We start from the raw sequence: 113751 nt of genomic DNA, 5'->3' as shown, positions 1-113751 counted from the left end.
AGGGACTGCACGCGGCCGCGGTGCGGCCGCCACGGCTCGAGGAACTCCTCGAGCTCCGCATCGTCGAACGGCGTCCCGGTCAGCGCCCAGCCGATGTCCTTGGCGACGTGGTAGTCGCCGAAGGAGACGGCGTCGGGGTCCCCGTGGGCCCGCTGGCGCACCTCCGCGCTGGTCCACACCCCGATGCCCGGCAGGCTGCGCAGCCGCCGGTCGGCCTCCTCGTGGGGCAGCGAGGCGGTCCGCTCCAGCGCGTCGGCGACCCGCATCGCGCCGACGAGGGTGCGTGACCGCGCCGGGTCCACGTGCATCTTCAGCCACTCCCAGGAGGGGATGGTCCGGATCCGCTCCGGGGCCGGCTGGACCCACAGGCGGCGCTGCCCGGCCGGGCCGGGCGCCCGCTCCCCGAAGCGGTGCACGAGCATCCGGAAGCCCGCGAACGCCTCCTGGCCGGTCACCTTCTGCTCCAGGATCGCCGGCACCAGGGACTCGACGACCAGGCCGCTGCGGCCGATCCGGACGTCACCGTGCCGCCGCCAGGCCTCGACCAGCACCGGGTGACGCGGCTCGAAGCCGCTCGGGTCGTCGGCCGCTCCCAGCAGGTCGGGCACCGACTCCAGCGCCCAAGCCGCGCCCGGACCCCAGGCCTGCGCCTCGACCTCGCCGGCGGCGGGCCGTGACCGGACCACCAGGGTCGCCGGCCCGTCGGGGGTGCGGATCCCGCGCCAGTGCCGCCCCGCGTCGTCGAGGTGGTACGTCGGGTCGCCGGCGCCGCGGCGCCGGTGCAGGAGCATCCGGCCCACCGGGCAGGGCCACCCCGGGCGCCACACCCGGGTCAGGCCTTCCTCCGACGTCACCCGAGCACGCTAGCCCACGCCCGGTGTCGGCGGCGCACGCCACAATGGCGCGGTGCTGCTCTCCGACCTCGTCGCCACCTCCGACGCCGTCGCGGCCACCCGGTCGCGCAAGGCCAAGGTCGCTGCGATCGCCACCCTGCTCGCGGCCGCCTCCCCTGAGGAGGTGGAGACCGTGACGGCCTACCTCGGCGGGACGCTGCGCCAGCGACGCACCGGCCTGGGCTGGCGGGGGGTCAGCGACCTGCCGGCGCCGGCCGACGTCCCGTCGCTCACCGTGCTCGAGGTCCACGAGGTGTTCGACGCCATCGCCGCGTTCTCCGGCGCCGGGTCCCAGTCGGGGCGGGCGGCCGCGGTGGCCGCGCTGTTCGGGCGGGCCACCGAGCGTGAGCAGGCCTGGCTGCGTGGTGTCGTCACCGGTGCCGTGCGGCAGGGCGCGCTCGACGCGCTGGTGCAGGAGGCGGTGGCTCAGGCCGCGGGCGTGCCGCTCGCCGCGGTGCGTCGCGCCGCGATGCTCGCCGGGTCGACGGTGTCGGTGACCGTGGCCGCGATGACCGGGGGCGAGGAGGCCCTGGCGGGTTTCGGGCTCGAGGTGGGCCGTCCGGTGCTGCCGATGCTGGCCTCCAGCGCCCCCGACGTCGAGGCCGCGCTGGTCAAGGCGGCGGGCGGCCCGGGTGCGGCCGTGTCGATCGACGTGAAGCTCGACGGGATCCGGATCCAGGTGCACCGCGACGGCGACGAGGTCCTCGTCGCGACCCGCACCCTGGAGGACATCACCGCCCGGCTGCCCGAGGTGGTCGCGGTCGCGCGCTCGCTGCCCGCCTCGCGCTTCGTGCTGGACGGCGAGGCCCTGGCGCTCGACGAGGACGGCCGGCCGCGCCCGTTCCAGGAGACGGCCTCGCGCACGGCCCAGCACGCCGGCGTGGCCGTCACGCCGTACTTCTTCGACGTCCTCCACCTCGACGGCGAGGACCTGCTCGACTCCCCCGGCGCCCACCGGCTGGCCGCCCTCGAGCGGCTGGTCCCGGCCGAGCACCGGGTCCCCCGGCTGGTCACCGCCGACGCCGCCGACGCGCACGCGTTCCTCGAGGGAGCCCTGGCCGACGGCCACGAGGGCGTCGTGGTCAAGAACCTCGACGCGGCGTACGACGCCGGCCGCCGCGGGTCCGGCTGGGTGAAGGTGAAGCCGGTCCACACGCTCGACCTGGTCGTCCTCGCCGTCGAGTGGGGCAGCGGCCGCCGCAAGGGCTGGCTCTCCAACATCCACCTGGGCGCGCGTGATCCAGCGACCGGCGGGTTCGTGATGCTCGGCAAGACCTTCAAGGGCATGACCGACGAGATGCTGGCCTGGCAGACCGAGCGGTTCCTCGGGCTCGAGACCTCCCGGTCGTCCTACGTCGTCCAGGTGCGGCCCGAGCAGGTCGTCGAGATCGCCTTCGACGGGGTCCAGCGGTCCAGCCGCTACCCCGGCGGGATGGCGCTGCGCTTCGCCCGCGTCGTCCGCTACCGCGACGACAAGTCCCCGGCCGAGGCCGACACGGTCGAGACGGTGAAAGCGTTCCTGTGAGCTGCCTCGTCTGCGGTTGATCCGATCCACCAGGTGCGTCGGATCGACCGCCGATCAGTCGAGAGGCTGCTCGGCATCGCGGGATTCCAATCGTCCGGCGATGTCCTGCATGGTGGTCGTGAAGGCAGCCTCGAGGTCCACGTCGTAGCAGTCCGCCAGGGTCAGGATCGACCAGAGGCAGTCAGCAAGCTCATGTGCCAGTGCCTCATCGAGGTCGTCGCGATGGCCGACGCCTGCTTTGCCTTGAACGAGCCTTGCCAGATCCCCGACGTCGCCCGAGAAGCCCAGCATGTACTCCTCGGACGTCCACGTTCGGCCATGGCGGCGGGCTGTCTCCCGGGCATAGGTCTCCCCGATCGTCCGTGCCAGCCCGTGTGGCTCCGCGATGCCCACCGGCCGATGATGGCGTACGTCAAGGCGGCGAGCACCCGGCCAGGGCTCGCCTGTCTCACCTGCCCGCCGTCGACTCGCTCGAGACGCTGCGGGTGCTCACGTGACCTGCCGCCTTCGCGGTTGATCCGACGCGCCAGATGGATCAGATCGACCGCGAAGCCGGGGCGGCGACCACCGCAGCCGCGTCACACCCGTGCCACACGCGTGCAACTCGGAGTTGCACAGCCCTACGATGTGCCCATGTCGACCCAGCAACCGCCGGCGGTGGACGGCCGGCGCTCCGCGGCGGCCGCCCGACGGCGCAAGCGCGAGAAGGAGATCCTCGCCGCGACCCGCGCCCTCTTCGACGAGCGTGGCGTCCGGGACGCCCAGATCGAGGACATCGCCCGGGCGGTGGGGATCAACCGGGCGATCGTCTACCGGCACTTCACCGGCAAGGAGGAGCTCTTCGCGCTCACGCTGGTGACCTACCTCGACGAGCTGCGCGACGCGCTCAGCGAGGCGGCGGACGCGCACGACGACCCGCGGGACCGCCTCGCGGCGATCGTGGGTGCGTTCGTCGACTACGGACTGGCCCACCCGGCGTTCGTCGACTGCGCCCAGGCCCTGATGCGGCGCAGCGGCCCGGAGCTGCTCGAGGAGATCTCGGAGAGTGCGCTGTTCCGCCTCGGCCGCGGCATCTCGTCGTGCCTGGCCACGCTCGGCAGTGCGCTGGAGTACGGCGTGGAGCGCGGCGCGTTCACCGTCGCCGACCCGACGCTGCTGGCCAACACGCTGTACGCCAGCGGGCTCGGCGCGCTGCAGCTCGCGCGGGTCGGGATCCTGGTCAAGGAGGCCGCCCCCGGGGTGCCCACCGTGGGCTCGATCTCACCCGACCAGGTCAAGGACTACCTCGTCGCCTCCGCGCTGGCGCTCGCCGCCCACCCGGACTGAGCCGCTAGCTCGGGGCCACCGCGACCACGAGCGTCACCTCGGTGCCGAGCGGCAGCCGACCGGTCGGCTGCACGCCCACCACGGCCCCGGCCCCCGACAGGCGGGTCCGCGTCACCTTGGCCGGCACCAGCCCGAGCCGCACGAGGGCGCGCGCGGCCTCGTCGTACGGCATGCCGACCACGTCCCGGGGGCTGAGGTCCGTCCGGCCGGACGCGACGGACAGCGTCACCACGGTGCCGTCCTCCGCCCGGGCGCCGGCGCGGGGCTCCTGGTCGAGGACGGTGCCACGCGGGGCGTCGGGGTCGTCGGCCATCCGTCGCCGCACGTCGAGCCCACGGTCATCGAGCAGCCGCTCGGCGGTGGCGACCCGGTCGCCGCGCAGGTCGGGCACGCGCACGGCCGCGTGCCGGACGGCCGGGTCCCGGGCGGCCACGAGGAAGGAGCCCGCCACGGTCGCGAGCAGCACCGCCGCGGCGACGTAGACACGCCGCGAACGCAGCACGCGGCCCCGGACGGGGCGCAGGCGCCCGCGCAGCCGCGGCCGCACGGCGGACGGCGGCTGGGCCTGGTCGCAGGACGCGAGCTCCGCGGCCTGGGCCGCCACGTCGGCCGCCCGCGCCGGGCGCGCCTCGGGGTCCTTCGCGATCAGCTCCTCGACCAGGGCCCGGACCCCGACAGGCACCTCCGGCCCGAGCGGCGGCGCCTCCTCGCGCAGGTGGGCCAGCGCGGTGGCCACGTCGGTCTCGCGACGGAAGGGCTTGTGCCCGGTCAGGCACTCGTAGGCGACCATCCCGAGCGAGTACAGGTCCGACCGGCCCGTGGCCGGCTCTCCCCGGGACTGCTCGGGGCTGATGTAGTCGGCGGTGCCGACGATCGTGCCGGTCATCGTCAGCGGCTCGGCATCGGCCGTGCGCGCGATGCCGAAGTCGACCAGGACGACGCGCCCCTCGGGCGTGACCAGGATGTTCGCCGGTTTGAGGTCGCGGTGCACGATCCCCGCCTCGTGCGCCGCCTGCAGCGCGCCGGCCACCTGTCCGACGACGTCCATCACCTCGGCCGGCGGCAGGGTCCGTCGCTCCCGCAGGAGCTGCCACAACGAGGTGCCCTCGACGAGCTGCATCACGATGTACGGCGCGGGGTCGCCCGCGGTGTCCTCCTCGCCGTAGTCGTAGACCTGGGCGATCCCCGCGTGGTGCAGCCCGCCGGCGAGCTGAGCCTCCGCCCGCATCCGGGCACGCACCGTCTCGTCGGCCGAGCCGCGCAGCATCTTCACCGCGACCTCGCGGTCCAGCAGGGTGTCGTGACCCCGCCGGACCGAGCCGGCACCGCCCGACCCCACGAGCTCGTGCAGCTCGTAGCGGCCGTTGCCCAGGGCACCCACGACGTCCTCCATGCCCCGGCCCGTACCCGACCGCCCGTGGACGATGCGGACGTCCTCGCGCGTGGCCGGCAGCCGACCGCGGGTTCAGCTCTCCAGGATCGCGACGACGCCCTGCCCGCCGGCGGCACAGATCGAGATCAGCCCGCGCCCTCCCGGGCCGTCGGACTGCGCCTTCTCCGCGAGCAGCTTGGCCAGCACGGTGACGATCCGGCCGCCGGTCGCCGCGAACGGGTGACCGGCCGCCAGCGACGAGCCCTTCACGTTCAGCCGCGACCGGTCGATCGAGCCCAGCGGGGCGTCGAGGCCGAGGCGCTCCTTGCAGAACACCGGGTCCTCCCACGCCTTGAGCGTGGAGAGCACCTGGGAGGCGAACGCCTCGTGGATCTCGTAGTAGTCGAAGTCCTGCAGCGAGAGCCCCTCGCGCTCCAGCATCCGCGCGACGGCGTACGCCGGGGCCATCAGCAGGCCCTCGCCGCCGTGCACGTAGTCGACCGCGGCGGTCTCGTAGGCCGTCAGGTAGGCCAGCACCGGCAGGCCGCGCTCCTGGGCCCACTCCTCGGAGGCGAGCAGCACGGTCGAGGCGCCGTCGGTGAGCGGGGTCGAGTTGCCGGCGGTCATGGTCGCCGCCTCGCCCTTGCCGAAGACCGGCTTGAGCCTGGCCAGCTTCTCCGCGCTGGAGTCGGGGCGCAGGTTGTTGTCGCGCTCCACGCCGCGGAACGGCGTGACCAGGTCGTCGAGGAAGCCGGCGTCGTACGCCGCGGCGAGGTGCTGGTGGGAAGCGGCCGCGAGCTCGTCCTGCTCCTCGCGACCGACCTGCCACTCCAGCGCGGTCAGCGCGGCGTGCTCCCCCATCGAGAGCCCGGTGCGGGGCTCTCCGTTCTGCGGGATCTCCAGGCCGATGTCGCCGGGGCGGATGGCGCCGAGGGCCGCGATCCGGCCCTTGGTGTCCTTCGCGGCGTTGACCTTCATCAGCTTCCTGCGCAGCTTGTCGCTGATCGCGACCGGCGCGTCGGAGGTGGTGTCGGTGCCACCGGCGATGCCGGCGTCGATCTGGCCGAGCGCGATCTTGTTCGCCACCGAGATGACGGCCTGCAGGCCGGTGCCGCAGGCCTGCTGGATGTCGGTCGCGGGCGTCTCCGGCGACAGCCTCGACCCGAGCACCGCCTCGCGGGTCAGGTTGAAGTCGCGGGAGTGCTTGAGCACCGCACCGGCCACGACCTCGCCGAGCCGCTCGCCCTCGAGCCCGAACCGGGCGACCAGGCCGTCGATGGCGGCGGTGAGCATCTCCTGGTTGGACGCGGACGAGTAGGCGGTGTTGGAGCGGGCGAACGGGATGCGGTTGCCGCCGAGGACGGCGACGCGGCGGGTCTCGGTCTTCATGGGCGACATCCTTGCGCCGGGCCGCGCGGGAGTGAAGGTTATGAGGGGCACGTCACGAAATGTGGACGCTGAGTTACACGTCGAGTTACATGATGGTCCCGACACGCCTGAGCGACGACGACACCGCGGAGGAACCCACCCCCATGAGCGACAAGTACCAGGGCTTCGTGCAGACGCCGATCGGCAAGCTGCTCGTGAAGAACCTCGGACTGCCCAACCCCACCCCGCTGGAGCGGTACGCCGAGGGCGCCCCCCTCGTCGACGGCACCGTGCTGGTCGGTGGTCGTGGCCGGCTCGCGGAGTCGCTCCCCGGGCTGCTCGACCTGCTCGGCATCGCCTCGACCGAGGCGGTCGAGGAGGGAGCACGGTTCAAGGGACTGGTCTTCGACGCCACCGACATCACCTCCTCGGCCGACCTGCACGCGCTGCGCGACTTCTTCACCCCCGTCCTGCGCAGCCTCGAGACCTGCCCGCGGGTGGTCGTGCTCGGCACGCCCCCGGAGGCCGTGACGGGCAGCGAGCGCGTGGCCCAGCGGGCGCTCGAGGGCTTCACCCGCAGCCTCGGCAAGGAGATCGGGCGGGGCGGCACCGTCCAGCTCGTGTACGTCGCCGAGGGCGCCGAGGCCGCCACCACCTCCACGCTCGCGTTCCTGCTCTCCCCCAGGTCGGCCTACGTGTCCGGACAGGTCGTCCGCATCGGCACGACCGGCACCACCGAGCCGGCCGAGGTCGCCGACCGGGAGCGGCCACTGGCCGGGAAGGTCGCGCTCGTGACCGGCGCCAGCCGCGGCATCGGCGAGCAGATCGCGCGAGTGCTCCATCGCGACGGCGCCACGGTGGTCGGCGTCGACGTGCCCCAGGCGGCCAGCGAGCTGCAGGTCGTCATGAAGGAGCTCGAGGGCGACTGGCTCACCCTCGACATCACCGCCAAGGACGCGCCGCAGCGGATCGCGCACCACCTGAAGGACAAGCACGGCGGCGTCGACGTGGTCGTGCACAACGCCGGCATCACCCGCGACAAGAAGCTCGCGAACATGGGCGAGGACCGGTGGGACTCGGTCATCGCCGTGAACCTCACCGCCCCGGAGCTGATCACCCGCGAGCTGCTCGACCAGGGCGTCGTGCGCGCGAACGGCCGGATCATCGGGGTCGCGTCCATCGCCGGCATCGCCGGCAACGTCGGCCAGACCAACTACGCCGCGTCCAAGGCCGGCGTGATCGGGCTGGTCGACTCGCTGGCCGACGAGCTGACCGACGGCATCACCATCAACGCGGTGGCGCCCGGCTTCATCGTCACCCAGATGACCGCGGCGGTGCCGTTCGCCACCCGAGAGGTCGGCCAGCGGCTCAACGCGATGTCCCAGGGCGGGCTCCCGGTCGACGTCGCCGAGACGATCGCGTGGTACGCCGACCCCGGCTCGACGGCCGTCAACGGCAACGTGGTCCGCGTCTGCGGCCAGATGATGCTGGGCGCCTGATGAGCCCCACCGGCCAAGCCCCGCGCGTCGTCGAGGGCTCGCCGCACGCGCTGCCGATGCTGCTGCGGGCCGCCATCCCCTCGATCCCGGTCGTGAACGTGCTGCCCGGGATCCGCAGGCACGGGGGCGAGCTGCCCGACCTCGCCCTGACCCGGCACGACGTCCCGATCGACGCCGACCACGTGGCGGCGTACGCCCGGGTGTGCGGCTTCCCTCGCAAGGACACCGTGCCGCTGACCTACCCGCACCTGCTGGCCTTCGGCCTGCACATGTCCATCATGAGCGACTCCTCGTTCCCGTTTCCCGCGATCGGGACGGTGCACCTGGAGAACGCCGTCACCCAGCACCGCCCGGTGGCGCTCACCGAGCGGCTGCAGGTGACGGCACGCGCGGAGAACCTCCGCGCCCATGCCAAGGGCCGGGTCTTCGACATGGTCACGACCGTGCACTCCGCCGGCGAGCTGGTGTGGGAGGAGACCTCGACGTTCCTGCGCCGGGGGGCCCCGACGGGCAGCGGGGACGACCCGGCCATCGGCGAGGCGGGCTCGTCGTTCCCCGAGGCCCCGCCGACCGGGATCGTGTGGAAGCTGCCCGCCGACCTCGGCCGCCGGTACGCCGCGGTCTCGGGTGACCACAACCCGATCCACCTCTACCCGCTGACCGCCAGGGCACTCGGCTTCCCCCGGCAGATCGCGCACGGCATGTGGAGCAAGGCGCGCTGCGTCGCCATGCTCGAGAACCGCCTGCCGGACGCCGTCCGCGTGCAGGTGGCGTTCAAGAAGCCGATCCTGCTGCCGGGCTCGGTGGCCTTCGGGTCGCGGGCCCTCGAACGCGAGGGGACGGCGCCCGGCTGGGCCTTCTCGCTGAGCAGCCCGCGGTCGGGCGCCCCGCACCTCGCCGGCCGGACCGAGGCCCCCTGACCGCCGGACCGAGGTCCCCGGCCTGCGGGGTCGAACGCCCCTGCTCCCGCTGACGATCCGGGCATGGAGTGGAGAGGACGGGTCACAGACCCGTTCTCACCCGTCCTTCGCAACAGGGAGAAGGCCATGGACATCAAGAAGCTCACCCACAGCCGCACGACCGCCGTCGTCGCCGGCGCATCGATCCTCGTCGCCCTCGGTGGCGTCGGTGGGGCGGTCGCTGCCAACACGGTCGGTTCGGCCGACATCCGCAACGGCGCCGTGCACACCGTCGACATCCACGACAACGCCGTCACGAACGCCAAGCTGGCGCCCGGCGTCCGCGGCATGTTCCGGCACCACCTGGAGGCGGACGGCCCCTACCCGGGGCAGACGCAGCTCCAGGACGGCGCCAACTCCACCAAGCTGTGGGCCGGTGACCAGGGCGCGACGCTGCAGCAGTCCTGGGTGCGGTGCGGCCGCGGCAAGAACGCGGTCGGTGGCGGCTTCGGCATGAACGACGGCGGGGCCGAGGCCAACAAGGGCCTGCAGATCGTGACGTCGGTCCCGGCGACCATCAAGGGCGGGAAGATCGTCGACACGGCCATCCCCGGTGACCCGGACGGCTCCATCCGCCCGAACGGATGGGTCGTCGAGGGCTTCAACAACGGCACCACCGAGGTCTCGGTGCGCCCGTGGGTCGTCTGCGCGGTCATGCGGTAGCCACACGCCGCCGGTCCCGACGCACCAGCGCCGGGACCGGTCACGCCCGGGGGGTCACCGGCCGGATCAGCCCCTCCTGCGCGACGGTCGCGACCAGCCGGCCGTCCTCGGTGAAGACGCGGCCGATGGCCAGTCCCCGGGCCCCCTGGGCCGAGGGCGAGACCTGGTCGTAGAGCCACCACTGGTCGGCCCGGAACGGCCGGTGGAACCAGATCGTGTGGTCCAACGAGGCCATCTGGATCTCGGGCGGCCCGGCCCGGTGGGGCACCAGCGTGGCGCCGAGCAGGCTCATGTCGCTGGCATAGGTGAACGCCGCCAGGTGGCGCACCGGGTCGTCGCCGAGGTCCTCGGTGACCCGGACCCACATCCGGGCCCGCGCCGGGTGGGCCGGATCCTCCTCCTCCAGCCCCTTCAGGGAGTTGCCCAGGTAGCGGGCGTCCAGGGCCGCGAACTCCTTGGCCAGCGACTCGGCCTCGCTCTCCTCGCTCCGCCTGGCCCACAGCTCCGTCAGGCTCAGGCCCGACTCGGGACCCGGCGCCTCCGGCATCACGTCCTGGTGCTCCAGCCCCTCCTCGGGGCGCTGGAAGCTGGCGGTCAGGTAGTAGATCGGCCGGCCGTGCTGGCGCGCCACCACGCGGCGGGTGGCGAAGGAGCGGCCGTCGCGGATGCCCTCGACGTCGTACACGATCGGCACCTGCGTGTCGCCGGGGCGCAGGAAGTACGAGTGCAGCGAGTGGATCCCGAACTCCGGGTCGACCGTCCGCACCCCGGCGATGAGCGCCTGCGCGGCCACCTGACCACCGAAGACCCGCTGCCGGTCGGTGTCGGACTGCCGCCCGCGGAACAGGTTGACGTCGATCTCCTCGAGGTCGAGCAGGTCGACGAGGGCGGTGGCGGGCACGGACACAGGGGTTCCTCGCTGTCGTGGTCGGCGGCGGGTGGTGGGGCTCAGGACTGGTCGGCGTCGGGGCCGTCGAGCCCGGCCAGGAACTGCTCGAACTGCTGCCCGATCTCCTCGCCGGTCGGCAGCGGCTGGTCCTCGGCGAGCAGGCTGCTGCCGCTCTCCTCGGCGCGCGCGAAGGCGTCGTACTGCTGCTCGAGGGCGAGGACGACCTCGTTGACCTCCTCGTTGGCCGCGAGGTAGCGGGCGATCTCGAGCTCACGCTCCTCGGCCTCGAGCCGCAGCGCGGAGAGGTCGACGGTCAGCCGGCCGGCCTTCTCGACGTGCTCCAGCAGCGCGGCGGAGGCCTTGGGGTAGTCCAGCTGGGCGAGGTAGTGCGGGATGTGGGCGACGAAGCCCATCGCGGCGTGGCCCCACTCCCCCAGCCGCACCTCGAGCAGCGCCTGGGCGCTGCTGGGGATGCGCAGCTCGCCGCGCCACGCGCTCTCCCCGATCAGCAGGTCGGGGTCGTTGGCGTGGTGGGTGATCGCGATCGGCCGGGTGTGCGGCACCGCCATCGGCACCGAGCCCATGCTCACGACCCGGGTGACGCCGAACCGCTCGACGACCTCGCGCACGGCACGCGCGAACGCCTCCCAGCGGTTGTCGGGCTCCGGCCCCTGGAGCAGGAGGTAGGGAGTGCCGCCGGTGTCGCGCAGCAGCCGGACGACCAGCCTGGGGGCGTCGTAGGCCTCGTAGTGGTCGCGCACGAAGGACATCGCGGGGCGGCGGGCGCGGTAGTCGTGGAACTGGTCGACGTCGAACGTCGCCACGACCGGGCCCTCCCCCACGTCGACCAGGTGCTGGGCGGCACGGGCCGCCGCGTTGCCGGCGTCGAGGAAGCCGTCGAGGACGAGCACCATCGTCAGGCTCCGCTCCTGACCTGGCGCGTCGGCGACGGCGTCGAGCTCGGGCACGTCGTCGACGATGTGCACGAGGCGGGGTTCCTGCGACACGGGGGCGTCCTTCCGGGGCGGTTGGTGGGCTGCGGCTGGGCAGCACCGGCCACGTCCACGATATTCCCACCGGGTCGCTGCGGACGGGAGGTGGACCCGGGTGACGACACCCACAGGGGGATCCCCCTGCGCATCGTTGTTACCGCAGGGTAACGTGAGGCTGCACCAACCCCATCCCCGTCCCTGAGAGGACCCGAGAGTGTCCCGACAGCTGCGAGAGGTCGTCTTCGTCGACGGCGTACGCACACCCTTCGGCGTCGGCAAGGCGAACGGCCAGTACGCCGAGACCCGCGCCGACGACCTCGTCATCAAGTGCATCCGCGAGCTCCTGCGCCGTAACCCCTCCCTCCCGCCCGAGCGCGTGGACGAGGTGGCCGTCGCCGCCACCACCCAGATCGGCGACCAGGGGCTCACCATCGGCCGCACCGCCGCGCTCCTCTCGGGCCTGCCCCAGAGCGTCCCCGGCTACGCGATCGACCGCATGTGCGCGGGCGCCATGACCGCGGTCACCACCACCGCCTCGGGCATCGCCTTCGGCGCCTACGACGTCGCCATCGCCGGTGGTGTCGAGCACATGGGGCGGCACCCGATGGGCGAGGGCGTCGACCCCAACCCGCGGATCCTGTCCGAGCGGATCGTCAACCCCGACGCGCTGGTCATGGGCAAGACCGCGGAGAACCTCCACGACCGCTACCCCACGATCACCAAGGAGCGCGTCGACGCCTACGCCGTGCGCTCCCAGGACAAGACCGCGGCGGCGTACGACGCCGGACTGATCCAGCCCGACCTGGTCCCGGTCGCGACCCGTTCCGCGGAGCAGGGCTGGGGCCTGGCGACGACCGACGAGCCGATGCGCCCCGGCACCTCGATGGAGTCGCTGGCGACGCTGAAGACGCCGTTCCGTGCGCACGGCAAGGTGACCGCCGGCAACGCGGCGGGCATCAACGACGGCGCCACCGCCGCGCTGCTGGCCGACGAGGAGACCGCCCGCGAGCTGGGCCTGCCGGTGAAGATGCGGCTGGTGTCCTACTCCTTCGTGGGCGTCGAGCCCGAGGTGATGGGTGCCGGCCCGATCCCGGCGACCGAGAAGGCCCTCAAGCAGGCCGGCCTGACCATCGACGACATCGAGGCCTTCGAGGTCAACGAGGCGTTCGCCGTGCAGGTGCTGGCCTTCCTCGAGCACTTCGGCATCGCCGACGACGACGCCCGCGTGAACCCGTACGGCGGCGCCATCGCCATGGGCCACCCGCTCGCGTCGTCGGGGGTGCGCCTGATGACCCAGCTGGCCCGCCAGTTCGAGGAGCGCCCTGAGGTCCGCTACGGACTAACCACGATGTGCATCGGCATCGGCATGGGCGGCACCGTCATCTGGGAGAACCCGAACTGGACCGGAGAGAAGGCCTGACATGAGCGACATCTCGAACCTCCTCGCCCGCGCCCAGGAGATCTCCTCCGACGCCGAGCGCGTGACCGAGGCCAAGCTCCGCAAGGTCGCCCTGCCCGGCGGCGCCGGCGTGATGGGCCTGATCACCCTCGACAACGGCGAGGACCACACCAAGCCGAACACCTTCGGGCCGCGCGGCCTGATCTCCCTGAACACCGCGCTCGACGCCGCCCTCCACGACGACGAGATCACGTCGCTCGGCGTGACCGGCAAGCCGTTCATCCTCGCGGCCGGCGCCGACCTCACCTCGGTCGCGGGCGGCGGCCCGGACGGTGTCCGGGTGATCGCCGAGCTCGGCCACGCGGTGATGCGCAAGCTCCAGGACGGCGGCAAGCCGTCGTTCGGCTTCATCAACGGCCTCGCCCTCGGCGGCGGCCTCGAGGTGGCCCTGCACTGCACCTACCGCACCGTCATGGACAGCGCCCCCGCGCTGGGCCTGCCCGAGGTCATGCTCGGCCTTGTCCCCGGCTGGGGCGGCGCCTTCCTGGTGCCGAACCTGGTGGGCCCGGACAAGGCCGTGCAGCTGATCGTCGAGAACCCGCTCAACAACGGCAGGACGGTCGGCGGCAAGGCGGCGTACGAGCTCGGCCTCGCCGACGCCTGCTTCTCCGGCGCCGACTACCTCGAGCAGTCGCTGCTCTGGGCCGCCGACGTGCTGGCCGGCAAGGTCTCCGTCGAGCGTCCCGGCCCTGGCACCTGGGACGGCGACCGGGGCGAGTCGTGGGACGCCGCCGTCGCCCGGGCTGCTCAGGTGGTCGAGTCGAGGACCGGTGGCGCCAGCCCGGCGGCGCGGAAGGCCGTCGAGCTGATCGACGCCGCCCGCGACGGCGACCGCGACGCGGGCTTCGCCCGCGAGGACGAGGCCCTCGAGGCGATGTCGCGCACGCCCGAGCTGATCGCGTCGCTCTACGCGTTCGACCTCGTGCAGAAGCGGGCCAAGCGCCCCGCCGGCGCGCCCGACAAGTCGCTGGCCCGGCCGGTGACCAAGGTCGGCATCGTGGGCGCCGGCCTGATGGCCAGCCAGCTCGCGCTGCTGTTCGTGCGTCGCCTCGAGGTGCCGGTCGTGCTGACCGACCTCGACCAGGAGCGCGTCGACAAGGGCGTGGGCTACGTGCACGCCGAGATCGACAAGCTGCTCGCGAAGGGCCGCATCAACGCCGACAAGGCCAACCGCCACAAGGCGCTGGTCTCGGGATCGGTCGAGAAGAGCGACGTCTTCGCCGACGCCGACTTCGTGATCGAGGCGGTCTTCGAGGAGATGTCGGTCAAGAAGTCGGTCTTCGCCGACGTCGAGAAGGTCGTCTCGCCGGAGTGCATCCTGGCGACCAACACCTCCTCGCTGTCGATCACCGAGATGGCGGCCGACCTCGAGCACCCCGAGCGGGTCGTGGGCTTCCACTTCTTCAACCCGGTGGCGGTGATGCCGCTGCTGGAGATCGTCAAGGGCGAGCTGACCGACGACACCACGCTGGCCACGGCGTTCGCCACCGGCAAGGCCCTGAAGAAGACCACGATCCTCGTCAAGGACAGCCCGTCGTTCATCGTCAACCGGCTGCTCGGCCGGTTCATGGGCGAGGTCGGCCGAATCGTCGACGAGGGCACCCCGGTGACGGTCGCGGACCGCGCCTTCGCGGGCGTCGCGCCGATGCCGCCGTTCATGCTGCTCTCGCTGGTCGGCCCGGCGATCGCGCTGCACAACAACGAGACGCTGCACCGGGCCTTCCCGGACCGGTTCTACGTCTCCCCCGCCCTCGAGCGCGTGGTGTCGGCGAGGAAGTCGTCGTACTACGGGCCCGACGGCGCGATCGACCCCGAGGTCGAGGCGCTGCAGGAGAAGCCGGAGAACCCGGTCGTGCTCGAGCCCGCCGAGGTGCGCACCCGCGTTCTGGAGGGGCTCGCCGAGGAGGCGCGGCTGATGCTCGACGAGGGCGTCGTCGCGGCCCCCGAGGACCTCGACCTGGCGATGATCACCGGCGCCGGCTTCTCGTTCTGGAACGGCGGCCTGACCATGCTGCTGGACCGCGAGGGCCTCGGCGAGAAGGTCAGCGGGAAGAAGTTCCACTGACCCCCACGCCACCCCGCTGACGACCGGCCGGCCCGTAGCATCGGGCCGGCCGGTCGTCTTCCCACCGGCCGACGTCGACCCGAGGAGGAGAGCCGATGATCTTCATCACCGCGAAGTTCCAGGTCAAGCCCGAGCACGCCGAGGACTGGCCCGAGATCAGCCGCGAGTTCACCGAGGCCTGCCGGGCCGAGGAGGGCTGCTTGTGGTTCGACTGGTCGCGCAGCCTCGACGACCCCCACGAGTACGTGCTCGTCGAGGCGTTCCGTGACGGCGACGCCGGAGCCGCACACGTCAACAGCGACCACTTCAAGGCGGCCCAGCAGAAGCTGCCGGGCTACCTCGTCGCGACGCCGAAGATCGTGAGCCAGAGCGTCGACCAGGACGACTGGAACGAGCTCGGCGAGATGCGGGTCGACTGACCCTCGTCCCGCCCGACCGACCTTCAGCGCGCGCCCTTCAGTGCCCCACGTGGTGGGGACGCCCGGCGCCCAGCATCAGTGCCCGCGCACAGACCGTGGCCCACAGCGCGACGACGCTGAGCGTCAGCAGTCCCACCCAGGCAGTGCTCGACATGGCGATGGCCACGACCGCGCTCACGATCGCGAGCGCGACGAGCAGCCCCATCCAGACGACGTAGGCCATCGGGCCACGGTCGTGTCCCTCGAGGCCGAGGTCGGCAACGAGCCGCTCGGCCCCCAGGGCGCCGCCGACCACGCCGAGGACCAGCACGCCGATCGCAACCGTGCGTGCCGACCACGAGGTGAGTGCGGTGTCGGTCACCCAGAGCAGGTACCCGACCGTGGCGACCGCGACCGCCAGGGTCGCGAGACCGTCCCTCCAGCTGATCCGCATGATGATGCACCTTCTCTCGCAGGCGCCCGGGATGTCTGGGCCAGCCACCTGCCGGGCTCCACACCTCCAGAGTCGACCCCGGGCGGTGGCGCGCGAAGGGAACAACGGCCTGCCACCGGGTGACCTTTTGCGCGACCGCAACCAAGCGGTTTGATGGTGCATCACAGGAGGGTCCGCACCCGCACCCCACCGTCCCCGGAGGACACCATGGATCGCCCGCTGCCCCGCTCGCTGACCGGCCTCACCGCGATCGTCACCGCACTCGCCACCGCGCTCGTGGTCGTCCTCGCCGTCGCACCCGCCGACGCGGCCGGCAGCGCCTGGGTGGAGAAGGCACAGCGTCGGCTCAACCACCTCGGCTGCTCCGCCGGACCCGCCGACGGCGACCTCGGGCCCTGGACCCGCTCGGCCGTGGTCCGCTTCCAGTCCCGCACCGGCAAGGCCCAGACCGGCCGGCTCGACCCGCCGACCCGCCGGCGGCTGTACGCCGACGCCGCACCGCGCTGCGACCGTCGGCCGGTGCCGGCACGGTCGGGCACGGGCCGGCGGATCGTGATCAGCCAGCAGCAGAACTGGGTGTGGCTGGTCGGCCCGAAGGGTGGCGTGCGCGCCCAGGGCGGCATCGTCGACAACCCCTCCGTGCTGCACCGGGGCAGCTACGGCACCGGGTCCTACTGCGGCCGCGCGGCGAGGATCAAGCGCAACTCGACCAGCAGCGGCGAGGTCTGGTTGTGGAACTTCGTGCGGTTCGCACCGTGCGGCATCGGCTTCCACCGGATCCCGACGTACCAGTCCAACGGCGCGCAGATGCACCCGAACTGGTACCTCGGCACCAACCGCGCCGAGTCGCACGGCTGCATCCGGCTGAGCCGGGCGATGTCGCTGGAGGTGTGGCGGTTCACCACCCGGCACACCCGGGTGCGGGTCGTCTGAGCCCCGCCGGGGCTACGGGGTGGCGACGCCCCACAGCGCGGCCACGTGCCGCGCGTCGGTGCCGCAGCAGCCGCCCAGGATCGCCAGGTTCGGCAGCCGGTCGCGGAGCCGGTGGGTCGCGGTGGCGAGCTGCTGCGGGTCGCCGTCGTCGAGCTCCTCGGCCGCGTCCAGCTCCGCGTGCGTCATCGTCGAGGCGTTCGGCAGGATGCCCAGCACCCGTTCGCGCCAGGCCCCCTCGTCGAGGCCGGGCTCGATGTGGCTCGGGTGCGCGCAGTTGAGCAGGTAGTAGTCCGGACCGCCCGCGTCCTCGTCGACCCGCGCCACCGCGTCGGGAAGCGAGGTGCCGTCGGGGAGCCGCCCGTCGGTCTCCACGGTGAACGAGATCGCGACGGGGATGCCCGCGGCGCGTGCCGCCCGCACGACGCCCATGGCCTCCTCGGGGCCGGTGAGCGTGTACGCCGAGACCAGGTCCGCGCCGTGCTCGGCGAAGCCGTCGACCTGGGGCCTGTGGTACGTCGCCGCCTCGGCGGGATCGACCCGCTCGCCGGGCACGTAGCCGTCACCGCGCGGCCCGATGACGCCACCGATCAGCACGTCCGGCAGGTCGTCGTACCGCTCACGCAGCTGCTTGAGCAGGGTGACGGCGTGCCGGTCGATGCGCCGCAGCCCGCGCGCCGAGTAGCCGACGCGCTCGCCCCAGTCCGGGTTGGCGCGCCAGGTGGGCGCCTCCAGCATCAGCCCGGTCCCGGCCCGCCGGGCGATCTCGGCGTACTCGTCGTAGTAGCGCCGCAGCAGCTCGCGCCCGAGGGCGTCGTCGAGCAGCGGGAAGGCCGCGAACTCCGGCAGCTCCGCGCCATGGTGGAAGATCAGGTCGGTCTCGAGCCCGCCGTCGGTGACGTAGGTGCGTCCGCCGGCCCGCGGGATCTCACTGATGGTCATGGACAACCTCCGTGCCATCAGGCTCGCACGCCCCGTGTGTCCCGTCGTCCCCCATCCGGGCCGTTCTCGGTCGCTCCCGTCAGGCGGTCGTCTTCTCCTCGGCGATGGCGCGACCCACCCGGCTGTGGCGGGCGCCGTACCCGAAGTAGACGACGAAGCCGATGAGCATCCAGATCAGGAACCGCACCCACGTCTCGCCGGTCAGGTTGAGCATCAGGTAGACGCACATCAGCACCGCGCAGCCGGCCACCAGCGTCACCGCGGGCGTCCGGAACGCGCGCGGCAGGTCCGGGCGGGTGCGACGCAGCACCACGACCCCGATGCTCACGAGCACGAACGCGAAGAGGGTGCCGATGCTGACCAGGTTGGCCAGCGTGGCCAGGTCCACCAGGCCGCCGATGACGGCGACCGTGATGCCCGTGATGATCGTGAAGATGTACGGCGTGCCGAAGCGCGGGTGCACCTTGGCCAGGCCGCGCGGCAGCAGGCCGTCGCGGGCCATCGCGAACCCGACCCGGGTCTGGCCGAGCACCAGGATCATCACCACGACGATCAGGCCCACGCAGGCGCCGATCGAGATCAGCCGGCCCATCCAGTCCAGGCCCACCGCGTCGAAGGCGGTGGCCAGCGGGGCCGCGTCGGCCGGGTCGATGTCGCTGTAGCTCTGCATGCCGGTGATGACCAGGCTGACCGCCATGTAGAGCACCGTGACGATGGCCAACGAGCCGAGGATGCCGCGGGGCACGTCGCGCTGCGGGTTGCGCGCCTCCTCGGCCGTGGTGGCGACGACGTCGAAGCCGATGAAGGCGAAGAAGACGATCGCGGCGCCGGAGAAGACCCCCGCCCAGCCGTAGACGGCGGGGTCGATGCCGAACAGCGAGCTGATCAGCGTCGCGTGCAGGAAGTCGCTCTCGCCCGCCGGCGACGGCTGGGACGGCGGGACGAACGGGGTGTAGTTGTCGCCGCTGATGTAGCCGATGCCGAAGATGATCACCGCGGCGATCACGAGCAGCTTGATGGCCACGATGACCTGGTTGAGGCGGCTCGAGAGCTTGATGCCCCCGACGAGCACCGCAGTGACCAGCAGCGCGATCACGATCGCCGGCAGGTCGACGGTGCCGTCTGCGGCCGACCCCAGGGAGGCCGGCACCTCGAACGGCGTGCCGTCGACGACCTTCTGGTAGTAGCCCGAGAAGCCGGTCGCCAGCGCGGAGGCACCGATCGTGAACTCCAGCACCAGGTCCCAGCCGATGATCCAGGCCACCAGCTCGCCGAAGGTGGCGTAGCTGAACGTGTAGGCGCTGCCGGCCACCGGCACGGTGGAGGCGAACTCGGCGTAGCAGAGCGCGGCGAACGCGCAGGCCAGCCCCGCGATCGCGAACGAGATCGCCACCGCCGGGCCGGCGTTGGACGCGGCCACGGTGCCGGTGAGCACGAAGATCCCGGCCCCGATGATGACGCCGACGCCGAAGACCGTGAGGTCCAGCGCGCCCAGGCTCTTCTTGAGGCGATGCTCCGGCTCGTCGGTCTCGGCGATGGAGCGCTCGACGTTCTTGGTGCGGAAGACGTCCATGGGAGGACGCTAGCGGCTCACGCGTGCTCCCGACGACCCCCGCGCCCGGGCGGACCGAAGGTCGCCTCGATCATCCGGCCCGCCTTCTCCGCCAGGTCCTGCGAGGTGAGCCCGAGCCGGAGCTGGAGCACCTCGTCGGGATCGGCACCGTCCTCGTCCATCGCGTCCACGAGGTCCCACAGGGCGGCCTCGCCGAACGCGTCGGCGACGTACTCGCAGGCCCACCAGGCCACCGCGTAGTGCTCGGCGGAGTGCTCGTCGTTGAAGGTCGCGTCGTCGGGCAGGTCCTCGACGGCGGAGGCCTGCTCGACGGCGGCGTCCGGCAGCAGCCGCTCCTGGGGAGCCATCGGGCGCACGGACACCAGCTCGGCGACCCCCTCGGCCAGCCACACCGGCACGCGGTCGTCGTGGGTGCCGACGGCCACGTGGGTGACCTCGTGGCGCAGCAACCGGTCGCGCTCGGCGTCGTCCTCGAACAGCAGCCGCGGGTTGAGCACGACCCGGGTGGCCACCACCCGGCCGCCGGGCCGCGAGGTGACCGGGAAGGCGATCGCACCCACCCTGGTGGGGTCGTCGCCGGGGAGGTCCGCGAGCGCGGTCAGGAAGGCCGGGTCGGAGAGGGCGTAGACCACGACCGACCGCGACCAGGTGTAGGGCACGTCCGCCGCGACCGATCCGACCGCCTCCTGCACCGACGTGAGCAGGGCGGCAGCGGACGCGACGCTCGCCGCGTCGAAGACGCCGAGCACGCCGCGGGCCGAGCGCACCTCGACGGGACCGGCGTCCCAGGGCGCGGGCCGGACGTCGTGGGCGCGCTCCCACTGCGCGTCGCTGGTCGACGCCAGCAGGTAGTGGCCGGGGCCTCGTCCCGGGGTGAACCGGAACCGGTCCGGCGTCATGACCGGCCGGGGGTCGTAGCCCTGCAGCTGCAGGTGCCGCTCGACCACGACCCAGTAGTCGTCGCCGTGCCGGACCAGGGTGCCCGGGTCGAGCGTGTAGCCGAACCGCCCCACCGGCAGCTGGGCGAGGTTGCCGAACCAGGTGCGCTGCTCGCGCACGAACGCCGGACGAGGTGCCAGGCCGGCGACGAAGGCGTCGACGTCACCCCGGCGCACCGCAGCGGCCCGACGCTCCAGCGAGCGCTCCAGGGCGCGTACGACATCCGGCGGGGCCGACGCCGCCCGGGTCGGGGCGGGCGCGCTGCCGGCGTCGGTGGTGCAGCCGGTGAGGGCGCCGGCGACCAGCACCAGCGCCAGCACGGGTGCCGGCAGCAGACGTCCGCACGGGGGTCGCGGACGTCGCATGGCGGGAGCCTAGAGCGGCTGGTCGGTGTCGACCAGCGACGTGCCCGACGCCAGCTCCGTGATGCCGTCCTTCGAGCCGGTCGAGACGTCCTCCACGATGGAGAGCGCCAGCGCCTGCGGCGTCAGCCCGATCCGCTCGAGGATGACGGCGCGCTTGGCGTGGTCGAGGAACTCCTGCGGGATGCCGTGGAGGCGGAAGGGCGTGGTGACCCCGGCCTCGTTGAGCGTCTGCAGCAGCACGGCCCCGACACCGCCGACCTTGCCGTTGTCCTCGATCGACACGACCAGCCGGTGCTCGCGGGCCAGCTCGACGACGGCCGGGTCGACCGGCATCACCCAGCGCGGGTCGACGACCGTGACGCCGATGCCCTGGGCGACCAGCCGCTCGCCGACGTCGACGGCCGTGGTGGCCATCGAGCCGACGCCGACGATCAGCACGTCCTTGGTGCCCTTGCGCAGCAGCACGTCCGCGCCGCCGGCCTTGCCGACCGCCGCGACGTCCTCGGGCGGCGGGCCCTTGGGGAAGCGGACCACGGTCGGGGCGTCGTCGACCTCGACGGCCTCGTTGAGCAGCTCGCGCAGCCGGGTGGCGTCACGGGGCGCCGCGAGCCGCAGCCCGGGCACCACCTGGAGGATCGACATGTCCCACATGCCGTTGTGGGAGGCGCCGTCGTCACCGGTCACGCCGGCCCGGTCCAGCACGAACGTGACGCCGCACCGGTGCAGGGCGACGTCCATGAGGACCTGGTCGAAGGCACGGTTCAGGAAGGTCGCGTAGACCGCGACCACCGGGTGCAGCCCGCCGAGGGCCAGCCCGGCGGCCGAGGTGGCGGCGTGCTGCTCGGCGATGCCGACGTCGAAGGTCCGCTCCGGGAACCGGGCCTGGAAGTGGTGCAGCCCGACCGGGTGCACCATCGCCGCGGTGATCGCGACGACGTCCTTGCGGCGCTGGCCGATGTGGACGATCTCGTCGGCGAACACGTCGGTCCAGATGCGGCCCTTCGGGACCTCCTCGCCGGAGTCGACGTCGAACGGACCGGGCGAGTGGAACTGATCGGCCTCGTGGCGCTCCGCGGCGTCGTACCCGAAGCCCTTGCGGGTCAGCGCGTGCACGATGACCGGACCCTGGAACCGCTTGGCCTGCGCGAGCGTGTGCTCCAGCGCGGCACGGTCGTGGCCGTCGACGGGGCCGACGTACTTCAGCCCGAGGTCCTCGAAGAGGCCCTGCGGGGCCAGCGCGTCCTTGAGCCCCTTCTTCATCGCGTGCAGGGCGTCGTACGCCGCGGGGCCGACGCCCTTGACCGCGTTGAGACGCTTCTTGACCATCTCGAGGATCTGCTCGTAGCGCGGGTTGGTGCGCAGCGCGGTGAGCGCGTTGGCGAGCCCGCCGATGGTCGGCGTGTAGGAGCGGCCGTTGTCGTTGACGACGATGACCAGCTTGCTGGAGTTGGCGATCGCGATGTTGTTGAGCGCCTCCCAGGCCATCCCGCCGGTGAGCGCGCCGTCGCCGATGACCGCGACCACGTGCCGGTCCTCGCCGCGGATGGCGTAGGCCTTGGCCAACCCGTCGGCGTAGCTCAGCGCGGTCGAGGCGTGGGAGTTCTCCACGATGTCGTGCGGCGACTCGGACTGGCTCGGGTAGCCGCTGACGCCGCCCTCCTGGCGCAGCTTCTCGAACCCGGCCATCCGGCCGGTCAGGAGCTTGTGCACATAGGCCTGGTGACCGGTGTCGAAGACCACGCGGTCCCGCGGGGAGTCGAAGACGCGGTGGATCGCCATCGTCAGCTCGACCACGCCGAGGTTGGGTCCGAGGTGACCGCCGGTGCGCGAGCAGGTCGCGACCAGGAAGTCCCGGATCTCCGTGGCGAGGGTGTCGAGCTGCTCCTCGGAGAGATCGTTCAGGTCCTCCGGGGTCGAGATCGACTCCAGCAAGCCCATGGGTCCTCCGGATCAGGTGTGTGGAAGGTGCCGACCGTTCACTGTATCCGGCACGCCTCAGAGATCGAGAACCGCGATGGCCGGCTCCTCGAGGCTGCCCAGCCACACCCGCCCCTCGTGCTCGCGCACGCCGGTGACCATGTGGTAGCCGTCGGCCGGTGCGTCGAGGTCGTGGACCAGCCGGCCCTCGTCGTCGTACGCCTGCACACGCACGGTGCGCTGCGGCTTCGGGTGCAGCCGCTCGGGAACCCGGGTGACCTGGCGGCGCAACCAGTGCGGGCCGCGCATCAGGCGCTCCACGAGCGGGTCCCGGGGTGAGGCGATCGTCACCCAGATCAGGCCGTCGCTGCCGCGCGCGATGTTGTCGGGGTAGCCGGGCAGGTCGGCGACGAGCAGGTCGCGCTGCCCGGCCCGCGGCCCCGTGGTCCAGTGGCGCACGACGGTGCGCGCAGCTGACTCGGCGACCGCCACGAACGCCTCGTCCCGGCTCAGCGCCACCCCGTTGGCGAAGGCCAGCCCGTCGAGCACCACCTCGACCTCGCCGTCGGGGCGCAGCCGCAGCAGTCGGCCGGTGCGGGTGTCCTGGACGAAGTCGTCCTTCCAGTGCTCGACGCCGAACCGGGTCGAGGAGTCGGAGAACCAGACGTCGCCGCTCGACGCGACCGCGGCGTTGTTGCAGAAGACCATCGGCCGCCCGTGCACCCGGTGCAGGACGGGCTCGACCAGCCCGGTCGCGGGGTCGACGCGGAGCACCCCGCGGTGCGCGTCGCAGACCAGCAGCCGCCCGTCGGGGTCGATCTCGATCCCGAGCGGCCGGCCCGCGGTGTGGGCGACGCGGTCGAGGCGTCGGCCGTCGTGGCCGACCCGCCAGATGCTGCCGTCCGCGGTGCCGGTGAAGACCGCGCCCTCGTCGCGGCCGCTGGTGGCGACGACGACGTCCTCCGCACCCGGGCCGGGGACGGGGATCACGGAGAGGGTGCGCTGCGTGGTCACCCGGACATCACACCAGCCGGCGGCGCCAGGTGGCGACCCCCTCGTCGAGGTGGAGCTCGCCGTCGGCCTGCTCGGCCGCCTCGGGGTCGTGGGTGGCCATCACGACGATCGCGCCCCGCTCCGCCTCGGCCCGCAGCGCGCTCATGGTCCGCTCCCGGTTGGCGGCGTCGAGGTCGCTGGTGGGCTCGTCGGCGAGCAGCACCTCGGCCCGCGCGGCGAAGGCCCGCGCCAGCGCGACCCGCTGCTGCTGGCCGCCCGAGAGCTCCTCGATCAGGTGCGTGCCGGACTCCTCGAGCCCGACCAGCGCGAGCGCGTCGGTGGTTCTACGGTGCGCCTCCGCGGCACGCACGCCCGTGGACAGCAGCGGCACCAGGACGTTCTCGGCCGCGGTGAGCGAGGACGCCAGCCCGTTGCCCTGCGGGACGATCGTCACGCCCAGCCCCGCGGCCTGCTCGCGGCTCGCCAGCTCGGTGCCGGCGTACCGCACCCGCCCCTGCGAGGGCACCAGCGCGCCGGCCAGCGCCCACAGCAGCGTGGACTTGCCCGCCCCCGAGGGACCGGTCACGGCGACCAGGGAGCCGGGGGCCAGGTCGAGGTCGAGGTCGCGCAGGGCGACCAGGTCGGCGTACCGGACGGTGACGCCCTCGGCAAGCAGCCCGCTCATGCGCCGGCCTCCTCGGTGGACTCGGGGATCAGGACGTAGCTGCCGTCGACGAGGTGGAAGCGCACCAGCGTGCCGGGCGCGAGGTCCTCCCGGACGTGCACCGGCAGCGGCAGGAACCCGTCGGGCGTCACCACGGCGTACTCCTCGCCCGAGCGGCCCTCACCACCGACCCGGCCGTCGCGGATCGTGATGGTGCGCGGCAGGAAGGCGGCGACGTCGGGGTCGTGGGTCACGATCACGACGGTCGTGCCGAGGTCCCGGTTGATGTCGGCCATGCAGCCGAGGACCTGGTCGCGCGCCGGGTGGTCGAGCTGGCTGGTCGGCTCGTCGGCGAGCAGCAGGCCAGGTCGGGGCGCGATCGCGACCGCCAGGGCCGCGAGCTGGAGATGGCCGGGGGTCAGCGACGCCAGCGGCCGCTGCGCCTCGGCGGCCAGCCCGACCCGGGCGAGCACGTCCTCGGGCTCGGGGAGGTCCTTGCCGGCCCGGCGGGCGGCGCCCTGGGCGAAGCGGACGTTGTCGAGGGGCGAGTAGTACGGCAGCAGGTTGCGGGCCGCCCCCTGGAGCATCAGCGCCACGTCGTTGGCGCGCATCTCGTCCAGCTCGCGCGGCGAGGCCGCCGAGAGCTCGAGCTCGCCGACGAACACCTTGCCTGCGCTGGCCCGGAAGACGCCCGCGAGCAGGCTCAGGAGGGTGGACTTGCCCGCGCCCGACGGGCCGAGCAGGCCCACCATCTCACCGGGCGCGACGTCGAGGTCGACGCCGGACAGCGCGGCCACCTCGTGGCCCTCGGAGCGGTAGATGTGCACCAGTCGGTGGGTGCTGACCCTGGTCCCGCTGCTCACACCGTCTCCCGGAGTCGTCGTACGTCGGAACGCCGGGCCAGGGCCCGGCCGATGAGGACCGCCCCGAGCCCGAGCACGACCAGCGCGCCGAGGGCGGCCGCCGCGACCACGCCCCAGGCGGTGGCGAGGTCGAGGGTGGACACCTCCGGCGCCGAGGCGAACAGCGGCACGATCGGCAACGCGAGATGGGCGCCGTACAGGCCGGAGACGGTCCCGGCGACGACCCCGAGGACGACCGCGGGCAGCTGCGCCGCGACCGCCATCGCCCCGATCGAGCCGCCGGGGATGCCGCTCATCCGCAGCGCCGCCAGGTCGCGGGCGCGGAACCGCCAGCTGCTGACGGCACTGACGACCAGCACCAGCAGCGCGATCAGGAGCGCCGCGAGACCGATGACCACCGCCAGCTGGAGGCTCCAGGCCGCCGTCGACTCGTCGTAGGTGCGCCGGGTCCCGGCCAGGGTGGAGGTCTCGGCCACCGCGACGCCGTGCTCGGCCAGGGCGTCCTTGACCCGCGCCAGCAGCGCCGGGTCGTCGTCGGCGAACCAGACCTGGAGCACGGCGGTCGCGGCGACCGCACGACCTCGCGAGACCGCGTCGAGGTTGACCACGGTGGTGCCCGGGCGCGACCCCGGCACCCGCGGCAGCTCCCCGACCTCGACCGCCGCCTGCTCCTCACCGTCCAGCCCGACGGTGGTGAACCGGTGGTCGTCGAGGCCGGCCGGCAGGGGGTGTGAGACCAGCGCCGGGGCCTCGGACTGCAGCCAGGCCTGGGCCATGGTGATCAGCGCCGGCCCCTCGCTGTGGACCGCGATGGTCAGCTTGTCGCTGCTCGTGGACCGCGGCTGGAAGGTGCCGGTGGCGGGGTCGTCGTACGGCGTCCAGCGGCCGGCGGGCCCGATGGCGGCCTCGTCGCCGCCCGGGGTGCCGACCAGGTGGCGCAGCGTCGCCCGGCCGTCGATCGTGGCGCCGGGCAGGGTGCTGGCCCACACCCCGGTGACGTAGCAGCCGTCGCGGCAGGAGACGTCCGTCGCCAGGCGGGCGTGGTCGGTCGGCCCGTCGACCTCGCCCAGGGCCGTGTGCAGGGTGGCCCCGCCCGCGTCGACGAGGTCGAGCCCGATGGTGACCGGGTTGGTCTTGCCGTCGACGCGCCGCGAGGAGAGCGTGGAGTCGTCGACGTCCAGGGAGAGGCGGGAGCCGGTCACCGGGATCGGCTTGGTGTCGGGCACGGCCAGCCGGTCCCAGACCGCGGCGGGTGTCGGAGCGCCTCCGGAGTGGAGGGCGATGCGACGGAACGCGTCCGGGACGACCGCGAGCGTGCTGGTGCCCCCGTCCCCCGGGGCCAGCACCCGGGCGACCGGCGTCACGCTCCGGCCGTCGGGGTCGACGTCGTCGAGCGCGGCCCGCACCGCCCGCAGGTCGTTGCCCCGGACCTCGAGGACCATCGGCGCACCGGCCTCCTGGGCGGCGGCGGAGGCCCGGTTGCGGTCCCCGACCGTGAGGGCGTCCGCGGCGAAGACCGCGAGCGCGGAGGCCAGGGTGACCATCGCGACGATCCGCCGGGTCGCCGGGCTGCGGGCCGCGTCGAGCACGCTGACACCGGCCCGCACCCGCCCGCGGGCGAGCAGCCGACGGCCGACGATCGCGGCCGACGGGGTCGTGAGGTGGGCCAGCAGGAGTCCGACCACGATCGCGAGCAGGCCGGGCGCGGCGAGCGCGACCGGGCCGTCGAGGCCACCGGTCGCGAACAGCACGACGACGGCCCCGGCCCCCGCGACGACGAGCGCGTCGCCGACGCCGAGGGCCCAGCCGGCACGCCGCGGCGGCACCCGTCGCAGCAGGGTCTCGACCGGCTCGCGGGCCACCCGGGAGACCGCGAGCACGGTGACCGCCGTGAGGACGAGGACCGCCAGGGCCAGCGCGGCCACGAACGGCAGGGCGAGCTCGAACGGCGCGTGGCCGGGGAGCACGAACGCACGCGCGGCCCAGGAGCCGAGCACGGCCAGCGCCGCGCCCGGCACCACGCCCACCAGCGCGACCGGAAGCAGCTCCCCGAGCAGCAGGCCGCGGGCACCGCGACGGCCACGCCCCCGCAGCCTGGCCAGCGCCACCTCGGGCCGGCGCTGCTCGGTCACCGCCAGCAGCACCAGCCACAGCACGACGACCGCGAGCAGGCCCAGCTGGGCCATCAGGAGCGGCACCGTGACGCGCGACTGCTCCGTCTGGTCGCGGATGTCCTTCGCCAGGCTGGGCAGGCCGGAGTGCACGTCGACGATGACGCCCGAGTCGTCGAGGCGGGACTCCTCGGCCATCCGGTCGACGGCGTCGGCCAGGGCCAGCACGTCGTCGACGCCCACGTGCTCGCTGTCCAGCGGCAGGTCGACGGTGGACGTCTGCCCGGTCAGCGGCGGGACCGAGGGGTCGGTGAACGTCGACCGGTCGGTGAGCCACACGTCGTGCTGCACGTGGCTCGGCGGGGTCGGGTCGACGAGACCGGAGCGACCCGTCAGCTGGAGGCCGAACCAGTAGTCGCCGGCCTGCTGGCGGTAGACGCCGGTGACCGACATCCTGATCGTGGGGACCTCGACGTGGTCCCCGTTGGACGGCAGTCCTGCCACCTTGAAGGCCGTGCCGACCCGGAGGTCGAAGATGCGCGCGTCCGCTTCGCTGATCGCGACCTCACCGGCCCCGTGCGGGCAGCTGCCCTCGACGAACCTCACGTGCTCGCAGGCACCGTCCCGCCAGACGACGAGGCCGCGGGGGTCGGTCCGGGCGCCCGGCTCGACCGTCGCCTCGCCCGAGTAGCCCAGGACCGGCGTCAGGAACGAGTGGCGGTACGCCGGGTCGACCTTGACGGCGACCTCCTCCGGCGAGGGAGGAGGATTCTGGTTGACCGTCCCGAAGGTCGGGCCGGGGTCCGACGTGATCGCGCTCAGCTGCAGGCCGGACACGGCCGGCTCCGCCCGCTCCACGGTGATGTCAGTGAGCGCCTGACGCATCGCCCGGTCGTAGAGCGGCGCGAACGCGGCGCAGGCCGTGACCAGCGCCGCCAGCGTCGCGATCGCGATGGCCTGGAACGGCCGGTACCTCAGTCTCATCTCCGCGCTCTCCCCCTCGGCAGCCGCGCAACTGTGTCACCCGCGCGGCCGACCTTCAACCGGAATCGCCGCGGTCAGGTGCGCATCCTGCGGTAGAGGTCGGAGTCGAGGAAGGCGGGCAGCACGCGGGCGGCCGATGCGCTCAGGTCGAGGGCACGCGCTGCTCCGGGCTCGACGAACACGATCTGGCGCCCCTCCCCCAGCACGACGTCGTCGTCGGTCAGCGCCGTGGCGCCCACGAACACCTGCATCGTGTCGATGCTGCCGTAGGCCTCGTGGGTCACCTCGAGCTCGGCGAACAGCTCGAGGTCGTCGGCCTCGACCCGGATGCCGGTCTCCTCCTCGAGCTCGCGGACCGCGCCGGCGTGGAACGCCTCGCCCGGCTCGAGGTGGCCGCCGCACAGGCTCCACTTCTCGGGGTCGATCACCGGGTGCTCGTCGCGCTCCTGCAGGAGCAGCCAGCCGCGGCGGTCGACGAGGATCACGGTGGCGAAGCGGTGCATGTCGCCAACGTAGCCGTCGTTCGCGGGCTGTTGCCGAACGCTCCGGCGCAGGCCCGATCCGCCCTATCCTTCACGCATGCGGATCAGCGTGCTCGGGAGCACCGCCGCATCCCGCGAGGGCACGGCGGTCGACCTGGGGACCCCCAAGCAGCGTGCGCTGCTCGCTGCCCTGGCCCTGCACCACCCGCGCGCGGTCACCGCGGACACGCTGGCCGACCTGGTCTGGTCCGGCCACCCGCCGCCGGGGGTGTCCACGTCGCTGCAGGCCTACGTCGCGGGGCTGCGCCGGGTCCTCGAGCCCGACCGCCCGCTGCGCAGCCCCGCGACCGTGCTCGTGACCGAGCCGCCCGGCTACGCGCTGCGGGTCGGCGCGGACCAGCTCGACGCCACCGCCTTCGAGTCCGCCGCGGCGACCGCGCACCGTCGGCTGGGGCCGCTGACCGAGGCGCTCTGCGCGGGACACGACCCCGAGCCTCCCGGCGACCTCGACCAGCTCCTCGCCGGGCTCCGCGACGCCCTCGCACTGTGGCGCGGCGTTGCGTACGCCGACCTCGGGGACGCGTCGGCGGCCGTCTCCGAACGGGCCCGCCTGGAGGACCTGCGCCTGCTCGCGCACGAAGGCTGCTGCGCCGCCGAGGTGATGCTCGGCCGGGAGGCCACCGCCACGGCCGAGCTCGAGTCGCTCACCCGGCAGCACCCGTTGCGCGAACGGCTCTGGTCGCTGCGGGCGATCGCGCTGGCGCGGTCCGGGCGCCAGGCCGACGCGCTCGCCGCGCTCCGCGAGGTGCGCGACCTGCTCGACGAGGAGCTCGGCCTCGAGCCCGGCCCCGAGCTGCGGGCCGTCCAGGCCGCCGTGCTCCGGCAGGAGGCGGTGCGCGCGCCGGCCGCACCCGGGTCCGTCCCCACCGCGCCGGTCGCCGCGCCGGCACCGGCCGTCGCGCTGCCCCGTCGTACGTCGCCGTGGCCGCTGGCCGGCCGCACCGCCGAGCTGGCCGCCCTGACCGGGCTGCTCGGCGACGTGGCCGACGGCCTGGCCCCGGACCTGCCGGCCTTCGCCGCCATCACCGGGGAGCCGGGGATCGGCAAGAGCCGGCTCGCCGCCGAGCTCGCCGACCACGCTGCGGCGCGCGGCGTGCAGGTGGTCGCCGGCCGCTGCTCGCAGGACGACGGCGCCCCCGCGCTGTGGCCGTGGGCGACGGTGCTCGGAGGCCTCGGGTCCCAGCTACCGGTGCTCGAGCCCGGGGCCGACGACTCGACGTCCGGCTTCCGGGCGTGGGACACGGTCGTGCGCACCGTCCTCGAGGCGGCCACCCGGCGCCCGCTGCTCCTGCTCCTCGACGACCTGCACTGGGCGGACACCTCGAGCCTGCGGGTGCTGCGGCTGCTCAGCGAGGCCAGTGCCGGCGGCGCGGGCGCGCCGCGGCTGATGGTGGTGACGACGTGGCGCGAGCACCCGGCACCGACCGGGACGCTGGCCGAGGTGGCCGAGGCGCTCGCGCGGCGGCACGCTCTGCGGCTCCAGCTGCGCGGGCTGACCAGCGAGGACGCCGGCCGCGTGGTGTCCGCGGTCGCGGGGGCCGACCCGAGCCGCGACGAGGCGGCCGCGCTGTGCCGGCGTACCGACGGCAACCCGTTCTTCCTGGTGGAGTACGCGCGACTCGCCGGGGACCGCGGCGACCTCGCGGGCCTGCTGGCCGAGGAGCAGCCGCCGGTCGCGGTGCAGGAGGTGCTCACCCGGCGGATGGAGCGGCTGGACGACAGCACCCGGGACCTGCTGCGCACGGCCAGCGTGCTGGGTCGCCGGTTCGGGGTCGGCGTGCTCGCCGCGACCGACGGCACCGACGAGGACGACGTGCTCGACGGGCTCGAGCCCGCGGTCGACGCGGGCCTGGTGGCAGAGGACGGCGTGGACCGCTTCCGCTTCACCCACGCGCTGGTGCGGGACGCCGCCCTCGCGACGCTGCCCCGCTCGCGACGCGCGCGGATCCACGTGCGGGCAGCGGAGGCGCTCACCGGCGGCGCAGGCCACGAGGCCGACGTGGCCCGGCACTGGCTGCAGGGGGGCCCGCGGTACGCCGACCGGGCCTGGCGCGCCTGCCTCGACGCCGCAGCGGCCGCGTCACGCGTGCACGCCCACGAGGAGGCGGTCGAGCTGCTCCGGCGCGCGGTGGAGGTCCAGGCCGAGGACCCCACGGCCGACGACCGGGACCGCTTCGACCTGCTGGTCGCGCTCGCCGACGCCGAGCGCCGCGTCGGCGACTGGGTGCGGGTGCGGCAGGTGGCCCACCGGGCCCTGCAGCACGCCCGCCGGCTCGACGACCCCGACCTGCTCGCACAGGCCGGGATCATCACCAGCACCGACGCGCTGTGGCAGTCGACGCAGCACGGCGAGGTCGACCCGGTCGTCACCGCGGCGCTGCGTGACGCCCTCGACCGGCTCCCCCACGGCGACGACCCGCGTCGCTGCCGGGTCATGCTGGCGCTGGCCAGCGAGATCTACTACGGCACCGGCCCGGCGGAGCGGGAGGCGCTGGCCACCGAGGCGGTCGCCATGGCGCGCCGCCTCGACGATCCCGGCCTCACGCTGTGGGCCTGCCTCGGCGCCGCCATCGCGGTCTGGCGGTCCGAGACCGCGGCGCTGCGTCGCGAGCTCACCAGCGAGGCCGTCGACCTCGCCCGGAGCCGGGGCGACGACCTCGCGCTCGCGACCGCGCTCACGCTGCGCACGGTCGCCGAGGGCGAGCTCGGGCTGGTCGAGGAGATGGAGCGCGGCATCGCGGAGACCCGGGTGCAGGCCCAGCGGGTCCGGCACCTGTACGCCGAGATGGTGCTCGACTCCCTGGAGGTGTCGTGGCTGGCGATGCGTGGCGAGCACGAGCGCGCCGACCTCGTCGTCCAGCACATGGTGGAGCTGGGGCGGACCACGGTGATCCCGCAGTTCGAGGAGGCCGTCTCCGGGGCGTTCCTCGCGCAGATGCTGTGGCAGGGGCGGCACGAGGAGATGGTGGAGGTGCTGCGGTCGCTGGAGGGCACGACCTTCCTGCCGATCGCGACCACGATCGTGGCCCTGCTCTGTCGCGCGGGCCGGGTCGAGGAGGCGCGGGAGCACCACCGGACCCACCGCGCGGAGGTCGCCCGCGCGCTGGAGAGCGACTTCTGGTTCTCGGCCCTGGCGTGGAGCATGGCGGCCGAGGGGGCACTGCGGCTCGGCGACCGCGAGCTGGGTGCGGCGGCGTACGAGCGGCTCGCGGGGCTGGCCGGTCGGCCCTGCTGCGCCGGCTCCGGCAGCACCCTCGGGCCGGTCGACATGTTCCTGGCGATGGCGGCGGCCGCCACCGGTGAGGCCGCGCTGGCCACCCGGCACGCCGACCGCGCCGAGGAGCTGTGCGAGACGTGGCGGATCCCGCTCGCCGCGCAGTGGCTGCGTGGCGAGCGGGACCGGTACTCCTTCTAGGCCGACGGACCCTCAGACGGGTTCGGGCGTCCGCGCGTCCTCGGACTCGTCCGTGTCCTGCGGTGCGGGCAGGGTGTCCTGCTCGTCCCAGAGATCCGCCGGGGCCTCGGCCTCGATGGTCGGCAGCAGCCGGTCCAGCCAGCCCGGCAGCCACCAGTTCCAGCGCCCGAGCATGGCCATCGTCGCCGGCACCAGCACCAGCCGGACCACGGTGGCGTCGAGGACGATCGCGACGGCCATGCCGAAGCCGAGCATCTTGACCACCACGTCGGCCTCGGTGGCGAAGCCCAGGAAGACCGCGACCATGATCGCCGCCGCGGACGAGATGACCCGTCCGGTGGAGGCCAGGCCGCGCTCGACGCTGCCCCGGGCGTCGCCGGTCGCCTCCCACTCCTCGCGGACCCGCGAGAGCAGGAAGACCTCGTAGTCCATCGAGAGGCCGAACAGGATGGCGAACATCAGGATGGGGATCCAGCTCGACACGGGGACGGCGTGGTCCATGCCGAGCAGGCCGCTGCCCCAGCCCCACTGGAACACGGCGGTGAGCACGCCGTACGCCGCGCTGATCGACAGCAGGTTCATCACCGCGGCCTTGAGCGGCACCACCACGGACCGGAACATCATGGTCAGCAGCAGGACCGACAGGCCGACCACGAACCCGACCACCAGCCAGATCCGCTCGGTCAGCATCACTGAGATGTCGGCGAACAGCGGCGTGGTGCCGGTGATCTCCGCCCCGTCGGGCAGCACGTCGTCGCGCAGCGTGCGGACCAGGTCGCTGGTGCGCTCGTCGCTGGGCCCGTAGGCCGGCTCGGCCTCGAACACGGTGAGCGCGCCGTCCGGGGTGGTCTGCGGCGGTGTCACCCCGACGATGCCGGGCTGGTCGGCGAGCCGCTGGGCAAGCGCCTTCGTCCCGGCCGCGCCGACCTCGGCGTTGTCGACCACCACCGTGAACGGGCCGTTGGCGCCGGCGCCGTACTCGTCGGAGATGAGGTCGTAGGCGCGCCGGATCGTGGTGTCGGTGCTGTTGCTGCCGCCGTCCTGCGGCCAGGTGCGCATCGCCAGGGTGGGCGCGGCCAGGGTGAGCAGCACGATCAGCGCGGCGAGCGCCGCGAGGAGCGGGCGTCGGGCGACACCGGCGGCCCAGCGGGCCGTGAGGGGCACCTTGCGGGTGTCGACCCGGCCGCGGCGGACATTGCGCGGGAGCAGGCGGTGGCCGGCGAGGCCGCAGAGCGCGGGCACCAGGGTGATCGCCGCGGCCATCACCGAGAGCACGGCGATCGCGGTGGCGAAGCCGAAGCTCGCGTAGACCGACAACCCGGCCAGGCGCAGGCCCATGAGGGACACCAGCACGGTGGCCGAGGCGAAGACGACCGAGCGTCCCGCCGTGGCCGCCGCGCGTCCGGCGGCCACCCGCTTGTCGTAGCCCTCGGCGAGGAACTCGACGTGCCGGGTGACCAGCAGCAGCGCGTAGTCGATGCCGACGCCGAGACCGACCATGGTGGCGACCATCGGTGCCGAGGTGCTCACGTCCATGGTGCTGGCGAGCAGGGTGACCCCCGCCGAGCCCACCGCGAGGCCGGTGAACGCGACCACGAGGGGCAGGCCGGCCGCGACGACGGAGCCGAAGGCGAGCACGAGCAGCACCAGCGCGACGACGACGCCGGCCATCTCGCCGGTGCCCTTCATCTCCGAGCCGCCGGTCGCCGGCAGCTCGCCCCCGAGCTCGGTCTGGAGGCCGCTGGCCTCCGTCGGGGCGAGCGCCTTCTCGAGCTCGTCGAAGCCGGCGTTGCCCATGATGTCGGGGTCGGTCGTGGGCACGTCGTAGGTCACGGTGAACAGCGCGGTGTCGCCGTCGGCGGACAGCCGCGGCTCGCTGACGTGCGCCGCGTGCGGCACGGCCTCGAGCTGCTGCACGACGCCGCGCAGGTCCGCCGTGGCGAGGCGGGCGCCGTCGCGGTCGTGGACGACGACCTGCGCCGACGACCCACCCTCTCCGGGGGCGTGGTCGCGGAGCTGGTCGATGCCCGTCTGGGCGCGGGCGCCCGGGACGTCCCAGTCGTCCTGGGGGGTGCCGCCGAAGGCGCCGGCGGCGACGAAGGCGGCGCCGACGAGCAGCAGCCAGGCGGTGATGGTCCGCCAGGGGTGGCCCGCGGCGCCGTTGCCGAGGCGGTAGAGCATGCGTGACACGGTTCTTCTCCCGTCAGAGGTGTGAGACCTGATGACGGAAGGCTCGCGGGAGGCGCTTGGAGGGCTCTTGGTGACGACTTGGAGCCCGTGGAGGCGGCGACGGCCCATACTCGGGCCATGAGCGATGTGCGGGAGTCCACCACGCACGGGGCACGCCTCCCCCGATCCTCGGCGAGGCGCCCGTGGTCGCGTATGGCCACCGCCCTGCTCGTGGGCCTGGTGCTCGTCGGGCTGGGCTACGCGCTGGGCATCCGCAGCCCGTGGACGGCCCACCACCCTCGCGTCGTGAGCGGCACCGCGCAGAGGGTTGCCGCGAACGTGCCGACCGGCTACTTCGACACCGCCGACCGCGAGCGGGTCTCGTTCCGCCTCGACGACGTGGTCTGGCGGTCGGGCGACAGGACCGGCAGCGGCACCGTCCCGCCGTGCCTCCGGGACACCGGCCAGCAGGTCGAGGTGCGCGTGGGCCTGCTCGAGGTCTCCAGGCCGTTCGGGTCGGGCTCCTACTTCCGCGTCCTGTCGGTGGACTGCCCGGCGTAGTGAACCCTCGGCACTGTGGTCAGCGCTGCTGACACGTGAACTGGTCGTGGGCCTGCCCAACCGTCATCGGCGACTCCCGCACTCCGTTGGCATCGGGTTTGCGGACGAGGACACGGTGGCCGGTCGCGCGACGTCAGGACCCGACCACCTGCACGAGGTACGTCGCCAGCGCTACGAACTCCACGAGCGCCGCGACGAGAGCCCCGACCAGCAAGCCGGTCCCGAACTGCCGCGCCCGGGGCTGGGTCAGGAAGACCAGCGCGGCGATGAACGACCCGGCGAGCGCCACGCCGATCGCGGTCAACAGCAGGGCCGGGTGCCCGGTCAGCCCGTCCTCGCCGCCGTAGCCGTAGGCGAGGACTCCCGCCCCGTAGAAGACCAACGCGATCGCGAGGTTGCCGAACAGCGAGCAGCCGAAGCCACGCGGGCCTGGCTGCGTGGCTGGCCACTGCCCGACTGGCTGGTGTGCGCACATGGGAGGCATGGTGCCGCACGAGGGGCGCCGCGCATCACGGATCGGATCACGTTCGCCGGGCTGTCGCCTGGGACTGGCGACCCCCGAGCGTCACGGTTGTTGCAGACGCGGTCAGGGCAGCACGGCAGGCCCGATGACCCGGTGGGTGCCGGGTGTCGGGCCTGCGGTGCTGCTCGTGTGGCTAGTTGGTGTCGAGCCGGATGGTGCCGTGGGGGGTGACGAGGTAGCTGCGGCCGTGGGGGCCGTGCCACTCGTAGCTGCCGTCGGGTCGTCGTCGGTAGCGCCAGCGGCCGGAGGTCTTGCACCGGTGATGTCGCCGGCAGAGTGGGGCGAGCCGGTCGGGTGCGGTCTGGCCCGGTGGTCCACCGTCGTCGATCGGGACGTAGGGCTCGATGTGGTCGAGGTCGGACCGTCTCGCGTCGACGGCGCACCAGGGGAAGACGCAGTGGCCGTCGCGCAGGATGACCAGCTCGGCCATCCACGGGGGCGGGTCGTGCTGGTCGACCGCGTTGCGGCTGTTCATGTCGAGGACGGGCTGGACGGTGACCCTCGAGCGGCCGACCCAGACCTTGATCAGGTCGATGGTCGCCGGGCCGAGCCTCTCGACCCTGCCGGTCACCGTCCCGCCGGTTACGCCGTCGGACGTGGACGTGCAGGCCGTGGCGAGGTCGGCCAGGTTGAGGTGGAGGTAGAGCCGGGTCTTCGGCGGCCGCGGCCTCGCGGCCACCGATGCGCCCGCACGGTCCGTGTCCTGCCCGGTGCCCTGCCCGGTGTCCTGTCCGGTGAGGGAGAGGAGGTCGAGGGTGGCCTGCTGGGCGGCGATCACGCCGAGGGCCTTGGCCTTGCGGACCTCGAGCTCGTCGGTGTCGCCCAGGGCCTTGAGCTGGGCGGCCTGGTCGCAGACCAGGTCGTGGAAGGCGGTCAGGTCGAAGGTGTCCCCGGCGACATCCAGGTAGGACGTGCCGTCGAACTGGCCGGGGTGGTCGTGCCGCAGGGTGACGTGCCAGCCGTTGCGGCCTTTCTTCTCCTTCTGGGCGATCAGGTCGGGGTCGAACGTGGCGATCGCGTGCGCGACGGTGGTCTCGACCGCCTTCCACCCGCACGAGGACAACCGCGGGGCGAGCTGCTCGTCCACGTACGCGGCTCCGGTCTTGGAGAGCCGGTGGGTGGCCTGGGCGACCTGCCGGGCCCGGTACGGCTCGACCGCCAGCTGCTCGACGAGTCGCCAGATCCGGGGCAGCCGGAACTGCAGGTCCAGCGCGTCGGCGATCAGCGCCATCCCCGCGGCCGTGGAGATCCCGAGCGTGGCGGCGACCGGCTCCGGGGCGAACGCCGCCACCGCCGGGGCCCCATCCCCACCCAGGGACTCGTCGGTGAGCAGGACGCTCGGGCCGCCCCAGGTCGCCACCCCCGTGTCGGCGGTGGCGGGGTGCAGCACCGCCCACTGCAGCGCCAGTCGGAGCTTGCCCCGCTCCTCGGCACGGGCGCCCTGCCGGCGGACCTCGAGGAGCTCGAGCACGCCGTCCGCGTCGAGGTCGTCGACCTCGACCGGATCCCAGTTGGCGCCTGTTTCGAACATGTGTCCATGATCGCACCGACCACCGACACCCCACCTCCCGAACCGGGCCCGATCCGGGCGCGCTGGGGAAGTCCGAAGGTAAAACTTTGGGGCGGGCATTCCGCCCGGCGCGCCGAAAGCGCCGCGACCCGCAAGCCGGGAGGCGTGCCCGGTCCCGGCGTACCCCCGTCGCTGCCGAAAGCCGCAACCAGAGATGGCCCGCAAGCCGGGCAGCGGCCTCGCCCCGACGCACCTCGCCCCTCGCAGCCAACGACGGCAACCAGATGCGGCCCGCAAGCCCGGCGCGGTGCTTGAGGAACTGCCAGCCGTGGCGGGGCGCCACGCTCGCTCCTCGACAACCGGCGGCTCCCACCGCTGACCGGAAAGCCGGACAGCGGCCCCGCCCCGACGCACCTCCCCCCTCGCTGCCAGGAACGGCAACCAGATGCGGCCCGCAAGCTCGGCGCCGTGCTCGAGGAACTGGGCCCCGTCGTCACGCGGCTCAAGGCTCCGTGGCCGACCACCGGCGGCTGCCGCCGCGGGCCGGAAAGCCGGGAAGCGACCGCAGCCCACGGCGTACCGCTCCCCGTAGCCGCCAAGGACCGCAACCAGGAGCGGTCCGCAAGCCCGGCACTGCGGTCAAGGACCTGCCCACAGTCACGGGGCCCCGACCGTCGGGACGCCGACCACCGTCCACACGAGACCGCCGAAGGACCCTCGACGCCCCCGTCGCCCCGGCCGACACTCGAAGCATGAGCGACCTGTCCGGCGTCATCCGGTCCGAGCGCCTCGCACTCATCGACTACCTCGAGACCCTCGGCCCCGAGCAGTGGGCGGCGCGGTCGCTGTGCACGGCCTGGACGGTGCAGGACGTGGCCGCCCACCTGGCCTGGGCGCCGGTGATGGGGATCGGGGAGTCGTTGGGCGGGCTGGCGCGGTCCGGCCTGCGGATCAACGCGTTCATCGCCGACAGCGCGGTCCGCGCCGCCACCCGCGGCACCGACGCGATCCTCGACCAGCTGCGCGCCAACGCGAGGAGCGGCGCGACGCCGATCGGCATGCCACCGATCGCGGCCCTCGGCGACGCGGTGGTCCACCCGCTCGACATCCGGCGCCCGCTCGACAGCCACCGCCCGATCCCGGCGGAGGCGTTCGCCCCGACCGCCGACTTCTTCGCCCACACCCGGTGGCCGGCGTCGGTCCCGGTGGGAGGCAGCGTCGTACGCCGCATCCGCGGCCTGCGCCTGGTCGCGACCGACGTCGACTGGGCCCACGGCAGGGGCGCTGAGGTCCGCGGCACCGCGGAGGCCCTGATGCTGGTGCTGGCCGGCCGACCGGTGCACGCCGGCGAGCTCACCGGGCCGGGCGCCGCGGTGCTCCACACCCGTCTCTGAGGGACCAGGTCAGGTCAACGTGGCGCAGTGGTCGGGGACGTACGTCGTCTGCTCGCGCGGCGGGCGCTCGTAGCCCTTCGGCTTCGGGCGCGGCGGCAGCTCGAGGACCGGGGTCGCGACATCGGTGTAGGGGATGGTCGAGAGCAGGTGCGCCATCATGTTCAGCCGCGCACGCTTCTTGACGTCGCTCTCCACGACGTACCACGGCGCCTCGGGGATGTCGGTGTGCACCATCATCTCGTCCTTGGCGCGCGAGTAGTCCTCCCAGCGCGTGATCGACTCGAGGTCCATCGTCGACAGCTTCCACTGCCGCATCGGGTCCTCGAGGCGGGACTTGAAGCGCTTCTGCTGCTCCCGGTCGCTGACCGAGAACCAGTACTTCCGCAGCAGGATCCCGTCCTCGACCAGCAGCCGCTCGAAGATCGGGCACTGATGCAGGAAGCGGCGGTACTCCGCGGGCGTGCAGAAGTTCATCACCCACTCGACGCCCGCGCGGTTGTACCAGGACCGGTCCAGCAGCACGATCTCGCCGGCACTCGGCAGGTGCTCGATGTAGCGCTGGAAGTACCACTGCCCCTTCTCGCGCTCGGTCGGCGCCGGCAGCGCGACGATCCGGGCCACCCGCGGGCTGAGGTACTGCGTGATCCGGGTGATCGTGCCGCCCTTGCCGGCCGCGTCCCGCCCCTCGAAGATGACGAGGACGCGCTGCTTCTCCGCGCGCACCCACTCCTGGACCTTGACCAGCTCGCCCTGCAGGCGGACCAGCTCAGCCTCGTAGACCTCGTCCGGGATGGACTCGTCGGACCCCGAGCCGTGCGCGTGCTTGGCCATGCCCCAGCCTAACGATTCATCCCACCGGCGAGGCGCGACCCGATGGGGCCGATCTCAGAGGCGCGCGACGAAGCGCCGTCCGCGGATCGCCTCCTCGACCAGGCCCGCCGCGCGGCGTACGCCGAGCAGCCGCGCCTCCTCGGCCTGCCAGGTCTGCACGGCCGCCTCGACCACGTCGAGCTGCGCCACGTCACGAAGCGCGGCCCGGGCCTCGGACAGTCCCCGGCGCACCGCGGCCTGCTGCGCCTCCACGTGCACCACCGCGAACCGCGCGAGCACGACCGGGTGCCGGCGCAGCGCCGGGTAGGAGCGGTACTCCGGGGGGCAGATGTCGAGCAGCCAGTTCTGCGCGGTCCGCTCCCAGTCGGGAGCGTCCGGCGGCCGGACCGGGGCCGGCCAGCCGGGCGGGGCGACGTACGTTGGCACGGTTCCAGCATACCTCGCGGTCGAACACCTGTTCGACCCGCGGGGATCAGGTGGACGCGTGCCCGCTCAGGTACGCCGCGACCAGCCCGCCCAGGCTGGGCAGGTGGTAGCCGCCCTCCTGCACCACGACCGTCGGCAGCCCGAGCCCGCCGAGCGCCTCGCCCGCGCCGCGGTAGCCGTCCGCCGTCACGAGCAACGGGCTCTCCGGGTCGTCGGCGGCCGCGTCGACGCCGAGCGAGACCACGAGCGCCGACGCACCGGACGCCGCGACCCAGCCGGCAAGCCCGGCGACCGCCTCGCGCCACCGGTCGTCCCCGGTGCCCTCGGGCAGCGGCACGTTGCGGTTCGCGCCGGCTCCCTCCCTCGCCCCCGTCTCGTGCTCGTGCCCGAAGAGGTGGGGGAACCACCCTGCGCCCGGGTCCACGTGCACCGAGCCGTAGAGCACGTCGGCCCGCGTCCAGAAGATCGCCTGCGTCCCGTTGCCGTGGTGGGCGTCGACGTCGACCACGGCAACCCGGTCGTGGCCGGCGCGGCGCAGCGCCTCGGCCGCGACCGCCGCGTTGTTGAGGTAGCACGAGCCGCCGTACGCCGCGGGCGTCGCGTGGTGGCCCGGCGGGCGGCTTAGCGCGTACGCCGTCGGCTCCCCCGCCGCGACCAGGTCGACGGCGGTCAGCGCGCAGTCCACCGCCGCCCGCGCGGCCGGCCAGGTGCCGGGCCCGACCAGGGTCATCGTGTCGAAGCACCACTGCCCCGCCTGCGCGTGCAGCGCGACCGGCGCCGTGGGCTCCATGCCGGCGAGCAGCCCGGGCGTGGGGAAGAAGTACGGCACCACCCGCTCCTGGCCGACGAGCCCGGCGTAGGGGCCTGCCTCCCAGGCGTCCGCTGCGCCGGACAGCCACGACAGCAGCCCGGCGTCGTGCACCGCCGCGAGCACCTCGTCGTCGTGGGCGGCGGCCACGTGGCGCGGGTTCCCGTCGAGCGCCGCCAGGATCGCATCCACCCGCTCCTCGGTCTCGACGGCGGGCGTGGCCGCACCCACCCAGATCTCGTGCCGGGGGTCGTGCAGGCGGGTGTCCGCGGACCAGACCACGGGGACGGGCGCGGGCGCGGAAGTCACCGGGCCAGCATCGCACCGCACCCGGCCTCCCTCGGGCAGGATGGGCCCATGCCGCGCGCCCGTGACCTCGGCCTCCGGACCGGGAGCCTGCCGACCGGTCCGACGAACTCCGTGCTCGACGTGGCCGGGGTGGGCGTGGGCCACGCGACCGTGCACCGTGACGAGCCCGCACCCCCGCAGGGGCGCGGCGTCGCGCGCACCGGCGTCACCTGCGTGCTGCTCGCCGAGGACGCCTACCGTCGGCCCGTCCCGGCCGGCGGGGCGGTGCTGAACGGGGCCGGGGAGTGCACCGGCTTCCTCACCGCGACCGAGTGGGGCTCGGCCGAGACGCCGGTCTACCTGACCTCGACGATGCAGCTCGGCCGGGTCTACGACGCCGCGTGCGAGATCGCGCTGGAGCAGCACGCCGAGGTCGCCGGCGACGTCGTGATCCCCGTGGTCGGTGAGTGCGACGACTCCCACCTCAACGACTGCCGCCGGATGCAGGTGACCGCCGACGACGTCCGCGCCGCCCGTGCGGCCGCGCTGGCGAGCCGCGGCTCCGGCGTACCACCCGAGGAGGGTGCGGTCGGGGCCGGCACCGGCATGTCCTGCTTCGGCTTCAAGGGCGGCATCGGCACCGCGTCGAGGGTGACGGCGGAGGGTCACACCGTCGGGGTCCTGCTGCTCACCAACTTCGGCACCCGCGACCAGGTCGTCGTCGCCGGGGTGCCCGTCGGCCGGCTGCTGCCGCCGGCGGCCGCCACCGGCCCCGACGCTCCCGCCGGCTCCTGCCTGGGCCTCGTCGTCACCGACGCCCCCGTCGACGGCGCCTCGTGCGCCCGCCTGGCCCGGCGCATCGGGCTCGGCCTGGCCCGCACCGGCTCGGTCGCCCACCACGGCAGCGGCGAGATCTTCCTCGGCTTCGGCACCGGCCTGCGCCTGGACCGCGACGGCACTCCCGACCGTGCCGCGCTCGCAGCGCGCGCCCTCGACCCGCTCTTCGCCGCCGTGGTGGAGGCGGCCGAGGAGGCCGTCCTCAACTCGATGTTCACCGCACCCACCACGACGGGCCGGGACGGGAACACGAGCGAGTCCCTGCACTCCCCCGAGGTCCTCGCACTGCTGGACGGCGTGCGCGCATGACCGGCACGCAGCGCGAGGTCCGGATCCCCGTCGGCGACGGGGTGGAGCTGGCCGCGACCCTCTTCCTGCCCGACCCGGCCACCGGCCCGCAGCCGTGCCTGCTCGAGGCGCTGCCCTACCGCAAGGACGACCTGACGTCGTCGTACGCCGCGGGCTACGAGGTCCTGCGCGACCGGTTCGGGTACGCCGTGTGCCGCGTCGACGTGCGCGGCACCGGCTCGTCGTCGGGCGACGCCACCGACGAGTACCCGCCCGAGGAGCAGCGCGACCTCGTCGAGGTGATCGCCTGGCTGGCCGCGCAGGAGTGGTGCGACGGGGGCGTCGGCATGTTCGGCACGTCGTACTCCGGCTTCAACTCGCTGCAGCTGGCGTGTGAGCGGCCACCGGCCCTCAAGGCGGTGTGCGCGATCTACTCCAGCGACGACCGCTGGACCGACGACGTGCACTGGCGTGGTGGCGCGCTCCGTCTGGTCGACCTCGTGGACTACTGCCACTACATGACGCCGATGTGCGTGCTGCCGCCCGTGCCTGCCCTGTGGGGGGACGGCTGGCGTGCCGAGTGGGAGCGGCGGCTCGCGACCAACGAGCCGTGGGTGCTGACGTGGCTGCGCGAGAACGTGCACGGCGACTACTGGCGCGGCGGGTCGGTGCGGCTGGGCGCCGACGGCTCGGGCTACGAGCGGATCGGCTGCCCGACGATGCTGGTGGCGGGCTGGGCCGACGGCTACCGCAACAACTCGTTCCGCACGGTCGCGGCGCTCGCCGGGCAGGGCGTCCCGCACCGGCTGCTCGCCGGGCCGTGGGCGCACGCCGACCCGACCCACGCGATGCCCGGCCCGCGGATCGACCTCGACACCGAGATGGCCGCGTGGTTCGACCAGTGGCTGCGCAACCCGTCCCTCGAGGAGAGCGGCGCAGCGTACGAGTCCCACTGCGACGTCTTCGTCCGCTCCTCGACCCGGCCCGAGCCCGACCTCGACCTGCACGAGGGCCACTGGCTGCGGCTGCCGTCGGTGCCCCCGACCCGGCCGCACGCCGTGCCGCTCGACGGCGCCCGGTCGCTGCCGGTCGTCCCCGACGTCGGGACCGCCGCCTGGATCGACTGCGCCGGCCACCTGCCGTGGGGGCTCTCGACCGACCAGCGCACCGACGACGTCCGGTCCTTGGTCTGGGACACCGACCCGCCCGACGGCGTGCTGATCGGGCAGCCGCGCGTCCGCATCCGGGTCAGCGCCGACGCGCCCGCGGCGTCGCTGTCGGTCAAGCTCTGCGACGTGTTCCCCGACGGCACCTCGGCGCTCGTGGCGCGGGGCACGCTCGACCTCGCGTTCCGCGACGGCGTGCATGGCACCCCGTCGCCGCTGGTGCCGGGCGAGGAGCACGACGTCGTCCTCCACCTCGACGCCTGCGCCTACACCTGGGCCCCCGGCAACCGGCTGCGGGTCAGCGTCGCGGGCTCGGACTGGCCGAACACCGTCGCTCCCCCGGCTCCCGTCACCCTGACCGTGCACGGTGGCTCGCTGGAGCTCCCGCTGCTGGTCGGCGACCACCCGGAGCCGGCGTTCGTCCCCGGGGCCGCGCACTCCTCGGAGAGCGCGGACGACGTCACCTGGGAGATCCGCGACGACGTGCTGCGCCGCACCACCAGCGCGCGGACCCGCGTGGTGTCGGAGTACGACACGCCGTACGACGGTCGCGCCCGCGAGGACTACTTCGGCGAGGTGGTGGTCGACCGGCGCTCCTTCGAGCAGACCGCCCACGCGCAGACCACCTTCGAGCTGAGCTGGCCGAGCGCGACCGTGCACGTGCGCTCGGTGATGGACGTGGCCGTCACCGGCGACGGGCTCGACGTCGTCATCGAGACCTGGGCGCGGCTCGACGGCGAGCCGGTCTCGCACCGCACCTGGCGCGAGCGCGTGCCACCTCACCCCTCGTAGGGCACCTCGACCGCCCAGAACTCCTCGTCCTGGTGCGCGGCGTCGAAGAGCGCGTCCGCCACCCGGTCGGGCGTGAACGCCCCCTCGCGGGACAGCGTCCCGCGCACGGTGACGGTGACCGCGCGGATGCCGTCGGGCGCGAGCGTGGTGTCGAGGCTGCGCACCAGGTTGCGGACCCCGGCCTTCTGCACGCCCAGCGACGCGGCCCTGTTCCACGGCTTGTCGGCGGCCATGCTGCCGGTGACCGTGACCCGGCCACCTGCCTGCATGAACGGTCGCGCGGCCTGGACCGAGGTCAGCAGCGCGCCGACGCCGAGGGCGACGTCCTCGAGCAGCTCGGCCACGGTGAGGTGCAACGGGTCCTTCTCGCGGAACGCGCTCGGGTTGAAGTGGAGCACGTCGATCCGGCCGAAGTGCTCGCCCAGCCTCGTCACCGCGGAGGTGCACGCCTCGACGTCGGTGATGTCGGCGACCACGACCTCGACCTCGACGCCGCCGTCGCGCAGCATCCCGGCCAGCTCCTCGAGCTGTCCTTCGTCGATGCCGAGCAGCCCGACGTCGTACCCCTCGTGGGCAAAGCGGCGTGCCAACGATCCGCTGACGCCCGGACCGGCTCCGACCACGACGACCACGGGGCTGCTCATGCGGTCAGCCTAGGGTGCGCTGGTCATCCTGCACCGGCAGTCCGACGTACGCCCGCGACACCAGCCGTACGAACCGCTCGACCGCGTCCTCGGACGGGGCGAGCGGGCCGGGCGCGAAGTGCGGGGACGCCAGCCCCCGCTGGACGGACTCGCACGCGGCCCAGTCCTGCCGGTTGGTGATGTCCCAGAACTCCACGGCGTACGCCGGGTCGGGCAGCACGCCGTCGGCCGACGGCAGCAGCAACCACGAGCACTCGATCCAGGTGCGGTCCGGGGCGAGCGGGACCAGCCGGTGGGTCATCACGTAGTCGGGGTGGGCGGAGACCAGCAGGTTGGGCAGCAGGTGGACGTACTCCACGGTGGTCGGCGAGACGCCCGGGATCGGGTTGCCGTCCGACGCCCCCGTCAGGGACATGGTGGCCATGCCGTCGCGGAGCACCATCGAGCCGCCCACCCACGCGCCCGGCAGGTCGTAGTTGTCGCCCGACGTGGGCGGCGTGACCTGGCACAGCTCCGGGTGGATCAGCGGGCAGTGGTAGCACTCGTGGTAGTTCTCGGCGACGATCTTCCAGTTCGCGGCGATCTCGTAGGTGTGCCGGTCGGCCAGCCGCAGCTCGTCGGGCCGGTAGGGCTCGACGACGCCCGCGAGCTCGCCGAGGTGCTCGGCGAAGGGCACCACGTCGGGATCGCCGAGCGGGTGCAGGCCGTGCCCGAAGACCCAGCCGCACCAGGTCTCCACGGGCAGCTCGACCAGCGAGTAGGCCGACGGGTCGAAGCCCGGCTCGTCGCGGTAGCCGGGCGCAGCCACCAGGTCACCGGCCAGGTCGTAGGACCACGCGTGGTACGGACAGATCACCGAGTGCCGCCCCGACGCGTCGCCGTCGGGCAGCAGCTCGTGCGCGCGGTGGCGGCACGTGTTCGCGAACATCCGCAGGCTGTCTCCCTCGCGGGTCAGCAGCGCCGACACGTCACCCACCATCACCGCGCGCTGCGTCGCCGGCCTGCCGTCGAGGTCGGCCGGGAGCAGCTCGTCGAGCCGGCCGAGGCAGGTCCAGGTGCCGGCGAAGAGGTGACGTCGCTCGAAGGCGAGCACCTCCTCGGACGTGTACGCCGCCGCCGGCAGCATCGCGGGGACGGCGCCACCGCGTGCGCGGACGTCGTCCTGCAGGCGGGCCAGCTCTCCGGTCATCCCGTCCTCCTCGTGTCCGGGCCTCACACCAACCAGTGTGCCGCGTAGTCGGGGTCCGTGAGCGCCGGCCGGTCCAGCGCGAAGGTCGTCGACACGACGTCCCTCTCCCCCGTCGCCAGGTCGGCGAGCAGCCGCCCGAAGGTCGGCGCGAACTTGAAGCCGTGCGCGGCCCCCAGGCCCACGACCACGGCCGGGTGCCCGGGCACCCGGTCCAGCACGAAGTCCCGGTCCGGGGTGAGGGTGTACTGGCAGCGCAGGGAGCGCACCGGCCGGCCGGCGCCGGGCAGGATCCGGTGCACGTGGTCGGACAGCAGGGTCAGCATCTCCTCGTCGACCTCGGAGCCGCGGGCGTCGGGGTCGACCGGCGGCCCGCCGCAGTCCTGGGCGGCCTTGACCGTCGCGTCGCCGTAGCAGGGGAAGCCGTAGAACGACGGCTCGTCCATCCAGATCCACAGCGGTAGCCGCCCGGGGTCGAACAGCACCGGCCGCTGCGGGGCGAAGTAGGTCACCTGCTCGAGCGTGACCGTCAGCGGCACCCGGTGGCCGAGCCCCGCCAGCGCGTCGTTGGTCCACGCGTCGGCGCAGATCACGAGGCTGCGGCAGCGGTACGTCGCACCTCCGGCCGTCACCTCGATCCCGGCGGGGCCGAGGTCGCGGACCTCCTCGACCCGTGACCGGTCACGCAGCACGGCGCCGTGCCGGACCGCCTGCTGCTGCATCACCCGCGTGCCCCGACCCGCCGGCACGATCGCCGCCCGCTCCTGGAACAGCCCGACGGTGCCGGCGGGCAACGAGAACTGCGGCCAGCGCTCGGCGACGCCGCTGACGTCGAGCAGCTCGAAGGGGACACCGGCGGCGGCCAGGCTGTCGACGTAGTCGACCATCGGGATGGCGGGGTCGGGTGGGAAGAGGTCGAGGCCGCCGACGACGGTGACCAGCCGCTCGGCGCTGTCCCGCTCCAGCCGGGACCAGTCGTCGTACGCCTCGTGCGTGAGCCGCACGTACTCCTCGGTGTGGTAGCTGTGCCGCAGGATCCGGCTCGTGTCGTGGCTCGCCCCGCGGTCGTGGCCGAGCGCGAAGCGCTCCAGGCCGAGGACGCTGTGGCCCCGCCGCGCGAGCTGGTGGGCCGTCGCGCTGCCCAGCGCGCCGAGGCCGACCACGACGTGGTCGAAGGTCTCACCCATCGTGGCGCCCCGGATCCAGGCGGGGCAGCAGCCAGCGCCGGATGTCGGCACTGTCGTCCTCCATCGGCGCGAACCAGCCGTGGGTGTAGGCGCGCGAGGACATGCCGCGCTGCACCGACTCGCAGATCGCCCAGTCCTGGCGGTTCACGAGGTCCCACAGGTCCGCGGCGTCAGACGGGTCGAACGCCGGGTCCTCGACGGCCTCGCGCGCGAAGAGCAGGTGGCAGTCGATGCGGGTGCGGGCCACGTCCTGCGGGAGCAGCACGAACGCCGCGACGTGGTCGGCGGAGCAGGAGAGCATCAGGTTCGGGTGGATCAGCTCGCCCTTGTGGCGGGTGCGCTCGGCCTCGGAGAGCCCGGGCAGCGGCGACCGGTCCGTGGTGCCGGTCATCGTGAACGTCCACGCGCCCTCGCGGTGCGGGATGCCGTCCTCCCACGCGAGCCCGGCACCGCCGCTGCCGAACGCCGGCACCAGCCGCGTGAGCTCGGGGTGCACCGGCCCGCAGTGGTAGCACTCGTTGTAGTTCTCGGCGACGACCTTGTAGTTGGCGGCCACCTCGTAGGTCAGGGTCAGCCCGGTCACGAGGTCGCCCATCGCGTAGTTGCGCAGGTTGACCGAGGCCTTGGCCAGCACGTCCCCGACCGGCGCGGCCGCGGACGGCGTGAGGTGCACGAGCACGAAGCCCTCCCACTCCTCGACGCCCACCGGGTGCAGCGAGAAGTCCGCCGGGTCGACGTCGTCGGCGTGCGGTGAGCGGAGCAGCTCGCCGGCCAGCGAGTAGGTCCACGAGTGGTAGGGGCAGCGCAGCGCGCCCACCGCGGCGCAGGCGGGCGGGGCGCCGGGCGCGGCCGGGACCAGCTGTGAGCCGCGGTGGCGACAGACGTTGTACGCCGCGTGCAGGGCCCCCTCCTCGTCGCGCGTGACCAGCACCGACTCACCCGCCACGTCGACGACCGCCACCCGGCCGGCCTCGGCCAGCCCGAGGTCCCTGGTGCGCCCGACGCAGAACCACTCGCCGTGCAGCACCCGGTCCCGCTCGCGCAGCCAGGCCGCCGGATCGACGTACATCCCCCGGGGCAGGGCGGCCTGGAGCGGACTCACACGGTGCTCCGGCTGCCGCCGGGCGTCCTCGGGCCGCCGGAGGAGCGCAGCGCCGCGAGGTGGCAGGCGACGTGGTGGCCCCGGGGGTCGGCCGGCAGGATCCCGAGCGGCTCGGTGCGGCACTTGTCCTCGACGCCCTCCGCGGTGGCGGTGCCGTCGGCGAGCGCCGGGCAGCGCGGGTGGAAGCGGCAGCCCTCCGGGATCCGGGTCGGGTCCGGGATCTCGCCGGTGAGCACGACCGGGCGCAGCTGCTCGATCTCCGGCACCACCGACAGCAGGGCCTGGGTGTAGGGGTGCTGGGGCGCCTGCAGGACCTCCTCGGTGGGGCCCGCCTCGACGACGCGGCCGAGGTACATCACCGCGATCCGGTCCGCGATGTTCCACGCCAGCCCGAGGTCGTGGGTCACCACGAGCACGCCGAGACCCAGCTCGTCGCGCAGCCGGAGCAGCAGCGCGAGGATCTCGCCGCGGATCGACGCGTCCAGGCTGGACACGGGCTCGTCGGCGATCAGCAGCTCCGGGGACAGGCCCAGCGCCCCCGCGATGAGCACGCGCTGGCGCTGCCCGCCCGACAGCTCGTGGGGGTAGCGCAGGAAGAGCCGCTCGGGTGGTCGCAGGCCCGCGGCCGACATCGCCGCGGCCACCAGCTCGGTCTCGGTGCGGCGCTCGGGGTCGGCGTCGACCAGCCCGTGCAGGCGCAGGCCCTCGGCGACGGACTCGTAGACGGTCTGGCGCGGGTTGAGCGCACCGGCCGGGTCCTGGAGCACCATCTGCACCCGGCGGCGCAGCGCGCGCAGCCGGCGGCCGGAGTACTCCAGCGGACGACCGTCGAGGAGCACCTCCCCGGAGACCGGCCGCTCCAGGCCGAGCATCGTGCGGGCGACCGTGGTCTTGCCGGAGCCCGACTCCCCCACGAGCGCGACGATCTCGCCGGCGCCCACCCGCAGGTCGACGCCGTCGAGGGCGCGCGCGATCTGGCCGCCGCGGGTGAGGAACTCGACGCTGACCTGCCGCGCCTCGAGCAGGCAGTCGCTCATCGCTCCTCCACCCGGATGCAGGCGGCGCGCCGGTCGTCGCCGAAGGACCTCAGCTCGGGCACGACGTGCGTGCACTCCTGGATCGCCCGCGGGCAACGCGGGGCGAACGAGCAGCCGGGTGGCAGGGCGGCCGGGTCCGGCGGGTCCCCGGGGAGGCCGGACGGGGCGAACCGGGCCGCAGGGTCACCGACGCGGGGAAACGCCGCGGAAAGCGCGCCGGCGTACGGGTGCAGCGCCTCGCCGAACACCAGCTTCGAGGGCCCCTCCTCGACGACGCGGCCGCCGTACATCACCACGATCCGGTCGCACAGGTCGGCCAGCACCGACAGGTCGTGGCTGATCATCAGCATGCCGACGCCCAGCTCGTGCACGAGGCCCGAGAGCACGTCGAGCACCTGCGCCTGGACCATCACGTCGAGTGCCGTGGTCGGCTCGTCGGCCACGATCAGGCGCGGGTTGCACGCCAGCGCCATCGCGATCATCACCCGTTGCCGCTGTCCGCCGGAGAGCTGGTGGGGGTAGGCACGTGCCCGCGATGCCGGCATGCCGACCTGCTCGAGGAGCTCGCCGACGCGCGCCCTGACCTGCTTGTCCCCGGTCTCGGGGGTGTGCAGCGTGATCGGCTCGGCGATCTGGTCGCCGACCCGGCGGACCGGGTTGAGCGAGTGCAGCGCGCCCTGGAAGACCATCGACGCGCCCGCCCAGCGCAGGGCACGGAGTCCTCCCCAGCTCATGGTCAGCACGTCCTCGCCCTCGAACAGCACCTCGCCGGTCACCCGGGCGCTGGGCGGTTGGAGGCGCAGGATCGTGCTGGCCAGCGTCGACTTGCCGCAGCCCGACTCCCCCGCGAGCCCCACGATCTCGCCGCGGTCGAGCGAGAGGTCCACGTCGCGCACGGCGGGCACGTCGCCGCCCTCGGTGCGGTAGGTGACCGACACGTCGCGCATCCGCAGCAGGTCCGACATCAGCGTCCCTTCAGCCGGGGGTTGAGGACTTCCTCGAGGGCCTGGCCGATCAGCGTGAACGCGAGCACGACCAGCACCACGCACACGCCCGGCGGGACGATGAACCACCAGGCGCCGGTGGTGATGGCGCCGACCGAGAATGCGTCGTCGAGCATCGACCCCCAGGAGACCCGGGTCGGGTCGCCGAGGCCGAGGAAGCTCAGCGTCGTCTCGGTCAGGATCGCGATCGCCACCGTGAGCGTGGTGTTCGCGAAGACCATCGGCATCACGTTCGGCAGCACGTGCTTGCTCATCTGGTGCCAGCGGCCGGCCCCCAGGACCTGGGCCCGCTCGATGTAGGGCCGCTCCTTGATCGACAGGGTCTGGGCGCGGATCAGAAGGGCTGTGCTCGGCCAGGAGGTGATGCCGATGACCAGCACGATGTTGAGCAGCGAGCGGCCGAGCACGGTCGCGAGGACGATCGCCAACGGCAGGAACGGGATCGCGAGGAACCACTCGGTCACCCGGAACAGGGCTCCTCCGGCGAAGCCGCCGAAGTATCCCGAGGTCAGCCCCACCAGCGTCCCGATGACCATCGAGATCAGGGTCGCGGCCAGGCCCACGAGGAGCGAGATCCGAGCGCCCCACAGCAGCAGGGTGAGCACCGACCGACCCTGGTCGTCGGTTCCGAGCCAGTACTCCGAGGACGGCGGTTCGAGCACCCCGCCCGTCGCCTTGGTCACCTCGAGCCCCTCGGACGAGGCCAGCAGCGGCGCGGCGATCGCGAGGCCGACGAAGACCGCCAGGATCACGAGCCCCGCCACGCCGGACCGCTTGCGGCGGAAGAGCGCCCAGCCCCGGGCGAGGCTGACCCGCCGCCGGCGCCGGGCCAGCTGTCGTGCGGAGAGGTGGGCGGCCGGCTGCTCCGGCACCGCGTCGGCACTCACGTGCGCACCCGCGGATCGAGGACGCCGTAGAGCAGGTTCGCAGCCAGGTTCGCCAGGATGACGCCCGCGGACGCGACCAGGAAGACGCCCTGCAGCAGCCAGAGGTCGGGGACCTCGAGCGCGTCGACGCCCAGGAGACCGAGGCCGGGGATCGAGAAGACGGTCTCGACGGTGATCGCCCCGGCCACGATGTAGCCCATGCTCAGCGCGATGACGGTCGTGGTGGGCAGCAGCGCGTTGGGGACGGCGTGCCGGTTGCGCACGACGATGTCGCGCAGCCCCTTGGCCCGGGCGGTCGTGAGGTAGTCCTCGCCGAGCTCGTCGAGCATCGAGCTGCGCATGATCAGGGAGTAGTCGGCCAGGTACGCGAGCGTGAGCGTGATGACCGGCAGCGTCAGGTGCCACGCGGTGTCCAGCACGCCCGAGAGAGTGCCCGGGTCGGCGTCCGTGGAGTGCAGCCCGCCGGTCGGGAAGATCCCGGGGATCGGCCCCCATCCGACCGCGAAGACCGCGATCAGCAGCAGCCCGAGCCACCACTCGGGCATCGAGTAGAGCGTCAGCGACGTGCCCGTGGAGGTCTTGTCGAACGCGCCGCCGCGCTTCCACGCGCCCCTGATGCCCAGCCAGACGCCGATCAGCGTGGCCAGGATGGTGGAGGTACCGACCAGCAGGATGGTCGGCCACATCCGGTCGATGATCAGCTCCGAGACAGGAGCCCGGTACTTCAGGGAGATCCCCAGCTCACCGTGCGCCAGGTTCGTGAGGTAGGTCAGGAACTGTCGGGGCATCGACTCGTCCAGCCCGTAGGTCCTGTTGAACTCCGCGATCTGCTCCTTGTTCGTGAAGCGGCCGCGGCCCAGCGTGCGCGCCGGGTCGCCCGGGATCACGCGGAAGAGGAAGAAGTTCACGACCAGCATGAACGCGAGGCTGCCCACCGCACCGAGGACCTTGGTCAGGACGTACCTGCCGTACCCATGGTGCCGGGCACGCGGCTGCGGGAGGACGCTGCTCTCGGTGGCGGCGGCGAGGCTCATTCGCGCTCGCCGACCGTCGCGCGGCGACGCACGAGCACGACACCTGCTGCGGCGACCAGGACGACGGCCACCCCGCCCGTGACCAGCCAGAACGTCGAGCTGCCGCCGCTGTCCTCCGCGGCCGCTGTCGCCCCGATGGCGCTCGTCACCCCGTCGCAGTCCCCGGCCTGATCAGCCGGGCGCATCGCCGTGTAGTTGTGCCCGCCGTACTGGATCAGCCAGACACCACCCGGGTCGGGCTGGGGCTGGAAGCACGCGAACCGGTCGCTGCGCACCGCCTCGCCGGTCGTGGGGTAGACGGTGACCAGGTAGGGCGACTCCTCGAAGACCATCTCCTGCATCTTCTGCACGAGGGCCACCCGTGTGGCGTGGTCCATCTCGTGGTGCTGCTGCTCGTACATCCGGTCGTACTTCTTGTTGCAGTACCACGAGTCGGACAGGCCGCCGCGCTCGTCGCAGGTGAAGTAGCTGAGGACTCCATCGGGGTCGGCCTCGACGTACCAGCCCCACTCGAAGGCGTCGAAGTTGCCGTCGAGGATCACCTCGGTGAGCCGACCTGATGTGTACGGGACCACCTCGGCCTTGATGCCGAGCTCGTCGAGCCACTCCTTGAAGTAGTCCATGGTGTTGACCGACGTGTCCGAGGCCGCGTCACTGCGCGCCGCGAGGCGCAGGGTTCCCAGCGGCGACCCGTCCGGCATCGTCCGCAGCCCGTCCGACCCCTTCTTGTACCCCGCCTCGTCGAGCAGCTGACCGGCCTTGTCCAGGTCGAAGGTGAACTCCTGGTCCCCGCTCGGTTGCCACCTCCACTCCGAGTAGGAGGGCGGGATGATCGTCTGTCCGGGCTCCGCGGCGCCCTGGTAGACCTTGTCCGCGATCAGCTGGTTGTCCAGCGCGTAGCCGAGCGCGTGCCGGAACTTGGGGTCCTTCAGCGCCGGGTTGCCGTCCCCCTTCGGCTGGCCGGTCTCGGGGTCGGCGGCGCCGGTGTTGAACGCGATCTCGTCGAAGTAGACCCCGTTGCCGAAGTGGGCGGTGATCCCCGGCTTCCCCTCGAGCGACTTGACCTGCAGGGGGGAGACGTCCTCGGCGAAGTCGATCTCGCCCTTGATCAGCGCCTGGACCATCGGGTCCGAGCTCTTGTAGACCCGCATCACGACCTCGTCGATGTGGGGTTTCGGGCCCCAGTAGTGGGGGTTCCTCTCGAAGCGGTACGTCGAGCCGCCGGCGGTGCCCTCGACGAGCGAGAAGGGCCCCGAGCCGACGACCGGCTGGCCGTCCTGCGGCTCGGCCGGGTAGCTCTTGACGTCGTCCTCGCTGACGTTCTTCCAGATGTGCTCGGGCACGATCGGGATCGGGAGGAGCGGGAGCGAGGCGATCGGCTTGTCCAGCTTGAGCACCACGTGGGTGTCGTCCGGCGCGGTGGCCGAGGTGGCGCCCTTGAGGTAGGTGCCGTAGTTGACCGCCTCGGGACCGCCGTCGATGATGCGGCTCAGCGTGAACGCGACGTCCTTCGCCGTCAGGGGCTGGCCGTCGGACCACTTCACGCCCTCGCGGATGGTGAGGGTCCAGGTCAGGCCGTCGTCGGAGTGGGACCACTTCGTGGCCAGCTCGGGCTCGGGCGAGATGTCCTTCATCGAGTAGCCGATGAGGAAGTCGTAGTTCAGCGCCCACGCCTCGTAGGCCTCCGCCTGGACACCCAGGAAGGGGTTGAACGAGTCGACCTCGCTGAGGATCCCGAGCGTGAAGGTCGTCTTGTCGGCCGCGGCCGCCGGAGCCGCCGCGCCGCCCCCGATCGCCATGCCGGGGATGAGGCACGCCAGCAGCAACGCGCCCGCGCCGAGGACACGCGCTGGAGTACGTTGCGACCCGTGAGCCCGATCACGCCGCCCGTGGCGCCCACCGAGCCGTTCGAGCACCGCGAGCACGGGGTGAGCCGACCGGACCCCTACGCGTGGATGAGCCGCACGTCGCCGGAGCTGCTGGCGCACCTTGCTGCCGAACGGACCTTCTACGACTCTGCGTGTGCGCATCTGCACTCCCTGGTCTCCACCCTGCGGGCCGAGATGGTGTCCCGAGTTCCTGACGCCGACGTCTCCCCGAGGTGGCGGCGTTCGAGGTTTTCCTACTACACCCGGCACGTCGCGGGAAGTGACTACAGTCAGTTGGTCAGGGAAATCCACGGTAATGAAACCGATTTGAAACAGATTTCGTCTCTCGTGGGCGCGTCTGGCTACGGATATCGCACATCTGCGGTAGGCACGGAGGTTGTGCTCGACGTCGAGTCGCTCGCCGAGGGCAGCGGCTACCTCGACCTCGGGGTGACTCTCGTCAGTCCCGACGAGGACCTCCTCGCCTACTCCGTCGACACCACCGGCGAGGAGGTGTTCGGACTGCGCTTCCGGGACCTGCGCACCGGCGAGGACCTGGCCGAGGTGGTCCCGCGCACCTACTACGGGGGCGCCTGGAGCGCCGACTCCACGTGGTTCTTCTACACCGTCCACGATCGGGCCTACCGGCCCCACCAGGTATGGCGGCACCGGATCGGGACGCCCGTCGCCGACGACGTGCTGGTCCTCTCCGAGCCCGACGAGCGGTTCGAGCTGACCCTGCGGGCCAGCCGCAGCGGCGAGGTGATCCTGGTGCTCGCCGAGAGCCGCGACACCGGGGAGACGTGGGCGATCGACGCGCGGGAGCCCGATTCCCCAGCCCGCTCCGTCGGCGGCCGGCGCGCGGGCGTCGTCTACCGCGCCGAGCACGTCGCCGCGACGGACCGGCTGCTGCTGGTGACCAACGACGACGCGGTCGAGTTCCGGCTGGTGGCCTGCCCGGTGCCGCGCGCGCAGGACCAGGACCACGACTCCTGGGAGGCGGTCCGGCCCGAGGACCCCGCCGAGCGCCTCGAGCGGGTGGACGCCTTCGACGGTCACCTGGTGATGAGCCACCGGGCCGGGTTCGAGCACCGGCTCCGCATCGTCCCGCTTCGGGACCCGGCCGGCCCGGGGACGGTGCTGCGCAGCCGCTTCGCCGGCGGTTCGCTGCGCCTGGCGCGCAACACGGCGTACGCCGTCTCGTCGGTCACGGTGGTCGACGAGGCGCACGTCGAGCCGCCGGTGTGGTCGACGGTCGACCTGGTCACCGGCGCCCAGCGCGACGTCCACCGGCAGGACGCACCGGGCCACGACCCGTCGGCCTACGTGACGGAGCGGCTGTGGTTCCCCGCGCCGGACGGCGTCTCGGTGCCCGCGACGGTGGTCCGCCGCCGGGACACCCCGCTCGACGGCACGGCACCCGCGCTGCTGTACGGCTACGGGGCCTACGAGTCCACCTTCGAGCCCGAGTGGGACCCGGCTCTCCCGAGCCTGCTGGACCGGGGCGTCGTCTACGCCCATGCCCACGTGCGGGGTGGTGGTGAGGGCGGTCGGCGCTGGTGGCTCGACGGGCGCCTCGAGCACAAGCAGAACACCTTCACCGACCACCTCGCCGTGGCGGACGGGCTGGCCGCCGGCATCGTCGACGGGACCCGCCTGGCGACCCGCGGCCTCAGCGCCGGCGGGCTGCTCCAGGGGGCCGTGCTGAGCCAGCGTCCCGGACGGTGGCGAGCCGTGGTGGCCGAGGTGCCCGCCGTCGACCTCCTCAGCTCCATGCTCGACGCCTCGATCCCGCTGACCGTCAACGAGTGGGACGAATGGGGCGACCCGCGCCGGCGCGCGGACTTCGACTGGATGCTCGCCTACTCGCCGTACGACAACATCCCCGCGGCGGGTGGACGGCCCGACCTGCTGGTCACCGGCGCCGTCCACGACCCCCGGGTGATGGTCCACGAGCCGGCCAAGTGGGTCGCCGCGCTCCGGGCCTCCGACCCCGACTGGTCGCCGCGCTGCGTGTTCCGCTGCGAGCTCGGCGCCGGGTCCCACGCCGGGCCGTCGGGGCGGTTCGGCCACCTGGCCTACGAGGCCGAGGTGCTGGCCTGGGTGCTCGACCGTCTGGGGGTGGCGTCGTGAACCCGCTGCACGAGGAGGTCGTCGAGGTCGCCCGACAGCTGATCAGGCTCGACACCAGCAACGCGCCGGAGGCCGCGCTCGGCCGCAAGCCGGGCAACGAGACCGCGGCCGCGGCGTACCTGCGCGACTACCTGGCGGGGGCCGGTGTGGACTGCGAGCTGGTCGCGCGCGAGCCCGACCGGGCCAACCTGGTCGCGCGGATCCCGGGCACCGGCGAGGCCCCGTCGCTGGCGTTCGTCGGCCACACCGACGTGGTGCCGGCCGACCCGCGCGACTGGACCCACCCGCCGTTCGCCGCCGTCGTCGACGAGGGCGGCTGGCTGTGGGGGCGCGGGGCGATCGACATGAAGAACGAGGTCGCGGCACGCGCGGTGGCGATGGCCGAGCTGGCGCGCTCGGGCTTCCGGCCGCGCGGCGACCTGTGGCTGCTGGCCGTGGCCGACGAGGAGGACGGCACCGCCGACGTCGGGATGCGGTGGCTGCTCGAGTCCCGCCCGGACATCCGTCCCGACCTCGCGATCAACGAGGGCGGCGGCGAGCGGCTCCCGCTGCCCGACCGGCGCACCGTGCAGACGATCGGCATCGGCGAGAAGGGCACCTACCCGGTGCGGGTCGTCGCGGTCGGCGAGGCCGGCCACGCGTCCACACCCGACGTCGGCGACAACGCCGTCCCCCTCCTCGGCGAGCTGCTGCGGCGGGTCGGCCGCGGCATGCCCGTGCGGGTTCGGTCGGACCTCGTCGAGCGCACGCTGGAGCAACTGCTCGGCGAGCCGGTCACCGACCTCGACGACGCGATCGCCCGGGCGGCCGCGCTGCACCCCGTGCTGGCGCACGCGCTGCCCGCACTGGCGGGCACCACCATGGCGCCCACGCTGCTGGTGGGGTCGAGCAAGCGCAACGTGATGCCGGCCCGGGCGGCGGTGGAGCTGGACTGCCGGATCCTGCCCGGCACCACCGAAGCGGACGTCGAGGCCGCCGTCCGCGCCCGGCTCGGGTCCGACCTGCGCTACGAGCTGGAGTGGCCCGAGGAGCTCATCGCCGGCAGCGCCTCTCCCCCGGACTCCGACCTGTGGGCGGCGATCGCCTCGGTGCTGGCCGCGAGCGGCGACGACGCCGAGCCGGTGCCGATGCTGAGCACCGGCTTCACCGACTCGGTCTACCTGCGCGCGGCCGGCACCACCACGGCGTACGGCTTCAGCCCGTTCCGTGCCACCTCGGCCGAGGTCCTGGCGGCCGGCTTCCACAATGCCGACGAGCGGGTGCACATCGACGACCTGCTGCTGGCGGTCGGCTTCCACGTGGACCTGGCGCGGCGGGTGCTGGGCTGAGCCCCGTCACACGGTCGACGCCATGTTCTGGCTGACCACCCCCATCGTGCGTGCGAGCTCGTCGGTGGGGCTGAACTCGACCACCTCGGTGCCCGCGAAGAGCACCGGGGTGTGTCCCGGGCCCACGTAGTAGGCGTCGCCGGCCTCGAACGACTCGTCACCTCGGCTGGTGTGGAACGTCAACCGTCCCGTGACGACGTAGCCCCAGTGCGCACACTGGCACCGGTCGTCCGGCAGTCCCTTGAAGAACGGCGACAGGTCGACGTCGGCGGTGTACTTCTCGAAGGCGACCGTGAAACCGTCGTCCATGTTCTGGAAGTGACCTTCGTAGCCCTCGACCTCGATGCTCTCGGCGGCCGTTGCCTTCGATGCCCTGGACATCGCTTTCTCCATCTCTCCCCCGCGTGCTGTCGGGTCCCGAGAGGCGGACTACCCGTCAGCGTGCGCCCGCGCCCGGTGGCCGACAAGGGTCACCCGGCCCTGCCTGGTCGCACGGCGTCCGCCGGTCAGTCGTCGGAGAGGTTGATCTCCACCATGAGCTCGTCGGCGAGGCTTTCGAGCATCGAGCGCAGCACATCCGTGCTGGCCGTCGACGGCGCCGCGAGGACGGCGGTGGCCTCGAACAGCCTGCCCCCGGCCATCGGCGCGTCACGTACGTCGGTGCTGAGCTCTTCGATGCTGACGTGCTGGGCGGCCAGCGAGGCCGAGATCTCCGCGACGATGCCGGGACGGTCGGCCCCGAGCAGCTCGAGCTGCAGCCGCACCGAGTCCCGCTCGAGCGGCTCGTCGGTGCGCCGAACGGTGACCTGCAGGCCCTGCTCCCCGAGGGCCGTGAGGTCGGCGACCAGGTCCTCGCCGCGCTCGTCGGCGACCGACACCACCACGATGCCCGCGAACTTGCCCGCCAGGCGCGCCATCTCGCTGCGCTCCCAGCTGCCGCCGTGCGCGCTGATCGGCGCCGAGAGCTCCGACACGAGACCCGGGCGGTCATCGCCGATGACCGTGAGGATGAAGGTGGCCATTCCCGCAGGCTAGGGGAGGCTGGGCTGCGGCGTCTCGTGCCTGTGGGGTGGTTTCGGCTTCGGTTCTCGGCCGGCGGTCGGCTTCGACCCGGGACGATTGACGGCTGGCGTCGGGTTCGGGCTCCGGCTCGCTCCCGGCTCTCCGGCTGCTTCCGGTTGCGGTGATGGCTGGCTACGGGCGGCGTCCGCTGGGGTCGGCGCCGGCTCCCGGCTTTCGGTTGCGGTTTGGTCCCCAACCGCATCACTTTCGGCGATTTCGATGCGGTCTCTGACCAATCGACGCCAACTCGCGCAGACCCCGCCGCCGACCGCCGTCGGAGCCATCGAGAGTCTCGAAATTTTCTTCGAAAATCATCTCGCCAGACGAGATATCCACAGCTCAGGAGCCCGGGACTGTCGGTGCCCTCTGGTTGGGTCGGGACATGGAGCAGCAGCCCACCGACCCCACGACCACCCCCGCCGGGGTGGCCGTCGCCGCGGGTGCGCTGCTGGCCCGGCTGGGCGAGGTGCTCTGGGCGGCCAAGACCAGCGACGAACTGGTCGACGTGGTCGTCGCGCTGGAGCAGGTCCGCTGCCAGGTCGCCGCCCTCCAGGCGCCCGCGCTGGCCGAGATCGACGCCCGCGGGGCCGCCAGGACCGAGCTGGCGTGGGGCTCGACCGCGGAGTGGTTCACCCACCTCGCCGGCCTGCACCGCGCCGAGGGGCACCGCACCGTCCGCCAGGCCGCCGCCCTGCTGACCGACTACGCGACCACCCACGCTGCCCTGTCGCGTGGCGCGATCTCGCCGGAGCAGGCGGCGGTGATCGTGACCGCCGTCGACAGGCTGCCGCTCGACCCGGCGGTCCGCGCGGAGGGCGAGGCCGCCCTGCTGACCGAGGCAGGCCGGCTGAACGCCACCGACCTCACCCGCGCCGGACAGCACCTCGCCGCCGTGGTCGACCCCGAACGGGCCGAACGCAAGCTCGAGCAGGCCCTCGACCGGGAGGACCGCGCCGCGCACCACCACCGCTACCTCGCGATCACCGAGGACGGCGCCGGCGGCATCCGGCTCCGCGGCCGGGGCACCGTCGAGGACGCCGCCGTCATCAAGGCCGCCCTCCTCCCCCTCACCAAACCCGAGCCCGCACGCGCCGCCCTTGGTGCCGACGGGGATGAGGACTCGGGCTGTTTGGAGGCCAAGGACCCCAGGGATCACGGCGCCCGGCTGTGGGACGCGCTGGTCGACACCTGCCGGCACGCCCTGACCACCGACCTGCCACCCGACTGCCACGGCGCCACCCCCCAGATCACGGTCACGGTCAGCCTCGACACCCTCCGGGGTCAGATCGACTGGGCCACCCTCGGCGCCGATGGATCACACCCGGGATCGACGACCGTCGGCGGGGTGACCGACGAGGGACTTCAGCTCACCCCCGCCGTGGTCCGACGCCTGGCCTGCGACGCCGACCTCATCCCCATCGCCCTCGGCACCAAGGGCGAGGTCCTCGACGTCGGCAGAGCGCACCGCCTCGTCACCCCCGCCCTCTGGCGGGCCCTGGTCTGCCGAGACCGGCACTGCGCCTTTCCCGGCTGCACCCGACCCCCGGTCATGGGCCACGCCCACCACATCACCCCCTGGGCCGACGGCGGCCACACCAGCCTGACCAACCTGGTCCTGCTGTGCGGCCACCACCACCGCGTCCTCCACCACACCCCCTGGCAGGTCCGGATCCGCAGGAGCGACGGCCGACCCGAGTTCCTGCCACCGCCCAGACCGGACCACCCGCCCGATCAGTGGATCCGAAGCAGGCCCAGACGCGAGTGAGGGAGACGCCTCGAGAGCCGGGCACGGCCAGGAATCGACAACACCCATCAGCAGAGCAGGGCGAAGGACGAGGAAGGCGGGCCGAGCGGGCCCGCAGCGGCGGGCCGCGCGCGAGGAGCGTAAAGGCGAGCGAAGGCGCCGCCAGCGGACCCCGAACCGAAGCAGGGGCGTGCGGCGCCGTAGCGAAGCAAGCGACGGCGCACGGTCCGCGGCGGAGGGCACGCACCAGCCAGCACCGAGCCACAGCCGGATGAGAAGCCCGGCCACCGCCGGAAGGGCCACCGCCGGCGCGAGGCAACAGCCGAGAAACCGACCAGTCACCCGAGAAGTGCTTCGACCTCACCCAGCTCCGGATCCCGAAGCCCCACGCAGTCGTACGCCCAGAACGGCTCGCAGTACACGAGCGGCCCCGTCATCCACGGCTCGTGCAGGGGCAGCACCACGACCTGGAACGCCGGATCCGGAATGCGCGGCGACGGGCGGGTGAAGCCGTGCGCGCTGCCTCGCACGAAGCCGCGAGCGCCGTAGTAGGAGGGCGAGCCCTCCAGGAACAGCGCCGGGCAACCGAGGTCCTCAGCAGCCGAGACCGCCGCCTCGACGAGGACGGTGCCGATTCCGTTGCGCTGGTGCGCCGGGTCGACCGAGAGTGGGCTCAGCACCAGCACGTCGACCAGAGCCTCGCGCGCGTCCACCCAGGAGTGGTTGAGCTGGACGTGCCCCACCACCTGCCCGTCGAGCTCTGCGACGAGGCCAGCGCGCACCTTGCCGGAGTCCTCCAGCGCGGACACCAGCCGGGCGACGCGCGGGCCCTCGTCGGTGCCGAACGCCGAGGCGACGAGGGACAGGACGGCATCCCGGTCGCCCGGGCGGGCGGCACGGACGGACACTGCGTCGGGGCGGGACTGGTTCACGTCGGGGCGCACACCTTCGGTCGGAAGCGGAGTCGGGCTAGCCGGCGAGGAAGCTGAGCCGCACCTCGCGCTCGGTGTTGTCGACGTTGAGGTCGACCAGGCAGACGCTCTGCCAGGTGCCGAGGGCCAGACGCCCGCCCAGCACCGGGATGGTGGCGTACGGCGGCACGAGCGCCGGCATCACGTGCGAGCGACCGTGGCCGGGGCTGCCGTGCCGGTGGCGCCAGCGGTCGTCGGCGGGGAGCAGGTCGTCGAGCGCGGAGAGCAGGTCGTCGTCGCTGCCCGCGCCGGTCTCGATGATCGCGATCCCGGCGGTGGCGTGCGGCACGAACACGTGCAGCAGCCCGTCGCCGCGACCGTCGGCGAAGCCGGCGCAGTCGGCGGTGATGTCGAGCACCGTCTCCCGGCCGCCCGTGCGATAGCTGCGAGTCTCGGAGTCCACGGGCCGATCGTGCCACGCCCGACACGCTCAGCCCGCTGCGACCACCACGCAGCAGCGGTCCTCACCCGGGTCCAGCCGGGCCTCGACCTCCCGGCAGCCGAGGCCCTCGACGACCCCGCCGACGAAGCCGAGGTTGACCCCGCACACCAGCTCGGTGTGTGCGCGGGCCAGGGCGTCGAAGGGGCAGTTGCGCAGGCACAGCTCGACGCCGCACACCGACGGCTCGAACCCTTCTACTGCCAGGGCGTCCGCCGTGCGGTCGAGCTCGTCGGCCTCGGCGCCGTCGTACGCCGCACCGACCGCGTGCCCGTGGGACCGCGCCTCGTGCTCCAGTGCCTCGGCCATCGGCTCTCCCCCGAGGCTGCGCTCCGCGGCGGCGGCCAGGATCGAGCCGACCAGGTCGTAGTTGCGGCGCGGCAGGGAGACCGCGACCTCACGCGCGGCTCGCCGGTAGAGCTTGGCGGGGCGCCCCGCGCCGGGGCCGCTGCGCCCGGTGAGCCGGCGGTACTCGACGTCCAGCAGCCCCTCCGCGACGAGCCGGTCGAGGTGGAATCGCGCCGAGTGGCTCGCGACGCCCGCGCCCGCGGCGGCGTCCTCGCGGCTCACCCCGCCGCGCCGCTCCACCACCAGGTCGTAGAGCCGTCGCCGCACCGGGTCCGCCAGGGCCGCGATCGCCTCGATCTCGTCGCTCATGCCGCCTCCGGGTCTTGACGCTGCCTGCACCGCTCTCTAACGTGCAGTTTATTCGCTTTTAGAAGGCAGGGGCAACCGGCATGACCCACATGGCACCGTCCGCGGCCCGCACCGCCGACACCGTCGACCGTTCCCGATGGCGCCAACGGGTGGCTCAGGTGGCGCCGAAGGTGGACCTCGAGGCAGCCGAGGCGGCTGCCACCGCGATGCTCACCGCGCTCGGCCTGCCGGTCGGGAGCGCTGACATGGTGGAGACGCCGCGACGGCTGGTCACGGCGTACGCCGAGATGCTCACCGTGCCCGAGTTCGACCTGACCACCTTCGAGAACAGCGCCGGCTACGACGAGCTGGTGCTCGTCCAGGACATCCCGGTCCGCTCCCTGTGCGAGCACCACCTGCTCCCGTTCGTCGGCGTCGCGCACGTCGGCTACCTGCCCGACGACCGGATCCTCGGGCTGTCGAAGCTCGCGCGCCTCGTGGAGTTCTTCGCCCGCAGGGCCCAGACGCAGGAGCGGCTGACCACCCAGGTCGCCGACCACCTGCTCGAGCGACTCTCCCCTGTCGGCGTGGGCGTGGTGATCGAGGCCGAGCACTCGTGCATGTCGCTGCGGGGTGCGCGTGCCCAGGGCGCGCGTACGGTGACCTCGACGCTGCGAGGCGCCCTGCGCGACGACCCGTCCAGCCGCGCCGAGTTCCTGGCACTGACCCGAGGAGGCACCCGATGACGGACCGGATCGTGGTCGTGGGCGGCGGGCTGGCCGCCGGCACCGCCGTGACCGAGCTGCGTGAGCGTGGCTTCGACGGCGAGATCACCCTCGTCGCCGACGAGGCACATCCGCCCTACGAGCGCCCGCCGCTGTCGAAGTCGGTGCTGCTCGGGGAGAAGGAGGCCGACTCGGCCGTCCTCCACGCCGAGTCCTGGTACGCCGACCACGCAGTGGACCTGCGCACCGCCACCCACGTCGAGAGCCTCGACCTCGACGGACACCGCGTGCGCGCCGCGGGTGAGTCGATCCCCTACGACCGGCTGCTCCTCGCGACCGGCGCGCGTCCCCGGCGGCTGGCACCCGCCGACCAGAGCGGCGGCTCGGTGGGCTACCTGCGCACCATGGAGGACGCGACGACGCTGCGCGCCCGGTTCGGCGACGGGTTCCGACTGGGCGTGGTCGGGGGCGGCTGGATCGGCCTGGAGGCCGCGGCCGCGGCGCGCACCTCGGGAGCCGAGGTCACGGTGCTGGAGTCGCTCGAGCTGCCCCTGCTGCGGGTGCTGGGCCCCGAGGTGGCCGGTGTGATGGCCGAGCTGCACCGCGAGCACGGCGTCGACCTGCGCACCGGCGCGCAGATCGAGGAGATCAAGGGCAACGGTGCCGAGGTGCAGGTGCGGCTCGCGGACGGCAGCACGGCCACCTTCGACCACCTGCTCGTCGGGGTGGGCGTCCAGCCGAACACCGAGCTCGCCGAGAGCGCCGGCCTGGTCGTGGAGAACGGCATCCGCACCGACCGGCACCTGCGCACCTCCCACGCCGACGTCTTCGCGGCCGGCGACGTGGCCAACGCCGACCACCCGGTGCTCGGCCGCTCGCTGCGCGTGGAGCACTGGGACACCGCGATCCAGCACGGCAAGGTCGCGGCCGCCAACCTGATGGGCGGGTCGGCCGACGCCGATGCGATGCCGTACTTCTTCACCGACCAGTACGACTTCGGGATGGAGTACGTCGGGCACGCGACCCCAGAGGCCTACGACCGGGTGGTGCTGCGTGGCGACGTCGAGGGTCGCGTGTTCACGGCCTGGTGGCTCTCGGGCAGCACGGTCCTGGCGGGCATGCAGGCCAACGACTGGGACGCCATCGACGACGTACGCCGCCTGGTCGGCAGCCAGGTCGACCCGGACCGGCTCGCCGACGGGGGCACAAGGCTGTCCGACCTCTGACGCAAAGTCGTCCGACCGGCCCCGTGCGGGCCGGTCGGCGTGTAGAACGTGCGCATGGACGTGCGCTCCCTCGGATTCCGGACCGACCTCGCGCTGCTGCAGCTCGGCGGCAGCGGCGTCGAGGACCGCGGCACCCACCTGGTCGTGCGGACCCCCGACAACCCGTCCTTCTACTGGGGCAACTTCGTGCTGCTGGCGTCGCCGCCCGAGCCGGGCTCCGCCGGGCACTGGCTCGACGTGTTCGAGCGCGAGCTCCCCGAGGCCCGGCACCGCAGCTTCGGGGTGGACGGCACCACGGGCACCACCGATGACCTCGCCGCGTTCGCCGACCTCGGCTTCTCGACCGAGGCCGCGAGCGTGATGACCGCCCACGACGTCCTCCAACCGCCGCACCGCCACCCGACAGCCACCATCCGCCCGCTGGAGGGTGACGCTGACTGGACCCAGCAGGTCTCGCTGACGATGGCCGGCGAGGACGAGCACATGACGGAGCAGTTCGCGACCCGGCGGGCAGCCGCGCAGCGCCGCAACACCGAGGCCGGTCACGGCGTGTGGTTCGGCGCGTTCCTCGACGGCTGGCTGGCCTCGTCGATGGGCGTGTTCACCGCTGCGGACGGACTGGCGCGCTACCAGGAGGTCAAGACCCACCACCGCGCCCGCGGCCAGGGGCTGTGCGGCACGCTCGTCCACGCGACCGGCCGGCACGCCCTCGACCGGATGGGGGCCCACACCCTGGTGATGGTCGCCGACCCCGACTACCTCGCCATCCGGGTCTACCGCGCCCTTGGCTTCGACGACACCGAGACCCAGCTGCAGGCGATGCGCACGCCGGACCCCTGAGCTCCGCCGCCTGACCGGACGGGTGCCCGCGCCCTAGCATGAGCAGGTGACCGACGCCGGAGGCCCGGAGGACAGGTCTTCCGAGATCGCCCTGAACAGGGCGCTGTGGGCGGTCGTGAACCAGCGCTTCACCGACGCCGCGGCGGCGGAGATGTGGGACCGGCGCGAGGTGGTGTGGGGGCTCTTCGCGGTGCCGGAGACGAGCCTCGACGTCCTCGGCGACGTGCGCGGTCTCGACGTGGTGGAGCTCGCCTGCGGGACCGCCTACTTCTCCGCCTGGCTCGCCCGGGCCGGCGCCACCACGGTGGCGGTGGACCTCTCCGGCGAGCAGCTGGCGACCGCGCGCGGGCAGCAGCGCCGCGTCGGGCTGACGTTCCCCTTGCTGCAGGCGGACGCCGAGCGGGTCCCGCTGGCGGGCGCCCGTTTCGACCTCGTGGTCAGCGAGCACGGCGCCGCGGCCTGGTGCGACCCCGAGCGCTGGCTGCCGGAGGCGGCCCGACTGCTGCGACCGGGCGGGCGTCTGGCGTTCCTGACCAACAGCCACCTGTCGGCCCTGTGCGTCCCCGCGGAGGAGGGGGTCGCGGAGGAGCGGTTGCTGCGCGGCCAGCGCGAGGCCTACCGCATCCACTGGCCCGGAGGCGGCGTCGAGTTCCATCCCTCCCACGGGGACTGGGTGCGGTTGCTGCGCGCGGCGGGGCTCGAGGTCGAGGCGATGCACGAGATCTTCGCGCCGCCCGACAGCGGCGACCACCGCTTCTACGAGATCGTGTCGGCCGCGTGGGCGAGCAGGTGGCCGGCCGAGGAGCTCTGGGTGGCCCGGAAGCCGTGACGGGGGGCCAGGAGCCGGGTCAGACCTTCGTGCCGCCCTCTCCCCCGTCGGGATCGCGGGTCCCACCGGCGCAGGACGCGAACGGCTCGGGTGCGGTGTGCCCGTCGCCGTACGCCTCGATGAACAGCGGCAGGCGCGGGTCGTCGGCCCCCGTCAGCCGCAGCTGCGCGCCCCACACGGTGACGACCACGGGCGCGGGCAGGTCGTCGTACGGCGTGAGGATGCCGTTGTCGGGCAACGCTGCGGCAAGCGTCTCGACCTCGTCACCGTCGAGCCCGGGCTCGTAGGTGATCCACACCGTGCCGTGCTCGAGGTCGTGCACGGCGTTCTCCTCGCGCACCGGCGAGTCGTAGGCGCCGCAGTCGAGCCACTCGGGGTCGTGCATCCCGCCCACGGGCGGCACCTGCTCGTAGTCGATGTCGTCGCGGGTGTGGTCGCGCCGCAGGTCGGCGTACTCCTGCACGGCGTCGAGGTTGGCCTCGACCTCCGGCTCGTCACGGCCGCGGAGCTGTTGCACCGCCACCGGGACGGCCACCGCGAGCGTCAGCACGGCGAAGGCCGCGACCAGGGCGACCACGACGGGAACCTTGCTCCGCGTCGGCGGAGCGGGTGGGCCGGACGGGGGCGGGCCCGGCGGGCAGGGCGGAGGCGGGGGCGCGCCCGGCGGTGGGCCGTACGGCGGCGGCGCGGGCTGCGCCATCAGTCCTCCAGGAGCCGCTCGACCCGCTCGACCTTCGCGGTGAGCTGCCCCTCGAAGCCCGGCCGGATGTCGGCCTTGAGCACCAGTCCGACGCGGGGCGAGACCGCGGCGACGACGTCGACGGCGCGCTTCACCACCGCCATCACCTCGTCCCACTCACCCTCGATGTTGGTGAACATGGCGTTCGTCTCGTGCGGCAGCCCGGACTCGCGGACGACTCGGACGGCGGCTGCGACCGCCTCGGAGACGCCGCCGGTCTCGTCGCCGGTGGTCGGGGAGATGCTGAAGGCCACGATCATGGGCCCAACCGTAGTCAGCGACCCCGCACGGCTCCCAACGGGTGAGCAGCCCACGGCCTGCCACCGGAGACAGCCGCCCCGAGGAGCGGTCATCTCGCTGCCCGCCGGGCGAGCAGGTTCCCGAGCCCGAGCAGCTCCAGGAACGCAGCCGCCGGCGGAGTGGGGTCGAGGCGGGAGAAGACCACGTGCTCCGCGCGGGCCGGCGCGTCGCTCACCACGACCGTGTCGACGCCGCTCAGCCTGGGTGCGAACGCTGCGGGAAGCAGACCGACGCCGAGGCCCTCGCGGATCAGTGCCGCCATCAGGTGCACGTCGGTCACCTCGAACGCCACCTCGCGCACCAGGCCCTGGCTCGCGAAGGCGCGGTCGGTCTGTTCTCGTGCGGACGTCCCGGCCGGGAAGTCGACGAAGACCTCTCCCGCCAGCTGCGGAAGCGTCAGGCGCCCCTCGGCGGCCAGGCGGTGACCAGGCGCCAGGACGGCGACGTGGTGGTCGGTGGCGAGCACGTGGCTGCGCACCCCGTCGACGACCGCGTCCGCGGGCAGCCCGAGGAACGCGACGTCGAGACGACCGTCGGCGACCCGGCGGACCAGGGCGTCGCTGGCCCCCGTGGTCAGGCCGACCCGCACGCCGGGATACCGGGTGTGGAAGGACCGGAGAGAGGACGGGACGTCCACGGCGGCGACCGTCGGGATCACTCCGACCGCCAGCCTCCCCCGCACCTCACCGGTCGCCGCGGCCACCTCGGCCCGCGCCCGGTCAGCGGCCAACAGGCACTGACGCGCCGAGGGGAGGAATGCCTCACCTGCCGGGGTGAGCCGCACCATGCGGCTGGTCCGGTGGAAGAGCCGCGCACCCAGCTCCTGCTCGAGCTTGGCCACTTGATGGCTGAGTGCGGACTGCACCACGAAGCAGCGCTCGGCCGCCCGTGTGAAGTTGCCGAGCTCGGCCACGGCCACGACGTAGCGCAGCTGCTGCAGGTCCATCGATCCATCGTGTACTGCGATCGATGACGTGACAAGCATGCGTTGGACAGATTCTTCTACTGCGCTGACGCTGGATCCATGAGCTCGCACCCCGGCAGCCACCCCGCTCAGTCAGGCGCCCGAGCCACAGCCGTCTCCACCACACATCGCCGCGAGGCACTCACGAAGGGAGTCATGTCATGAAGGTCCTGGTCATCGGAGGCACCGGCTACATCGGTGCCGGGGTGGTGCGACGTCTGCGCACCGCCGGCCACAGCCCAGTGGCGCTGGTCCGCACCGCCCCCGCGGGACCGCGGTCAGTCGAGACCAGGGTCGGCGACCTGAGCGCGCCCGACACCCTGCGGGCCGCGGTCACCCCCGACATCGACGCGGTGGTCCACGCGGCCACGCCGACGGGCGACTGGGCCGTCGACCGCGCCGCGATCGACGTACTGACGGAGTCGCTCGCCGGACGAACCCTCCTCTACCTCAGCGGTGTGTGGGTCCTCGGGGAGACGTCCGGCACCGCCACGGAGTCCACGCCGCCGCGGCCCGTCGAGCTGGTGGCCGGCCGTCCGGCCCTGGAGGAGCGCGTGCTCGGAGCAGCGGGTGTGCGCGGCATCGTCGTCCGACCGGGGATCGTGCACGGCCACGGGGGTGGCCTGCTGGCGATGATGGTGGGCTGGGCACAGGACGCCGGCACCGGCCGCTTCGTCGGGGACCCGACGGTCCGCTGGCCCATGGTGCACGTCGACGACCTCGCCGAGCTCGTCGTGATCGCCCTCGACCGGGCGGAGCCGGGAGCCGTCCTGCACGGGGTCACCGAGCCTGCGGTCCCGGTCAAGGAGCTCGCCGCCGCCGCGGACGTCGCTGCCGGCTGCAGCGGCGGTGCCGAGGCGTGGCCGGAGACCGACGCCGCTCGAGAGCTGGGCGCCGCGTTCGCAGCGGCGCTCGCACTCGACCAGGAGGTCGTCTCCCCGGCGGCCCGGCGACTGGGGTGGACACCGACCGGGCGTCCCGCCGTCGCGGATCTCCTCGAAGGCTCCTACCTCGTCGACCCGGTGTCCGCCGTCTGACGGGTGAGGCGCGTTCGGTCAGGCGTCGTCTGGTCCTTCGTCCGGGAGGACCAGGCGGGCCACCACCAGCAGCCAGACGCTCGCGTAGACCACGCTGGTCAGCACGTCGGTGAGGTGGTGGGCGCCCTGGTACATCCGCGCCAGCAGCACGAACAGCGGTAGCAGCAGGACGACGGCCACCACCTTGCGCGCGGCGCGGGCGTAGACCGCGGTGAGGACGAAGATGCCGCCGTACGCCACCACCGCCGTCGCGACGTGCCCGGACGGGAAGCTGTGGTCGGGCACCAGGCCCGGGTCGAGGATCTTGACCGGCGGCCGCTGCCGGGTGTCGACGTGCGTCGCGACGAAGTAGAAGCCGCCGATGCCCGCCTCGGCCAGTGCGAAGAAGAGCGCCGGTCGCCAGGACCGCTGCCACAGCGAGAAGCCGATCGCAGCGAGGATCGCCACGCCCACTCCGGTGATCGTCTCGCCGAACAGCGTGCCGATGTCACCGAAAGGATCGAGCGCCCCGGTCCGCTGGTCGGCGAACCACCGGGACACGTCGTTGTCCCACGGATTGACGGCGCCCTTCAACGGATTCGTGATGAGCCAGCCGAAGCCGACCACGACACCGAGGACGACGGCCCAGGAGGCCACCAGGACACCCGCGGTGGCGGGCAGGTTCCGGGAGGTACGACGGGAGTCCTGCCCGACATGTTGCTTGAGGGTCGACATGCTCGGGAGTGTGCCCATCCTGCAGGCGCTCCATGCCTGCCCCGCCACGCGACGCGCAACACGGCCGGCGGTGAGCCAGCAACCGTTCCGCCCGCACGAACAGTGGCCAGCGCACCGCCCACCACAGGAGCCGGCTCAGACCAGCGCCTGCACCAGCAGCGCCACGGCCGAGGCGGAGCACACCACCAGCACCCCGGCCCGGAACCCGTCTCGCGGCAGCCGGTCCCGCACTCCGGCGCCGACCAGGGCACCCACCACGACCAGTGGCGCGAGCAGCAGGCCGAGGTGCCACGAGGCGGTCGTGAGGGCCCCGGACCAGGCCAGCCCGACCAGGCTGACGACGACGCCGAGGAAGAAGAACACCGAGAGCGTCGACCGCACGACCTCCGGCTCCCGGCGCTGGAAGAGCAGCGCGATCGGCGGGCCACCGATCGAGGTGGCGGTGCCGGAGACACCCGCGACCACGCCGGCCACGGACAGCGACGCCGGGTTCACGGGCACGTGCACCGTCCGCAGCGTCACCACGACCGCGACCAGCACCATCACCCCGATGGCCACCGCGATCGCGCGGTCGCTGAACCTGATCACCAGCCAGGCACCGACCACCGTCCCCGGGACCCGCGCCGGGAGCGCCCACGCCAGGGCACCCCAGTCGACGTGCCGTCGCTCCCCCAGCAGCATCGACCCGGAGATCAGCAGCGCCAGCCAAAGGGGCAGGGCGGGCACCAGGCTCGGCTCGACCATGGCCACCACGGGCGCGACCAGGAGCCCCAGGCCCAACCCCACGACCGACTGGACGAAGGCTCCCACACAGGTCACGGCACCGATCAGCGCCACCACGTCCCACGAGACCCCGTCCACGAGGTCATGCCTAGCACGGGTGGTCGGTCCTGCCTGTCACCGGTCGAGCTCGATGTGCAGCATCGGCTGCACTCCCTCGTCCAGGGTGAGCGTGGCCAGCAGCCCTCCGCGCCGCATCACCGTCCGGTCGGAGCCCTTGCTCACGAGGTGCCATCCGGCCCCGAGCAGGGCGACGCGGAAGGCGTCGTACGACTCCCGACCACCGGCGATCCCGGCGGTGCAACCGGTGTGGCTCGCCTCGAGGGGCCCGTAGATGAGCGCAGGCCGCGGCAGCCGCGCGAACGCGCGGTCCACCCGGGGGTCGACGAACCCGTCGCAGGAGAAGGAGGCGCTCTCGTGCTCGAGACGATGCCGGTTCGCGCGTTCGCCCGCCCACGCGGCTCCGCCCATGACGCCCGCGGTGATGGCGAGGGCCACCCCCAGGACCGCGAGGCGCCGGCCCGCCGTGGTGCGCCAGAGGGCGACCGTGACGGCCACCGGGGTCAGGCACAGCAGCGTCGGGACGACCAGCGACCCGAACGCACCCGCGCCGTACTCCGCTGTCACCCCGTAGACCACGGCGGCCACGAGTGCGGTGAGCACGACGGCGAGGACCGAGCCGAGCACCAGACCGGCAGGACGGAGGACGGAGGCGTGGGGTTTGCTCATGCAGCCAACGATCCGCTCGGACGGCGCCCACCGCCCGAGCCCGCGTACTCAACCGGCATGACCCGTTCGGGGGACCTCGGCCATCAGGATGGGGACGTCCTCGAGTCCGGGGACGGTCTCGAGCGTCACGCGCACCGCTCCACGGCGTACCACCACCTGCCCGACGCGGTCGTCGACGACCCGCCACCCGGACCCGAGTAGAGCGCTCCGGAAGGAGCTGAAGGCCGCGCGACCGCCGTCGATCCCGGCCGTGCAGAACGTGGGACCACGTCCGATCGGCCCGTGGACCAGCGCCGGTCTCGGCAGGTCCGCGAGCGCTCGGTCGACCCTCGGGTCCACCCCGTCCCCGCACGTGAAGGAGGCACTCTGGGTCCTCAGCCGTTCCCCGTGGACCTGCACACCTGCCCAGGCAGCGCCGTACACAGCGACCGTCACCAGCGCGGCGAGCGCGGCCCCCAGCGCCAGTCGCGGCATTGCCTGCCCCCTGAGCAGCAGCGGCACGAGGGTCGCGGGGACCAGGCAGACGACGATCGGCCCCGCCGCCCACCAGAGGTCCTCGTCGCCGAGGTGGGTGGCCACGTCGTACTGGATCGACGCCATCAGGCCGGTGAGCCCCGCTGCCACCAGCACGGACACGACGAGGGCGGTGAGGCGGACGACCCGGACCGGCTCCATCCCGGCACGGTACGACCGCTTCGGGCGACCAGGTGGACGGGCGCGGGCACGATGCCCCGTCTGGGGTAGAGGCGACGGCCCGCCGCCCCCGGAGGGGCGACGGGCCGTCGGACCAGCGTGGAGCTCAGGCCTTGCGCAGGCTGCGCAGGACGTACTGCATGATGCCGCCGTTGCGGTAGTAGTTGGCCTCACCCGGGGTGTCGATGCGGACGACCGCGTCGAACTCCTTGTCGCCGGCCTTGACCTTGACGGTCTTGGGGGTGCGGCCCTCGTTGAGCTCGGTGACACCGGTGATGGAGAACTCCTCCTCACCGGTCAGGCCGAGCGACTCGGCGCTCTCGCCCTGGGGGAACTGCAGCGGCAGCACGCCCATGCCGATGAGGTTCGAGCGGTGGATCCGCTCGTAGGACTCGGCGATGACGGCCTTGACGCCGAGCAGCGCCGTACCCTTGGCGGCCCAGTCGCGCGACGAGCCGGAGCCGTACTCCTTGCCCGCGAGCACGACCAGCGGGGTGCCGGCCGCGATGTACTTCTCCGAGGCCTCGAACACCGTCGTGACGTCGCCGTCGCCGGTGAAGTCGCGGGTGAAGCCGCCTTCGGTGCCCGGCGCGAGCTGGTTGCGCAGGCGGATGTTCGCGAACGTGCCGCGGATCATCACCTCGTGGTTGCCGCGGCGCGAGCCGTAGGAGTTGAAGTCGCGCTGCTCCACGCCGTGCTCGGCGAGGTACTTGCCCGCGGGCGAGTCCTTCTTGATCGCACCGGCCGGGCTGATGTGGTCGGTGGTGACCGAGTCACCGAGCTTCAGCAGGACGCGAGCGCCCTCGATGTCGGTGACCGCCTCGGGCTCGTCGGGCATGCCGTCGAAGTACGGAGGCTTCCGGACGTAGGTGGAGTCCTCGTCCCACGCGAAGGTCTTGCCCTCGGGGGTGGGCAGCGACTGCCAGGCCTCGTCGCCCGCGAAGACGTCGGCGTAGTCGGTGGCGAACATGTCGGACGTGATCGCGCTGGCGATCACCTCCTCCACCTCCGACGGGGAGGGCCAGATGTCCTTCATGAAGACGTCGTTGCCGTCCTCGTCCTGGCCCAGCGGGTCGTTGAACAGGTCGACGTCCATGGAGCCGGCCAGCGCGTAGGCGACGACCAGCGGCGGGGACGCGAGGTAGTTCATCTTCACGTCCGGGTTGATCCGGCCCTCGAAGTTCCGGTTGCCGGACAGCACCGAGACGACCGCGAGGTCGTTGTCGTTGACGGCCTGGCTGACCTCGGGGATGAGCGGGCCGGAGTTGCCGATGCAGGTCGTGCAGCCGTAGCCGACGAGGTTGAAGCCGAGCTTGTCGAGGTACGGCGTCAGGCCGGCCTTCTCGTAGTAGTCGGAGACCACCTTGGAGCCGGGCGCCAGCGTCGTCTTGACCCACGGCTTGCGCTGCAGGCCCTTCTCGACGGCCTTCTTGGCCAGCAGGGCCGCGCCGATCATCACCGACGGGTTCGAGGTGTTGGTGCACGACGTGATCGCCGCGATCGCGACGGCGCCGTGGTCCAGCTCGAACTTCGTGCCGTCGGCGAGCTCGACCAGCGCCGGGTTGCTCGTGCGTCCACCGTCGCTGGGCGCCGAGGAGTGGTAGTCCTTCGGCGGGGCCGACCCGTTGCCCTCGTGGGACGGGGCGTCGGAGGCCGGGAAGGACTCGGCGACGCTCTCGTCGTACCCCTTCTCCTCGCCCGCCTCGTCGACGTAGTCGGCCAGGGCGGTGCGGAACGCCTCCTTGGCGTCGGACAGCGAGACGCGGTCCTGCGGACGCTTGGGGCCGGCCAGCGACGGTACGACGGTCGCGAGGTCGAGCTCGAGCTTCTCGGAGAAGCGCGGCTCGGCGTCGGGGTCGTGCCAGAGGCCCTGCTCCTTGGCGTAGGCCTCGACCAGTGCGAGCTGCTCGTCGCTGCGGCCGGTGAGCTTGAGGTACTTGACGGTCTCCTCGTCGATCGGGAAGACCGCGATCGTGGAGCCGAACTCCGGGCTCATGTTGCCGATGGTGGCGCGGTTGGCCAGCGGCAGCGCGGAGACGCCGGGACCGTAGAACTCGACGAACTTGCCGACGACGCCGTGCTTGCGCAGCATCTCGGTGATCGTGAGGACGAGGTCGGTGGCGGTGGCGCCCTCGGGCAGGTCGCCGTTCAGCTTGAAGCCGACCACGCGCGGGATCAGCATGGAGACCGGCTGGCCGAGCATGGCGGCCTCGGCCTCGATGCCGCCGACGCCCCAGCCGACCACGCCGATGCCGTTGACCATGGTGGTGTGGGAGTCGGTGCCGACGCAGGTGTCGGGGTACGCCTGCAGACTCTTCCCACCACCCGGGGCGTCCACCTCGCGGGTGAAGACGGTGCGGGCGAGGTGCTCGATGTTGACCTGGTGCACGATGCCGGTGCCGGGCGGGACGACCTTGAAGTCGTCGAAGGCGCCCTGGCCCCAGCGCAGGAACTGGTAGCGCTCGCGGTTGCGCTCGTACTCGATCTCGACGTTGCGCTCGAAGGCCTCGGGGGTGCCGAAGACGTCGGCGATGACGGAGTGGTCGATGACCATCTCGGCCGGCGCGAGCGGGTTGATCTTCGACGGGTCGCCGCCGAGGTCGGCCATCGCCTCACGCATGGTGGCGAGGTCGACGACGCAGGGGACGCCGGTGAAGTCCTGCATGATCACGCGCGCCGGCGTGAACTGGATCTCCTTGTCGGGCTCGGCGTCCGCGTCCCAGCCGGCCAGCGCCTTGATGTCGTCGGCGGTGATGTCGGCACCGTCCTCGGTGCGCAGCAGGTTCTCCAGCAGGACCTTGAGCGAGAACGGGAGCGACTCCACGTCCAGGCCCTCGCCGGTCACGGCGGCGAGCCGGAAGATCTCGTAGGACTTGCCGTCCACGTCCAGGGTGCTCTTGGCACCGAAGCTGTCCTGACTGGCCATCAGTCATCTCCTCGTTGAAGTGCTCGTCGTGGGTCCGGGCCCATCTTGCCGCCGCGTGTGTGAGCGGGGAAGGGAGCCCCCCTCCGCGCGGACACGTCGGCGATATGTCTTGATGTCAAGATACATGATGTCGAAGCACTACGGGAACCCGGTCCCTGGTCGAGTCGGCGCAGACTCGTCGACTTTGCGCCGACTCGACGGGTTCTGGCGCCGAGCTTGCGCCGACTCGACGGGTTCTGGTGCCGAGCTTGCGCCGACTCGACGGGTCAGAGTCCGTGGTCGGCGAGGAGCGTGTGCACCTCGGCCCGGGCGGCGGCGGCCAGCGCTCCCCCGGTGAACCGCTCGTCGGCGGTGACCTCGGCCAGGACCGCCAGCCCGACCGCGGCCGGCGTCAGCCCGGGCGACCCGTCGACCTCGGCCAGCACCAGGCCCTCGCAGTCGCCGGCGAACACGTCCACGGCGACCACCGCACCGTCGACGCGCAACCGGTGCCGCCGCTTGCGCAGCTCGTGGGCAGGCAGGTCCTGGAGCAGCGCCCACTCGGCGGCGTCGAGGTAGAAGTTGGTGCAGGCGACCTCCTGCGACCCCTCACCGACCCGGACCTTGTGGCCCAGCTTGCGCACCTGCGCCCCGTCCGCGGCCACGACCTCGCGCAGGCGCAGCCGGCTCCCGACCACGTAGCGGTCGACGATCATCACGACGTCGTCGCACTGCGGGACCGCCGCGGCGGGGTCCAGCAGCCAACGCCGTTCCCGCTCGACGTGGGCGTACTTCAGGGGCGGACCACCCACCCCTCGGGACCCTGACCACATCTACGGGAGAGTACTCATGCCGACACCAGACGGAACCAGCAGCAGGTCGACGACGTCGGGCGTCGCTGGCGTCAGCTCCGCAGGTCAGATCCGGATGTTCTCCAGCAGCGCCACGCACTCCACGTGGTGCGTCATCGGGAACAGGTCGAAGGCGCGCAGTGCGCGCAGCGAGTAGCCACGCTCCGCGAAGTACGCGAGGTCGCGAGCCAGAGCGGCCGGGTCACACGCGACGTAGGCGACCGCGCGGGGTGCCCGGTCCACGACCTGCTCCACCACCGGCCGGCGGGCGCCCTCCCGGGGCGGGTCGAGGACGACGAGGTCGAAGGGCTCGTCGTACGACGAGGCCAGCACGCGGTCGACCGACCCGCTCGCGACCACGACGTGCCGGAACTCCGCGAGGTTGGTGCGGGCGTGACCGCAAGCAGCGCGACTGCCCTCGACCGTCACGACCCGGCCGCGCTCTCCCACGCGCTCGGCGAGGAAGGCGGCGAAGAGGCCGACGCCACTGTAGAGGTCGAGGACCTTCTCGCCCGGCTGCGGCTGCAGCAGGTCGAGCACGGTCTCGACCAGGGTCGCCGGCGCGCCGGGGTGCACCTGCCAGAACCCGTCGGCCGACACCACGAACTCGCGGCCCAGGACCGTCTCGTGCACCAGCTCCGGCGACGGCTCCCGCGCGTCGGTCCGGGCGATCAGGCAGTCCTCGACCGGGATCACCTCGTTCGAGCGGTGCACCCTCATGCCGCGACGGCCGTCGTCGGTCCGGGCGTACTGCACGCGGGTGCGCCAGCGCAGCCCGTCCTCGTCACCCTCGACCGGCTCGACGACCACGGGGACGTCGAGCTTCGCGAGGCGGGCGAGCTGCTCGCGCACCACCGCCGCCTTCAGGTCCCGCTGCCGCGGCAGCGCCACGTGCTGAAAGTCGCAGCCGCCGCACAGCCCGGGGCCGGCGTACGGGCAGGGGGCCGGCACCCGGTCCGGCGAGGCCTCGAGCACCTCCACCGCGTCACCGCGCCAGAAGCGGTCGCCGTCGGTGCCCTCGGTGATCTGGACGACCACGCGCTCACCGGGGATCGCGTGCCGCGTGAACACCACCCGGGCCTCGGGCTCGGGCAGCCGGACGATGCAGTGGCCGCCGTGGGCGACCGGGCCGACCTCGGCCTCGAAGCGCTGCCCGACCCGGGAGGCGCCCTTGGCCTTGCGCTGGCGGGGGCTGCGGCTCATCGGTTGATCTGCCCGCGCCGGCTGCGGTCGCCGACCTGGCCGCGACGCAGGTCGCCGGGGCGGACCCGGGCGAGCTCGCGCTCCTCCCGCTCCCGGGCGATCTGGGACGAACGCAGCTGGTAGGGCACGGAGATGACCATCACGCCGGGCGCGAACAGCAGCCGGCCCTTGAGCCGCAGCGCGGTCTGGTTGTGCAGCAGCTGCTCCCACCAACGGCCCACGACGTACTCCGGGATGTAGACCGCGACCACGCCCCGGGGGTTGGCCTTCTTGATCTCCATCGCGTAGTCGACGATCGGCTTGACCAGCTCGCGGTACGGCGAGTGGAGCACCTTCAGCGGGACGCCGAGGTTGCGCTCGTCCCACTCCTCCAGCAGCTTGTTGGTGGCCACCGGGTCGGCGGCGACGTACACGCCCTCGAGGACGTTGGGGCGCGTCGCCTTGGCGAACGCCAGCGCCCGCAGCGTGGGCTTGTGCAGCTTGCCGACCAGGACCATGGCGTGCACCCGCGTGGGCATCACCTTGTCCTCCTCGTCGGCCGCGAGCTCGGCGTTGACGTTGTCGTAGTGCCGGCGGATCCCGCGCATGATGACGAAGAAGACGATCATCGCGAGGATCGTGATCCAGGCGCCCGCGAGGAACTTGGTGATCAGCACGATCACCAGCACGACGGCGGTGAAGCTGAGTCCGACCGCATTGATCATCCGCGAGCGGTACATGTGGCGACGAGTCGCGGGGTCCTTCTCGGTCTTCAGGTGCCGTGTCCAGTGCCGGATCATGCCGAGCTGGCTGAGGTTGAACGACACGAAGACGCCGACGATGTAGAGCTGGATCAGCCGGGTCGTCTCCGCGTCGAAGGCCTGGATCAGCACGATCGCCATGACGGCGAGGAAGACGATCCCGTTGCTGTAGGCAAGCCGGTCACCGCGGGACCCGAGCGCCCGCGGGGCGTAGCCGTCCTGGGCGAGGATCGAGCCGAGCACCGGGAAGCCGTTGAACGCCGTGTTGGCGGCGAGCACCAGGATCACGCCGGTCACCGTGACGACGAGGTAGAAGCCCGGCGTGAAGTCGATGAACACCGCCCGGGCGATCTGGGCGATCACCGCGTGCTGGTCGTAGCCGGGCGGGAGCGGCTGTCCGTCCAGCGTCAGCCGGTCGAGGTCGCTGGGGTCGACGTACTTCAGCCCCATCTGCTTGGCCAGCACGATGACGCTGACCATCATCGTGATCGCGATCATGCCGAGCAGGAGCAGCGTGGTCGCGGCGTTCTTGCTCTTCGGCTTGCGGAACGCCGGCACCCCGTTGGAGATCGCCTCGACACCGGTCAGCGCCGCACAGCCCGACGAGAAGGCACGCGCGAGCAGGAAGAGCAGCGCGAAAGTCGTGAGCGAGCCGCCGTACCCGGGTGCCGGCTCGATGGAGAGGTCGGCGCTCTCGACCTGCGGCAGGTCGCCCGCGGCCAGCTCGAACATCCCGAAGGCGCACATTCCCAGTATGGCGACCATGAAGGCGTAGGTCGGGAACGCGAAGAACGTCCCGGACTCGCGGATGCCGCGCAGGTTGATGGCCATCAGGACCAGCACCATGATCGTGGCGAACGTCGCCTCGTGCCCGCTCAGGGCGCCGATCGCGGACGCGGCGTACTGCGCACCCGAGGAGATCGACACCGCGACCGTGAGGACGTAGTCGACCAGGAGGGCGCTCGCCACGGTGGTGCCGGCGGTCGCGCCGAGGTTGACGGTGGCGACCTCGTAGTCACCCCCACCGCTGGGATAGGCGTGCACGGTCTGCCGGTAGGACATCACCACGGCCGCCATCACCAGCGCGACCGCGATGCCGATCTTCCACGACCAGACGTACGCCGAGGCGCCGGCCAGGGACAGCATGATGAAGACCTCGTCCGGCGCGTAGGCCACCGACGACAGCGCGTCGCTGGCGAACACCGGGAGCGCGATCCGCTTGGGCAGGAGCGTCTCCCCCAGCTGGGAGCTGCGCAGCTTGCGCCCCAGCAGGATCCGCTTGGAAACGTCGCCGACACCCACGAGCGGAAAGGCTAGACCCATCGGCGGGCGAAGCGTGCGTTGCCACCCGCAGGTCCCCGGAGGCGACGTGTAGCGTCTGCCCCGTGCACGTCGTGATCATGGGTTGTGGCCGGGTCGGCTCCACGCTGGCCCGCAGTCTCGAGGACCGCAACCACACCGTCTCCGTCATCGACAGCGAGCCCGACGCCTTCCGGCGGCTCGGGCCCGGGTTCAACGGGGACAAGGTGACCGGGTACGGCTTCGACCAGGAGGTCCTGGAGAAGGCGGGCATCCGCCGCGCGGACGCGTTCGCGGCCGTCTCCAGCGGCGACAACTCGAACATCATCGCCGCCCGGGTGGCGCGCGAGACGTTCGGGATCCAGCAGGTCGTGGCCCGCATCTACGACCCCGGCCGCGCCGAGGTCTACCAGCGGCTCGGCATCACCACCGTCGCGACGGTCAAGTGGACCGCCGACCAGGTGCTGCGCCGGCTGCTGCCGGCCGGCGCCGAGCCCGACTTCCGGGACCCCTCCGGGACCATCCGGCTCGACCAGGTCCCGGTCACCGAAGCGTGGATCGGGCACCGCACGATCGACTTCCAGTCCCAGTCCCAGAGCCGCATCGCGTGGATCGACCGGCTCGGCGAGGGCATGCTGCCCACCAAGGACAGCGTCATCCAGGAGGGTGACCTGCTGCACCTGGTGATGCGCGAGGAGAACGCAGCCCACGCCTACTCGGTCATCGACCGCGGCCCCGAGGAGTCCTGAGCCCATGCGCGTCGCCATCGCCGGAGCCGGTGCCGTAGGCCGTTCCATCGCCCGCGAGCTGATCACCAACGGTCACGAGGTCCTGCTCATCGACAAGGCCCCGGCCTCGATCAAGCCCGAGCGGGTGCCCGACGCCGAGTGGCTCCTCGCCGACTCGTGCGAGATGTCCTCCCTGGAGGAGGCCCGCCTCGACCGGTGCGACGTCGTCATCGCCGCCACCGGTGACGACAAGGCCAACCTGGTCACCTCGCTGCTCGCCAAGACCGAGTTCGGCGTCCCCCGCACCGTCGCCCGGGTGAACCACCCCAACAACGAGTGGCTGTTCACCGAGGCGTGGGGCGTCGACGTCAACGTGTCGACGCCGCGGATCATGTCGGCGCTGGTCGAGGAGGCGGTGACGGTCGGCGACCTGGTCCGGCTGTTCACGTTCCGCCAGGGCAACGCCAACCTCGTGGAGATGACGTTGCCCGCGGACTCGCCGTACGTCGGCAAGCCGATGGGGCTCATCCCGTTCCCGGAGAACTGCGCGCTGGTCACGATCCTGCGCGACGGCCAGGTCTACGTCCCCGACCCCGAGCAGCCGGTGGAGGCCCACGACGAGCTGCTGTTCGTCGCGTCGGCCGACGTCGAGGACCAGCTCGAGCGGATGCTCGCCCCCGGTGGGCACGGGGGCTACGGCGGCTGACGTCAGGCGGTGACGGGGGTCCGGTTGCGCGAGAGCAGCCAGACCATGCCGCCCAGGGCCGCGAGCTGCAGCGGCCAGCCCAGGGCGATCTTCAGGACGCCGAGCGCGGCGACCGCCGTGTCCGGGTCGATCGCTCCCGAGTGACCCCCGAGCCACAGCGGCGCCTGGACCAGCACGCGCAGCAGGCACGGGAGCACCAGCAGCCAGGTGAGCCGGGTGCACAGCCGGACGACCTGCTTGTCGCGGTGCCACGCCGTGGGGTCGCCGGTGACGCTGCCGACCATGAAGCCGACCACCGGCCAGCGGATCAGGCAGGTGAAGGAGAGCAGCACCGTGTAGACGGTGTTGTAGATGATCCCCGGCAGGAAGTAGGCCAGCGCCTGGTCGTTGGCGTCGCCGCCGTTGCGCGCCGACAGCGTGACGAAGAACCAGCCGATGCCGATCCCGACCATGGCGTTGACGACGAACTGGACCGTCGACCGCTGCACGAGGCGTACGACGAGCAGGGCCACCGCGGCCGCGACGCTGATGACCAATGCCAGCCGCAGCTCCTTGGTCGTGAGGTAGACCAGCGTGAACAGCAGGGTCGGCACCGCCGCCTCGACCATCCCGCGGCGACCGCCGAGCGCCTTGCTCAGCTGGGACCGGACCACCGCCTCGACGGTGTCGACGGACGCCGGTCGCTCGTGCGAGTGACTTCCAGGCTCGGTCATCGGCGCGCTCACGGCATGAGCTCGTAGCGGGGGTTGTACATGATGCGCTGCCCCTCGTGCTGACCGATCCGGCCCTGGATCTCCATCGACCGGCCCGGCGAGATGCCGGAGATCCGGCGCCGTCCGAGCCACACCACGGTGATCACGCCCGAGCCGTCGAACAGCTCGGCCTCCAGCGCCGGGACGCCACCGCGCGGGCGCAGGGTGACGGTGCGCAGCGTGCCGCGCAGCCGCACCCGCTCCCGGTCGGGGGCATCGGCGATCTGCACGACGCCCGTGTGCGCGAACGTGCGGCGCATGTCGCGCGCGTGCTGGTCCTCGGTGTCGGCCCACTTGCTGATGGTCCTGCGCAAGCGGCTCTTCTCGGGCATGTCTCGGACCTCCCCGGGCTCAGCTGGTCGGGGGATCGACCCGGCGGGCGCCCTCGGGCAGCACGACGGGCAGCACGTCGCCGACGGGCATGGCGCCCTGGCCACGACGGACGGCCACCCGGGTGATCGTCTCCTCCCACTCCTCGGCGCCGTCCATCTCCATGGCCGGGCGACCCAGCAGCGTGGCTCGCAGCATCCAGCGCGGGCCGTTGATGCCGATGATCCGCGACGGCTGGGTCGCGGTGGTGCCGTCCTCGAGGCGGACGGTCATCCGGCACACGAGCTCGGTGCCGAAGCGACCCTCGCGCTCGCTGGCGGTGCCGCCGTGCTGGGCCATGTCGGCGGCGATCTGCGGACGCACCGTCTCCCAGAGGTCGCCGTTGCGGGGCGCGGCGAAGGCGCGCAGCTCCACGGCGCCGTCCTCACCGGCCAGCAGCACCGACTGCACCTCGCCGGTCGACTCGTCGACCTGCAGCCGCAGCTCGCGGCCCTCCTGGGGCTCGATGAGCAGCGAACCGAGGTCGAGCCGCTCCACGCCGTCGTCCGGGAGCTCGTCGACGTCGTACGGGCCGGCCACGGCGGCGGCCGGGTCGACCTGCGCGTCGTCGAGCAGTCCCTCGTCGGCGACGTCGGTCTCGGTGGACTTACGACGGAACTTCACTCTCACTCCTCGGTCCGGGGCGCGGTCAGGACCGACCGAAGCCTCCGGTAGAACCGTAACCCCCCGCACCCCGCGCCGACTCGGGGAGTTCCCCGACCTCGACGAACCTCGCCCGCTCCACGCGCTGGACCACCAGCTGGGCGATCCGGTCGCCGCGACGCAGCTCGATCGGCTCGTGCGGGTCGTGGTTGATCAGCATCACCTTGATCTCGCCCCGGTAGCCCGCGTCCACGGTCCCCGGGGTGTTCACGATCGACAGTCCGTGCCGGGCGGCCAGGCCCGATCGCGGGTGCACCAGGGCGACGTACCCGACCGGCAGCGCCATGGCCACGCCGGTCGGCACCATCGCCCGCTCCCCCGGCGCCAGCGTCACGTCGACGGTCGTCAGCAGGTCGGCTCCGGCGTCGCCGGGATGGGCGTACGACGGCAGCGGCAGGTCGCCGTCGAGGCGGACCACCTCGATCGCGAGGTCGGCGGCGGGCGCGTGGGCAGGGTCGTCGTGGGGCTCAACACCGGGGGTCACGGCGGGTGACCCTACTCCGGCGTGAAAGGGTTCTCCCCGTGGAGTACGAGGAGCGGCTGGGCGTGCCGCTGCGCTGGTGGGTGCAGGGCACGATGCTGGTCGCCAGCCTGTGGCTGGCCGTGGTCGTGGCGCTGCCCGCGGTGGTCGCGTGGGCCGTCTCGGCGGTGGCCCTGGCGCTGATGGCTCTGGTGCTGCTCGCCTACGGATCGGCGCGGATCAGCGTGCGCGAGGGCGTCTTCCGGGCCGGACGGGCCCGGATCGAGGCCGTGCACCTCGGGACGGCGACCGCGCTGGACCCCGAGGAGACCCGCCGCACCGCCGGCCGCGAGGCCGACGCCCGCGCCTACCTGCTGCTGCGGCCCTACCTCAAGCGCGCGGTACGGGTGCAGATCGCTGACCCTCGCGACCCCACGCCGTACTGGCTGGTCAGCACCCGGCGCCCCGAGGAGCTGGTCCGGGCGCTGCACGCCCTCGCCGCAGCCGAATGACCCGCCCGGCTGCTGGGTAAGGTCCTTCCATGGCATCTGGTTCGAAGGTCTGGTCGGTCTTCTCCCTGGCCGCCGCGCTCGGCGCGGCCGCGGTGGCGAAGAAGACGCTGAACACCTCTTGGAAGGCGGCCACGGGCAAGAACCCGCCGGCCAACCCCGCCGATCCCGACGTGGACGTGTGGGAGGCGGTCCTCTGGGCCGCCGTGAGCGGCACGGCGATCGGGATCGCCCGCATGCTCGCCACCCGCAAGGCGGCCCACTACTACGCACGCTCGACCGGCCACCTGCCCCCCGACCTGCAGAAGGACGACCAGGACGCCGACAAGGCGCCGACGCCGACCACCTGACCGGTCCGCTGGACCCCTCGAACGCCAGAAGGCCGCAACCCCTCGGGTTGCGGCCTTCTCTCGTCTGCGGGTTCGTGGGGCCGAGCGCCGAGTCGGCGTACCTTCGCCTTCTCCGCTTCGCTCCCCCGTCGAAACTGCGCCGACTCGGCTTCGTGCGTCTTCGCTGCGCTCAGACACAGTCCTTGCAGATCATCTTCTTGCTGTCGGCGAGCTGCGAGCGGTGGTGCACGAGGAAGCAGCTCATGCAGGTGAACTCGTCATCCTGCTTGGGCTTCACCTCGACCGCGAGCTCCTCGTGCGACAGGTCGGCCCCGGGAAGCTCGAACGACTCGGCGGCTTCCGCCTCGTCCTCGTCGACCTTGCCGGAGTTCTTGTCGTGACGCCGCGCCTTGAGCTCTTCGATGCTCTCCTCGGACTGCTCGTCCTCGTTCTTGCGCGGTGCGTCGTAGTCGGTCGCCATGCGTACTCCACTCCCCAGGCCAGCCACCCCACGCGGCCGGCCCAACACGTTGTCTCTTCCCCGCCGTCGGCGCCAGATTGTGCACCATCACGGGTGACCGTTGCACACCCGTCCCACGACGTGTCGCCTGAACAGTCGGTGACGGGTCGCTATTCCCCGAATTTCGGGACCTCAGCCGATGAAGCCGGCTTCCTGGACCGCCGCGCGGAACTCGTCGAACCCGTGTGAGGGGGCGCACAGCATCAGGTCCCGTCCCCCCGCTCCGCGGGTCACCTCGGTGGTGGCCCCGGCGACCCGAGCGACCAGTCCGCCGGCCGCGTGGTCCCACAGGTTCACGCCCTCCTCGACGTAGGCGTCGATGCTGCCCTCCGCGACGTGGCACAGGTCGAGCGCGCAGGAGCCCAGGCGGCGGATGTCGCGCACCCGGGGCAGCAGGTGGACCATGGCCCGGGCCTGGATGCCGCGCAGCTCCGCGTCGTAGTGGAAGCCGGTCGCGACCAGCCGCTGGGAGAGCGGCGCCGGGGCGCGTACCCCGATCGGCCGGCCGTCACGGGTGGCCGTGCCGACGCCGTCGGCGTCGAGGTGGGCGACGTACTCAGTGCCGGTCGCGGCGTTGAGCACCACGCCCGCGACCACCTCGCCGTCCCGCTCGGCGGCGATGGAGACGGCGTACTGCGGCAGGCCGTAGAGGAAGTTGACGGTCCCGTCGATCGGGTCGATGACCCACCGCACCCCGGAGGTGCCGGGCTCCTCCGACTCCTCCTCCCCGAAGAAGCCGTCGTCGGGGCGGGCCTCCCGCAGGAGCTTGCGCAGCAGTGCCTCGCAGGCCCGGTCCGCCTCGGTCACGACGTCGACCTCGCTGGACTTGGTCGCGGCCACCGTCACGCCCCGGGAGGCCCGGTCGCGGACCAGCTCCGCCCCGGCCCGAGCGGCCTCGAGGGCCAGCGCTGCGAGCTCCTCGCCTCCCGTCACCGGTCGGACCCGCACAGCGCGGGACGGTCGCCCCGCGGGTTGGGGCAGCAGCCGACGGGGCAGCGGTCCCACAGGGCGTCCAGGCTGCCGACGGCCGCGCGGGCACGCTCCTCCCCGCGCTCCACGGCGGCCCGCTCGAGCAGCAGGTCCCGGACGGCCGACACGAAGCGGGGGTCGACCCCGGCGGTCGCCGCGCGTCGGGCCGGCAGCCCGATCTCCTCGGCGGTCGCCATCGCCTCGGTGTCGAGGTCGTAGATGACCTCCATGTGGTCGGAGACGAACCCGACCGGCACCATCACGACCCCGGGTGCGCCCTTGTCCTTCAACGACCGCAGGTGGTCGTTGACGTCCGGCTCGAGCCACGGGATGTGCGGGGCACCGGAGCGCGAGCAGAAGACCAGCTCGTGGGCGTGACGGCGGCCGGTCTCCTCGCGGACCCGGTCCACGACCTCCTGCGCCACGCTGCGGTGCTGGGTGACGTAGGCACCACCCTCAGGGCCGCTGGTGTCGTTCATCGACGTCGGGATCGAGTGGGTGACGAACGCCAGGTGCGCGCCCTCGCGGGCGGAGTCCGGCAGCTCGGCGAGCGCGGCGAGGGTCGCGTCGACGACCGCCTCGACGAAGCCCGGGTGGTTGAAGTAGTGGCGCAGCTTGTCCAGCCGCGGGGCGTCCGCCACGCCCTCGACGGCGTCGGCGAGGTTCTCGCGGTACTGCCGGCACGAGGAGTACGACGAGTAGGCGCTGGTCATGAAGCAGGCGGCCCGGGTCACCCCGTCCGCGGCCATCTTGGCCACGGTGTCGGTCAGGTAGGGGTCCCAGTTGCGGTTGCCCCAGTAGACGGGCAGGTCGATGCCTGCGCCCGCGAGGTCCTCGCGCAGGGCGGCCAGGAACTCGCGGTTCTGGTCGTTGATCGGCGAGCGGCCACCGAAGAGGAAGTAGTGCTCGCCGACCTCCTCGAGCCGCTCGCGCGGGATGCCGCGCCCGCGGGTCACGTTCTCGAGGAAGGGCACCACGTCCTCGGGCTTCTCGGGACCCCCGAACGACACCAGCAGGAGGGCGTCGTACGGGCTCGTGTCTGGCTTCGGGGTGCTCGGCATGCGCCCATCGTAGGGAGCGCTGCGAATCCGATTGGTCGACCGTGCCCCCGCGGACCTACTCTCACCGCGATGGTGACGTCCTACCGCCGGGTGCTGTCCGAGCCCGGCACGCTGCGCTTCAGCGCGACCGGCCTGGTCGCGCGCCTGCCGATCTCGATGGTCGGCCTGGGCATCGTGCTGCTCGTCTCCGCCGCCACCGGCTCCTACGCCGTCGCCGGCACGGTCTCGGCCGCGTTCATGGTCGCGAACGCCGGGCTGGCGATCCTGCAGGGCCGCCTGCTGGACACGCTCGGGCAGGCGCGGGTGCTCACGGCGGCGGCCGTGCTGTTCGGTGCGGCCATGGTCGTGCTGGTCTGGTCGGTCGAGGCCGACTGGCCGGTCGGCACGTCGTACGCCGCCGCGGCGGTGGCCGGCGGAGCCCTCCCCCAGATCGGCTCCAGCGTCCGCGCCCGCTGGTCGCACGCGCTGACCTCGACCGCCGACGTCCAGACCGCCTTCGCGCTGGAAGCGGTCGCGGACGAGGTGGTCTTCATGCTCGGCCCGATCCTGGTGACGGTGCTGGCCACCGCCTGGGACCCCGTGGCCGGACTGGTCGTGGCCGTGGTCGCCTGCGTCGGCGGGACCCTGGCCCTGTGCGCGCAGCGTGCCACCGAGCCGCCCGCGCACCCCCACGACCGCTCCGCCGGCCGCCGGCCCCCGATGCCGTGGGCGACCGTCGTCCCGCTGGCGATCGTCTCGGCCGCCCTGGGCACCCTGTTCGGCGCCGCCGAGGTGACCACGGTCGCGTTCGCCACCGAGCAGGGACACCAGGGGTGGTCGGGGCCGCTGCTGGCGCTGTGGGCGCTGGGCAGCCTGCTCGCCGGGCTCGCCACCGGCGCGGTGCGGTGGCGCCGCGGCCCGGCGATCCGGGTGCGGTGGGGCGCGCTGGGCATGGCCTGCGCGATGGCGCCGCTGGCCTTCGTGGGATCGATCCCGGTGATGGCCGCGGTCCTGCTGGTCGGCGGCTTCGCGATCGCCCCGACCCTGATCGCCACCCTGTCCCTCACCGAGCAGACCGTGCCCGCGGGCCGGCGCACCGAGGGCATGGCGATCATGCAGACCGGCCTCGTCGCCGGGGTCGCCCCCGGTGCGAGCCTCGCCGGCGTCGTCATCGACGCCCACGGTTCCTCGCCCGCCTACCTCGTCTGCTTCGCGGCCGGGGCGCTCGCCGCGCTCGCTGCGCAGGCGCTGCCGCGGGATGCGGCGCGGGTCGCTGTGGGCGAGTAGCGGGCATTCGTAGAGCACGCCGCCAGGCCTGCGGGGCCGCTACTCGTTCCGGCACTTGGCAGCTACGGGCGAGGTACGCCGCGCTCGGCGCGACTTCCCGGCCTCCGGCTCGCGAGGGGCTGCGGTTTCGGCAGCTACGGGAGAGGTATGGCGGGGCCCGGGCGTGCTTTCCGGCCTCCGGCTCGCGGTAGACGAGCAGTGCCGGCTCGCGCTTGAAAGCTTTACCTTCGAATTTCGCCGGATGGGCCACGAAGCGTCCACAGGCAGGGACGGATGTCGGTGTCTTCTGAGACAATGGACACATGTTCGAAACAGACGCCAACTGGGACCCGGTCGAGGTCGAGGACCTCGACGCGGACGGCGTGCTCGAGCTCCTCGAGATCCGCCGGCAGGGCGCCCGTGCCGAGGAGCGCGGCAAGCTCCGGCTGGCCCTGCAGTGGGCGGTGCTGCACCCCGCCACCGTCGACACCGGAGTGGCGACCTGGGGCGGCCCGAGTGTCCTGCTGACCGACGAGTCCCTGGGTGGGGAGGGGACCCCGGCGGTGGCGGCGTTCGCCCCGGAGCCGGTCGCGGCGACGCTGGGGATCTCCACGGCCGCGGGGATGGCGCTGATCGCGGATGCGCTGGACCTGCAGTTCCGGCTGCCCCGGATCTGGCGGCTCGTCGAGCAGTTGGCGGTGGAGCCGTACCGGGCCCGGCAGGTCGCCCAGGCCACCCACCGGCTCTCCCGGACCGGAGCCGCGTACGTGGACGAGCAGCTCGCCCCGCGGTTGTCCTCGTGCGGGTGGAAGGCGGTCGAGACCACCGTGGCGCACGCGATCGCCACGTTCGACCCCGACCTGATCGCCCAGAAGGAGAAGAAGGGCAGGCAGGGCTGGCACGTCACGCTGCGGCACGACCACCCCGGCCGGTTCGACGGCACCTCCTACCTCGACGTCGCCGGCGACACCCTCGACCTGACCGCCTTCCACGACCTCGTCTGCGACCAGGCCGCCCAGTTGAAGGCCCTCGGGGATGAGGACGAGCTCGAGATCCGCAAGGCCAAGGCCCTCGGCGTGATCGCCGCCCAGCAGGCCACCCTCGACCTCCTCTCCGTCACCGGCCAGGTTCCGGATCAGCCAATGTCGCCCGCGAAGCCGCGGCCGCCGAAGACCCGGCTCTACCTCCACCTCTCCCTGGCCGACCTCATTACCGGCTGCACGCCCACGACTGGTCCCGATGGCGCTGTCGCGGGGACGGTGACCGGCACGGTCGAGCGGCTCGGGCCCGCGACCATCGACCTGATCAAGGACTGGGTCGGCAGGTCACGCCTCACGGTCCAGCCCGTCCTCGACATGAACAGCCGCAACGCGGTGGACCAGCACGACCCGCCCCCGTGGATGAGCGAGCTGGTCATCCTCCGCGACGGCCACTGCGTCTTCCCCTGGTGCCAGATCGACGCGAGAAGCGCAGACCTCGACCACATCGAGCCCTACGTCCCGATCGACGAGGGTGGACCACCGGGCCAGACCGCCCCCGACCGGCTCGCACCCTTGTGCAGGCGACATCACAGGTGCAAGACGAGTGGGCGTTGGCGCTACCGACGTAGGCGCGACGGCACGTATGAGTGGCGCGGGCCGAACGGCCGCAGCTACCTCGTCACCCCGCACGGCACCATCCGCCTCGACACCAACTGAGCACGCAGAGCAGCACGGCAGGCCCGACCACCCGGCACCCACCGGGCGATCGGGCCTGCCGGGGCGCCGCAGCGCCGTTCGACCGAACGGCGAGCAGCCGACCGTCCTGAGTGCCACACTCGCGCCGTGCACTCGGACACGACACCGACCCAGGGGGCCCGCGCTGAGCCGTCCTCAGAGCCCGGCCACCCTCGCCGACGTACGGTCCTCATCGTGGCCGTGACCGCCAGCTCGCTGCTGCTCGCGGGCCTGGCGATCGGCTGGATCTACCGACAGCCGCACGCCTTCGCCGCGGCCGGCGGCTGGGGGTACCGGACGGACAACTTCCCGCTGCGGACGCCGCTGTACGTCGGTATGAGCATCGAGCAGCGCGATGCGCACGGGACGGTCTCCATCGACGCGGTGCGCCCGCACGTTCTGTCGGACTCCTCCGACGCGGCCATCTCGTTCTACGTGTGCACGGTCGACGAGACCTCGGGTGTGGGCAGCATCGGCGCTGTACGGCGGGGGGCGGTGAGGGACGAGTGCTCCTCGCTCGTACCCGCTGAGGGGGCATCCCTCGACCTGAACGCCGAACCCCGTCAGCAGCTCGTCATGGCGGTGAGCCTCGGTCACGCGGGGCGGGTGCACGTGGCCGGCGTCGACGTGGAGTACGGCCAGGGCTGGCGGCGCGGCACCCAACGCGTCGGCGGTGACGTCGTCGTCCGGCACCGCTGACCCGGAACCGCTGAGGATCGCCGAACCCGGCCGTCAACGGACGGTCATCGCCTACGCTCGCGGCGTGGAGCAGTGGCGCAACTGGTCAGGCCTGGAGTCGGCGACCCCCACGTGGGTGGAGGAACCGGAGGACACCGCCGCGGTGGTGACCGCGGTCGAGAAGGCGCGCGCCGACGGCGGCACGGTGAAGATGGTCGGCACCGGCCACAGCTTCACCTCCATCGCCGCCCCCGAGGGCACGCTGCTGCGCCCGCAGCGGCTCAGCGGGATCGTCGGCGTCGACCGCGACGCGATGACCGTCACGGCCCTGGCCGGCACACCGCTCAAGGTGCTCAACGCCGAGCTCGAGCGGCTCGGCCTGAGCCTGCACAACATGGGCGACATCGCCGAGCAGACCCTGGCGGGCGCGATCTCGACGGGCACCCACGGCACCGGCGGTGTCGCCGCCGGGCTGGCCGCGCAGGTCGCCGGCCTGGAGCTGGTGACCGGGACCGGTGAGGTCCTGCACGCGACCGCGGAGGAGAACGCCGACGTGCTCGACGTGGCCCGCGTCGGGCTCGGGGCGCTCGGCGTGCTCACCACGATCACCTTCCGGGTGGAGCCGCTGTTCCTGCTCGAGGCCACCGAGCTCCCGATGTCGTGGGACGAGGCGCTGGGGTCGTTCGACCAGATGGTCGCGGAGAGCCACCACGTCGACATGTACTGGTTCCCCCACACCGACCGGATGCTCACCAAGCGCAACGTCCGGCTCGACGCCGAGCTCTCCGAGGCGCAGCCGCTGCCTCGCTGGCGGTCCTGGCTCGACGACGACTTCCTCTCCAACACCTTCTTCGGCGCACTGACCGCCGCTGCGAACCGCGCGCCCCGGGCGATCCCCCGCCTCAACAACCTCTCGGCCCGCGCCCTGTCCGCCCGCAGCTACAGCGACGTCGCGCACCGGGTGTTCACCGCCCGCCGCGACGTCGTCTTCCGCGAGATGGAGTACGCCGTCCCGCGCGAGGCCGGCCTCGAGGCACTGCGCGAGGCGCGCCGCGCTGTCGAGGCCTCGGACTGGCGGATCAGCTTCCCGGTCGAGATCCGGGTGGCCCCGGCCGACGACATCCCGCTCTCGACCGCCAGCGGTCGCGACTCCTTCTACCTGGCCTTCCACACGCACCGCGACGCTGACCACACGGCGTACTTCGCCGGCATCGAGGCGATCATGCGCGCCCACGACGGTCGCCCGCACTGGGGCAAGGTGCACACCCGCACCGCCGCCGACCTCGCACCGGCGTACCCCCGCTTCCAGGAGTTCCTGGCGATGCGCGACCGCCTCGACCCGGACCGGGTCTTCACCAACGCGCACCTGCGTCGCGTCCTGGGCGACTGACCGGTCAGACGCTGGCCGGCCCGGTCGGCATCGGCGCCTGCCAGTTGCGCCACATCGCGATGAGGCGCCAGACGATGCACACGCCCGCGCCCGCAGTCGCGATCACGAGGACCGGGAGGTCGAGGCGGGAGCCGGCCACGGTGATGAAGGCTCCCGCCAGTGCCGGCGTGGCGTACAGGTCGCCCCGGAAGACGACCGGGACGCGCCCGGCGAGCAGGTCGCGGGCCATCCCGCCGCCGATGCCGGTGACCATCCCCATCAGCGCCGCGGGCACGGGGCCGAGGCCGTACTCCAGCGCCTTGAGCGTCCCCGTGACGCAGAACAGCCCGAGACCGAACGCGTCGAGGACCGTGACCGCCCGCTCCCGGCGACCGACGGCGGGATGGAACCAGAAGGTCAGCAGCCCGGCTGCCACGGGGACCAGGAGGTAGCGCCAGTCCTCGAGCGCCGCGGGCGGTGTCGCGTCGATGAGCACGTCGCGCAGGAACCCGCCGCCGAGGCCGGTGGTGCCGGCGAGCACCAGGATGCCGAACACGTCCAGCTCCTTGCGGACGCCCACCAGGGCGCCGGTGACCGCGAAGACGAAGATGCCGACCAGGTCGAGGACCACGAGGGTCGTCGACGGTTCAGTGACCGGGATCGCGGGCGCCACGCAGGGAGGTTACCGGGGCGCGCCGCCGGGGTGACACGCCGCGCTCCCCCGCTGGCGTAGGCTCGGGCGCACCGAAGAAACCACGCTGACCAGCACGGAATCCACACACGGAAACCCAAGGAGCCGGACCCCCATGGCGCACCTCACGCTCGCAGGAGTGAGCGACGACGGGAAGCGCCTGCTCCTGGTCAGCGATGCGGGCGTCGAGTTCACCCTCGACATCGACGCCCGGCTCCGGGCCGCACTGCGCGGCGACCACGCACGCCTCGGTCAGTTGGAGACACAGATGGACAGCGCCCTCCGCCCCCGCGACATCCAGGCCCGCATCCGTGCGGGCGAGACGCCGGAGGCGGTCGCCCAGGCGGCCCAGACCACGGTCGACAAGATCATGGCCTTCGCCGCGCCCGTTCTCGCCGAGCGGCAGCACGTCGCCGACCGAGCCCAGCGCTCCTCGGTACGCCGCCGCTCCGGCGCCGACCAGGCCGCCGGAGGCGCCCGCACCCTGGGCGACGTGGTCGCGGCCCACCTGCGCTCGCAGCACGTCGACCCCGAGTCCGTCGAGTGGGACGCCTGGCGACGCGAGGACGGCCGCTGGGCTCTGACCGGCGAGTTCGCCTCGACCAAGCGCTCGGGCCACGCGCAGTTCACCTTCGACGCCCCCGGCAACTACGTCACGGCCGACAACGAGGACGCCCGCTGGCTGCTCGGCGAGGTCGCCGTCACCAACCGCATCGCCGAGCCGCACGACGACCTGCAGCAGGCCCGCCGGCGACGGCTGTCGGCGGTGGCCGAGGACGAGCTGCCCCTGGGCGACGACGCCATCGAGATGGTCACCGAGCCCGCACTCGGCTCCGAGCAGCCCGTGGAGGCGTTCCTCACCGAGGAGCCGCCGCCGGCCGAGGAGCTGGACCTGCGCGAGGAGGCCGCCGACGCCGCGGCGCTGGACGAGTCGACCGAGCCCACGCGGGACGCGGTACCGCCGCAGCCCGAGGCCGAGCCCGAACCGGCCGCCGAGGAGGCGCCGGCCCGGCGCCCCGTGCGCAAGAGCCGCGGCCGGGCCTCGGTGCCGAGCTGGGACGAGATCATGTTCGGCGGCGGCAAGTCCGAGTGACCCGCGCCGGGGGTGTGACGTCATCCGTCACACGTCTGCCCCTGCCCATCGGCGTTACCACTCGGTAGTCTCCCGCCATGTCGTACTTCGTCACGGGGGCCACCGGCTTCATCGGCCGACATCTCGTCCAGGAGCTCGTCGACCATCGCGAGGGTGAGATCTTCGTCCTGGTCCGCCAGGGCTCGCTCGCGCGGATGGAGACGCTGATCCGCCGCTGGGGCTCCGACCGGGTCGTCCCCGTCGTCGGGGACCTCTCCGAGCCCGAGCTCGGGGTGGCGAAGAAGTGGGTGACCGAGCACCGCGGCACCATCGACCACTTCTTCCACCTCGCGGCGATCTACGACATGACCGCCGACGACGAGACCAACGAGCAGCTGAACGTCGGGGGCACCCGCAACGCCCTCGGGCTCGCCGAGGCGCTGCAGGTCGGCTGCTTCCACCAGGTGTCCTCGGTGGCGGCGGCCGGCGACTACCACGGTCGCTTCGACGAGACGATGTTCGACGAGGGCCAGACGCTGCCCTCGCCGTACCACCGCACGAAGTTCGAGTCCGAGAAGATCGTGCGCGAGGAGGCGTCGGTGCCGTGGCGGGTCTACCGCCCCGCGATCGTCGTCGGCGACTCCCAGACCGGCGCCATGGACAAGGTCGACGGTCCCTACTACTTCTTCCCGCTGATGAAGGTGCTGCGCGACAGCCTGCCGGCCTGGCTGCCGCTGGTCGGAGTCGACCTCGGCGACACCAACGTCGTGCCCGTCGACTACGTCGCCGCGGCCATGGATCACATCGCGCACCTGCCCGACCGGGACGGGGAGGCCTTCCACCTGGTCAACCCCGAGCCGCAACCGGTCGTCGACACGATCAACGCGTTCTGCGCGGCCGCGGGGGCGCCGCAGTTCGCGACCCCGCTCGACCGGCGGCTGACGCAGTCCGGCCCGCTCGGGCTGGTTCCGCGCGCGCTGCGACCGCTGACGATCCTCAACGAGGTCGTCCGCTCCGCCCCCGCGCAGATGGTCCTCGACCAGACCGTCGGCCGGCTCGGCATCCCCGCCGAGGTGCTGGCCCACACCTCGTTCAACGCGGTCTTCGACTCACGACGGACCGAGAAGGCGCTCGCGGGCTCCGGCATCGGCGTCCCCGACCTCGAGTCCTACGCCCGCATCCTGTGGTCCTACTGGGAGGAGAACCTCGACCAGTCGACCGGCCGCGACGCCCGGGTCCGCGAGGCGCTCACCGGGAAGTACGTCGTGATCACCGGGGCCTCCTCCGGCATCGGCCACGTGACAGCGCTGAAGGTCGCCCAGGCCGGCGGCATCCCCGTGCTCGTCGCCCGCGGCAAGGACAAGCTCGAGGACACCCGCGACGCGATCGAGCTGCGCGGCGGCACCGCCCACGTCTACCCGTGCGACCTGTCCGACCTCGAGGCGATCGACCGCCTGTGCGAGGCGATGTCCGCCGAGCTGCCCTCGATCGACTTCGTGGTCAACAACGCCGGCCGCTCCATCCGCCGGTCGCTGCGCCTGTCCCGGGACCGCTTCCACGACTTCGAGCGCACCATGCAGCTCAACTACTTCGGCGCGATCCGGCTGGTGATGGGCCTGATCCCGAAGATGCAGGAGCAGAAGCGCGGGCACGTCGTGAACATCTCGTCGATCGGCGTGCAGACCAACCCGCCGCGCTTCTCGGCGTACGTCGCCTCGAAGTCGGCGCTCGACTCGTGGAGCAACGTCGTGGCCTCCGAGCTGGTCGGCGACGGCATCACCTTCACCGGCATCCACATGCCGCTGGTGCGGACGCCGATGATCGCCCCGACCAAGATCTACGACAAGTTCCCCACCATCTCGCCCGCCCAGGCGGCCGACCTGGTCATCAAGGCGATGGTCGAGCGCCCGCACGAGATCAACACCATGCTCGGCAACGCCGGCGCGATCGCCCACACGGTCGCCCCGAAGCTGTCGTTCCGGTTGCTCAACATGGCCTACCACGTGTTCCCGGACTCGGCCGCTGCCAGGGGCGAGGCCGCCGGCGGCACCCGGGAGTCCGAGCAGATCATGCTGGCCAAGATCTTCAAGGGCATCCACTGGTAGGAGACCCGAATAGGGCAGACGGGGCCCGTACCGGCCCCGTGGAGCCGTCGCCCGTCCCATGATGGAGCCATGGACGGCGGCAGTGCCGGCGGCGCACCGGACGGGGACCGGCCGGGCGGGCGGGCCCGGGAGACCTACGCCTGGCCCCTGGTCGCGCTGGTGGCCGTCATCCTCCCGCAGGTCCTGGTGCCGTCGCGGCTGCGTGAAGGCCCCCCGCTGATCGTGCCGCTGGTCGAGGGGGTCGTGCTGCTGGTGCTGGTCGCGGTCGCCGCACGGCCCGGGCCGGTCCCGCGGGCGGCACGGCCGCTGGTCCTCACCCTGATCGCCGTCCTGATCGTCGCGAACACCAGCGCGGCCGCCCGACTGCTCGTCGTGATCGCCCGACATACTCCCGCAGGTCAGGAGCCGGCCACCGTGACGCAGCTGATGGTGGGCGCGGGCATCGTGCTGTCCACCAACATCGTCACGTTCGGGCTCTGCTACTGGCAGCTCGACGGAGGTGGTCCCGATGCTCGTCAGGGCCACCCGCGGCCGTACCCGGACTTCCAGTTCCCGCAGACGGGCACCGAGGGCCTCGCCGCCCCCGGGTGGCAACCGCGATTCCCCGACCACCTCTACGTCGCGTTCACCAACGCGGTGGCGTTCAGCCCGACCGATACCCTGCCGCTCACCCACCGGGTCAAGGCACTGATGGCGGTGCAGTCGCTGATCTCGGTGTCGGTCATCGGCGTGGTGCTGTCGCGGATCATCAACATCCTGCCTCCGTGACCGCGCCTGCCGACGGCGAGCTCCCGGGCCTCAGCCGCGCTCGACAGGCCGCGCGGGCCGGGCGATCCACTCGCTCCAGCTGCCCGGGTAGAGCGCCGCCCGGATGCCGGCGACCTCCATCGCGATGATGTCGTGGACGGCGGTGACGCCGGAGCCGCAGTACGCCGCGACCCCGCCGCGCTCGCCCGCCTCCGGCGTGGCCCCGACCTCGGCGTACAGCTCGCGCAGCTCGTCCGCGGGACGGAAGCGCCCGTCCTCGGTGAGGTTGCGCGCGGTCGGCACGTTCACCGCGCCCGGGATGTGGCCGGCCACGGGGTCGATCGGCTCGGTCTCGCCGCGGTAGCGCTCAGCGGCCCGGGCGTCCACGAGCACCTCGACCTCGGGGACCCGGTCCGCCTCCACCACCGGCAGGTGCCCCGGGTCCGCGGTGAAGTCGCCCTCGGCTCCCCCGGTCGCCGGGCCCGTCTCCACCGGGCCGCCCTCGCGGACCCAGGCCGACCAGCCGCCGTCGAGCACGCGCACGTCCGGGTGGCCGTGGAAGCGCAGCAGCCACCAGGCCCGCCCGGCCGCGTGCGCCGACCAGTCGTCGTACACCACGACCGGCCGCGACCCCGAGACGCCCGCCCGGCGCATCGCAGCCTCGAACACCGCGGCCGGGGGCAGGGGGTGCCGGCCGCCCGCACCCGGCGGGGCGGCCAGCTCGGTGTCCATGTCGACGTACGCCGCTCCCGGGACGTGCCCGCGCGCGTGCTCGTCCGGCCCGGCGGCCCCGCCGGTCCGGTAGCGGACGTCGAGCACGGTCACGGTGCCGAGCAGCTCGCGCAGCTCGGTGACGGAGATCAGCGGGCCGGTCATGGCGTCATCCTGCCCGACCCCGCCGCGACCGCTGCGCGCGCCGGTGGGATCGCCGCGTCCGGGCTGTGAAAGGATCGGATCCCGTGGCTGAACTGCAGTTCTTCACCGGGACCATGGACTCCGGCAAGAGCACCCTCGCGCTCCAGACGAACCACAACCATGCCGCGCGGGGGCGGGTCGGCCGGATCTTCACCACCCGCGACCGCGCCGGCGAGGCGATGCTCTCCAGCCGCCTGGGGCTGACCCACGAGGCGATCGAGGTCGGCGACGACTTCGACTTCTGGACCTACGTGGTGCGCTCGCTGACCCAGGGTGGCCGGATCGACTACCTGATCTGCGACGAGGCGCAGTTCTACACCCGCGACCAGATCGACCAGCTCGCCAAGGTCGTCGACGAGCTGCAGATCGACGTCTTCGCCTTCGGCATCCTCACCGACTTCCGCAGCGAGATGTTCGCCGGCAGCGCCCGGCTCGTGGAGCTCGCCGACCGGATGAACGTCCTGCAGGTCGAGGCGCTGTGCTGGTGCGGCAAGCGCGCCACCCACAACGCCCGCACCGAGAACGGCGTGATGGTCGTCGAGGGCGACCAGGTCGTCGTCGGCGACGTCGACCAGCCCGAGGGCGAGGGGCCGGCCGAGCCGAGCGAGATCGCCTACGAGGTGCTCTGCCGTCAGCACCACCGGCGCCGGCTCACGGCGGCCCGGGCGAAGGCGGTCAGCCTGGCCCCCGAGCCGCTGCCGTTCGGCTGACGCCGCTCGAGAGATCTGGAACAGGCTTCCGCCCGGGACGGGTCTTCCCCAGGTTGCTGGACGGCGACGCCACCGGTGACGTCGCTCCGCGGTCACGCCTCGTTCTCGGGAGATCACGTGTCGTCCTCACCCCGCCCCCTGCCCCGGCGACGCACCGCGCAGCGGCAGCTGCTCCATCGCCGGGACCGGGCTGTTGAACGGCGAGCCCAGGATGACCCTGCGGTGACCGGCGGTCAGCAGAACAGCATCGGGATGAGCATCTCCTCCGACGTCAGGGAGCCGTGCAGACCCACGAGGGTGGCCTCGTAGGGGAAGTCGGTCGTCGAGAGGATGGCGGTGTCGCCGCGGGCGGCGACGACGACGTCGCCCAGCCGGGGCCGCACCGACGGCTCGACCGCGCCGAACCAGCCACGCGCCACGGCCGTCTCGCGGCTCATCACCTCGGCCCGTGGGCCGAGGACCGCCGACCAGGTCGCCACGACGTCGTCGACGGCACCCCGGTGGCAGTAGAGGTGGCGGAAGCGCGCCTCGCCGCCGAGCAGCGCGACGCCGTCGCGCAGCTCGTGGTGCTCGTCGACGTCGACCCGGGACTCGGCCGGCGAGTCGACCATGCCGTGGTCGGCGACGACCAGCATGCGGGTCGACGGCGGCAGCGCGTCCCGCAGCTGCTCGGCCTCGGAGTCGATGATCGAGAGCTGCTGGAGCCACTGGCCCGAGGAGACGCCGTAGCGGTGGCCGGTCCAGTCGAGGTCGCCGTCGTAGAGGTAGGTGAGCGACGGGCGGTCGTAGGACGCCGCCACGGCCGCCGCGATCCGCTCGCCCACCTTGTCGGCCCCGACGTAGTCCGCGCCCCGGTGGGCGGCGATCGTCAGCCCGCTGTTGACGAACTCCCGCTTGTTCACGACCGTCACCGTGGCGCCGGTGGACCGCAGCCGGCTGAACGCCGTGGGGTGCGGCTGCCACTCGACCGGATCGACGTCCTTGTCCCAGAGCAGCGCGTTCAGCAGCCGGCCGGTGCCCGGCACCCGCGAGGTGAACCCGACCAGGCCGTGCACCCCCGGGGTGAGCCCGGTGCCGAGCGAGGTGAGGCTGGTGGCGGTCGTGGACGGGACGCCGGCCGTCCCGGGCAGCTGCTCGTCGAGGAGGCCGGCGAGGAACGGCGCGGCGTGCGCGTAGCGCTGCAGGAGCCGGGCGCCGAGACCGTCGACGAGGAAGACGACGTACGCCGGGGCGGCCGGGAGCGGCAGTGCGGTCACCTCGTCGCCGAGGGGGACCCCGAGCGCCGTGGCGACGGCGGGCACCACGTCACCGAGCGAACGCTGGTGGTAGCGCGGCTCGACGAACGCCGCGGCGTCGCCGGGCCGGTCCCCCGGGACGGTCACGCGCCGTGCGTCCGCGCGGAGAGGGACTCGGCGAACGACAGCAGCCCGGCCACCGCCTCGGTGCCGTCGGCGGCCGCGGAGACGCGGAGCGAGAAGTCGTCGGAGGCGAGCACGCCGGTGTAGCCGTGGTCGGCCTCGCACTGGGGGTCGCTGCACCCGGCCGGCTCGAGGTCCACCCGGCTGACCCCGCCCCAGCCGATCGTCATGACGGCCTCGGCCGGCGGCGTCGGCCCGGAGGTGGGGTTGGCGATCATCCTGGTGACGACGACCGACTTCACCGCCGAGAGCCGCACCGCCTCGGTCGAGGTGGACGTGTAGGGCTCGGGCAGCAGGTCGTCGCCCGTGTGCTCGTCGGTGTGCGCCAGGATCAGCCGGGAGGGCGTGAGCACGACCACGCTCAGGTGGCGGCGCACCTCGTCACGCTCGAAGGTCGGCTCGTGGTGGACGAAGAACGACACGACCTGCTCCCCCGCGACTGCGGACTCCACGCCGTCGGCCACCACCTCGGGGTAGTAGCCGGTGCGGTCGATGGCGTCCCGGAGCTCCAGGGTGCGGTCCCGGTCGTCGGTCGTGCGGCTGCGCATGGCTGCAGTCTGTCACGCGACTCCGCCGGGACCCGGCCCGGCGTGGCGACAGCCCCGGACGGCGTCAGCCCGGGATGGTGTCCCCGGGGTGCTCGGGCAGCCGGCGCACGAACCAGTCCGACCGCGGGTCGGCCACCGGGTCGACCCGGGCGGCGGCGGTCAGCACCGTGGCCCCCTCGGCACCGGCCAGCACCAGCGACAGCTCCAGCGAGCTGATCTGGGGCAGGTCGTTCTGGAGCTGGGCCACCCGCCGGATCAGCCGCTCGACCTCGGCGACGTCGACCACCTCGCTGCCGCGGTAGCCGAACAGCATCGGCGAGGACTTGATCTCGCGGACCATCGCCGCGGCGTCCCGCTCGCCGAGCGGGGGGATCCGGTAGGCCTTGTCCGCCAGCAGCTCGATCAGCGGGCCGGAGATGCCGAAGGACACGACCGGGCCGAACAGCGGGTCCTCGATGCTGCGGATCGCGACCGGCACGCCGGGCGTGGAGTTCTTCTGCACCACGAACCCGGCCTTCTCCGGCTCGGTGATCCGGTGCGTCAGCGACTCCCAGGCGTCCTGCATCTCCTCGGGGGTGTCGATGTTGCGCCACACGTGCGCCTGGTCCGGCCGTTCGCGCAGGTGGTCGGCGGTCGCCTTGAGCACGACGTCCCAGCCCAGGTCCGCGCCGGCGCGCTGCGCCTCGTCCTCGGTCGTCACCGACCGGGTCTCCCACAGGTCGATGCCGTAGGCGCCCAGCAGCGCGGCCAGGTCGTCCTGGTCGAGCTCGACGCCGTTCGGGTGCCGGCGCAGCAGGTCGTTGACCAGCCGCTTCGCGGCGGGCTGGTCGACCTCGTCGGGGCCGACCGGCGGGCCGTCCGGGGTGCGCAACCACACGGCGTACTCCACGACCCGCGCGAGCGCGCGGACCGCGGCCTCCACGGCGGGGTACGACGGCACCGAGCCGCGACCGGCCGTCGAGCCCGCCACGTCGGGCACCCGCAGCAGCTCCGGCACGCCCTCCGCGCCGAGGAACGAGGAGACGAGCGGCTTGTCGGACTGCTCCCCCACGGCGGCCAGCACGTTGGCGACGTCCTCGCCCGAGACGTTGAGCGGCGGGATGTAGACCGCGACCACCGAGTCGACCTCGGGGTCGTCGATGGCGGCGTCGAGCGCGTCCTCGAAGTCCTCGGCGGTGGCGTCGGCGCCGAGCGCGACGGACTTGTTCACGACCAGCCCGACCGCGGCGGCCGCGTCGGCGGCCAGCAGCCCCAGCGCGTCGGAGTTGCCGACGATGGCGACGCGGCGCCCGCGCGGCAGCGGCTGGTGGGCCAGCAGCTGCGCGACGTCGAACATCTCCTCCAGGGTGTCCACCTGGATCACGCCGGCCTGGCGGAACATCGCGTCGACCGCCTGCGGCGGGGCCGCGATCTTGCGGACCGCGTGGCCCATCGGCACACCCTGGGTGGTGCGGCCCGAGCGGACCGCGATGATCGGCTTGCGCAGCGACACCCGGCGGGCGATGCGGGAGAACTTGCGCGGGTTGCCGATCGACTCCAAGTAGAGCAGGACGACCTCGGTGGAGTCGTCCTCCTCCCAGTACTGCAGCAGGTCGTTGCCCGACACGTCGGCGCGGTTGCCGGCGCTGACGAAGGTCGACAGGCCCAGGCCCCGGTTGTTGACCTTCTCCAGGATCGCCGAGCCCAGGGCGCCGGACTGGCAGAAGAAGCCGGCACGACCGCGCGGCGGCATGACGCCCGACAGCGAGGCGTTAAGGGAGACCGCCGGGTCGGTGTTGATGATGCCGAGGCAGTTCGGGCCGATCAGGCGCAGGCCGTAGGAGCGGGAGAGCCCCACGAGGCGACGCTGCCGCTGCCGCCCCTCCTCGCCGGTCTCCGCGAACCCCGAGGAGATGACCACCAGCCCGTGCACGCCCTTGGCGGCGCAGTCCAGCACCACGTCCTGCACCGCGTCGGCGGGCACCGCCACGATCGCGACGTCCACCTCGTCGGGGATGTCCCCGACGGTGGGGTACGCCGGGAGGCCGGACACGGCCGCCGAGCTCGGGTTGACGACGTAGACCCGGCCGGTGAAGTCGCCCATCACCAGGTTGCGCACCAGCGCCTGGCCGATGGTGTCCTGCCGGCGACTGGCGCCGATCACCGCGACCGAGCGCGGGTTGAAGAACTTCTCGATCGACGCGGCCTCGGCCCGGTGCTCGCGGTTGATCATCAGGCCGATGGCGGTGTCGGTCGGCTCGATGGGGAACTCGAGGGCCAGCACGCCGTCCTCGTACTCGCTGGCGACGCGGTATCCGGCGTCCCGGAAAGTCTGGATCATCCGGCTGTTGTCGGGGAGCACCTCGGCGACGAACCGCTCGATCCCCCGCTCCCGGCCCGCCTGGGCGAGGTGCTCGAGCAGCAGCTGGGCGATCCCGCGCCCCTGGTGCCGGTCCTCGACGAGGAAGGCCACCTCGGCCTCGCCGGGTCGTACGACGTCGTACCGCCCCACCGCGATCATCTGCCCCGACAGGGTCAGCACGAAGGCCACCCGGTTGACGTGGTCGACCTGGGTGAACCGCGCGACGTCACGGTCGGAGAGGTGCGGCATCGGCGAGAAGAAGCGGTAGTACTTCGACTGGTCGGACACGCGGGAGTAGAACTCGACCAGGAGCTCGGCGTCGGCCGGTCCGATCGGTCGGATGTGGGCGGTCCGCCCGTCGCGGAGCAGGACGTCGGCCTCCCAGTGGCGCGGGGGGGCCGGGACCTGGTCCTGCTGGGTGTCCTCGGTGCCGGTCACGGGGCGAAATCTAGCGTGCGCACGTGAATGCGGCGTGCCCCCGACGTTTCGCTGGACCGCACCTTGGAGAATGACCCGCATGGCACCGCGGACGAAGAAACAGGAGCTGCCCGACGACTTCGAGGAGCACATCCTCGACATCGACGTCGGCGACGAGATGCGCTCGTCGTTCCTGGAGTACGCCTACTCGGTCATCTACTCCCGCGCGCTGCCCGACGCCCGGGACGGCCTCAAGCCCGTGCAGCGCCGGATCCTGTACACGATGAACGACATGCGGCTCCTCCCCGACCGCGGGCACGTGAAGAGCGCCCGCGTCGTCGGTGAGGTCATGGGTCGGCTGCACCCGCACGGCGACGGTGCCATCTACGACGCCATGGTCCGGATGGCCCAGCCCTGGTCGATGCGGCTGCCGTTCATCGACGGGCACGGCAACTTCGGCTCGCCCGACGACTCCCCCGCCGCCATGCGTTACACCGAGGCCCGGATGGCGCCGGCCGCCGTCGCGATGACGGGGTCCATCGACGAGGACACCGTCGACTTCAAGCCCAACTACGACAGTCGCGAGCTCGAGCCGTCGGTGCTGCCGGCGGCGATCCCGAACCTGATCGTCAACGGCACGACCGGCATCGCGGTCGGCATGGCCACCAACATCGCCCCCCACAACCTGGTCGAGGTCGTCCAGGCGCTGCGCCACCTGATCAACCACCCGAAGACCGACGTCGAGGGGCTGATGCGGTTCATCCCCGGCCCGGACCTGCCGACCGGCGGCAAGATCGTCGGCCTCGAGGGCATCCGGGACGCCTACGAGACCGGCCGCGGCACCTTCCGGATGCGGGCGACCGCTCGGGTGGAGTCGGTGACCCCGCGTCGCAAGGGCATCGTGGTCACCGAGCTGCCCTACGGCGTCGGCACCGAGAAGGTCATCGAGCGGATCAAGACGCTGGTCCAGGGCAAGAAGCTCCAGGGCATCTCCGACATCAAGGACCTCACCGACCGCGAGAAGGGCCTGCGGCTGGTCATCGAGGTCAAGAACGGCTTCCACCCCGAGGCGCTCCTCGAGCAGCTCTACAAGCTGACCCCGATGGAGGACACGTTCGGCATCAACAACGTCGCCCTCGTCGACGGCCAGCCGCGCACGCTGGGGCTCAAGGAGATGCTGCAGGTCTTCCTCGACCACCGCTTCGAGGTCGTCCGGCGGCGCTCGCAGTTCCGGCGCAACAAGAAGGCCGAGCGCCTCCACCTCGTCGACGGCCTGCTGATCGCCCTGCTCGACATCGACGAGGTCATCCAGGTCATCCGCGGCAGCGACGACGCGGGCGCCGCCAAGGAACGGCTGATGACGGTCTTCGACCTGTCGGTCCCGCAGGCGGAGTACATCCTCGAGATGCAGCTGCGCCGGCTCACCCGCTTCAGCCGGATCGAGCTGGAGAAGGAGCAGGAGACGCTGCGCCGCGAGATCGAGGAGCTCGACGCGATCCTCAACGACGACAAGCTGCGCTGGAAGGTCGTCTCCGACGAGCTCGCCGAGGTCGCGAAGACCTACGGCACCCCCCGTCGTACAGTCCTGCTGGAGTCGGCGGGCACGACCGTCACGTCAGCGGCGGTCCCGCTCGAGGTCGCCGACGACCCCTGCTTCGCGTTCCTGTCCTCCAGCGGCCTGCTGGCCCGGTCCACGACCGACGAGCCGCTCGGCTCCGGCGGGGGACGCACCAACCACGACGTCGTCGTCTCCGCGGTCCGCACCACGGCCCGCGGCGAGATCGGCGTGGTCACCTCGCGCGGCCGGCTGCTCAAGCTCAGCGTGCTGGACCTGCCGGCGATCCCGTCCTCGGCCAACGATCCCAACCTGCAGGGCGGCGTGCCGCTGTCCGAGGTGCTCTCGCTGGACGCCGGCGAGCGGGCTCTGGCCCTGAGCGCGCTGCCCACCGACGGGCCGGGCCTGGCGCTCGGCACCCGTCAGGGCGTGGTCAAGCGCGTCAACCCCGAGGTCCTCAACCGCGACGAGTGGGACCTGGTCTCGCTCAAGGACGGCGACGAGGTGGTGGGCGTCCTGGACCTGGCCACCGGCCGGGAGACGCTGTGCTTCATCAGCTCCGACGCCCAGCTGCTCCACTTCGGGGCCGACGCGGTGCGTCCCCAGGGCCGCTCCGGCGGTGGCATCGCCGGCATCCGGCTCTCCGCCGGGGAGCAGGTGGTCTGGTTCGGGGCCGTCGACCCCGCCGGCTCGGTCGTGGTGACGGCCTCCGGCTCGTCCACGGCCCTGCCCGGCACCGAGCCGGGCTCGGTCAAGGTGACTCCGTTCACGGAGTACCCCCCCAAGGGGCGCGCGACCGGTGGGGTGCGCTGCCACCGGTTCCTCAAGGGCGAGGACGCCCTGGTCTTCGCCTGGGCCGGCCCGGCCCCGGCTCGCGCCGCGGCCACCAGCGGTGCGCCCGTGGAGCTGCCCGAGGCCAACGGCCGTCGCGACGGCTCCGGCATCCCCGGCAGCCAGCCGATCGCCGCGTGCGCCGGACCGGTCGCCGACCGGGTGACGCCCACCGTTGTGGAAGGCTGACCCCATGCAGACCCGTGCCCGCCGGGCCACCGCCCTCGCGGCCGCGTCGGTCGCCGTGCTGGCGTTCGGCGCGTGCAGCGACGACAGCTCCTCGGCCGCCGGCAAGAGTCCCGAAGAGGTGCTCGCCGGGGCCAAGAAGACCCTCGACGACACCAGCGGCGTGACCATCGGCCTGACCACCGACGACCTCCCCGACGGGGTGACCGGGGTGGAGAAGGCCGAGGGTGTCGGCACCCACGCCCCTGCCTTCGACGGCTCGATCACGGTCGTGCTGTCCGGGCAGTCGTTCGAGGTGCCGGTCGTGTCGGTGGACGGCACGGTCTACGTCCAGCTGCCGCTGACCCCGGGCTGGCAGGACATCGACCCTGGTGACTACGGCGCCCCGGACCCCGCCCGGCTGATGAGCCCCGACAACGGATTCTCCTCGCTGCTGACCGCCACCGAGGACGTCGAGGAGGGCGACAGCGTGCGCGGGGGCCAGGGCAACGCCGAGGTCCTCACCGAGTACACCGGCACCGTCTCCGGCGACGTCGTCAAGAACGTCATCCCGACCGCCTCGGGCGACTTCGACGCGACGTACACCATCACCGACGACGGCGAGCTGCGCGAGGCCGACCTGACCGGCGAGTTCTACGCCGACTCCGAGCCGATGACCTACGTCATCACGTTCGACTCCTACGGCGTGCAGAAGGAGATCTCCGCGCCGTGACAGGTCAGCCGCGGGTGCTGCTCGCGCTCGCGGCGGTCGCCGTCGCGTTCGCCGCGGCCGACACCTACGTCGTGGTGCTCGCGCTGCCGGACATGATGAACAGCGTCGGCATCCCGATCGACCAGCTGCAGCGCGCCGCCCCGATCGTCTCCGGCTTCCTGCTGGGGTACGTCGCGATGCTGCCGCTGATCGGGCGGATCGCCGACCTGCGCGGCCGGGTCCCCGTGCTGGTGGCGGCGCTGGTGCTGTTCGCGCTGGGCTCGCTGGTCACCACCCTGGCCTACGACATGCCGACCCTGGTCGCCGGCCGCTTCCTCCAGGGCGTCGGCGGGGGCGGCCTCGTGCCGGCCACGCTGGCGCTGGTGGCCGACCTCTACCCGGCCGACCGCCGCGGCGTGCCGCTCGGGGTGGTCTCGGCCGTCCAGGAGCTCGGCAGCGTCCTCGGGCCGCTGTTCGGCGCCCTGGTGCTCGCGGTGGCCGACTGGCGGGCGATCTTCCTCGTCAACCTCGCCGTCGGGCTCGTGCTCGCCGCCGCCATCCGCGCCGCCGCCCGAGGCCCTGCCCTCGTCGCCGGCTCCCCCGTCGAGGACCGGGCGCGCGCCGGCGGCCCGAGACCACGCACCGACCTCCCCGGGGCACTGCTCCTGGTCGTCGCCCTGCTCGCCGGCGGCCTGGTGTTCGTCCAGCCCTCGGCGGTCATGCGCGACCTCACCTGGGGCCAGATGTTCATCCCGTTCGCGCCGGACTCGGTGCTGGGCGACAGCCGCTGGATGACGCCCGTCGGGGTCGTGGCGATCGTGGCGACGGTCCTGTTCCTGCTGCGCTGCGCCACCGCCACCCGGCCCCTGGTGGACCTGCCGGGCTGGGCTCGCAGCATGCAGGAGGCCGACCTGGTGGGCGCCCTGTTCCTGGCCGTGGCGCTGGCCGGCGTGATCTTGGCGTTCGCCACCGCCGACCCCAAGGTGCAGGTCTTCTCCGACCAGGGCGGGTGGTACCTCCTCGGGGCCGCGGTCGCGGCGGTCGCGTTCGCGCTCCACCTGCGCCGGGCCCCGGCCCCGCTGGTGCCGCCCGGCGCGCTGCGGCGTACCCCCGCCTGGGGTGCGATGGCGGTGAGCTTCTTCGTCGGCGCGGCGCTGATCGCCGCCCTCATCGACATCCCGATCTTCGCCCGCACCACCGTCTACCCCGACTCCCAGCTGATGGCGGCCCTGGTGCTGGTGCGGTTCCTGGTCGCGCTGCCGGTCGGCGCCGTGGTCGGCGGCTACCTCACCCGCACGGTGAGCGCCGGAGTCGTGACGGCGGTCGGGATGCTGCTCGCGGCGACCGGTTTCTGGCTGATGAGCCGTTGGGGCCTCAGCAGCCTCGACGACCTCTCCTCCAACGTGGCGCTGGTCCTCGGCGGCCTGGGCTTCGGCCTCGCCCTCGCCCCGGTCAACGCGGCCGTGCTGGCCAGCACCGACGACGACGTCCACGGCCTGGCCAGCGCCCTGGTCGTCGTGGCCCGGATGGTCGGCATGCTCGTCGGCATCTCGGCCCTGACCACCATCGGGCTGCGCCGCTACTACGCCGAGCAGGCCGACCTGCCGTCGGCCCGCGAGGTGTGCGGCGACTCGACCCGGTGCGACGAGTTCACGCACCTCCTGCGCGTCGCCGGCATCGCCCAGGAGCACACGGTCTTCACCGGTGCGGCGGTGTGCGCGGTCGCTGCGGCCGTGCTCGCCCTCGTCCTGTTCCGCGGAGCCACGACCCGCGCGGTCGAGACGGGTGAGATGCTGCGGGCCGGCGGATGAGCATCCGCTACGGTCGTCCCCGTGGCGAACTTCGATGACCTCCTGGCTGCCAACAAGGACTTCTCCGAGCACTTCGAGCTCGGCGGCTTCGACGGTGTGGCGCACGCCGGCGTGGCGATCGTGACCTGCATGGACTCGCGCATCGACCCGCTCCGCATGCTCGGCCTCACTGCCGGTGACGCCAAGATCTTCCGCAACCCCGGAGGCCGGGTGACCGACGCGGCGCTCGAGGCCCTCGTGCTCGGCGTCCACCTGCTCAACGTGAACCGGATCCTGGTGGTCCCCCACACCCGGTGCGCCATGGCCTCCAACACCGAGCAGGAGCTCCACGAGCGCGTCGGCCAGTCGGCCGGCCAGGACGTCTCCTGGCAGCGGTTCAACGTGGTCGAGGACCAGGTCGCCGCTCTCGAGGAGGACGTCCAGCGGGTGCGCTCGCACCCCCTGATCCCGGAGTCGGTGCTCGTCGGCGGCTTCGTCTACGACGTCGACAGCGGCCTGATCGACCAGAAGTTCTGACCTCGGGCCCCTGGCGGGCTATGGCCCCGTGGCGCGTTCGGGCGCACAATCCCGACCATGGGTCTGCTCGAGCGGGGTCCGCAGCTCGCTGCGCTCGCGGAGTACACGGCCGACGCCCGCCGGGGTGACGGCCGGCTGGTCCTCGTCTCCGGCGAGTCCGGCGTCGGCAAGTCCGCGCTGGTCGAGGAGCTGGAGCGCCGCGCGGGCGACGCGGTGTGGGCCTGGGGTGCGTGCGACGGTCTGTACACACCGCGCCCGCTCGGACCGCTGCTCGACATCTCGGCCACGCTCGGCGGCGGCCTGCGCTCCACGATCACCGACCAGCGGCCCCGGGAGGAGATCTTCCAGGCGCTGCTGTCGGACCTCGCCGGCTGCACGCCGTACGCCGTGCTGGTCGTCGAGGACGCCCACTGGGCCGACGAGGCGACGCTCGACCTGCTCCGGTTCGTCGCTCGCCGGATCCGCCGGACCCCGGTGCTGCTGATGGTGACCTACCGCGACGACGAGGTGCCACCCGGTCACCCGCTGCGCCGGTGCCTGGCCCAGCTGGCCACCGAGCGCAGCACCCGTCGCCTCGACGTGCCCCGTCTGTCCGCCGGCGCGGTCGCGGAGCTGGCGCGTGGCTCCGGCCTCGAGCCCGACGTCGTGCACGAGCTGACCGGCGGGAACGCCTACTTCGTCACCGAGCTGCTGCGCAGCGGCGCCGGGGAGCAGCTGCCGACCTCGGCCCGCGACGCGGTGCTCGGTCGGGTCGACGGGTTGGACCCCGGCCCCCGCCGACTGCTCGAGACCGCGTCGTTGCTGGGCGCCCGCGCCGACCTCGATCTGCTCGACGAGCTGGTCGCGCCCGAGCCCGACGCCTGGGACGCGCTGCTCGACTCCGGGCTGCTGGTCGCCGACGGGGGCGAGATCCGGTTCCGGCACGAGATCACTCGGCTCGCCGTCCAGGAGACGGTGCCACCGCACCGCGCGGCACCCGTCCACGCCCGGGTGCTGGCGCTGCTGGCCGACCGCGACGACGTCGACGACGCCCGGCTGGCGCACCACGCCGAGGGAGCGGCCGACGCTGCTGCAGTGCTCCGGCACGCCTCAGCAGCAGGGAAGCGGGCGGTCTCGCTCGCCTCGCACCGCGAGGCCGCTCTCCAGTTCGAGCGAGCCCTGCGCTGGGCCGCCACGGCCCCGGTCGAGGACCGTGCAGACCTCCACGACCGGCTCGGGGAGGAGTACGGCCTGCTCGACCGCTGGGACGAGGCGCTCGAGTCACGACTCGCCGCCCTCGACCTCTGGCGCGCCGTCGGTGACGCGGTGCGGGAGGCCGACACCCTGCGCCACGTGTCCACCTGCCACTACCGGCTGTGCCACGGCGGGGACTCGGACGCAGCGGCGTTGTCCGGGTTGGAGATCCTGCGCCCCCTCGGCCCGTCACCCGAGCTCGCCCGCGCCCTGATGTCGCGAGCCAGCCAGCAGATGGTCAACGGTCTCGACGAGGAGGCCGTCGCGATGGCCGACGAGGCGATCGCGCTCGGCGGGGAGCTGGGCCTGCCCGACGTGGTGAGCGACGCGCTCATCACGCGCGGCTGCGCCAGCATCGGCTCGGGCCGTCCGTGGCAGCCCGACCTCGAGGAGGCGGTGCGCGTGGGACTGGGGGCCGACGCGCAGAAGTCGGTCGCCCGCGCGTACGCCAACCTGCAGTCGATGACCCTGGGCGTGTACCAGCCGGCGCGAGCCGAGCGGTGGTACCGGCTGGGGATGGAGTACTGCGAGGGCCACGACCTCGGCACGTACGCCAACTGCCTCGCCGCCGCCCAGGTGACGACGCTCGAGTGGACCGGCCGCTGGGACGACGCGGTCGCGATGGCCCGGGCGCGCCTCGCGATGCCGCACCTCTCCCCCGTGAACCGGTTGAGCACCTACATCAGCCTGGGCTCGGTCAACGCCCGCCGCGGGCACCCCGAGCCCGCCTGGGAGAACCTGGACACCGCCCTGGGGCTCGCCGTACCCCTCGCCGAGCCGCAGTACCTGGTGCCGACGCACCTCGCCCGGGCCGAGGCCCACTGGCTCGAGGGACAGCGTGCGTCGGCCGTCGACGAGCTGTGCTCCGCGCTGGCCGTGGTGGACAAGGTCGACCCCTGGACACGCGGGCTGGCCGCCACCTGGGCCGGCCGCCTCCACGTGCCGTTCCCCGCCGTCGAGGTCGCCGAGCCGTTCACCACGTGGCTGGGTGGTGACCCGGTGGTCGCGGCCGCCGACCTGGACGCCCGCGGCTGCCCGTACGACGCCGCCCTGGCGCTTCTCGACGCGGGCGACGAGGAGCACCTGCGCGAGTCGCTGCTCCGGCTGGAGGAGCTCGGGGCCACCGCGCCCGCCGCCGTCGTACGCCGGATGCTGCGCGAGGCGGGCGCGCGGTCGGTGCCCAACGGCGTGCGCGCCACCACCCGCGCCCACCCCTGCGGGCTCACGCGACGCGAGCAGGAGGTGCTCGAGCAGGTCGCGGTCGGCCTGACCAACGACGAGGTCGCGGCCCGCCTGTTCATCTCGGCGAAGACCGTGGACCACCACGTGTCGTCCGTCCTCACCAAGCTCGGCGTCGCCAACCGGCGCGCGGCCGGCGAGGAGGCCAGGCGGCTCGGCCTGGTGGGGGCCGCCCCCGTGCCGCCCCAATCTGGGGAGCCCCTCGCGGCAACCTAGGGAGGCGCTCCCGATCCGCTCCCCCGCTGGCGCTCCTAGCGTCGTGGCTGTCCACCATCGACACCCCCACCCGAGGAGCAACTCATGCCGCTCTACATGGACATCCACCACCTCGAACCCGGCGTCACCATGGACGACGTCGCCAAGGCCCACACCGCCGACCTGCAGGTCCAGGACAAGTACGAGGTCAACTACCTGCGCTACTGGGTCGACGAGGCGGAGGCCAAGGTCTTCTGCCTCGTCGAGGCACCGTCCCCCGACGCCGCCAACACGGTGCACCGCGAGGCGCACGGCCTGGTGGCCGACGAGGTGCACCTCGTGAAGGAGGGGTCGTGAGCACCGGGCTGCGGCGGCTGCTGGTCGGGCTGGTCGCCGGCACCCTGCTCATGACCGGCGCCGCCTCGGCAGCCGACGCCCACCACCCCTCGAAGCTCGACCGCCTGCGGTTCGCGACCGCGCCGTACTTCGACATCGACGAGGCCGTCGAGGACGGGTACGGCGAGCTCAAGGACGCCGAGGGCATCGCCTGCATCGACAGCGGTGACCCGCACGAGGGTGCCATGGGCATCCACTACGTCAACGGCACCCTGGTCGGCGACTCGCAGGTCAGGCTGCTCAAGCCCGAGGCCCTCATCTACGAGCCCCAGGAGGACGGGGACATGGAGCTGGTCGCCGTGGAGTACGTCGTGTTCCGCAAGGCCTGGCGCGAGGCGCACCCGACCGGCCGACCGCACCTGATGGGGCAGGAGTTCTCGCTGGTGAAGGCGGGCAACCGCTACGGCCTGCCGGCGTTCTTCGAGCTCCACGTGTGGGCGTGGCGGCACAACCCGCACGGGATGTTCGAGGACTACAACCCGCGGGTGAGCTGCGAGTTCGCCCCCGCCGCCTGAGCGCTGCACTCCTGGTCCGGCCCCACCGGGCCGGATCAGGAGCTGCTGGGACGCCCCTGTGCGCTGCTGGCCCTCCACAGGGCCCGGTCGCGGGCCCGGACCACCCGGCGTCCGTAGGCGATCACCGCCACGGCGTTGCCGAGCAGCACGAGGCCCAGAAAGGCCAGCACGATCACGGAGTCCATGTGCGTGCGTCCGCTGCGCAGCTCCTCACCGGTCCCCCAGGCGACCCAGGCGCCGACCAGCAACGCCACGCCCGAGCCGGCCAGCGCCCAGCCCGCGGGCTCGATGTGGTCCTCGATGTCGTTCCCCCTTCGTCTGTCGGTCCTGCCGTCAGGCGTCGAGGGCCTCGACGTCGACCTCGTAGGCGCCCTGGACGATGAACTCCTTGCGCGGCGCCACGTCGGAGCCCATCAGCAGCTCGAACACCCTGGCGGCCTCGTCGGCGTCCTCGACCCTGATCCGCCGAAGCGTGCGTCGGCGAGGATCCATGGTCGTCTCGGCCAGCTGGTCGGCGTCCATCTCACCGAGGCCCTTGTAGCGCTGGGGCGGCTCCTTCCAGCGCAGGTTCTTCTTCTTGAGCTCGGCCAGCTTCCGGTGCAGCTCGGCGTCGGAGTAGGTGTAGACGTACTTGTCCATCCCCTTCTTGGGGTTGGTCAGCTCGATCCGGTGCAACGGTGGCACCGCCGTGTAGACCCGCCCCTCGGCGATCAGCTCGGGCATGTACTTGAAGAACAGCGTCGCCAGCAGGCAGCGGATGTGCGCGCCGTCGGAGTCCGCGTCGGCCATGAAGATGATCCGGCCGTAGCGGGCGGCCTCGAGGTCGAAGGTCCGCCCGGAGCCGGCGCCGACGACCTGGATGATCGAGGCGCACTCGGCGTTCTTCAGCATGTCGCCGACCGAGGCCTTCTGGACGTTGAGGATCTTGCCGCGGATCGGCAGCAGCGCCTGGAACTCCGAGTCGCGGGCCAGCTTGGCGGTGCCGAGCGCCGAGTCACCCTCGACGATGAACAGCTCGGTGCGCTCGTTGTCGGTGGCCCGGCAGTCGGCGAGCTTCGAGGGCAGCGAGGAGGACTCCAGGGCGTTCTTGCGCCGCTGGGTCTCCTTGTGCTGCCGCGCCGCGATCCGGGTCTTGGCCGCGCCCGCGACCTTCTCCATCACGAGCTTGGCCTGGGCCTTCTCGCCGCGCTTGGTGGAGGTGAGGAACTTCTTCAGCTCCGCCGAGGCGACCTTGCGCACGACGGTGCGCGCGGCAGGGGTGCCGAGGATCTCCTTGGTCTGGCCCTCGAACTGCGGCTCGGCCAGCCGGACGGTCACGACCGCGGTCATGCCCTCGAGCACGTCGTCCTTGATCACGTCGGCGTCGTTGACCTTGAGCGCCTTGGTGGAGCGCATCACGTCGTTGAACGTCTTGGTGACCGCCTGCTCGAACCCGCTCACGTGGGTCCCGCCCTTGGGGGTGGCGATCACGTTGACGAACGAGCGCAGCTCGGTGTCGTAGCCGGTCCCCCACCGCGCGGCGATGTCGACGACCAGCTCCCTCTCGACCTCCTGCGGGGTCATGTGTCCCTTGTCGTCGAGCAGCGGAACGGTCTCGGTGAAGGTGTCCATGCCCTGCAGCCGGATGATCTCGGTGACCGGCTCGTCGTGCGCCAGGAACTCGGCGAACTCGGCGATTCCGCCGTCGTGGCGGAACTTCTCCTCCACCGGCGTCTCGCCGCGCAGGTCACGGATGACCAGCTCGAGGCCCGGGACGATGAACGAGGTCTGCCGGGCCCGCCCGAGCAGACCCTCGAACTCGAAGGCCGCGTCCTTGGTGAAGATCTGCCGGTCCGGCCAGAACCGGATCCGGGTGCCGGAACGCCCCTTGGCGACCCGGCCGCCCTTGCGGGTCAGGCCCGACTGCGGGGTGAAGCCGGCCGCCGGGCCCTCGCCGTCGAAGACACCCGGGAGGCCACGGTGGAAGCTCAGCCCCTGCTGGTTCGGAGACCGGTCGACGTCGATGTCCATCCGGGTGGAGAGGGCGTTGACCACCGAGAGACCCACGCCGTGCAGACCACCCGTGGCGTTGTAGGAGCCGCCGCCGAACTTGCCGCCGGCGTGCAGCTTGGTCGCCACGACCTCGACACCGGGCAGCCCGGTCTTGGGCTCCTTGTCGGTGGGGATGCCGCGACCGTCGTCGTACACCTCGACGGAGTCGTCGCGGTGGAGGGTGACCTCGACCCGGTGCGCGTGGCCGGCGAGGGCCTCGTCGACACCGTTGTCGATGATCTCCCACAGGCAGTGCATCAGGCCACGGGTGTCGGTCGACCCGATGTACATCCCGGGGCGCTTCCGGACCGCCTCGAGGCCCTCGAGGACGAGGAGGTGTGCGGCGTTGTACGTGTTGTCGATCGTCGGCTCCCAGCGTGCGCAAATCCGGTGGTGGTGCAGCCCCGAATCTACCTGCGACACGCCGCGCGACGCAGAAGGCTCGCCTGCCGGTCGGCTGACCAGGGCGGGACTACCGTGGGTGGTGAGTCAGCAGCACGGCACCACCGTGGGGGACGTCACGATGTGGCCACAATCGGGTATGCCGACCCGGTTTCCGCATCCGCCTCTCCCCTTCGGGCGTCACACTCGAAAGGGCTAGACAGCTTCCTCCCCAATATTGGGCTCCCGAGGTGTGGGAACCAGGGCGGAGGGGAAGACACTCCGTGATTGGATGACGTGTCCGGCAACACGTCGTCGGGGGAATCTTTCAGACCGCCGACTACGTTGAGCAAGACACGATGATCAGAAATGAGGCCGATGTGACCACTGCAGTTGCCCCCAGCTCCGCCGCGTTGACCGCCGCGGACCGCTGCGACCGTTGCGGAGCCCAGGCCTACCTTCGTGTGGAGCTCCAGAGCGGCGGCGAACTCCTCTTCTGCGCCCACCACGCGCGGGAGCACGGCGACAAGCTGCGCGAGATCGCGGCCAACGTCCAGGACGAGACGCACAAGCTCCAGAACACGCCGGCCGTCGCGCCGGACTCG

Annotated in this window: 103 protein-coding genes (1 of these 103 running past the window's edge); 42 read left to right on the top strand and 61 right to left on the bottom strand. The window is 72.8% G+C overall.

What is annotated here, in order from left to right; all coding sequences use genetic code 11:
* Positions 1–854: the 5' portion of a DNA-3-methyladenine glycosylase family protein gene (locus ACFO9I_RS10145; protein ID WP_379180389.1), read on the bottom strand. 97 nt of this gene lie to the left of the window's left edge; only the first 854 of its 951 coding nucleotides appear in the window; its start codon is at positions 852–854; its stop codon lies beyond the left edge, outside the window.
* Between the two features lie 52 nt (positions 855–906).
* On the opposite strand from ACFO9I_RS10145, the gene ACFO9I_RS10140 reads away from it, so the two are divergent.
* Positions 907–2418, top strand: a complete 1512-nt coding sequence (locus tag ACFO9I_RS10140; protein ID WP_379180387.1) for an ATP-dependent DNA ligase — start codon at positions 907–909, stop codon at positions 2416–2418.
* A 54-nt stretch (positions 2419–2472) separates the two neighbouring features.
* On the opposite strand, the gene ACFO9I_RS10135 is transcribed toward ACFO9I_RS10140, so the two are convergent.
* Positions 2473–2811 carry a MazG nucleotide pyrophosphohydrolase domain-containing protein gene (locus ACFO9I_RS10135; RefSeq protein ID WP_379180385.1) on the bottom strand — a complete coding sequence of 113 codons (339 nt, stop codon included), beginning with the start codon at positions 2809–2811 and terminating at the stop codon, positions 2473–2475.
* A 240-nt stretch (positions 2812–3051) separates the two neighbouring features.
* Here ACFO9I_RS10135 and ACFO9I_RS10130 point away from each other — a divergent pair, with 240 nt between their 5' ends.
* Positions 3052–3744 carry a TetR/AcrR family transcriptional regulator gene (locus ACFO9I_RS10130; protein ID WP_379180383.1) on the top strand — a complete coding sequence of 231 codons (693 nt, stop codon included), beginning with the start codon at positions 3052–3054 and terminating at the stop codon, positions 3742–3744.
* 4 nt (positions 3745–3748) lie between these two features.
* Here the strand turns inward: ACFO9I_RS10130 and ACFO9I_RS10125 are convergent, their stop codons facing one another.
* Entirely contained in the window at positions 3749–5137 is a 1389-nt protein-coding gene (locus ACFO9I_RS10125) for a protein kinase domain-containing protein (RefSeq protein ID WP_379180381.1), read from the bottom strand.
* 72 nt (positions 5138–5209) lie between these two features.
* On the bottom strand, positions 5210–6505 hold the full coding sequence (locus ACFO9I_RS10120; protein ID WP_379180379.1) for an acetyl-CoA C-acetyltransferase: 1296 nt from the start codon (positions 6503–6505) through the stop codon (positions 5210–5212).
* 143 nt (positions 6506–6648) lie between these two features.
* On the opposite strand from ACFO9I_RS10120, the gene ACFO9I_RS10115 reads away from it, so the two are divergent.
* The 3 genes from ACFO9I_RS10115 (at position 6649) to ACFO9I_RS10105 (ending at position 9605) form a co-directional block, all read left to right on the top strand.
* The gene (locus ACFO9I_RS10115; protein WP_379180377.1) at positions 6649–7983 is read left to right on the top strand and encodes a 3-oxoacyl-ACP reductase; all 1335 of its coding nucleotides are present in this window, start codon (positions 6649–6651) and stop codon (positions 7981–7983) included.
* Complete coding sequence (locus tag ACFO9I_RS10110) at positions 7983–8903, top strand: MaoC family dehydratase (protein WP_379180375.1); 921 nt, start codon at positions 7983–7985, stop codon at positions 8901–8903. Before ACFO9I_RS10115 ends, ACFO9I_RS10110 begins: the two co-directional genes overlap by 1 nt.
* 126 nt (positions 8904–9029) lie before the next feature.
* Positions 9030–9605 carry a hypothetical protein gene (locus ACFO9I_RS10105; protein ID WP_379180373.1) on the top strand — a complete coding sequence of 192 codons (576 nt, stop codon included), beginning with the start codon at positions 9030–9032 and terminating at the stop codon, positions 9603–9605.
* Positions 9606–9645: 40 nt separating this feature from the next.
* Here ACFO9I_RS10105 and ACFO9I_RS10100 read toward each other — a convergent pair whose 3' ends face one another.
* Both ACFO9I_RS10100 and ACFO9I_RS10095 read right to left on the bottom strand, forming a co-directional pair.
* Positions 9646–10506: an acyl-CoA thioesterase gene (locus ACFO9I_RS10100; protein ID WP_379180371.1), complete on the bottom strand. Its 861-nt coding sequence runs from the start codon at positions 10504–10506 to the stop codon at positions 9646–9648.
* 47 nt (positions 10507–10553) lie between these two features.
* Positions 10554–11501, bottom strand: a complete 948-nt coding sequence (locus ACFO9I_RS10095) for a PAC2 family protein (RefSeq protein ID WP_379180369.1) — start codon at positions 11499–11501, stop codon at positions 10554–10556.
* A 199-nt stretch (positions 11502–11700) separates the two neighbouring features.
* On the opposite strand from ACFO9I_RS10095, the gene ACFO9I_RS10090 reads away from it, so the two are divergent.
* From ACFO9I_RS10090 to ACFO9I_RS10080, 3 genes are all read left to right on the top strand, one after another.
* On the top strand, positions 11701–12906 hold the full coding sequence (locus tag ACFO9I_RS10090) for a thiolase family protein (RefSeq protein ID WP_379180367.1): 1206 nt from the start codon (positions 11701–11703) through the stop codon (positions 12904–12906).
* Between the two features lies 1 nt (position 12907).
* Complete coding sequence (locus ACFO9I_RS10085) at positions 12908–15010, top strand: 3-hydroxyacyl-CoA dehydrogenase NAD-binding domain-containing protein (RefSeq protein WP_379180365.1); 2103 nt, start codon at positions 12908–12910, stop codon at positions 15008–15010.
* A gap of 95 nt (positions 15011–15105) precedes the next feature.
* Complete coding sequence (locus tag ACFO9I_RS10080) at positions 15106–15429, top strand: putative quinol monooxygenase (protein ID WP_379180363.1); 324 nt, start codon at positions 15106–15108, stop codon at positions 15427–15429.
* Between the two features lie 37 nt (positions 15430–15466).
* On the opposite strand, the gene ACFO9I_RS10075 is transcribed toward ACFO9I_RS10080, so the two are convergent.
* Complete coding sequence (locus tag ACFO9I_RS10075) at positions 15467–15862, bottom strand: hypothetical protein (protein ID WP_379180361.1); 396 nt, start codon at positions 15860–15862, stop codon at positions 15467–15469.
* A 207-nt stretch (positions 15863–16069) separates the two neighbouring features.
* On the opposite strand from ACFO9I_RS10075, the gene ACFO9I_RS10070 reads away from it, so the two are divergent.
* Positions 16070–16795 carry a L,D-transpeptidase family protein gene (locus ACFO9I_RS10070; RefSeq protein WP_379180359.1) on the top strand — a complete coding sequence of 242 codons (726 nt, stop codon included), beginning with the start codon at positions 16070–16072 and terminating at the stop codon, positions 16793–16795.
* A gap of 12 nt (positions 16796–16807) precedes the next feature.
* Here ACFO9I_RS10070 and ACFO9I_RS10065 read toward each other — a convergent pair whose 3' ends face one another.
* From ACFO9I_RS10065 to ACFO9I_RS10025, 9 genes are all read right to left on the bottom strand, one after another.
* Complete coding sequence (locus ACFO9I_RS10065) at positions 16808–17734, bottom strand: homocysteine S-methyltransferase family protein (RefSeq protein WP_379180357.1); 927 nt, start codon at positions 17732–17734, stop codon at positions 16808–16810.
* A 79-nt stretch (positions 17735–17813) separates the two neighbouring features.
* Positions 17814–19307 carry an amino acid permease gene (locus ACFO9I_RS10060; protein WP_379180355.1) on the bottom strand — a complete coding sequence of 498 codons (1494 nt, stop codon included), beginning with the start codon at positions 19305–19307 and terminating at the stop codon, positions 17814–17816.
* Between the two features lie 17 nt (positions 19308–19324).
* The gene (locus ACFO9I_RS10055) at positions 19325–20611 is read right to left on the bottom strand and encodes a hypothetical protein (RefSeq protein WP_379180353.1); all 1287 of its coding nucleotides are present in this window, start codon (positions 20609–20611) and stop codon (positions 19325–19327) included.
* A gap of 9 nt (positions 20612–20620) precedes the next feature.
* Complete coding sequence (gene dxs, locus ACFO9I_RS10050; RefSeq protein WP_379180351.1) at positions 20621–22549, bottom strand: 1-deoxy-D-xylulose-5-phosphate synthase; 1929 nt, start codon at positions 22547–22549, stop codon at positions 20621–20623.
* A 57-nt stretch (positions 22550–22606) separates the two neighbouring features.
* Positions 22607–23542, bottom strand: coding sequence for an SMP-30/gluconolactonase/LRE family protein (locus ACFO9I_RS10045; protein ID WP_379180349.1), 936 nt, complete (start codon positions 23540–23542; stop codon positions 22607–22609).
* Between the two features lie 7 nt (positions 23543–23549).
* On the bottom strand, positions 23550–24206 hold the full coding sequence (locus ACFO9I_RS10040; RefSeq protein ID WP_379180347.1) for an ABC transporter ATP-binding protein: 657 nt from the start codon (positions 24204–24206) through the stop codon (positions 23550–23552).
* Entirely contained in the window at positions 24203–25048 is an 846-nt protein-coding gene (locus tag ACFO9I_RS10035; protein WP_379180345.1) for an ABC transporter ATP-binding protein, read from the bottom strand. The genes ACFO9I_RS10040 and ACFO9I_RS10035 overlap by 4 nt, the downstream gene beginning before the upstream one ends.
* A complete protein-coding gene (locus tag ACFO9I_RS10030) occupies positions 25045–28143 on the bottom strand; it encodes an FtsX-like permease family protein (protein ID WP_379180344.1) in 3099 nt (1032 codons plus the stop codon). The genes ACFO9I_RS10035 and ACFO9I_RS10030 overlap by 4 nt, the downstream gene beginning before the upstream one ends.
* 74 nt (positions 28144–28217) lie before the next feature.
* Complete coding sequence (locus tag ACFO9I_RS10025; RefSeq protein ID WP_379180343.1) at positions 28218–28646, bottom strand: NUDIX domain-containing protein; 429 nt, start codon at positions 28644–28646, stop codon at positions 28218–28220.
* A 76-nt stretch (positions 28647–28722) separates the two neighbouring features.
* Between ACFO9I_RS10025 and ACFO9I_RS10020 the strand changes: the two genes are divergently transcribed.
* Entirely contained in the window at positions 28723–32100 is a 3378-nt protein-coding gene (locus ACFO9I_RS10020; RefSeq protein ID WP_379180341.1) for a BTAD domain-containing putative transcriptional regulator, read from the top strand.
* Positions 32101–32112: 12 nt separating this feature from the next.
* On the opposite strand, the gene ACFO9I_RS10015 is transcribed toward ACFO9I_RS10020, so the two are convergent.
* Positions 32113–34281 carry an MMPL family transporter gene (locus ACFO9I_RS10015; RefSeq protein WP_379181121.1) on the bottom strand — a complete coding sequence of 723 codons (2169 nt, stop codon included), beginning with the start codon at positions 34279–34281 and terminating at the stop codon, positions 32113–32115.
* Between the two features lie 126 nt (positions 34282–34407).
* Between ACFO9I_RS10015 and ACFO9I_RS10010 the strand changes: the two genes are divergently transcribed.
* Positions 34408–34830 (top strand): hypothetical protein, encoded by a 423-nt coding sequence (locus ACFO9I_RS10010; protein ID WP_379180339.1) that lies wholly within the window; start codon positions 34408–34410, stop codon positions 34828–34830.
* A 133-nt stretch (positions 34831–34963) separates the two neighbouring features.
* Here the strand turns inward: ACFO9I_RS10010 and ACFO9I_RS10005 are convergent, their stop codons facing one another.
* Positions 34964–35305 (bottom strand): hypothetical protein, encoded by a 342-nt coding sequence (locus tag ACFO9I_RS10005; protein ID WP_379180337.1) that lies wholly within the window; start codon positions 35303–35305, stop codon positions 34964–34966.
* Between the two features lie 181 nt (positions 35306–35486).
* Entirely contained in the window at positions 35487–36884 is a 1398-nt protein-coding gene (locus tag ACFO9I_RS10000; protein ID WP_379180335.1) for an HNH endonuclease signature motif containing protein, read from the bottom strand.
* A gap of 731 nt (positions 36885–37615) precedes the next feature.
* On the opposite strand from ACFO9I_RS10000, the gene ACFO9I_RS09995 reads away from it, so the two are divergent.
* Positions 37616–38257, top strand: a complete 642-nt coding sequence (locus ACFO9I_RS09995; protein ID WP_379180333.1) for a maleylpyruvate isomerase family mycothiol-dependent enzyme — start codon at positions 37616–37618, stop codon at positions 38255–38257.
* A 9-nt stretch (positions 38258–38266) separates the two neighbouring features.
* Here ACFO9I_RS09995 and ppk2 read toward each other — a convergent pair whose 3' ends face one another.
* Genes ppk2 through ACFO9I_RS09980 form a run of 3 tightly spaced genes read right to left on the bottom strand, consistent with a single transcriptional unit; the run spans position 38267 to position 40631 of the window.
* A complete protein-coding gene (gene ppk2, locus ACFO9I_RS09990) occupies positions 38267–39088 on the bottom strand; it encodes a polyphosphate kinase 2 (RefSeq protein ID WP_379180331.1) in 822 nt (273 codons plus the stop codon).
* Positions 39089–39142: 54 nt separating this feature from the next.
* The gene (locus tag ACFO9I_RS09985) at positions 39143–39514 is read right to left on the bottom strand and encodes a hypothetical protein (protein ID WP_379180329.1); all 372 of its coding nucleotides are present in this window, start codon (positions 39512–39514) and stop codon (positions 39143–39145) included.
* 46 nt (positions 39515–39560) lie between these two features.
* Positions 39561–40631 carry a histone deacetylase family protein gene (locus ACFO9I_RS09980; protein ID WP_379180327.1) on the bottom strand — a complete coding sequence of 357 codons (1071 nt, stop codon included), beginning with the start codon at positions 40629–40631 and terminating at the stop codon, positions 39561–39563.
* Between the two features lie 48 nt (positions 40632–40679).
* On the opposite strand from ACFO9I_RS09980, the gene ACFO9I_RS09975 reads away from it, so the two are divergent.
* Complete coding sequence (locus ACFO9I_RS09975; RefSeq protein WP_379180325.1) at positions 40680–41756, top strand: P1 family peptidase; 1077 nt, start codon at positions 40680–40682, stop codon at positions 41754–41756.
* Positions 41753–43693: a CocE/NonD family hydrolase gene (locus ACFO9I_RS09970; protein ID WP_379180323.1), complete on the top strand. Its 1941-nt coding sequence runs from the start codon at positions 41753–41755 to the stop codon at positions 43691–43693. Before ACFO9I_RS09975 ends, ACFO9I_RS09970 begins: the two co-directional genes overlap by 4 nt.
* Here the strand turns inward: ACFO9I_RS09970 and ACFO9I_RS09965 are convergent.
* From ACFO9I_RS09965 to ACFO9I_RS09925, 9 genes are read right to left on the bottom strand one after another with little or no spacing between them, the layout of a single operon-like run.
* Positions 43681–44337 carry an SDR family oxidoreductase gene (locus ACFO9I_RS09965; RefSeq protein WP_379180321.1) on the bottom strand — a complete coding sequence of 219 codons (657 nt, stop codon included), beginning with the start codon at positions 44335–44337 and terminating at the stop codon, positions 43681–43683. The genes ACFO9I_RS09970 and ACFO9I_RS09965 overlap by 13 nt on opposite strands.
* Positions 44338–44341: 4 nt before the next feature.
* The gene (locus tag ACFO9I_RS09960) at positions 44342–45526 is read right to left on the bottom strand and encodes an aromatic ring-hydroxylating oxygenase subunit alpha (RefSeq protein WP_379180319.1); all 1185 of its coding nucleotides are present in this window, start codon (positions 45524–45526) and stop codon (positions 44342–44344) included.
* Between the two features lie 23 nt (positions 45527–45549).
* Positions 45550–46710: an N-methyl-L-tryptophan oxidase gene (gene solA / locus ACFO9I_RS09955; RefSeq protein WP_379180317.1), complete on the bottom strand. Its 1161-nt coding sequence runs from the start codon at positions 46708–46710 to the stop codon at positions 45550–45552.
* Positions 46703–47812 carry an aromatic ring-hydroxylating oxygenase subunit alpha gene (locus ACFO9I_RS09950; protein ID WP_379180315.1) on the bottom strand — a complete coding sequence of 370 codons (1110 nt, stop codon included), beginning with the start codon at positions 47810–47812 and terminating at the stop codon, positions 46703–46705. Before ACFO9I_RS09950 ends, solA begins: the two co-directional genes overlap by 8 nt.
* On the bottom strand, positions 47809–48849 hold the full coding sequence (locus ACFO9I_RS09945; protein ID WP_379180313.1) for an ABC transporter ATP-binding protein: 1041 nt from the start codon (positions 48847–48849) through the stop codon (positions 47809–47811). Before ACFO9I_RS09945 ends, ACFO9I_RS09950 begins: the two co-directional genes overlap by 4 nt.
* Positions 48846–49814 carry an ABC transporter ATP-binding protein gene (locus ACFO9I_RS09940; RefSeq protein WP_379180311.1) on the bottom strand — a complete coding sequence of 323 codons (969 nt, stop codon included), beginning with the start codon at positions 49812–49814 and terminating at the stop codon, positions 48846–48848. Before ACFO9I_RS09940 ends, ACFO9I_RS09945 begins: the two co-directional genes overlap by 4 nt.
* Complete coding sequence (locus ACFO9I_RS09935) at positions 49814–50740, bottom strand: ABC transporter permease (RefSeq protein ID WP_379180309.1); 927 nt, start codon at positions 50738–50740, stop codon at positions 49814–49816. Before ACFO9I_RS09935 ends, ACFO9I_RS09940 begins: the two co-directional genes overlap by 1 nt.
* Positions 50737–51774 carry an ABC transporter permease gene (locus ACFO9I_RS09930; RefSeq protein ID WP_379180307.1) on the bottom strand — a complete coding sequence of 346 codons (1038 nt, stop codon included), beginning with the start codon at positions 51772–51774 and terminating at the stop codon, positions 50737–50739. Before ACFO9I_RS09930 ends, ACFO9I_RS09935 begins: the two co-directional genes overlap by 4 nt.
* On the bottom strand, positions 51771–53573 hold the full coding sequence (locus ACFO9I_RS09925; protein WP_379180305.1) for an ABC transporter substrate-binding protein: 1803 nt from the start codon (positions 53571–53573) through the stop codon (positions 51771–51773). The genes ACFO9I_RS09930 and ACFO9I_RS09925 overlap by 4 nt, the downstream gene beginning before the upstream one ends.
* Before the next feature lie 69 nt (positions 53574–53642).
* On the opposite strand from ACFO9I_RS09925, the gene ACFO9I_RS09920 reads away from it, so the two are divergent.
* Complete coding sequence (locus tag ACFO9I_RS09920; protein ID WP_379180303.1) at positions 53643–55775, top strand: prolyl oligopeptidase family serine peptidase; 2133 nt, start codon at positions 53643–53645, stop codon at positions 55773–55775.
* Entirely contained in the window at positions 55772–57103 is a 1332-nt protein-coding gene (locus ACFO9I_RS09915) for a M20/M25/M40 family metallo-hydrolase (RefSeq protein ID WP_379180301.1), read from the top strand. Before ACFO9I_RS09920 ends, ACFO9I_RS09915 begins: the two co-directional genes overlap by 4 nt.
* Positions 57104–57109: 6 nt before the next feature.
* Here the strand turns inward: ACFO9I_RS09915 and ACFO9I_RS09910 are convergent, their stop codons facing one another.
* Together ACFO9I_RS09910 and ACFO9I_RS09905 are read right to left on the bottom strand one after the other, a co-directional pair.
* A complete protein-coding gene (locus ACFO9I_RS09910) occupies positions 57110–57484 on the bottom strand; it encodes a cupin domain-containing protein (protein WP_379180300.1) in 375 nt (124 codons plus the stop codon).
* A gap of 125 nt (positions 57485–57609) precedes the next feature.
* Positions 57610–58125 carry a glycine cleavage system protein R gene (locus tag ACFO9I_RS09905; protein ID WP_379180298.1) on the bottom strand — a complete coding sequence of 172 codons (516 nt, stop codon included), beginning with the start codon at positions 58123–58125 and terminating at the stop codon, positions 57610–57612.
* A gap of 422 nt (positions 58126–58547) precedes the next feature.
* Here ACFO9I_RS09905 and ACFO9I_RS09900 point away from each other — a divergent pair, with 422 nt between their 5' ends.
* Positions 58548–59930, top strand: coding sequence for an HNH endonuclease signature motif containing protein (locus tag ACFO9I_RS09900; protein ID WP_379180296.1), 1383 nt, complete (start codon positions 58548–58550; stop codon positions 59928–59930).
* 317 nt (positions 59931–60247) lie between these two features.
* On the opposite strand, the gene ACFO9I_RS09895 is transcribed toward ACFO9I_RS09900, so the two are convergent.
* Genes ACFO9I_RS09895 through ACFO9I_RS09885 form a run of 3 tightly spaced genes read right to left on the bottom strand, consistent with a single transcriptional unit; the run spans position 60248 to position 61976 of the window.
* The gene (locus ACFO9I_RS09895) at positions 60248–60841 is read right to left on the bottom strand and encodes a GNAT family N-acetyltransferase (protein WP_379180294.1); all 594 of its coding nucleotides are present in this window, start codon (positions 60839–60841) and stop codon (positions 60248–60250) included.
* Between the two features lie 37 nt (positions 60842–60878).
* Complete coding sequence (locus ACFO9I_RS09890) at positions 60879–61283, bottom strand: YjbQ family protein (RefSeq protein ID WP_379180292.1); 405 nt, start codon at positions 61281–61283, stop codon at positions 60879–60881.
* Between the two features lie 27 nt (positions 61284–61310).
* Positions 61311–61976, bottom strand: coding sequence for a helix-turn-helix transcriptional regulator (locus ACFO9I_RS09885; protein ID WP_379180290.1), 666 nt, complete (start codon positions 61974–61976; stop codon positions 61311–61313).
* 80 nt (positions 61977–62056) lie between these two features.
* On the opposite strand from ACFO9I_RS09885, the gene folE reads away from it, so the two are divergent.
* Genes folE through ACFO9I_RS09865 form a run of 4 tightly spaced genes read left to right on the top strand, consistent with a single transcriptional unit; the run spans position 62057 to position 65575 of the window.
* Positions 62057–62701 carry a GTP cyclohydrolase I gene (gene folE / locus ACFO9I_RS09880; protein ID WP_379180288.1) on the top strand — a complete coding sequence of 215 codons (645 nt, stop codon included), beginning with the start codon at positions 62057–62059 and terminating at the stop codon, positions 62699–62701.
* Complete coding sequence (locus ACFO9I_RS09875) at positions 62698–63906, top strand: NAD(P)/FAD-dependent oxidoreductase (protein ID WP_379180286.1); 1209 nt, start codon at positions 62698–62700, stop codon at positions 63904–63906. Before folE ends, ACFO9I_RS09875 begins: the two co-directional genes overlap by 4 nt.
* A gap of 54 nt (positions 63907–63960) precedes the next feature.
* Positions 63961–64746 carry a GNAT family N-acetyltransferase gene (locus tag ACFO9I_RS09870; RefSeq protein ID WP_379180284.1) on the top strand — a complete coding sequence of 262 codons (786 nt, stop codon included), beginning with the start codon at positions 63961–63963 and terminating at the stop codon, positions 64744–64746.
* A gap of 46 nt (positions 64747–64792) precedes the next feature.
* Positions 64793–65575, top strand: a complete 783-nt coding sequence (locus ACFO9I_RS09865) for a class I SAM-dependent methyltransferase (protein ID WP_379180282.1) — start codon at positions 64793–64795, stop codon at positions 65573–65575.
* Positions 65576–65594: 19 nt separating this feature from the next.
* Here ACFO9I_RS09865 and ACFO9I_RS09860 read toward each other — a convergent pair whose 3' ends face one another.
* The 3 genes from ACFO9I_RS09860 to ACFO9I_RS09850 form a co-directional block, all read right to left on the bottom strand.
* Positions 65595–66152 carry a DUF3105 domain-containing protein gene (locus ACFO9I_RS09860; RefSeq protein ID WP_379180280.1) on the bottom strand — a complete coding sequence of 186 codons (558 nt, stop codon included), beginning with the start codon at positions 66150–66152 and terminating at the stop codon, positions 65595–65597.
* A gap of 122 nt (positions 66153–66274) precedes the next feature.
* Entirely contained in the window at positions 66275–66574 is a 300-nt protein-coding gene (locus ACFO9I_RS09855; protein ID WP_379180278.1) for a thiamine-binding protein, read from the bottom strand.
* Between the two features lie 89 nt (positions 66575–66663).
* Positions 66664–67560 carry a LysR family transcriptional regulator gene (locus tag ACFO9I_RS09850; protein WP_379180276.1) on the bottom strand — a complete coding sequence of 299 codons (897 nt, stop codon included), beginning with the start codon at positions 67558–67560 and terminating at the stop codon, positions 66664–66666.
* 179 nt (positions 67561–67739) lie between these two features.
* On the opposite strand from ACFO9I_RS09850, the gene ACFO9I_RS09845 reads away from it, so the two are divergent.
* Positions 67740–68615: an NAD-dependent epimerase/dehydratase family protein gene (locus ACFO9I_RS09845; RefSeq protein ID WP_379180274.1), complete on the top strand. Its 876-nt coding sequence runs from the start codon at positions 67740–67742 to the stop codon at positions 68613–68615.
* A gap of 18 nt (positions 68616–68633) precedes the next feature.
* Here ACFO9I_RS09845 and ACFO9I_RS09840 read toward each other — a convergent pair whose 3' ends face one another.
* From ACFO9I_RS09840 to ACFO9I_RS09805, 8 genes are all read right to left on the bottom strand, one after another.
* Positions 68634–69329, bottom strand: coding sequence for a phosphatase PAP2 family protein (locus tag ACFO9I_RS09840; protein ID WP_379180272.1), 696 nt, complete (start codon positions 69327–69329; stop codon positions 68634–68636).
* A 135-nt stretch (positions 69330–69464) separates the two neighbouring features.
* Positions 69465–70190 carry a sulfite exporter TauE/SafE family protein gene (locus ACFO9I_RS09835; RefSeq protein ID WP_379180270.1) on the bottom strand — a complete coding sequence of 242 codons (726 nt, stop codon included), beginning with the start codon at positions 70188–70190 and terminating at the stop codon, positions 69465–69467.
* A 36-nt stretch (positions 70191–70226) separates the two neighbouring features.
* Positions 70227–70838, bottom strand: coding sequence for a hypothetical protein (locus ACFO9I_RS09830; RefSeq protein ID WP_379180268.1), 612 nt, complete (start codon positions 70836–70838; stop codon positions 70227–70229).
* A gap of 48 nt (positions 70839–70886) precedes the next feature.
* Positions 70887–71513 carry a hypothetical protein gene (locus ACFO9I_RS09825; protein WP_379180266.1) on the bottom strand — a complete coding sequence of 209 codons (627 nt, stop codon included), beginning with the start codon at positions 71511–71513 and terminating at the stop codon, positions 70887–70889.
* A 124-nt stretch (positions 71514–71637) separates the two neighbouring features.
* Positions 71638–74457 carry an aconitate hydratase gene (locus ACFO9I_RS09820; protein ID WP_379180264.1) on the bottom strand — a complete coding sequence of 940 codons (2820 nt, stop codon included), beginning with the start codon at positions 74455–74457 and terminating at the stop codon, positions 71638–71640.
* Between the two features lie 266 nt (positions 74458–74723).
* Positions 74724–75248 (bottom strand): hypothetical protein, encoded by a 525-nt coding sequence (locus ACFO9I_RS09815; protein WP_379180263.1) that lies wholly within the window; start codon positions 75246–75248, stop codon positions 74724–74726.
* 105 nt (positions 75249–75353) lie between these two features.
* On the bottom strand, positions 75354–76490 hold the full coding sequence (locus ACFO9I_RS09810; protein ID WP_379180261.1) for a class I SAM-dependent RNA methyltransferase: 1137 nt from the start codon (positions 76488–76490) through the stop codon (positions 75354–75356).
* Entirely contained in the window at positions 76487–78532 is a 2046-nt protein-coding gene (locus ACFO9I_RS09805; protein ID WP_379180259.1) for an APC family permease, read from the bottom strand. Before ACFO9I_RS09805 ends, ACFO9I_RS09810 begins: the two co-directional genes overlap by 4 nt.
* A gap of 98 nt (positions 78533–78630) precedes the next feature.
* Here ACFO9I_RS09805 and ACFO9I_RS09800 point away from each other — a divergent pair, with 98 nt between their 5' ends.
* A complete protein-coding gene (locus ACFO9I_RS09800) occupies positions 78631–79278 on the top strand; it encodes a potassium channel family protein (protein WP_379181119.1) in 648 nt (215 codons plus the stop codon).
* 4 nt (positions 79279–79282) lie between these two features.
* Positions 79283–79963, top strand: a complete 681-nt coding sequence (locus tag ACFO9I_RS09795; protein WP_379180257.1) for a potassium channel family protein — start codon at positions 79283–79285, stop codon at positions 79961–79963.
* Positions 79964–79965: 2 nt separating this feature from the next.
* Here the strand turns inward: ACFO9I_RS09795 and ACFO9I_RS09790 are convergent, their stop codons facing one another.
* Genes ACFO9I_RS09790 through dut form a run of 4 tightly spaced genes read right to left on the bottom strand, consistent with a single transcriptional unit; the run spans position 79966 to position 82171 of the window.
* The gene (locus tag ACFO9I_RS09790; protein ID WP_379180255.1) at positions 79966–80688 is read right to left on the bottom strand and encodes a DUF3159 domain-containing protein; all 723 of its coding nucleotides are present in this window, start codon (positions 80686–80688) and stop codon (positions 79966–79968) included.
* Positions 80685–81047: an OB-fold nucleic acid binding domain-containing protein gene (locus ACFO9I_RS09785; RefSeq protein WP_379180253.1), complete on the bottom strand. Its 363-nt coding sequence runs from the start codon at positions 81045–81047 to the stop codon at positions 80685–80687. Before ACFO9I_RS09785 ends, ACFO9I_RS09790 begins: the two co-directional genes overlap by 4 nt.
* A 19-nt stretch (positions 81048–81066) precedes the next feature.
* Positions 81067–81708 carry a DUF3710 domain-containing protein gene (locus ACFO9I_RS09780; protein WP_379180251.1) on the bottom strand — a complete coding sequence of 214 codons (642 nt, stop codon included), beginning with the start codon at positions 81706–81708 and terminating at the stop codon, positions 81067–81069.
* 25 nt (positions 81709–81733) lie between these two features.
* Positions 81734–82171 carry a dUTP diphosphatase gene (gene dut / locus ACFO9I_RS09775; protein WP_379181117.1) on the bottom strand — a complete coding sequence of 146 codons (438 nt, stop codon included), beginning with the start codon at positions 82169–82171 and terminating at the stop codon, positions 81734–81736.
* A 98-nt stretch (positions 82172–82269) separates the two neighbouring features.
* On the opposite strand from dut, the gene ACFO9I_RS09770 reads away from it, so the two are divergent.
* The gene (locus tag ACFO9I_RS09770; RefSeq protein WP_379180249.1) at positions 82270–82719 is read left to right on the top strand and encodes a DUF3093 domain-containing protein; all 450 of its coding nucleotides are present in this window, start codon (positions 82270–82272) and stop codon (positions 82717–82719) included.
* 29 nt (positions 82720–82748) lie between these two features.
* A complete protein-coding gene (locus ACFO9I_RS09765; RefSeq protein ID WP_379180247.1) occupies positions 82749–83066 on the top strand; it encodes a DUF4235 domain-containing protein in 318 nt (105 codons plus the stop codon).
* Between the two features lie 169 nt (positions 83067–83235).
* Here the strand turns inward: ACFO9I_RS09765 and ACFO9I_RS09760 are convergent, their stop codons facing one another.
* The 3 genes from ACFO9I_RS09760 to ACFO9I_RS09750 form a co-directional block, all read right to left on the bottom strand.
* Positions 83236–83526 (bottom strand): DUF4193 domain-containing protein, encoded by a 291-nt coding sequence (locus ACFO9I_RS09760; RefSeq protein WP_379180245.1) that lies wholly within the window; start codon positions 83524–83526, stop codon positions 83236–83238.
* A gap of 171 nt (positions 83527–83697) precedes the next feature.
* Positions 83698–84498 (bottom strand): inositol monophosphatase family protein, encoded by an 801-nt coding sequence (locus ACFO9I_RS09755; protein WP_379180243.1) that lies wholly within the window; start codon positions 84496–84498, stop codon positions 83698–83700.
* Entirely contained in the window at positions 84495–85595 is a 1101-nt protein-coding gene (locus ACFO9I_RS09750) for a ferrochelatase (protein ID WP_379180241.1), read from the bottom strand. The genes ACFO9I_RS09755 and ACFO9I_RS09750 overlap by 4 nt, the downstream gene beginning before the upstream one ends.
* Positions 85596–85664: 69 nt before the next feature.
* On the opposite strand from ACFO9I_RS09750, the gene ACFO9I_RS09745 reads away from it, so the two are divergent.
* The 4 genes from ACFO9I_RS09745 to ACFO9I_RS09730 all read left to right on the top strand — a co-directional run bounded on the left by ACFO9I_RS09745 (position 85665) and on the right by ACFO9I_RS09730 (position 90623).
* Positions 85665–86861 (top strand): MFS transporter, encoded by a 1197-nt coding sequence (locus ACFO9I_RS09745; protein ID WP_379180239.1) that lies wholly within the window; start codon positions 85665–85667, stop codon positions 86859–86861.
* 302 nt (positions 86862–87163) lie between these two features.
* On the top strand, positions 87164–88537 hold the full coding sequence (locus ACFO9I_RS09740; RefSeq protein ID WP_379180237.1) for an HNH endonuclease signature motif containing protein: 1374 nt from the start codon (positions 87164–87166) through the stop codon (positions 88535–88537).
* A 213-nt stretch (positions 88538–88750) separates the two neighbouring features.
* Complete coding sequence (locus ACFO9I_RS09735; RefSeq protein WP_379180235.1) at positions 88751–89254, top strand: hypothetical protein; 504 nt, start codon at positions 88751–88753, stop codon at positions 89252–89254.
* A 64-nt stretch (positions 89255–89318) separates the two neighbouring features.
* Complete coding sequence (locus ACFO9I_RS09730) at positions 89319–90623, top strand: D-arabinono-1,4-lactone oxidase (protein ID WP_379180233.1); 1305 nt, start codon at positions 89319–89321, stop codon at positions 90621–90623.
* 4 nt (positions 90624–90627) lie between these two features.
* On the opposite strand, the gene ACFO9I_RS09725 is transcribed toward ACFO9I_RS09730, so the two are convergent.
* The gene (locus tag ACFO9I_RS09725) at positions 90628–91275 is read right to left on the bottom strand and encodes a trimeric intracellular cation channel family protein (RefSeq protein WP_379180231.1); all 648 of its coding nucleotides are present in this window, start codon (positions 91273–91275) and stop codon (positions 90628–90630) included.
* A 133-nt stretch (positions 91276–91408) separates the two neighbouring features.
* Between ACFO9I_RS09725 and sepH the strand changes: the two genes are divergently transcribed.
* From sepH to ACFO9I_RS09710, 3 genes are all read left to right on the top strand, one after another.
* A complete protein-coding gene (gene sepH / locus ACFO9I_RS09720) occupies positions 91409–92386 on the top strand; it encodes a septation protein SepH (RefSeq protein WP_379180229.1) in 978 nt (325 codons plus the stop codon).
* 77 nt (positions 92387–92463) lie between these two features.
* A complete protein-coding gene (locus ACFO9I_RS09715; RefSeq protein ID WP_379180227.1) occupies positions 92464–94470 on the top strand; it encodes an SDR family oxidoreductase in 2007 nt (668 codons plus the stop codon).
* Between the two features lie 69 nt (positions 94471–94539).
* A complete protein-coding gene (locus tag ACFO9I_RS09710) occupies positions 94540–95238 on the top strand; it encodes a hypothetical protein (protein WP_379180225.1) in 699 nt (232 codons plus the stop codon).
* 30 nt (positions 95239–95268) lie between these two features.
* Here ACFO9I_RS09710 and ACFO9I_RS09705 read toward each other — a convergent pair whose 3' ends face one another.
* Complete coding sequence (locus ACFO9I_RS09705) at positions 95269–96093, bottom strand: sulfurtransferase (RefSeq protein WP_379180223.1); 825 nt, start codon at positions 96091–96093, stop codon at positions 95269–95271.
* 83 nt (positions 96094–96176) lie between these two features.
* Here ACFO9I_RS09705 and ACFO9I_RS09700 point away from each other — a divergent pair, with 83 nt between their 5' ends.
* The gene (locus ACFO9I_RS09700) at positions 96177–96842 is read left to right on the top strand and encodes a thymidine kinase (protein ID WP_379180221.1); all 666 of its coding nucleotides are present in this window, start codon (positions 96177–96179) and stop codon (positions 96840–96842) included.
* A gap of 233 nt (positions 96843–97075) precedes the next feature.
* Here the strand turns inward: ACFO9I_RS09700 and ACFO9I_RS09695 are convergent, their stop codons facing one another.
* The 3 genes from ACFO9I_RS09695 to ACFO9I_RS09685 all read right to left on the bottom strand — a co-directional run bounded on the left by ACFO9I_RS09695 (position 97076) and on the right by ACFO9I_RS09685 (position 101587).
* Positions 97076–98224, bottom strand: a complete 1149-nt coding sequence (locus ACFO9I_RS09695) for an alkaline phosphatase family protein (protein WP_379180219.1) — start codon at positions 98222–98224, stop codon at positions 97076–97078.
* Positions 98221–98808, bottom strand: coding sequence for a DUF5998 family protein (locus tag ACFO9I_RS09690; protein ID WP_379180217.1), 588 nt, complete (start codon positions 98806–98808; stop codon positions 98221–98223). The genes ACFO9I_RS09695 and ACFO9I_RS09690 overlap by 4 nt, the downstream gene beginning before the upstream one ends.
* A 64-nt stretch (positions 98809–98872) precedes the next feature.
* On the bottom strand, positions 98873–101587 hold the full coding sequence (locus tag ACFO9I_RS09685) for a GNAT family N-acetyltransferase (protein WP_379180215.1): 2715 nt from the start codon (positions 101585–101587) through the stop codon (positions 98873–98875).
* Between the two features lie 79 nt (positions 101588–101666).
* Between ACFO9I_RS09685 and ACFO9I_RS09680 the strand changes: the two genes are divergently transcribed.
* The 7 genes from ACFO9I_RS09680 (at position 101667) to ACFO9I_RS09650 (ending at position 110734) form a co-directional block, all read left to right on the top strand.
* Positions 101667–104141, top strand: a complete 2475-nt coding sequence (locus tag ACFO9I_RS09680; protein WP_379180213.1) for a DNA gyrase/topoisomerase IV subunit A — start codon at positions 101667–101669, stop codon at positions 104139–104141.
* Positions 104142–104145: 4 nt separating this feature from the next.
* Positions 104146–104850, top strand: coding sequence for an LppX_LprAFG lipoprotein (locus tag ACFO9I_RS09675; protein ID WP_379180211.1), 705 nt, complete (start codon positions 104146–104148; stop codon positions 104848–104850).
* On the top strand, positions 104847–106640 hold the full coding sequence (locus tag ACFO9I_RS09670; RefSeq protein WP_379180209.1) for an MFS transporter: 1794 nt from the start codon (positions 104847–104849) through the stop codon (positions 106638–106640). Before ACFO9I_RS09675 ends, ACFO9I_RS09670 begins: the two co-directional genes overlap by 4 nt.
* A 21-nt stretch (positions 106641–106661) precedes the next feature.
* The gene (locus tag ACFO9I_RS09665; RefSeq protein ID WP_379180207.1) at positions 106662–107156 is read left to right on the top strand and encodes a beta-class carbonic anhydrase; all 495 of its coding nucleotides are present in this window, start codon (positions 106662–106664) and stop codon (positions 107154–107156) included.
* Between the two features lie 57 nt (positions 107157–107213).
* The gene (locus tag ACFO9I_RS09660) at positions 107214–109844 is read left to right on the top strand and encodes an ATP-binding protein (RefSeq protein ID WP_379180205.1); all 2631 of its coding nucleotides are present in this window, start codon (positions 107214–107216) and stop codon (positions 109842–109844) included.
* A gap of 84 nt (positions 109845–109928) precedes the next feature.
* Entirely contained in the window at positions 109929–110180 is a 252-nt protein-coding gene (locus ACFO9I_RS09655; RefSeq protein ID WP_379180204.1) for a DUF4242 domain-containing protein, read from the top strand.
* Positions 110177–110734, top strand: a complete 558-nt coding sequence (locus ACFO9I_RS09650; RefSeq protein WP_379180202.1) for a hypothetical protein — start codon at positions 110177–110179, stop codon at positions 110732–110734. Before ACFO9I_RS09655 ends, ACFO9I_RS09650 begins: the two co-directional genes overlap by 4 nt.
* Positions 110735–110769: 35 nt before the next feature.
* Here the strand turns inward: ACFO9I_RS09650 and ACFO9I_RS09645 are convergent, their stop codons facing one another.
* On the bottom strand, positions 110770–110988 hold the full coding sequence (locus tag ACFO9I_RS09645) for a hypothetical protein (protein ID WP_379180200.1): 219 nt from the start codon (positions 110986–110988) through the stop codon (positions 110770–110772).
* Between the two features lie 79 nt (positions 110989–111067).
* Positions 111068–113167: a DNA gyrase/topoisomerase IV subunit B gene (locus ACFO9I_RS09640; RefSeq protein ID WP_379181115.1), complete on the bottom strand. Its 2100-nt coding sequence runs from the start codon at positions 113165–113167 to the stop codon at positions 111068–111070.
* A 338-nt stretch (positions 113168–113505) separates the two neighbouring features.
* Here ACFO9I_RS09640 and ACFO9I_RS09635 point away from each other — a divergent pair.
* Positions 113506–113751, top strand: a 246-nt coding sequence (locus tag ACFO9I_RS09635) for a DUF7455 domain-containing protein (protein WP_379180198.1), incomplete at its 3' end; no start/stop codon positions are given.

Source organism: Nocardioides sp. GCM10023255, from assembly GCF_042653125.1.
GTDB lineage: Bacteria > Actinomycetota > Actinomycetes > Propionibacteriales > Nocardioidaceae > Nocardioides.
Note: the sequence above shows the minus strand (reverse complement) of the source record. Positions and strands in the feature narration are given on the sequence as shown.

Bases quoted from the DNA above. Each gene is read 5' to 3' on its own strand.
- ACFO9I_RS10025 (WP_379180343.1), bottom strand. From the start codon at position 28,646: ATGCACCGCTTCGCCACCGTGATCCTCGTCGACCGCCGCGGCTGGCTG.
- ACFO9I_RS09745 (WP_379180239.1), top strand. From the start codon at position 85,665: ATGGTGACGTCCTACCGCCGGGTGCTGTCCGAGCCCGGCACGCTGCGC.
- ACFO9I_RS10105 (WP_379180373.1), top strand. From the start codon at position 9,030: ATGGACATCAAGAAGCTCACCCACAGCCGCACGACCGCCGTCGTCGCC.
- ACFO9I_RS09940 (WP_379180311.1), bottom strand. From the start codon at position 49,814: ATGTCGGACCTGCTGCGGATGCGCGACGTGTCGGTCACCTACCGCACC.
- ACFO9I_RS09875 (WP_379180286.1), top strand. From the start codon at position 62,698: ATGACGGACCGGATCGTGGTCGTGGGCGGCGGGCTGGCCGCCGGCACC.
- ACFO9I_RS09740 (WP_379180237.1), top strand. From the start codon at position 87,164: ATGTTCGAAACAGACGCCAACTGGGACCCGGTCGAGGTCGAGGACCTC.
- ACFO9I_RS09750 (WP_379180241.1), bottom strand. From the start codon at position 85,595: ATGCCGAGCACCCCGAAGCCAGACACGAGCCCGTACGACGCCCTCCTG.
- sepH (WP_379180229.1), top strand. From the start codon at position 91,409: ATGGCGCACCTCACGCTCGCAGGAGTGAGCGACGACGGGAAGCGCCTG.
- ACFO9I_RS09905 (WP_379180298.1), bottom strand. From the start codon at position 58,125: ATGGCCACCTTCATCCTCACGGTCATCGGCGATGACCGCCCGGGTCTC.
- ACFO9I_RS10075 (WP_379180361.1), bottom strand. From the start codon at position 15,862: ATGCGGATCAGCTGGAGGGACGGTCTCGCGACCCTGGCGGTCGCGGTC.
- ACFO9I_RS10040 (WP_379180347.1), bottom strand. From the start codon at position 24,206: ATGAGCGGGCTGCTTGCCGAGGGCGTCACCGTCCGGTACGCCGACCTG.
- ACFO9I_RS09675 (WP_379180211.1), top strand. From the start codon at position 104,146: ATGCAGACCCGTGCCCGCCGGGCCACCGCCCTCGCGGCCGCGTCGGTC.
- ACFO9I_RS10070 (WP_379180359.1), top strand. From the start codon at position 16,070: ATGGATCGCCCGCTGCCCCGCTCGCTGACCGGCCTCACCGCGATCGTC.
- solA (WP_379180317.1), bottom strand. From the start codon at position 46,710: ATGGGTGAGACCTTCGACCACGTCGTGGTCGGCCTCGGCGCGCTGGGC.
- ACFO9I_RS10015 (WP_379181121.1), bottom strand. From the start codon at position 34,281: ATGCTCTACCGCCTCGGCAACGGCGCCGCGGGCCACCCCTGGCGGACC.
- ACFO9I_RS09660 (WP_379180205.1), top strand. From the start codon at position 107,214: ATGGGTCTGCTCGAGCGGGGTCCGCAGCTCGCTGCGCTCGCGGAGTAC.
- ACFO9I_RS09710 (WP_379180225.1), top strand. From the start codon at position 94,540: ATGGACGGCGGCAGTGCCGGCGGCGCACCGGACGGGGACCGGCCGGGC.
- ACFO9I_RS09900 (WP_379180296.1), top strand. From the start codon at position 58,548: ATGGAGCAGCAGCCCACCGACCCCACGACCACCCCCGCCGGGGTGGCC.
- ACFO9I_RS09785 (WP_379180253.1), bottom strand. From the start codon at position 81,047: ATGCCCGAGAAGAGCCGCTTGCGCAGGACCATCAGCAAGTGGGCCGAC.
- ACFO9I_RS09965 (WP_379180321.1), bottom strand. From the start codon at position 44,337: ATGAGCAGCCCCGTGGTCGTCGTGGTCGGAGCCGGTCCGGGCGTCAGC.
- ACFO9I_RS09825 (WP_379180266.1), bottom strand. From the start codon at position 71,513: ATGGAGCCGGTCCGGGTCGTCCGCCTCACCGCCCTCGTCGTGTCCGTG.
- ACFO9I_RS09870 (WP_379180284.1), top strand. From the start codon at position 63,961: ATGGACGTGCGCTCCCTCGGATTCCGGACCGACCTCGCGCTGCTGCAG.
- ACFO9I_RS10060 (WP_379180355.1), bottom strand. From the start codon at position 19,307: ATGGACGTCTTCCGCACCAAGAACGTCGAGCGCTCCATCGCCGAGACC.
- ACFO9I_RS09970 (WP_379180323.1), top strand. From the start codon at position 41,753: ATGACCGGCACGCAGCGCGAGGTCCGGATCCCCGTCGGCGACGGGGTG.
- ACFO9I_RS09830 (WP_379180268.1), bottom strand. From the start codon at position 70,838: ATGAGCAAACCCCACGCCTCCGTCCTCCGTCCTGCCGGTCTGGTGCTC.
- ACFO9I_RS10085 (WP_379180365.1), top strand. From the start codon at position 12,908: ATGAGCGACATCTCGAACCTCCTCGCCCGCGCCCAGGAGATCTCCTCC.
- dxs (WP_379180351.1), bottom strand. From the start codon at position 22,549: ATGGGCTTGCTGGAGTCGATCTCGACCCCGGAGGACCTGAACGATCTC.
- ACFO9I_RS09910 (WP_379180300.1), bottom strand. From the start codon at position 57,484: ATGTCCAGGGCATCGAAGGCAACGGCCGCCGAGAGCATCGAGGTCGAG.
- ACFO9I_RS10030 (WP_379180344.1), bottom strand. From the start codon at position 28,143: ATGAGACTGAGGTACCGGCCGTTCCAGGCCATCGCGATCGCGACGCTG.
- ACFO9I_RS09680 (WP_379180213.1), top strand. From the start codon at position 101,667: ATGGCACCGCGGACGAAGAAACAGGAGCTGCCCGACGACTTCGAGGAG.
- ACFO9I_RS09855 (WP_379180278.1), bottom strand. From the start codon at position 66,574: ATGATCGTGGCCTTCAGCATCTCCCCGACCACCGGCGACGAGACCGGC.
- ACFO9I_RS09995 (WP_379180333.1), top strand. From the start codon at position 37,616: ATGAGCGACCTGTCCGGCGTCATCCGGTCCGAGCGCCTCGCACTCATC.
- ACFO9I_RS09850 (WP_379180276.1), bottom strand. From the start codon at position 67,560: ATGGACCTGCAGCAGCTGCGCTACGTCGTGGCCGTGGCCGAGCTCGGC.
- ACFO9I_RS09705 (WP_379180223.1), bottom strand. From the start codon at position 96,093: ATGACCGGCCCGCTGATCTCCGTCACCGAGCTGCGCGAGCTGCTCGGC.
- ACFO9I_RS09715 (WP_379180227.1), top strand. From the start codon at position 92,464: ATGTCGTACTTCGTCACGGGGGCCACCGGCTTCATCGGCCGACATCTC.
- ACFO9I_RS10120 (WP_379180379.1), bottom strand. From the start codon at position 6,505: ATGAAGACCGAGACCCGCCGCGTCGCCGTCCTCGGCGGCAACCGCATC.
- ACFO9I_RS10125 (WP_379180381.1), bottom strand. From the start codon at position 5,137: ATGGAGGACGTCGTGGGTGCCCTGGGCAACGGCCGCTACGAGCTGCAC.
- ACFO9I_RS09655 (WP_379180204.1), top strand. From the start codon at position 109,929: ATGCCGCTCTACATGGACATCCACCACCTCGAACCCGGCGTCACCATG.
- ACFO9I_RS09840 (WP_379180272.1), bottom strand. From the start codon at position 69,329: ATGTCGACCCTCAAGCAACATGTCGGGCAGGACTCCCGTCGTACCTCC.
- ACFO9I_RS09845 (WP_379180274.1), top strand. From the start codon at position 67,740: ATGAAGGTCCTGGTCATCGGAGGCACCGGCTACATCGGTGCCGGGGTG.
- ACFO9I_RS10020 (WP_379180341.1), top strand. From the start codon at position 28,723: ATGCGGATCAGCGTGCTCGGGAGCACCGCCGCATCCCGCGAGGGCACG.
- ACFO9I_RS09820 (WP_379180264.1), bottom strand. From the start codon at position 74,457: ATGGCCAGTCAGGACAGCTTCGGTGCCAAGAGCACCCTGGACGTGGAC.
- ACFO9I_RS09810 (WP_379180261.1), bottom strand. From the start codon at position 76,490: ATGAGCCGCAGCCCCCGCCAGCGCAAGGCCAAGGGCGCCTCCCGGGTC.
- ACFO9I_RS10115 (WP_379180377.1), top strand. From the start codon at position 6,649: ATGAGCGACAAGTACCAGGGCTTCGTGCAGACGCCGATCGGCAAGCTG.
- ACFO9I_RS09795 (WP_379180257.1), top strand. From the start codon at position 79,283: ATGCGCGTCGCCATCGCCGGAGCCGGTGCCGTAGGCCGTTCCATCGCC.
- ACFO9I_RS10080 (WP_379180363.1), top strand. From the start codon at position 15,106: ATGATCTTCATCACCGCGAAGTTCCAGGTCAAGCCCGAGCACGCCGAG.
- ACFO9I_RS09760 (WP_379180245.1), bottom strand. From the start codon at position 83,526: ATGGCGACCGACTACGACGCACCGCGCAAGAACGAGGACGAGCAGTCC.
- ACFO9I_RS09765 (WP_379180247.1), top strand. From the start codon at position 82,749: ATGGCATCTGGTTCGAAGGTCTGGTCGGTCTTCTCCCTGGCCGCCGCG.
- ACFO9I_RS10065 (WP_379180357.1), bottom strand. From the start codon at position 17,734: ATGACCATCAGTGAGATCCCGCGGGCCGGCGGACGCACCTACGTCACC.
- ACFO9I_RS10010 (WP_379180339.1), top strand. From the start codon at position 34,408: ATGAGCGATGTGCGGGAGTCCACCACGCACGGGGCACGCCTCCCCCGA.
- ACFO9I_RS10110 (WP_379180375.1), top strand. From the start codon at position 7,983: ATGAGCCCCACCGGCCAAGCCCCGCGCGTCGTCGAGGGCTCGCCGCAC.
- ACFO9I_RS09930 (WP_379180307.1), bottom strand. From the start codon at position 51,774: ATGAGCCTCGCCGCCGCCACCGAGAGCAGCGTCCTCCCGCAGCCGCGT.
- ACFO9I_RS10005 (WP_379180337.1), bottom strand. From the start codon at position 35,305: ATGTGCGCACACCAGCCAGTCGGGCAGTGGCCAGCCACGCAGCCAGGC.
- folE (WP_379180288.1), top strand. From the start codon at position 62,057: ATGACCCACATGGCACCGTCCGCGGCCCGCACCGCCGACACCGTCGAC.
- ppk2 (WP_379180331.1), bottom strand. From the start codon at position 39,088: ATGGCCAAGCACGCGCACGGCTCGGGGTCCGACGAGTCCATCCCGGAC.
- ACFO9I_RS10000 (WP_379180335.1), bottom strand. From the start codon at position 36,884: ATGTTCGAAACAGGCGCCAACTGGGATCCGGTCGAGGTCGACGACCTC.
- ACFO9I_RS09960 (WP_379180319.1), bottom strand. From the start codon at position 45,526: ATGACCGGAGAGCTGGCCCGCCTGCAGGACGACGTCCGCGCACGCGGT.
- ACFO9I_RS09690 (WP_379180217.1), bottom strand. From the start codon at position 98,808: ATGCGCAGCCGCACGACCGACGACCGGGACCGCACCCTGGAGCTCCGG.
- ACFO9I_RS09925 (WP_379180305.1), bottom strand. From the start codon at position 53,573: ATGGCGATCGGGGGCGGCGCGGCGGCTCCGGCGGCCGCGGCCGACAAG.
- ACFO9I_RS09945 (WP_379180313.1), bottom strand. From the start codon at position 48,849: ATGAGCGACTGCCTGCTCGAGGCGCGGCAGGTCAGCGTCGAGTTCCTC.
- ACFO9I_RS09975 (WP_379180325.1), top strand. From the start codon at position 40,680: ATGCCGCGCGCCCGTGACCTCGGCCTCCGGACCGGGAGCCTGCCGACC.
- ACFO9I_RS10130 (WP_379180383.1), top strand. From the start codon at position 3,052: ATGTCGACCCAGCAACCGCCGGCGGTGGACGGCCGGCGCTCCGCGGCG.
- ACFO9I_RS09885 (WP_379180290.1), bottom strand. From the start codon at position 61,976: ATGAGCGACGAGATCGAGGCGATCGCGGCCCTGGCGGACCCGGTGCGG.
- ACFO9I_RS09800 (WP_379181119.1), top strand. From the start codon at position 78,631: ATGGGTTGTGGCCGGGTCGGCTCCACGCTGGCCCGCAGTCTCGAGGAC.
- ACFO9I_RS10055 (WP_379180353.1), bottom strand. From the start codon at position 20,611: ATGCGACGTCCGCGACCCCCGTGCGGACGTCTGCTGCCGGCACCCGTG.